Raw genomic sequence first — 111749 nt, 5'->3', positions numbered from 1 at the left:
TGGTAGAGGGTGACGTCATCACCGATCTCCGCCGTTTCCCCTACGACCGTGAAGCCATGGTCGATGAAGAAGCGCTTGCCGATGCGGGCGCCGGGATGAATGTCGTTGCCGGTCAGGAAGCGCGAGAAATGATTCACCGCCCGGGCGAGAAAATAGAGTCGTGCGCGATAGAGGCGATGCGCCACCCGATGGAAGGCCAACGACCAGACGCCCGGATAGAGCAGGATTTCGGCGCGCGAGCGCGGAGCAGGGTCGCGGGATTTGACCGAGTCCAGATAAGCAATAAGATTGCGCAGCATGCAGCGCCCCTGATGAAACCGACCAGATGGTACATAAGCGCAAAAGGATGAATTTTCCAGATGGCAGGCTATTTCGGCTTCGCCCGATAAAACAGAAAGTTTCTTGGCGGCCCGTGATATACCAATCAAGGCGGTAGACAATCATAACAGGGACCATTGAATGATCGACACCTTTATCGCCCATTTCGGCGAAATTCTGCCTTTCATTCTTATCGGTTTCGGCGCCCAGATGATCGACGGCGCCCTAGGCATGGCCTATGGCGTCATTTCCAGCACGCTGCTGCTGGCGCTCGGCGTGCCGCCCAGCAGGGCGTCGGCCAGCGTGCATGCGGCGGAAACCTTTACCACAGGCGTATCCGCGATCAGCCATATCGCGCATCGCAACGTCGACTGGCGCCTGTTTGCGCGGCTCATCATTCCAGGCGTGATCGGCGGCGTCACGGGCGCCTATCTGCTGTCCCATGTCGACGGCGCCGTCATCAAGCCGTTCGTGCAATTCTACCTGACGGCGATCGGTGTCTATCTGGTCTGGCGCGGTTTCCATTACCCGCCCCAGGCGCGTGATCCCAAATGGGTGGGGCCGCTGGGCCTTGTCGGCGGCTTCATGGATGCGACCGGCGGTGGCGGCTGGGGGCCGGTGGTGACGTCAAACCTGCTGATCCAGGGGTCGAGCCCGCGGCACACCATCGGCACGGTCAACAGCGTCGAATTCATCCTGACCCTGTCGATCAGCATCACCTTCCTGCTGCATCTGGGATGGGAAACCTTCACCACCTACACGATCGGCCTGCTGATCGGCGGCGTGATCGCGGCGCCCTTCGGCGCGAAGTTGGCCCGGCACGTCTCGCCACGAACGCTGTTCATCGCCGTGGGATCGATCCTCACGCTGACATCGCTGTTCGGCGTGGCCAAATGGCTTGGATATATCGGCTAAATCACTTATATTGCGCTTTCCAATCGAGGAAGGCGATCAATGTCGAGCTACATGCCCACGCTCAAGCAGCTACAATATCTTGTGGCGCTGAAGGAGCATGGCCATTTCGGCAAGGCGGCGGACAGTTGCTTCGTGACCCAGTCGACGCTTTCGGCGGGCATTCGCGAGCTGGAATCGCTGGTCGGCATTACGCTGGTCGAGCGGACCCGCCGGGTGGTGCGCTTCACCGCGCTGGGCGACCGCATCGTCGAAAAGGCGCATCGCGTGCTGCGCGAGGCGGAGGAACTGGCCGCCATTGCGGAAGCTTCGGGCAAGCCGCTGACCGGCGAATTGCGCATGAGCGTCATTCCCACTATCGCGCCCTTTCTGCTGCCCCGCCTGCTGCCCAAGCTGCGCAACGAGCGGCCGGAACTGAAGCTTTACCTGCGCGAGGAAACGACGCAGGCGGCGATCGAATCCCTGCGGCATGGCAATGTGGATTGCGTGCTGCTGGCCCTGCCCTTTCCGACCGGGGAACTGGACAGCGAAATATTGTTCCAGGACCGGCTCTATGTCGCCTTCCCGCGCGATGATCCGCGCGATCCGCCCGAATGGATCACGCCCGAGATGATCGACGAGACCAAGCTGCTGCTGCTGGAGGACGGGCATTGCCTGAAGGACCATGCGCTGGCTGCGTGCAACCGGCCGGAGATCCGGGCGAGCGCGATGATGATGGGCACATCCCTGCATACGCTGGTGCAGATGGTGGATAACGGCCTTGGCATGACGATCATGCCGGAAATGGCGATCGCCAGCGGACTGCTGGACCATACGCAGATCACCGCCCGGCCGCTAAGGTCGGAACGGGCGCATCGCGACATCGCATTGGTGTGGCGCAAGAACAGCCCGCGGGACAAGGAATTCCGGTTGTTGGCGGAGCTGCTGCGCGATGCGGCGGATTTGCCGGAGGTCAGCCGGGCGGCTTAGGCCGTAAACTCATGAATGTCGCGTTCGAGGCGCCAAAATGGCGAACATATCGGGCCGAAATGCGCGCGGCGAAGGTTGGACACCTTGGCAAGCGCATTTTGGTTCGAGATGGAAGCCATTTTGGCGTCCTGCGGATTTGACCAAAAAGGCCCATCCCGGCGTCGAGAGGGCTTGAAATATCGACATATTCCTGCGCCCTCTCTCCTTGTGCTGGGCCTTTTTGCCTCAAACCTCGAACGCGACATTTATGAGTTTACGGCCTAGACAACGAGCGTTGCCTTGGACGAAGAATCACCGTGCTCCTGCGCAGGCAGGAGTCCAGTTCAGACGGCGGGACTGGGCTCCTGCCTGCGCAGGAGCACGGAGCTTTGGCAGCGTAAGTCAGAGCGCATTACCGCTTCCAACTATCAGCCTTCACATCATCCTCAACGCGAGCTTCGACCCAGGCGGTGCGGTCATCGAAATGCTCCTTCTTCCAGAAGGGCGCCTGCGATTTCAGCCAGTCGATGAGGAACGCGCAGGCCTCCAGCGCGGCCGTGCGGTGGCGCGAGGCGGTGCCGACGAAGACGATCCGCTCGCCCGGCTCAAGCCGCCCGAAGCGATGGATCACCCGCACCCCGAGCAAGGGCCAGCGTTCGCTTGCCTCCGCAACGATGCGTTCGACCTGCGCCGTCGTCATCGCCGGATAATGTTCGAGTTCGAGCGCGATCAGCCCGCCATCCCCCCGCACGATGCCGGTGAAGCTGGCGACGCCGCCACCGCCGCTCGCCTCCAGCGCGGCGAGTTCGACCGCCGGGTCGAAATCCTCGGTCTGGATGGAAACGCTGCTCATCCGCCTGTGACCGGCGGAAAGATCGCCAGTTCCTTAGCTTCCCCGATCGGGCTGTCGAGTGGCACGAAGCGCTGGTCGAGCGCCGCGCGCAGCTTGTCCGGACGCGCAAAGGCCTCGGCATAGCCGCCGCCCCGCGCCGCCAGCGTGGCGATAAGCGCGCCGATGGTGACATCGGCGGCGGGCCGTTCGATCTGCTCCTCATCCCGGCCGATGGCTTCGCGGACCCAGGCGAAATAGACGAGGTTAAGCCCTGCCATCACTCAATCCATATGCTTGATGCCGACGCGCAGATAATCCCAGCCCGTGACCAGGGTCAGGATCGCCGCCGCCCAGAGCGTGGCGATGCCGACCAGTTGCACGAAGGGGAATTGCGGGACGGCACCTGCGAGAATCAGCGCACCCAGGGCAATGAGCTGAAAAGTGGTCTTCCATTTGGCAAGGCGGGACACCGGCACGGACACCTGGAGTCCGGCAAGAAATTCGCGCAGGCCCGACACGGCGATCTCCCGCAGAAGGATGATCATCGCGGCGGCGATATGGATGCCGGAAATGTCGCGGGTGGCCGATAGCATCAGGATCACCGCGCCGACCATGATCTTGTCGGCAATGGGATCGAGGAAAATACCCAGTCTCGACACCGCGCCCTGCGCCCGGGCGAGATAGCCGTCGAAATAATCGGTGATCCCCATCAGGCAATAGAGCGCGAAGGCCAGCATATAGCCTGTGGTCCAGCGCGCACCGATTTCGGCGGGCCAGAGCAGGGCGACCAGCAGGGGTACGGTCAATATACGCGAAAGCGTCAGCAAATTGGGCAGCGTCAGCATGGCGGCGGACTGCCACAGTCAGCGCCCGCGCACAAGCGGGCGCACGAGCAAGGCGACACGCCTTCGCGCACGGGAGGATTGGACAGACCAGTCATCTATGGCTAGACCCCGCCACGCTCATCCACAGCGAAGAAGACCCCCTCGCCCATGCAAGCCTCTCTCAGGCTCCTCAACAAGCGACGTTTTCTGCCGCTTTTCATCACCCAGCTCCTCGGCGCCTTCAACGACAATCTGTTCAAGAATGCGATGGTGCTGTTCGTCGTCTACACCGTCTACAACGACGAAAAATCCGAAACCTGGTTCAGCGCGCTGGCCACCGGCGTGTTCATCCTGCCCTTTTTCCTGCTGTCCGCCCTCTCCGGGCAATTGGCGGATCAGCGGGACAAGGCGACCATCATCCGCATCGTCAAGGCCGCCGAAATCGTCATCATGACCGTGGGCGCAGCCGGGCTGGCGCTGATCTGGAGCGGGATCGCGGTCCATACGCTCGCCATTCCGCTGCTGCTGGTCGCGCTGTTCGCCATGGGGGTGCATTCGACCTTCTTCGGGCCGATCAAATATGCGATTCTGCCGCAGCATCTGCATGATGAGGAAGTGCTGGGCGGAACCGGACTGGTCGAGGCGGGGACCTATATCGCGATTCTGGCCGGGACCATATTGGCCGGGGTCATCCCGGTACAGGCGGCGGCGGTCGGCATCATCCTGACCGCCGTGATCGGCTGGCTCGCCGGCCGCAAGGTGCCGCCCGCCCCATCGCTGCTGGAGCGGCAGCCGATCGATTTTCATATCATCCGATCCTCGATCACGCTGGTGCGGGGAACGATGCATATCAGGCGGCTTTACCTTGCCATCATGGCGATCAGCTTCTTCTGGGCCGTGGGCACCGTGCTGTTCATCCAGTTCCCGCCGCTGGTCAAGAATGTGCTGAGCGCCGACAAGTCGGTCGCCAGCCTGTTCCTGGGCATTTTTTCGATCGGCATCGCCATCGGTTCGGTCGCGATCAACCGGCTGCTGGGGGGGCATGTGTCGGCCAAATATGCCCCGGCTTCCGTGATCGGCATGGGAATCAGCATCATCGCCTTCCATATCGTGTGCGATCTCTGGATGGCGGGGTCCGACGGGCGGATGCTCTCGCTGGCGGGATTTCTGTCCCATCCACTGGCGATTCCGCTGTCGATCTGCCTGCTATGCGTGGCAACCTTCGGCGGCATGTTCGTGGTGCCGCTCTATGCCTTCCTCACCACCACGGTCGAGAAATGCGAGGCGGCGCGGACGGTCGCGGCGAACAATATCGTCAATTCGGGCGCGATGGTGATCGGTTCGCTGATCACCATCAGCCTCAGCATCGCCGGGCTGTCGGTGGTGAACCAGTTGCTGCTGGTGGCGGCGCTGTGCCTGCCCTGCGCGTGGATCGCGTGGACGCTGCACAAGGCCTGCGATTGAGGCAGCGGCGGCTCTTAAAAGATGAAGCTGTAGAAAGCCGTGAAGAAGGCGCCGAAGCTTAGCATGAACAGCTTCCAGTCATTGTCGTCGGACGGCTGCACGCGGGGACGGCTGGCCGCTTCATCGGCCAGGCGCAGCACGTGGCGAGGCAGCCGCTGGCGGAACGGATGGCGGGCCGACTCGCTCGTCAGGACTAGAGGTCTCGTTCTCATGGGCGACAGGTTAAGAGATTCTTTACCATTTGTAACATCGCGATTCAAAGTTAACCCGGGACTGTCCCGCGACGGGACATGCTTGACTGTATCAGGCAAATAACACAGTATGACCGAAGCGATGAAAGACCCCCTGCCGACTCCGGAGCCCGAAACCCTGCCGCCCCGCGCCTTCGGCGCCGGCCCGCCAAGCGCTTTTGCGCCGCCAAGACCCTGGAAGCGCCGGGTGCAGATCGGCGGATGGGTAGTCGCGGCCCTGCTGGCGCTGCTGATGATCGTCATCGCCTGGCTTGCGGTGACGGCGCCGATGTCCCGTTCCCTGAAGCCCATCGCGCCGCCCAGCATCAGCCTGATGTCGGCGGACAGCCATCTGATCGCCCGGCGCGGCGCGATCATCGACAGGCCGGTGACGGTAGCGGCGCTGCCCAAACATGTGCCGCAGGCCTTCATGGCGATCGAGGACCGGCGATTCTACGATCATTGGGGCGTCGACCCTCGCGGCGTGGCGCGGGCGGCATGGCATAATCTCTGGTCCAGCGGATCGTCGCAGGGCGGCAGCACGATCACGCAGCAGCTCGCCAAGGGCGTGTTCCTCTCCAGCGACCGGACTTTCGGGCGCAAGGCGCGGGAGGCGCTGATCGCTTTCTGGCTGGAAGCGTGGTTGACCAAGGACCAGATCATGGAGCGCTACCTCTCCAACGTCTATTTCGGGGACAATGTCTATGGGTTGCGAGCGGCGTCGCTCCACTATTTCAACCGCCAGCCGGAGCGGCTGACCATATCGCAGGCGGCGATGCTGGCGGGGCTGCTGAAAGCACCCTCGCGCCTCGCGCCGACGACCAATTTGAAAGGCGCGCGGGACCGGGCGGCGCTGGTGACGCAGGCGATGGTCGAAGCGGGCTATATCAGCAAGGCGCAGCGCGATGCCCTGCCCCCGGCGCGGCTCAATGTGCATGAGGCGCCCGATCCGACCAGCGGCACTTATTTCGCGGATTGGGTGCTGCCCCAGGCGCGGGATCGGGCGGGCGCGGTCTATGGCGCGCAAAATGTGACGACCACGCTCGACTGGCGTATTCAAAGGCTGGCGGAAGCCGCGATCCGCCGTGCCCCGCTAGGCAAGGCGGAAGCGGCGCTGGTGGCTATGAAGCCCGATGGCAGCGTCGTCGCCATGGTGGGCGGCAAGGATTATGGCAAAAGCGCCTTCAATCGCGCTGTGCAGGCGAAGCGCCAGCCGGGTTCGACCTTCAAGCTGTTCGTCTATCTCGCGGCATTCCGCGCAGGCATGACGCCCGACGATTTTATCGAGGACACGCCGATCACCACGGGCACCTATCGCCCGGCCAATCATGGCGGCAAATATCGCGGGCGCATCACGCTGCGGCAGGCCTTTGCCGCGTCGAGCAACGTCGCGGCGGTGCGGCTGACGCAGAAGATCGGCGTCGACAATGTCATCAAGGTGGCGCGCGATCTGGGCGTCACCGCGCCGCTGACCGAGGACTTAAGCCTGGCGCTCGGCACCTCGGAAATCCCGCTGGTGGAGCTGACCGAGGCCTATGCGGCGGTGGCGGCGGGCGCCTATCCGGTGCTGGCCCATGGCCTGCCGCCCGAGGAACAGGGCTGGTTCGACCGGCTGCTGAGCCGCCGAAAAGCTTTCAGCGACGACCAGTTGGAGATGATCCGCGACCTGCTGTCCTCCGCCGCCAATCGCGGCACGGGAAGCGCGGCGGCATTGCGGACCAGCACCTTCGGCAAGACCGGCACGACGCAGGACAGCCGGGATGCGATCTTTGTCGGCTATGCGGGCGGGCTGGTGACGGCGGTATGGATCGGCAATGACGACAACACCCCCCTGCCCGGCGGCGCGGCGGGTGGCGGCGTGCCTGCGCGGATCTGGCGCAATTTCATGGCGGGCGCGATCAACGAACCGGTCGAGGATGCGCCGGAGGAGACGAAGGACAGCGACCTCGTCAACGCCATCGCCAATGTCGCGACGGAGGCGGGCCTGGGCAATATGAGCGTCGGCCTGGATACGCAGGGCGTGACGGTGAATATCGGCAACGGACAGCTTCGTTTGCCGATCGACCAGCCGCCCGAACCTCCGCCGGGCGCGCCCGGACCGCAGCCCGGCACGCCGCCGCCACGAATCGTCGTCCCGACCGATCCGGCCGCGAGCGATCAAAGACCCTGAGATGAGAGCGGCGCGGCTGCAACAAAACATGGGGTTGCGCCCTTTCTCCCCGGCGCGTCCTGCCCTACATGGGTGGGGATGAGTGCCCCCCTCTACAATAAGGACATTTTGCGGCTGGCCGCGAACATTCCCCATCACAAGCGGCTGCCCGATCCGCAGGCGAGCGTGGAGAAACGCTCGCCCACCTGCGGGTCGCGGGTGACGGCGGATGTCAGGATGGAAGCGGGACGGCTTGCCGATTTGGGACTGGATGTGAAGGCCTGCGCCTTAGGGCAAGCTTCGGCGGCGCTGATGGCGGCGCAGGCGATCGGCCTCACCGCCGATGAGCTGGCCGATGCGCGGGACCGGCTGACCACCTATCTGGCCGGGGAAAGCGACGATCTGGATTTCTGGCCGGGGCTGACGGTGCTGGCGCCTGCCCGGGGCTATCCGGCGCGCCATGCCTCCATCCGGCTGGGCTTCGAAGCCATTGCCGAAGCCGCGCGCATGGCCGACGCCTGATGCAGGGACAGGTTGCGCAGGTCGCCGCTTCGCCGGTTTCCGCCACTGACATATTGCTCTCCGAAGGGGTGGTGCTGCTTGGCGCGGCGGTGCTGTTCGTCATGGTTTTCCGCCGTCTGGGGCTGGGCGCCGTGCTCGGCTATCTGGTTGCCGGCGCACTGGTCGGGCCGCAGGGGCTGAGGCTGGTCGGCGGGGCGGAATCGAAGCTTGCCATTGCAGAGATCGGCATCGTTCTGCTGCTCTTCCTGGTCGGGCTGGAACTGCATCCGGCGCGCTTGTGGCGGCTGAAACGGGATATTTTCGCTCTGGGCACGGCGCAGGTGGTGCTGTGCGGATGCGCGCTGACGGCGATCATTTTCTACACCACCGGCTTCACCTGGGGGGCAGCGATCGCGCTGGGGTTGCCGCTCGCTCTTTCCTCCACGGCGCAGGTTCTTCCCGGCCTCAAGAGCAGCGGCCGCATCAATTCGCCCTTTGGCGAGAAGGTGTTTTCGATCCTGCTGTTCCAGGATCTGTCGATCGTTCCGCTGATCACCATCGTCGCGGCCCTGTCGCGCAATCCTGAAGATGTCGGCGGGCCGCCGGGATGGATGATGGCGGGCTATACGGTCGCGGCGATTGCCGGACTGGTGCTGGCGGGGCGCTTCATCCTGCGCCCGCTGCTGCAACTGGTCGGGCGGCTGGGCGAGCGGGAGCTGTTCGTCACGGTCGGGCTGTTCACGGTGCTGGCGGCGGCGGCGTTGATGCATAGCCTGCACCTCTCGACCGCGCTGGGCGCCTTTATCGCAGGCGTGATGCTGGCCGATTCGCCCTATCGGCACGAGATAGAGGCGGATGTCGAACCCTTCCGCTCGATCCTGCTCGGCCTGTTCTTCCTGGCGGTCGGCATGGTGCTGGATCTGCATGTGGTGGCGGCCAATCCCTTCTTCGTCATCGGCATGGCTGCGATATTGGTGCTGACCAAGGCAGGGCTGATCACCGGCCTTGCCCGGCTGTTCGGCATGGAGTGGAATCAGGCGATCGGCGCGGGGCTGTTGCTGAGCCAGGGTGGCGAGTTCGGCTTCGTGCTGTTCGCGCAAGCGCAGAACGCCCTGCTGATCGCGCCCCAGGCGGCCAGCCTGTTCAGCGCCATCGTCACCTTCTCCATGGCGACGACGCCGTTCCTGATGCTGTTCGCCCGCAGGCTGGAATTCGCCAAGCCCAAGGCTAGGCCGGATCTGCCCAGGCCCGAGGACGCGCCCCGCGGCACCGCGATCATCGTCGGCTATGGCCGTTTCGGGCAAACCGTCGCGCAGATGTTGATGGGCCATGGCTTCGGCGTCGTGCTGATCGACAAGAAGCCCTCCCAGATCGAAGTGTCCAGCCGCTTCGACATGAAGGTCTCTTATGGCGACGGCACGCGGATCGACCTGCTGCGCCGGTCGGGCGCGGAGGAGGCGCGGCTGATCGCCTTCTGCATTGACGATCCCTCGCTCGACGCGCGGGTGCTGGAGCCGATTGCGGAGGCTTTCCCGCAGGCGGCGCTGGTGGTGCGCGCCTTCGACCGGCGGCAGTTGCTGGCCCTCAAGGACATGGATCTGGCAGGCATCGTGCGCGAAGTGTTCGAATCCGCGATTCTCATGGGCGTGCAGGCGATGCAGGCGCTGGGCGTGCCATCCGAAGAGGTCGAGGAGGTCGAGCGCCAATATCGCCGGAATGACGAGCAGCGCATGGCGCTCCAGATCGAGCATGGCAATTTGCTGGCGGCCAAGGATTTGATGTACCGGCCCGGCAGGCGGATGCGTCTGCTGGCGCGCGGCGAAGGGGAGGAAGAGGCATGATTGCGGTTCTGGCGGCGCTATCGGCGGCTTTGGCGATTGCGGCGGGAGCCTTTGGCGCGCATGGCGCGGCCAGCCCGCAGGCCGCGGAATGGCTGCGCACTGGCGGCCTCTATCAGCTCATCCATGCCGTGGCCGCACTCGCCATCATGGGGGTGGCGCGGGGTCCGGCGGCGCTGCAATTGGGCGGAGCTGCGATTTTCGCCTTCACCCTCTATGCCATGGCGCTCGGAGCGCCCAAATGGCTGGGCGCGGTGACGCCGATCGGCGGAACCCTGATGATCGCCGGGTGGATATGGGCGGCCTGGATATATTGGCGCGGATGATGGCGCGCCTCCAACGCCCACCACTTGCCCTCATCCCCGCCCACGCTTAGATTGAACTTATGGCCGATCACCACCAACACGACCATCATGAACCGGCAGGCGCCAGTCTGGCCGATGCCGCACGCGCCACGCTGGAGGCGAGCCAGGAACAATGGACGCCGATGCGCGCGGCCATTTTCGACGCTCTGGCGGCGGAGGAGACCCCGGCCTCAGCCTATGACATAGCCGATACCGTGTCCAAGGTGCGCGGAAAGCGCGTGGCGCCCAACAGCGTTTACCGCATCCTCGACCTGTTCGTGAGCAACAATATCGCGATGCGGGTGGAAAGCGCCAATGCCTATATCGCCAATGTGCATCCGGGCTGCCACCATGATTGCATCTTCCTGGTATGCAAAAGCTGCAAACAAGCCACCCATGTCGACGACGACAAGGTGACGGACAAGGTCCGCGCCGTCGCCAGGGCGGAGGGGTTTCAGCCGGAACGCCCGGTCATCGAGATATTGGGCACCTGCGCCAAGTGCGTGGCGTGATGGAGACGTTGCGCTTCGGCCCGGAACGGCCTAGCGCGGTCAGGAGTCTATGTCTTTCATGAACGATCGCCCCTCCACCCCGCTGCTCGACCAGGTCGTCTGGCCTGCGGAGCTGCGTAAGCTGCAACCCGATCAGCTTCGGCAACTGGCCGATGAGCTGCGGCAGGAAGTGATTTCCGCCGTGGGCGTGACGGGCGGCCATCTGGGGTCCGGGCTGGGCGTGGTGGAGCTGACCGCCGCCATTCATTATGTGTTCGACACGCCGAACGACAAGCTGGTGTGGGACGTGGGGCATCAATGCTATCCGCACAAGATCCTGACCGGGCGGCGCGACCGTATCCGCACCTTGCGTCAGGGCGGCGGGCTCAGCGGTTTCACCAAGCGGGCCGAGAGCGACTATGATCCCTTCGGCGCGGCGCATAGCTCGACATCGATCAGCGCGGCCCTGGGCTTCGCCGTGGCGAACAAGATGCAGGGCAAGGCCGGCAAGGCGATCGCGGTCATCGGTGACGGTTCCATGTCGGCCGGCATGGCCTATGAGGCGATGAACAATGCGCGGGAAGCGGGCAACCGGCTGATCGTCATATTGAACGACAATGACATGTCGATCGCCCCTCCTGTGGGCGGGCTGTCGGCCTATCTGGCGCGTCTGGTGTCGAGCCGGGAGTTCCTTGGCCTGCGCGACCTTGCCAAGCGGCTGGCGCGGCGGCTGCCCCGTCCGCTCCACAATGCGGCGCGCAAGACTGACGAATTCGCGCGCGGCATGGCGATGGGTGGGACATTATTCGAAGAACTGGGCTTCTATTATGTCGGCCCGATCGACGGGCATAATCTGGACCAGTTGATCCCGGTGCTGGAAAATGTGCGCGATGCGGCGGAAGGGCCATGCCTTGTCCATGTCGTGACGCAGAAGGGCAAGGGCTATGCCCCGGCCGAGGCGGCGGCGGACAAATATCATGGCGTGCAAAAGTTCGACATCATCACCGGCGCGCAGGCCAAGGCGCCTCCGGGACCGCCCAGCTATACCGGCGTCTTCGCCAAGGCGCTGATCGCGGAGGCGGAGCGCGATCCCGCCGTGTGCGCGATCACCGCCGCCATGCCTTCGGGCACGGGACTGGACAAATTCGCCGCCGCCTTTCCCGACCGGACTTTCGACGTCGGCATTGCGGAGCAACATGCCGTGACATTCGCGGCGGGCCTCGCCGCGCAGGGAATGCGGCCCTTCTGCGCGATCTATTCGACCTTCCTGCAGCGGGCCTATGATCAGGTCGTGCATGACGTGGCGATCCAAAATCTGCCGGTGCGCTTCGCCATCGACCGGGCGGGTCTGGTGGGCGCGGACGGTTCGACCCATGCGGGCAGCTTTGACGTCACCTACCTCGCCAGCCTGCCCAATTTCGTTGTCATGGCAGCCGCCGACGAAGCGGAACTGGTCCATATGGTTCATACCTGCGCGATGCATGACGACGGACCGATCGCGGTGCGCTATCCACGCGGCAATGGCACGGGGATCGCCCTGCCCGAAACACCGGAAAGGCTGGAGATCGGCAAGGGCCGGATCGTGCGCGAGGGGCGCCAGGTTGCGATCCTGTCGCTTGGCACCCGGCTGGAGGAAGCGATGAAAGCCGCCGAAGCGCTGGAAGCCAGGGGTCTGTCCACCACCGTGGCCGATCTTCGCTTTGCCAAGCCGTTGGATGAAGCCCTGATTCGCAAGCTGCTGACGACCCATGAAGTCGCGGTCACGATCGAGGAAGGCTCGATCGGCGGCCTTGGCGCGCATGTGCTGACCTTGGCGAGCGACCAGGGACTGATCGACAATGGCCTGAAGCTGCGGACCATGCGCCTGCCCGACATCTTCCAGGATCAGGACAAGCCCGAAAAGCAATATGCCGATGCGCGGCTGGATGCGGAAGCGATCGTCGACACGGTGCTGACGGCGCTGCGTCATAACAGCGCGGGCATCGGGACAGAGGTGCGGGCCTGATTAGCAACCAAAAGGTTGCATGAATTCCAGACGCGTGCATATTGGCAACCAGGAGGTTGCCGATATGACCGATTCCATCATCAAGACCATCGAGATTGCCGCGCCCGTCGCGAAGGTTTGGAACGCGCTGATCGATCATGAAAAATTCGGGGCATGGTTCCGCGTCGCGCTGGATCAGCCTTTTGCCGTGGGTCAGGCTTCGACCGGGCATATGACCTATCCCGGCTATGAGGATTATCGCTGGGAAGCACGGGTTTTGGCGATCGAGCCGATGACGCGCTTTGCCTATGAGTGGCCGGCGACCGGAGGCGACAAGGCGCTGATGGAGAGCGGCGTGGCCGTCTCGGAATGGACGCTGGTGGAGTTCGTGCTGGAGCCGTTAGGGAATGGCACGCGGCTGACTGTGACCGAGAGCGGATTCGACAAGGTGCCGGAGCCTCGGCGGAGCAATGTCATGCGGTCCAATGACGGCGGTTGGGCAGAGCAGGTGAAGAATATCCGCGACTATGTTGAGGGCTGAGAAGACCCCTGCCTCCGATCCGGCCCGGCTGTTTGCGGCCTTGGGGGACGCGACGCGGCTGGGGCTGATCGGGCGGCTTTCCGATGGTGGAGAGCGGTCCATCGTTCAACTGGGCGATGGATTGCCGATCAGCCGTCAGGCGGTGTCAAAGCATCTGGATGTGCTGCTGGGCGCAGGGCTGGTGCGGCGGACCAGGAGCGGGCGGGAGGTGCTGTTCACCTTGCAGCCGGAGGTCTTCGCGGAGGCCCGGAACTGGCTCGACCAGGTGGGGAGCCAGTGGGACGGGACTTTGGGCCGGTTCAAGGACTTTATCGAGAACCAGCCCTAAGTTTCTGCTTTTACTGCTGCGGGGTGGAAGCGCGAGCGTCCTGGCCATCACCTTCCGGGGCAGCGATGATGTCGCGGGTGGTGGCGCCCTTGTCCACGACTTCGGTCGCCGGATCGCCAGCCGAGGAGCGGATGCCAGCGGCGGCATTGGCACGGCCGGCGGCGTTCAGCGTGGCGCTTTCGCCGGGGCTGCGGGCGGCGGGGCCGCCGAACATGGCTTCCATGGCGGCCTTGCTCGAATCGATGGACGCAGCCGCCGGGGTGCCCGGTGCGGGCGGGACCAGCGCGAAGTCGGGCGGGATCACCAGCGGAGCCTGACGCGCCACGGCGAACTCGTCGGGGCGGGCACGGCCGAAGAGGCCGCCGCCGCCGCCGCAAGCGGACAGCATCGAAATCAGGCCAGCGGCGAGGATCAGTTTACGCATTAGTTCAATGACTCCGTCTTTGCGCCCTTCTCGCGCAGCAGAAGCGCCCGCGCAAGCAGGATCAGCACGCCGAAAGTGATAGCCGCATCCGCTAGGTTGAAAATCAGGAAAGGCCGCCATTCGCCAAAGTGCAGGTCGGCATAATCGACGACATAGCCAAGGCGTACGCGGTCGACGATATTGCCAATCGCGCCACCGAGGACGAGGCCGAGCGCCCCGACATCCTGCCGCGCCTTTTCGCGCCACATCCACACGCCGACGAACCCCGCGATCAGCATGGTCATGCCGACGAGTATCCAGCGCATCATGTCGCTGTCGGCGTGGAAGAAGCCCATGGAAACGCCGCGATTTTCCAGCCAGCGCAGGCGGAAGATGGGCAGGATTTCAATGCCGTCGTCCATCCGGCTTTTCAGCGCCAGCGGATAGGTGACGGTATATTTGACGAGTTGGTCGAGCGCGAGCGTGACGATCGCGACGATCAAGCCAAGCGGGCGGTGGTTGACGGGATTTGGCATCAATAAGTGCTCAACCTGAAATTCGAGCGCCCCGTGCTCCTGCGAAGGCACTCGAGTGAGACGAGTGGTTCGCGAGAGCCCAGTTCGGACCTCTAGACTGGGCTCCTGCCTTCGCAGGAGCACGAAGCACTGGCAAGCGCTTCATATCAAACCGACAGCACTTCGTCGCAGCGGTTGCAGAGTGCGCCGTCTTCCTTCACCTCCGGCAGCAGGCGCCAGCAGCGGCCGCATTTGTGCCATTCGCTGGGCTTGACGACGATGCCATCGCCCTTGCCCATTTCGACGCGGGCGACGATGGCGATTTCTGCGAAGTTCACACCGTCACTGGGGACCAGCTGACCCATGGTGACGTCGGCCTCCAGGCTGGAGCGGACGATCTTTTCGCGGCGGAGCGGTTCGATGGCTTCGTTGACCTGATCGCGCTGGTTGCGCAGCTCGGTCCACTTGGCGTCGAGCGCTTCATTCGCCCAAGCCGCGTCGACTTCCGGCCATTCGAGAAAATGCACGCTGTCTTCATGGCTTGGATAGCGGCTTTGCCACACTTCCTCAGCCGTGAAGGGGATGATCGGCGCGGCGTAGCGGACCAGCGCGTGGAACAGCGTGTCCAGCACGGTGCGATAGGCGCGGCGCTTGGGATCGCTCTTCGCGTCGCAATAGAGGCAGTCCTTGCGAATGTCGAAGAAGAAAGCCGAGAGGTCGCTGTTGGCGAAGTCGAACAGGGCGCGGGTGTAGCGGCTGAACTCGAGCCAATTTTCGCTGCCGGCCGCCTTGTCCACCACCGCCTTGAGGTCCGCGTCGAGACTGGCAAGCCGGTGGAGCATGTAGCGCTCCAGTTCCGGCATTTCCGAAACGGGCAGCTTTTCCTCTTCCGAAAAATCGGAAAGAGCGCCCAGCAAGTAACGGAAAGTGTTGCGAAGTTTGCGATAGGCGTCCGACGAACCGGCCAGCACTTCCTTGCCGATGCGGACATCGTCGAAATAGTCGGTGCTGGCGACCCAGACGCGCAATATGTCGGAACCGCTTTCCGCAATGACCTTCAGCGGATCGACCACATTGCCGAGGCTCTTCGACATTTTGCGGCCCTGCCCGTCCAGCGCGAAGCCGTGGGTGAGAACAGCGCCATAGGGCGCGCGGCCGCGGGTGCCGCTGCTTTCGAGCAGCGAAGACTGGAACCAGCCGCGATGCTGGTCGGAGCCTTCCAGATAAAGGTCGGCGCGGGCATCGGGGCCGTAGCGGCCCTCGACCACGAAGCTGTGGGTCGAGCCGCTGTCGAACCAGACGTCGAGAATGTCGTTCACCACCTCATAATCGTCGAGGTCGTAATCCGGGCCGAGCAGCGCCTGATGGTCGGCACCGAACCAAGCGTCGGCGCCCGCGCCCTTGAACGCCTCGATGATGCGGGCATTGACTGCTTTATCAACCAGATATTCGCCAGTCTTGCGATGAACATAGAGGGCGATGGGCACGCCCCAGGCGCGCTGGCGGCTGATCACCCAGTCGGGGCGGCCCTCCACCATCGAGCGGATGCGGTTGATCGAGCGTTCCGGCACCCAGCGGGTGTTTTCGATCGAGTTGAGGGCGAGGTCGCGCAGGGTGGCGCCATTGCCCTTAAGCCCCTCCCCTTCATGGGAGGGGTTGGGGTGGGAGATCAATCCAAGCCCCGAACTATCTGGAGAGCCCCCACCCCCGGCTCCTCCCCTGAAGGGGAGGGGTGAAGTCTGGTCCATCGGGATGAACCATTGGGGGGTGCAGCGGAAGATGATCTTCGCCTTGGAGCGCCAGCTATGGGGATAGCTGTGCTTGAAGTCGTCGGAGGCAGCCAGAAGCCCGCCTGCTTCGCGCAGGTCGGTGCAGATCGGGCCGTCCTTGCTGACGAATTTCGGGTTGATGACCGATCCTTGGCCGCCGAGCCAGAGCCAGTCTTCGCGATATTTGCCGTCATTTTCGACGGCGAAGACCGGGTTGATGCCGTTCGCCTTGCAGAGCGCGAAGTCGTCCTCGCCATGGTCGGGCGCCATGTGGACGAGGCCGGTGCCCGCGTCGGTGGTGACGAAATCACCCGCGAGGAACGGGCGGGGCTTGGCGAAGAAGCCGCCGAGGGCGTGCATCGGGTGGCGGGCGACGGCACCCTCAAGACTGCCCTTCAATAACCCTTTGCAATTTTCGGTCTCACCCATGCGAGCCAAGGCGGCCGCTGTAATCGTCGGCGCCATCGCCATGATGACCCGCCGACCGTCAGCCAACTCATAAATGGCGTAATCAACGTTGGGTCCGAACGCGAGTGCTTGATTAACAGGAATCGTCCAAGGCGTCGTTGTCCAAATAGCCGCATAGTGTTTAACGCCAGCGTCGATCGCCTGCTGCAATTCCGGTGCATTCGGCGCTTCGACAATCTCGAACGCCACGTCGATCTGGGTCGAGACGATGTCCTCATATTCGACCTCCGCCTCGGCCAGCGCGGTCTTTTCGACAGGCGACCACATAACGGGCTTGGCGCCGCGATAGAGCTGGCCGCTTTCCGCGAATTTCAGCAGTTCGCCAACGATGGTGGCTTCGGCGTCGAACTTCATGGTGAGATAGGGATCGTCCCAGTCGCCCATTACGCCAAGGCGCTTGAACTGCTCCTTCTGCACGCCGACCCATTTGTCCGCATAGGCGCGGCATTCGGCGCGGAACTCCTGGGGCGGAACCTCGTCCTTATTCTGCTTCTTCTTGCGATATTCCTCCTCGATCTTCCATTCGATGGGCAAGCCGTGGCAATCCCAGCCGGGGACATAGGGCGCGTCCTTGCCGAGCAGGGACTGGCTGCGGACGATAATGTCCTTGAGCACCTTGTTCATCGCATGGCCCATATGGATGTCGCCATTGGCATAGGGCGGGCCGTCGTGGAGGATGAAGCGTTCGCGGCCCTTCCGCCGCTCGCGCAGCTTGCCATAGAGGTCCATTTCCTCCCAGCGCGCGAGGATCGCCGGTTCCTTCTGCGCGAGGCCCGCCTTCATCGGGAAGTCGGTGACGGGCAGGAATACGGTGCTCTTATAATCTTTGGTTTCTTGGCTGGGCTGGTCGGTCATGAAGGTCCGCGCGTTTTGATCTGATCGCGCGGCATTAGGCGAGGTACGGCGTTCCCGCAAGGATTTGCCGCGCATCGTCGCAGTCCTTCGCGATCGCCGCCATTAGCGGGTCGAGACCGTCATATTTCGCTTCCGGGCGGAGGAAGTGGATGAGTTGGACCTCTATCACCTGATCGTAGAGGCTTTCGGCGAAATCGAAGAAATGCGGCTCCAGCAATTCCTTGGGCGGATCGAAGCTGGGGCGGATGCCGAGATTGGCGGCGCCGTCCAGTACGCGTCCGTCGGCAAGCAGGCCGCGCACGGCGTAAATGCCATAGGCCGGGCGCAGATAATGGCCCAGGTCGACATTGGCGGTCGGGAAACCGATGGTGCGGCCAAGCTTGTCGCCATGCTGGACCATGCCCTCGATCGTGAAGGGGCGGGTCAGCAGGCGGGTGGCAGTGGCGCAATCGCCGGATTTGAGCGCCTGACGGATGCGGGTGGAGGAGATGATTTCTCCGCCTGCTCCGCTGACCGGCGCGACGGCTTGCGCGCTAAGGCCCATGGCGCCGCCCAATTGCGCGAGGGTTTCGGTGGTGCCTGCGCGGTCCTTGCCGAAGGTGAAATCCTCGCCAGTGACGACTCCCGCGACGCCCCAGCCGGTCAGCAGGCGGACGAAGGCTTGCGGGTCGAGGGCCGCGAGTTCGCGGGTGAAGTCGAACACCAACATGGCATCGGCCCCGGCTTTGGCGAACAGGCGTTCGCGCTGGTCGAGCGTGGTCAGGCGGAACCAGGGCGTTTCGGGTCGAAAGAGCCGCATGGGATGCGGGTCGAATGTGGCGATGATCGCGGGGCGGCCTTCGGCGCGGGCAAGCTCTATGGCGCGGCGGGCGACAGCCTGATGCCCGGCATGAAATCCGTCGAAATTTCCCAGCGCCATGATGCTGCCGCGCAGATGGGCAGGCATCGGGTCGCTGCTGTGCAGCCGCTCCATGAGGGGCGCTATAGGGATGCGTCCGGCCGCTGGCAATGCGCGGCGGTGCGGCGGAAGGTGACGAAGCTGTAGGCGGGGCGGCCATCCTGTGCGGGATGGTCTGCGCGGGCGGTTTCTTCCCAGTTCGCGGGGTCGGGATAGGCGATGCGGGTGTCGCCTTCCGCATCGATGTGGACTTCGGTGAGTTCGATCCGGTGCGCGAGGGGCAGGAAGAATTGGTAGATTTCGGCTCCGCCTATGATGGCGATCAGGGGGGCGTCGGCCTTGGCGATGGCGTCCTGGGGGCTGTGGGCGGTTTCGGCGCCCTCCCCTGCCCATGTCGGATCGCGGGTCAGGACGATGTGGCGGCGGCCCGGAAGCAGGCCCGGCAGGCTGTCGAAGGTCTTTCGGCCCATGACCATCGGGTGGCCGAGGGTGAGCGCCTTGAAATGCCTGAGGTCGGCAGGCAGGCGCCAGGGCAGATCGCCGTCCTTGCCAATCACGCCATTGTCGGCGCGGGCGAGGATGAGGACGATTTCCGGGGTTTCGATCATAGAGTCAGGCGGGTGACATGACCCATTTTGCGGCCAGGGCGGGCTTCGTGCTTGCCGTAAAGGTGCAGATGGTTGGCCGGGTCGGACAGGATTTTCTGCCAGTCATTGGCTTGCTCACCGATGAGGTTGCGCATCTCGACCTGCACGGCGGCAAGGCCGGTGTCGCCCAGCGGCAGGCCGCAGATCGCCCGCACATGGTTTTCGAACTGGCTGGTAAGAGCGCCTTCGATGGTCCAGTGGCCGCTATTGTGGACGCGTGGGGCCATTTCATTGAAGACCGGCCCGTCGGCGCTGGCGAAGAATTCCAACGTGAGGACGCCGATATAATCCAGAGCGTTGGCGACTTTCGTTGCCAGCGCGCGGGCTTCGGGGAGTTGGCCTTCGATGAGCGCGCCAGCCGGGACCGTCGACGTGTCGAGGATGCCGTCCTTATGGACATTGGCCGCGCTGTCCCAGAAGCGGATGTCGCCATTGGCGCCGCGCACGAGGATGACGGAATATTCTTGGCGGAAGGTCACGAAGCCTTCGACTATGGCGCTCTGGCGGCCAATGGCATTCCAAGCGCCGACCGCGTCGCCGGGGTCGGAGAGGCGCGCCTGTCCCTTGCCGTCATAGCCCATGCGGTTGGTCTTGAGGATCGCCTTGCTGCCGATCTGGTCGAGCGCTTCTTCGAGATCGTCGAGGCTTTCGACCTGCGCGAAGGGGGCCGTGAGGCCGCCCAGATCGCAGACGAAACGCTTTTCGGCAAGGCGGTCCTGCGCGACACGCAAGGCCTGCGCGCCGGGGCGGACGAGGCCGTGGGTGGCGAGGACTTCGACGGCGGCAGGATCGATATTCTCGAACTCGTAGGTGACGACGTCCACGCCGTCCGCGAAAGCCGCGAGGGCTTCGGCGTCTTCATAGGCGCCCTGCGTCCAGCGCGGGGAGACGTCGGCGGCGGGGCCGCTGCTTTCCGGGGCGTAGATATGGGTGCGATAGCCAAGCTGCGCGGCGGCGATGGCGGTCATCCGGCCAAGTTGGCCGCCGCCTAATATGCCGATGGTCGAGCCGGGCGGGATGATGGTCATCTTATTCGGGCGTGTCCGCTACGTCGTTGGTCTGCTTGGCGCGCCAGGCGTCGAGACGCTCGGCAAGCGCGGCATCGGTGGTGGCGAGGATGGAGGCGGCGAAAAGCGCGGCGTTGATCGCGCCGGGCTTGCCGATGGCCAGCGTGCCGACGGGGATGCCGCCGGGCATCTGGACGATGGAGAGCAGGCTATCCATGCCCTTGAGCGCCTTGGATTCAACCGGAACGCCAAGGACCGGCAGGCGGGTCATGGAGGCGGTCATGCCGGGAAGATGCGCAGCGCCCCCAGCTCCGGCGATGATGACTTTGAGGCCGCGGCCGACCGCGCCGGTGGCGTAGTCGTAGAGGCGTTGGGGGGTGCGGTGGGCGGAGACGACCTTGCACTCATGGGCGACGCCGAGCGCTTCGAGAGTCTCGGAGGCGTGGCGCATCGTTTCCCAATCGGAACGGCTGCCCATGATGATGCCGACTTCCACGGCTTCGACTGCCCCGGTCATTTCGCTTGGCACTTTCCCTGATAGTGCGGAAAGCAAAGCCCCTTAGCGGGAGGTTGGCGGAGGGGCAATGCGGGAATTGCTGCTTTCCGTTCCTATTTCGTGCTCCTGCGAAGGCAGGAGCCCAGCTCAGACGGCGGGACTGGGCTCCTGCCTTCGCAGGAGCACATCGGATTTTAACGTTCTGAAAGGTAATAGCGGTCCTTCGCCGTGAGGTCATCATTCAACTCATAGACGATCGGCTGGCCGGTCGGGATTTCCAGTTCGGTGATCTCGTCGTCGGGGATGTTGGACAGGTGCTTCACCAGCGCCCGGAGCGAGTTGCCGTGGGCGGAAATGACGACGCGCTTGCCCGCCTTCAGATCGGGAGCGATGCGTTCTTCCCAATAGGGCAATACGCGGGCGATGGTGTCTTTCAGCGATTCCGTCGACGGGATCGGGATGCCGGCATAACGGCGGTCCTTCGACAGGTCGAACTCGCTGCCTGCTTCCAGCGGCGGCGGGGGCGTGTCGAAGCTGCGGCGCCAGATCTTCACCTGATCGTCGCCATGCTTGGCCGCCGTCTCCGCCTTGTTGAGGCCGGTGAGGCCGCCATAATGACGCTCATTGAGGCGCCAGTCCTTCTCCACCGGGAGCCAGAGGCGGCCCATTTCCTCCAGCGCGAGGTTCAGCGTCTTGATCGCGCGGGTCTGGACCGAGGTGTAGCACTGGTCGAAATCCAGCCCCTTTTGCGCCATCAGGCGACCGGCGGCGCGGGCTTCCTCGGCGCCCTTTTCGGTCACGTCCACATCCCACCAGCCGGTGAAGCGGTTTTCGAGATTCCAGGCCGACTGGCCGTGACGGATGAGGACGAGCGTGGGCATGAAGCGTGTCTCCTGCAAGAGAAACCATGAGTTGCGGCCTCCCATAACGCCGGAATCATCCGACGCAAGCTTGCGCAAGCCCCGCCTGCCCCCACATTGCAGTCGGTCCGTCGATCGGTTAGCCCACTCAAGAGCTTAAGGAAGGAACCGGCATCTTGGCATTTGTGAAGGGCATGTGGCGCATATTGGTCGCCATCAAGGACGGGCTGGTGCTGCTGTTCCTGCTGATGTTCTTCGGGCTGCTCTATGCCGCCCTGTCCTGGTCGCCCAAGCCTTCCCAAAGCGTGAGCAGCGGCGCGCTGTTGCTGAAGCTGGACGGGAGCATCGTCGAGCAGCCTTCCGAGGTCGATCCGATGGCGCTGCTCACCGGCTCCCGCGACAAGAGCAAGGAATATGGGCTGGCCGATATCGTCGCCGCGCTCGACGCCGCGAGGGACGACAGGCATGTCAAAGCCGTGGTGCTGAACCTGGACGGGTTCGCGGGCGGCGGTCAGGTCGCGCTGGCGCGGGTCGGCAAGGCGCTGGACGCGGTGCGGGCCGCGAAGAAGCCGGTCTTCGCCTATGCCACCATCTATAGCGACGACAGTTATCAACTTGCCGCGCATGCGACCGAAAGCTGGGTCGATCCGCTGGGCGGCGTGGCGATCGTCGGACGCGGCGGATCGGGGCTTTATTATAAGGGGCTGATCGACAAGCTGGGGGTCAATACCCATGTCTATCGCGTCGGCACCTATAAGAGCTTTGTCGAACCCTTCACCCGCACCGACCAGTCGCCAGAGGCCAAGCAGGCCAATCAGGCGCTTGCCAACGCGCTGTGGGAGGATTGGCAGCAGGAAGTCGCCAAGGCGCGGCCCAAGGCAAGGCTGGCGGCCTATGTGCGCGATCCGGCCGCCTTGGCGGAGGCTGCGGGCGGCAATCTGGCGAAGGCGGCCCTGGGCGCGGGGCTGGTCGACAGGCTGGGCGATGAAGCCGCCTTTGGCGCGCGCGTGGCGGAAGTGGCCGGCGATGCGCCGGACGACAAGGCCGGGAACTTTGCGGCCATCGATCTGAAAAACTACATGAAGGCGCATAAGCCCGCCAATGGCGGCGAGATCGGCGTGCTGACCATTGCCGGGGATATTGTCGATGGCGAGGCCGGTCCGGGCACTGCTGCGGGCGACACGATTTCGGCGCTGCTGCGCAAGGCACTGGCGGAGAAGGACTTGAAGGCTCTGGTGGTGCGAGTGGATTCGCCGGGCGGGTCGGTGATGGCGTCGGAGAAGATTCGCGGCGCCATCATGGAGGCCAGATCGGAAGGCCTGCCGGTGGTGGTCTCCATGGGCAATGTGGCGGCGAGCGGCGGCTATTGGGTGTCTACGCCCGCCAATGTGATCTTTGCCGAGCCGGACACGATCACCGGCTCGATCGGCGTGTTCGGCATCATTCCGAGCTTCGAGGGCACGCTGGCGAAGATGGGCGTGACCACCGACGGCGTGAAGACGACGCCATTGTCGGGGCAGCCGGATATTGCCGGGGGCACGACGCCCGAGTTCGACCGGATCATGCAGATGGGGGTCGAGGATATTTACGGCCGCTTCGTCGGGCTGGTGGCGCAATCCCGGCGCAAGACGCCGCAGCAGATCGATGCGATCGCGCAGGGACGCGTCTGGGATGGCGGCACGGCGCGGCAGATCGGGCTGGTGGATCGCTTCGGCGGGCTGGAGGATGCCATTGCCGAGGCGGCGAAGCTGGCGAAGATCGATCCGGCCAAGGCCAAGCCCTACCGCATCGCAAAGGAACCGGACAAGTTCGCGGAGTTCGCCCAGTCGATCGTGGACCGCGAGGATGAGGATGATGCGGGAGCTCCGGATGGGGCGATGGGGCGCGATCTGCTAGGACGGCAGGCGATGGTGCAGAGGAACTGGGCCTTGCAGGCCGTTGCCGACGTGCGGGCGCTGGTGAGCGGCGCGGGTGTGCGGGCGGATTGTCTGGAGTGCCGGGGCTATGGCGCGCCACGGGTGGCTAAGGCGGCGGATGAGCGGGGGTTGATGGCGGTTTTGCTGGGGCTTTGGCGGTGATGTAAGGGTGGCCGGCGAAACGGGGATGACGGCCGGCAGCAAGACCCTTCGACAAGCTCAGGGCGAACGGGAACTGAAGGTCCGCCTTCCACCCATCCTGTTCACTCCACTCAAAGGCCGCTCCACACGGTCGCCACGATGTCGGGCAGACCCTCCGCCATGGAGTACTGGCGTGACGGGGCGGCTCTCCCTATAGCTGGTCCATGGCATCGACCGAAAAGCAGAAGAAATCCGTTCCCTCCCACAGCAAGGTGCGGCCCGCAGGCTTCCCGACACGCGAACAGGTGATGGATTTCATCACCTCCGCCGACCAACCGGCGGGAAAGCGGGAGATCGCGAAGGCGTTCGGCCTCAAGGGGCAGGAGAAGATCGCGCTCAAAGCCCTGCTCAAGGATATGGCGGATGAGGGACTGATCGACATCGGTCCGGCGCGCGCCTTTCACAAGATGGGCGGCGTGCCGAAGGTCACGGTGCTGCGGATCGTCGATGTCGACGACACGACCCTGATCGCCACGCCCGAACGCTGGGAGGCGGAGGGCCAGCCTGCGCCCCGACTGCGCATCGTGGAACGGGGCAAGAGAGGCGCCCTGACCATTGGCGACCGGATATTGGCGCGGACGGAGGAGGCCGGGCGCGGCTGGGTCGCGCATCCGATGAAGAAGCTCGCCAAGGCCAGCGAGGAATTGCTGGGCGTGGTCGAGGAAGGAGATGGCGGCAAGCTGTGGCTGCGTCCCGTCGACAAGCGCATTCGCCGGGACACGCCGATTTCGGATGTGGGGACCGCGAAGAAGGGCGATCTGGTGCTGGCCGAGCCGGTGGGACGGCCGCCACGCATCACGGCGCGGGTGACGGATATATTGGGCGATCCTTTCGCGCCGCGCAGCTTCAGCCTGATCGCCATCCACAAACATGGCATTCCGCACGTCTTTTCGGAGCGGGTGGAGGAGGAAGCGGTCACGGCTTCCGACCTGGCTCTGCATGAGGAAAAGCGGGAGGATCTGCGGCATCTGCCCATCGTCGCCATCGATCCGGTCGATGCGCGGGATCATGACGATGCGGTCTGGGCTGCGCCGGATGAAGACCCGGACAATGCCGGCGGCTACAAGGCGATCGTCGCGATCGCGGACGTCAGCTATTATGTGCGGCCGGGAAGCGCGCTGGACCGGGAAGCGCGCAAACGCGGGAACAGCGTCTATTTCCCCGACCTCGTCGTGCCGATGCTGCCGCATCAGCTTTCTTCGGACATGTGTTCGCTGCGGGCGGACGAGGATCGGGCGGCGATGGCCTGTCACCTCGTCCTCGACGCTTCGGGCAGGGTGAAGAGCTGGCGTTTCTCCCGCGCGATTATCCGGGTGGCGGCGGTGCTGGCCTATGAGGATGCGCAGGCGGCCATCGACGGGACGCGGGAGGAGCCGCTGCTGGAGACGGCATTGAAGCCGCTCTGGGCCTGCTGGACGCTGCTGCGCAAGGCGCGGGACAAGCGGGAGCCGCTGGCGCTGGACCTGCCGGAGCGGCGGGTGGTGCTGGACGAATATGGCAAGATCGTCAGCGTGGCGGTGCGCGAGCGGCTCGATGCGCATATGGTGATCGAGGATTATATGATCGCCGCCAATGTCGCGGCGGCCAAGGCGCTTGAAGCAAAGAAGGCGCCGGTCATGTATCGTGTCCATGAGCCGCCGAGCCGGGACAAGCTGGTGGCGCTGAAGGACTATCTGGCGACCTTCGACATCGAATTCGCGCTGGGACAGGTGGTGAAGCCCGCGACCTTCAACCGCTTGATCGAGCGCGTCGGGGAGGCCGAGGAAAAGCCGCAGATCATGGAGCAGATATTACGCAGCCAGACCCAAGCCTATTATGCGCCGTCCAATCTGGGTCATTTCGGGCTGGCTTTGGGTTCCTATGCCCATTTCACCTCACCGATCCGACGCTATGCGGACCTGCTGGTCCATCGGGCGCTGGTAGGAGCCTATGGGCTGGAACTGCCCGCGCCCAAGGGCGGCGTCATCCCGGACAGGTCATCGCTGAGCGGCGAAGATATGGAGAATATGGGCCGCGTGGGCGAGATGATCAGCCAGCATGAGCGCCGCGCCATGGAGGCGGAGCGCGAGACGATCGACCGCTATGTCGCGGCCTTCCTGGCGGCGCATGTGGGCGATCTGATCGAGGCGCGGATCACCGGGGTGCAGAGCTTCGGCTTCTTCGCCACGGTCGAGGGGCTGGGCGGCGATGGGCTGGTGCCGGTCTCGACCCTGGGCGACGAGCGTTTCTTCTATGACGAGGCCGGGCGAGCGCTGGAGGGGGTTGAGAGCGGGGATCGCTATACGGTCGGGCAACGCCTGCAATTGCGGCTGGCGGAGGCGGACCCGATCAACGGCGCGCTGCGCTTCGAACTGCCAGATGCCCTGCCCCAACGGCCGAGTTTCCGGAAGGATCGCGCACGTCCGGGCAGCGCCCGGCGCGGACGGCCCACCAATATCCGCCATATCGGGGCGAAGCGGGGCAAGCATCGGCGGTGATGGCCGAACGAAAAAGGGCGGCCCGCAGAACCGCCCTTTTCCGTTCTCAACCCGGCGGCGAAACGTCAGGCCGCCGCGCTCTCCGGCTCGACGGCGAACAGGGTCACGCCCTTATATTTGCTGTCGCCCTGATCATACAGGCCGTGCATCGCCTCGAACTTTTCATCGATCAGGCAGACGTCGTTTAATCCCGCCAGCTTGAAGGTGCCCAGTTTCAATTCCCGCGGCGGGCGCCCATCCCGTTCGATCGTCACGGCGTCGATGAACATTTCGTCATGGCGCGTGTAGAGAATGTGCGGGGCCAGCTTCACGACCATCTTGTTATAGGTCGCCGTCAGACATTTCTGGAGCGCGATGGCTTCGAAGAACATGGTAGGAGCGTTCATAGTGCGCTTTTCATGACAAATTTGGCGCCCCGGTTCAATTGCTTTGTGCGTCGCACCATCATCTGATGACGCAACCTGGCGCATTTGCGGGACGAATAACCATCAGATGCTTCGCGCCTGCGGCAACAGGTGTAGCCGCTCGCGCAGCGCCCAGCGCGCCACGAGCGAGATCGCCACGACTCCAAGGCCGCTCGCCAACCCCAGCCAGATGCCCAGCCCCTTGAGGCCCAGCGGAAAGGCAAGGATGACGCCGATGCCGATGCCGATCACCCAATAGCCGATCAGCGCGACGATCATCGGCACCCTGGTATCCTGTATGCCCCGCAGCACGCCCGCGCCGACCGCCTGCGCGGCGTCCACCAACTGGAATAGCGCGGCCACGCCGAGAAAGCTGATCGCCAGCGCGGCCGTTCGCTGATTGACCGGGTCGCGCAGATCCAGAAAGGCCGAGATCAGCGTCCGGGGAAAGACGATCAGCATCGCCGCCGCCATCAGCGCGAATCCGGTTCCGATCGCCAGCGCCAGCCAACCCGCCCGGCCGACGCCTGCCCGGTCCCGCTTCCCATAGGCCAGCCCCACGCGCACCGTCGCGGCCTGGCCAATGCCCATCGGCACCATGAAGACCAGCGCCGCGATCTGGATCGCCACCGCATGCGCCGCCAGCGAGTCGCGGTCGATCAGCCCCATCAGAAAGGCGGAGGCGTTGAACACGGTCGTTTCCAGCCCCAAGGTGATCGCGATCGGCAGGCCCAGCGCCCAGACCGTCCGGTGGCGTTCCCGGTCCCGCGTCCAGAAACGCCCGAGCAGCCGATAGCGACGGAACCGCCGGTCGATCAGGATGACGGAGAGCAGCCCGAAGAACAGGAAGGAGGAGGACAGGCTGCTGGCGATCCCCGCGCCGAACATCCCCAGCGCGGGAAAGCCCAGATGCCCGAAGATCAGCGCCCACCCCGCCAGCACGTTGATCGGGATGGCGCAGACCATGATGACCAGACCCCAGACAGGACGTTCGAGCGCGGAAATGAAATTGCGCAGGGTGGTAAAGCCCAGAAAAGGCAGCAGCGCCCATTGCAGCCCGCGCATCAATTCGCCTGCTTGGGCCGCAAGGTCGGCTTCCTGCCCCATCAGCAGCAGGATCGCCTCGCTTTCCCATAGCAAGGCCCAGGCGGGCAGCACGAACAGCGCCGCCGCGCGCAGCGTCTGGTGCACCGTCCGCCGGACATCGCGCACCGAATGCCGCCGCCGCCCGCGCTCCGTGGCGATCAGCGGCGCGGCCGCGGTGACCAGCCCCATGCCGAAGATCAGCAGCGCGTTGAACAGGTTAATCGCCAGCGCCCCCGAAGCCACCGCGCTCGCCCCCAACCGGCCGAGCAGCAGCAGATCGGTCGCGGCGATCCCCGCCCAGGCGATATTGCCGGCGATCATCGGCAGCGCGAGCGCCGTCAGCGCCCCGGCCTCCAGGCGCCAGGGTGAAGGCATCAATGCTTCTTGAAGAGGTGCAGCGCCGCCACGACGATGCCGCCGATGACCAGTCCAACGATGCCCGCGCCGACGGCGTTCACGACCCAGTCAACCACCGGCGCGACGGCAGGCAAGCCATGGGCGGCGCCTTCCGCGACATGATGGATCGCGCCGGGTATCAGATCCCAGTGAAATTCATGCAGCCCGTGGACGATCAGCCCGCCGCCGACCCAGAGCATCGCCGCCGTGCCCACCACGCTCAATATCCGCATCAGTAGCGGCATGGCCTTCACCATCGCCCGGCCCAATGCTCGCGCGCCCACCGAGCGCCGCTCGGCCAGATGCAGGCCGATATCGTCCATCTTCACGATGAAGCCGACGACGCCATAGACGCCCGCCGTGATCAGGAAGGCGACGACCACCAGGATGATCGCCTGTTCCCAGATCGGTTCCGCCGCCACCGTGCCGAGCGCGATCGCCATGATCTCGCCCGACAGGATGAAATCGGTGCGAATCGCGCCGGCCACCTTCTCATCCTCCAGATCCTTCGAACTGTGGGTCTCCAGCGCTTCTTCCGCCAGATCATGGCCGCCCTGAAGCGCTTCGAGCAGCTTTTCGGCCGCTTCGAAACAGAGAAAAGCGCCGCCCAGCATCAGCAAGGGCGGCAGCAGCCAGGGCGCGAAGGCGCTCAGCACCAGCGCCGCAGGGAGCAGGAACAGCAGCTTGTTGCGCAGCGATCCCTTGGCAATCTTCCAGATGATGGGCAGTTCGCGGTCGGGCGTCAGGCCCATGACATAACGCGGCGTGACGGCGGTGTCGTCGATCACGACTCCCGCCGCCTTCGACCCCGCCTTGCCTGCTGCGGCGGCGACATCGTCCAGCGAACTGGCGGTAAGCTTGGCAATCCCCGCTACGTCATCGAGCAGCGCGATCAGACCCGAAGGCATTGATAAAATTCCCCTGTTGGTTCCGGCACGAGGCTGGAAGCCGTCTCCATAGAGGCGGGGCCGGGGTGGGGCAATGGATTGGAAGAGCCAATTGAACAGACGAACAAAGGCCGCTCATGAAAATATCGTCATGCTGAAACCAGTCCGGCATGACGATGAAGGGCGCAGCTTCGCGCAGGCTCTCAATGCAGCCCGCGATAATTGCCGGGCGGGTCGCTGGCGGGGAAGCTCTCATCATTCTGCTCGTCGACCAGATCCCAGTCGCGCGCATCGATATGCTGCTCGTCCGGCCCGGCATCGCGCACCCGGCCCGAAGTCATGGGGGGCGTCCAATGCTCCTCCGCCTCGCGCTTCGCCTGCCATTCTTTCCACCCCTTCCACGCAGCGGCGCCCAGTCCGGTGAGGAATGCCAGCTTTAAAAAACCCTTCATCTCGGCTTCTCCTGTGCTTCGTGCAAATGGACCCATTCGGCGCGATTGCCGCCGATGCTGTCGGGCGGCAGCGGGATTTCGCCTTCCTCATCGGTGCCGCCGGGCGGCTCGACCGAAGGAGCGGCGGGCGCGATCACCCATCGCTCACGCAGCGCCGCGTCGATCATCGCCTGCCAGACGCGCTCGTCGCCAGCCTTCCGCATGACGTCATCGGGACTTTTGATGATGGCGAGCAAGCTGGCCGCATCCTCCACCTGATCCTGCCAGCGGTCCGGCCCAAGGTCGGGATTGCCGGCCGCCAGATGGCGCGCCAGCCGTTCGAGAAGAGAGCGCTGCTCCATGCACCTTTGAACGCGGTTCCGGCTGGTCTGTTCCGCAGATCGTAACGCTTGTGCAGCGGTGTGAACGGCCGCGCGCGTCAGTCGTTACATCGGGCAGGAAAGCGGAAGGAGAAGATCATGCCCCAAGGCGACAAAAGCAGCTACACCGACAAGCAGAAGCGCAAGGCCGAGCATATCGAGCAGGGCTATGAGGATCGCGGCGTTTCCCATCAGGAGGCGGAACGGCGGGCCTGGGCAACGGTGAACAAGGAATCTGGAGGCGGCAACAAATCCGGTTCTGGCCGGGGCAAGCCGGACAGCCATGCCTCGTCGCGCAAGGGCGGCAGGAAGGGCGGCGCCGCATCGGCCCGGCGCCCGGCGGCGGATCGCTCCGCCGCCGCGAAGAAGGGCTGGGAAACCCGCCGAAAAAGGACACATGCCAAAAGCGGTTAGGCGCGGCTATTTCGATCTTCCGGCTGGTAATGGGGCAGACCCAGACCCTTCCATATGGCGATGGCGCGCAGCAGGAAGCCGATCAGGGCGGCGATCAGCCCCGCAACGGGAACATCCAGCCCCATCCAGCGCAGGAACACGAACAGTCCCGCCGCCAGCGCCGCCGCCGTCACATAGAGTTCGGGCCGCAGCAGGATGGAAGGCTCCCCCGCCAGCAGATCGCGCATGATGCCGCCGACGCAGCCGGTGACGACACCCATCATCGCCGCCACCAGGGGCGGGACGCCATAGCTCATCGCCTTGGCCGCGCCATAGACGGCAAAGGCGGCAAGGCCCACCGCATCGAGCCAGTCGAGGGCGTGATCGCTCCACCAGCGGCGCGGGGTGAACCAGACGAGCAGCGCCGCGATCATGCAGGCGATGGCGGGCACGGCGTCACGGACCCAGAAGACCGGCGCGCCGATCAGCAGGTCGCGCACCGTGCCGCCCCCTACCCCCGTCACCAACGCGAAGAAGGCGAAGGTGACGAGCGTCTGGCGCAAGCGCGCGGCCGCCAGCGCGCCGGACGCCGCGAAGACGAAGGTGCCGACGATGCTCAGCGTTTCGAGGACCGGGCCGATCTGCGGCAACAGCGTCTGGTTCACGGACGGCGCAGCGCTCTATTTCGCCAGTTCAGCCTCTATGGCCGCGATCAGGCCAGCGTCATCGGGCGCGGTCGTGGGCGCGAAGCGGGCAGCGACCGTGCCGTCCTTGGCGATCACGAACTTCTCGAAATTCCAGAGCAGTTCGGGTTCGGGATTGGGCGTGATGCCATAACCGGCCAGCTTTTCGCGGAAAGCGGCGCCTTCGCCCAGGGCCGTCGGCTGGGCGCTGGTGAGCGCGGCATAGAGCGGATGCTTTTCCGGGCCAGTGACGACGATCTTCTCGAACATCGGGAAATCGACGCCGAAATTGGTGGTGCAGAAGGTCGCGATCTCGTCATTGCTGCCCGGCTCCTGCGCGCCGAAATCATTGGCGGGGAAGCCGGCGACGACCAGACCCTTCTCCTTATATTCGGCGTAAAGCTTCTCAAGACCCTCATATTGCGGGGTCAGGCCGCATTTGGAGGCGACATTGACCGCCAGCACCACCTTGCCCGCATAGTCGGCCAGGCTGGCGTCGGCGCCCTTGATGGTCTTGAGCGGGATTTGCTGAATATCGGTCATTTTTTCGTCTCCTTGGAAATGGGGATGAACCGGGCCGTCATATGGCCGCGCCGAAAAGCTTGCCGACGCCGGAGGTCGCGAGCATCGCGAACACCCCCCAGAAGACCACGCGGGCGACGGCGCGCACAATCCCGCCGCCGCCGAGCCGCGCCCCGATATAGCCCAGCACGGCCAGGCAAATCAGGGACGTGACGGCAACGGCGACGATGGCATGGGAAGGGCTGGCGACGGCGGCCAATACGGGCGCGACGGCTCCGACGGAAAAGGTCGCGGCGGATGTCAGAGCGGCCTGAATCGGCCGCGCGGTGCTGATTTCGGAAATGCCCAGTTCGTCGCGCGCATGGGCGGCAAGGGCGTCGACATTCATCAACTGCGTCGCCACCTGACCGGCGAGATCGGACGTCAGGCCGCGTTCGACATAGATGTCGCGCAATTCCTCCCATTCCGTATGCGGTTGCTGGGCCAGCGCCTTCTTTTCCTTGGCCAGATCGGCGCGCTCGGTATCGGATTGGGCGCTGACGGAAACATATTCGCCCGCCGCCATAGACATGGCGCCAGCGACCAGCGCGGCGATGCCGGAAAGAAGGATGGTATCCCGCGCCGCGCCGGAAGCCGCGATGCCGGTCAGCAGGCTGGCGGTCGAGACGATGCCGTCATTGGCGCCCAGCACGGCGGCGCGGAGCCAGCCGACCCGGTTGACATAATGGACCGCGTGATGGCCGTCGATCACGTCCATGTCCTGTATGGTTGTGGACTGTTCCATGCGCCCTGTCCCTTGACTGCGTCCCCTGAATGCCCGGCATTGGCTAACAGATGAGAGGATCGGCGCAAGGCCTTCTATCCACTCAGCCCCTCGGCCTTTTCCGCCAGTTCCAGCCAGCGCTCCTCCGCCGCGTCCTTTTCGGCGCGGGCCTTTTCGATCGCCTTGGTGAGCGTGTCGAATTTTTTCGGATCGCGGCTGTAGAGACTGGGGTCGGCCAGCGCTTCCTCGTCGCGGGCGATGGCGGCCTCGATCTCCTCGATGCGCCTGGGGATCAGGTCGAAATCGCGCTGGTCCTTGTAACTGAGCTTGGTCGAGGCGCTTTTCTGCGGCGAGGGCGCGGCGGCCTTCTTCTCGGCCTTGGGCGCATTTTTCGGCTGGCGCTTGGCGACCCAGTCGGCATAGCCGCCGACGATCACGTCGATCGTGCCGGAGCCATCCAGCCCCAGCGTCACGGTGACGGTACGATCGAGAAAGTCGCGGTCGTGGCTGACGATCAGGACCGTGCCCTCATAATCGACAATCACTTCCTGGAGCAGATCGAGCGTTTCGAGGTCGAGATCGTTGGTCGGCTCGTCGAGGATCAGCAGGTTCGATTCGCGGGCGAATTCGCGCGCGAACAAGAGCCGCGAACGTTCGCCGCCCGAGAGCGTCCCCACCTTCGCTTCAGCCAGCGAGGGGTCGAAGAGGAATTCCTTGAGATAGCCGTGGACATGTTTCCGCACGCCGCGCACGTCGATCCAGTCGCCGCCTTCGGCCAGCACATCCCGGACGCGCTTGTCGGACTGCATCAGGCTGCGCTGCTGGTCGATGAAGATCATGTCGAGCGACTTGGCCTGTTTGACCTGGCCCGAGTCGGGCGCGAGTTCGCCGGTCAGCAGCTTCAGGAGCGTGGTCTTGCCGGCGCCATTGCCGCCGACGATGCCGATGCGGTCGCCGCGCTGGATGCGCAAGGAGAAGTCCTTGATGACCGTGCGATCACCGAAATTTTTCGTGACATGCTCGGCGGTGATGACGCTTTTCGTCTTGTTGTCGTCGCTGGCGACGGCGATCTTCGCGACGCCCTGCGGCCCCACCATGGCGGCGCGTTGGGCGCGCATTTCCCAGAGTTTTGCGAGGCGGCCCTGGTTGCGCTTGCGCCGCGCGGTGACGCCGCGTTCCAGCCAGTGCGCTTCGATCTTGAGCTTCGCGTCCAGCTTTTCGGCGGCGCGGGCTTCCTCGGCATAGACCGCTTCCATCCATTCCTCGAAACCGCCGAAGCCGATTTCATTGCGGCGGATGCCTCCGCGATCCAGCCAAAGGGTCTGGCGCGTCAGCCGGGTCAGGAAAGCACGGTCGTGGCTGATGACGATGAAGGCGCCGTTATAGCGGCTGAGCCAGCCCTCCAGCCAGTCGATCGCGTCGATGTCGAGATGGTTGGTCGGCTCGTCCAGCAGCAGCAGGTCGGGTTTGCTCGCCAGTGCGCGGGCGATCGCGGCGCGGCGGCGCTCGCCGCCCGACGCGGTCGCGGCTTCGCGGTCGAGGTCGGTGCCAAGCTGGCTGGCGATGGCGTCGACTTCATGGGCGGGCGGCGCGAACTGGCCCGCCAGCGCGAAATCGCGCAGCGTGGCGAAGCCGGCGACATCAGGATCCTGCTCCAGCATGATGACGCGTGCGCCGGGGCGGACGGAACGGTTGCCCTCATCCGGTTCGATCTGGCCGGCGATGAGTTTCAGCAGCGTGGTCTTGCCCGCGCCGTTGCGGCCGATCAGCGCCAGCCTGTCCTTCTCTCCGACGAAAATGTCGAGATTGCGGAAAAGCCAATGGGTGCCTTGCGAGAGGCCGAGATTTTCGAAGGAAAGGATAGGAGCCGCCATGGGCGTGCAGCTAGGCGTTCGGGCGTCCCAGAGCAAGAGGCGTCCCAAAAGGGGGAACCGGAAGCTGTCTGACGGCTTTCAACGCATGTCAGCGTCCGTTCATCGCAACCGTCACAATAGACATGCATCGCTTTTTGAGGAGAAAGCCCCGTGAAATCAAAGGCTATGAAATCAATGTTCGCCCTGATGGCCCTTGGCGCTGCCCTGCCGGTTTCGGCCATGGCGCAGACCAGTGTCACCATCGCTGAAACCGCGCCGATCGTGACGCTGAACGTGACGGAAACCGTCGAAGCCGCGCCCGACATGGCGACAGTGGGCACCGGCGTCCAGACCCGCGCCCAGACCGCCGCCCAGGCGATGCGCGACAATGCGGCGCAGATGGACAAGCTGATCGCCGCGCTGGTGAAGGCGGGAATCCCTAAGAAGGATATTCAGACCAGCGGTATCAACCTTTCCGCGCAATATGATTACAGCAATCGCGACGGGCAGCCGTCGGGGCCGCGCTTCATCGGTTATGAAGCATCGAATCAGCTTTCGGTGAAGCTGCGCGACATCAAGAAGGTCGGGACATTGCTCGACACCATGGTGGAGGCCGGGGCGACCAATGTGAACGGGCCGAGCTTCTCAATCAGCGATCCCACGCCGATGCTGGCGCAGGCGCGGGCGGCGGCGCTCAAGACCGCCAGGGCGCAGGCCGATTTCTACGCGCAGGCGGCAGGCTATCGGTCGGCGCGGCTGGTTTCGCTGGCGGAGAGCAATAGCGGTGGCCAGCCGCCCATGCCGATGATGGTGACGGCGCGGTTCAAGGCGGATTCGGCGCCCGCCACGCCGGTCGAGCCGGGGCAGGTCGGGTCTTCGGTGACGCTGACGGTGCAGTACGCGCTGGAGAAATAGGCGGCGGAGCTGCGGTTTTTGGTTATCGGGTGCCGTCAAAGCCGCCGTGCTCCTGCGCAGGCAGGAGCCCAGTCCTGCCCTCAGTGGATCATCGCATCGTCCGAACTGGGCTCCTGCCTTCGCAGGAGCACGGTTCACCTGAAGGCGAACATCGATGTCTGCCATCCCCCTACCCCCATTCACCACCTGTTCAATGGTTCCCGGCTATGCCAAGGTCATGCGAATGATGCGGTTCAGACTGATAGCAGGGCTGGGAGCCATGGCGGCACTTTTCGTCACGAATCCCGCCGCTTATGCCAGCAGCCAGCGCGACGAGCAGGATGCCGCGCGGCGGGCCATGCTGGACGGACAGGTCATGCCCTTTTCCGTCATCAAGCGCCGGGTCGACGCCGCCATGGGCGGCGCCACCTATCTGGGCAGTGAGTTCAACCCCTCCACCAACCGATATCGCCTGAAATATGTGAAGGACGGCAAGGTGCTATGGGTTGATGCGGACGGTCGCACGGGCGATATAATCGGCTGGGCGCGTTAAGTGCGCGCCGCCTGACCTTTGGGCACAACAACAGAAACGGGGCCATATGCGTCTGCTGATCGTCGAAGATGAACCTAGCCTCGGGCAACAGCTCCGCAATACGCTGGAGGGCGCGGGTTACGCCGTGGATCTGGCCGATGATGGCGAGGACGGGCATTTTCTGGGCGCGACCGAAAGCTATGACGCGGTGGTGCTGGACCTGGGCCTGCCGACCATCGATGGCCTGACGGTGCTGGACCGCTGGCGCAAGGAAGGCCGCAGCTTTCCGGTGCTGGTGCTGACCGCGCGCGATAGCTGGTCGGACAAGGTGGCGGGCCTGGACGCTGGCGCGGACGACTATCTCGCCAAGCCCTTTCAGAGCGAGGAACTGATCGCCCGCCTGCGCGCGCTCATTCGCCGTGCTTCGGGCAATGCGTCGAGCGAGCTGACCGCCGGTGACGTGCGGCTGGACACGCGATCGGGCAAGGTGACGCTGAAGGGCGAGCCGGTGAAGCTCACCGCGCAGGAATATAAGCTGCTTTCCTACCTGCTCCACCACAAGGGCAAGGTGGTGAGCCGCACCGAGTTGATCGAACATATTTACGACCAGGATTTCGACCGCGATTCCAACACGATCGAAGTGTTCGTCACGCGCATCCGCAAGAAGCTGGGCGCCGACGTCATCACGACGATCCGTGGCCTGGGCTACAGCCTCGACGAACCGGGACGGTAATCGGGGCCGAGGTTCCGGCGCCCGCGATGACCGATCCCCACGCTCCTTCCCAGGTTCTCTCCACCGGCTCGCTGAGTCGCCGGATGATCGGCATTGCCGCGCTGTGGATCAGCCTGCTGCTGCTGGGCGGCGGGCTGGCGCTGGACCGCGTGTTGTCCGACGCGATCACGCGCAATTTCGACGACGGGATGAACTATGTCCTGACCGCCATGATCGCGTCGGCGGAAATCGGCCCGGATGGCGAAGTATTGTTCAACCGCGAACCCGCCGACCAGCGTTTCCTGGAGCCCAATAGCGGCATTTACTACCAGATCAGCGGCAAGGGGCATGAGGATTGGCGGTCGCGGTCGCTGTGGGACCGGGCGCTCAAGGTCAATCCCGAGCATCATGACGACGCCCCGCACATTTATGACAGCAACCAGTTTCCCGGCGAAGACCTGCGCGTCATGGAGCGCAGCATCATCCTGCCGGGGTCGGACACGCGCTGGATGTTCATGGTGGCGCAGGCGCGCGAAGGGCTGGACGCGCAGATCAAGACATTGCGGTCGACCCTGTTCGAAAGCTTCGCGCTGCTGGCTCTGGGGCTGATCGTGCTGGCGACGTTGCAGACGCTTTACGGGCTGCGGCCGCTGCGCAAGGTGCGGCATGAGATCGTGCGGATGCGGGCGGGCGAGAAGAATCGCGTGACCGAGCCGATGCCCGCCGAAGTCCTGCCCATGGTCGAGGAACTGAACGCCCTGCTCGCCCATAATGAGCGGCAGGCGGAGGAAGCGCGGACCCATGCGGGCAATCTCGCCCATGCGCTCAAGACACCACTGACCGTGATCATGAACGCCGCCACCGCGCAATCGCCCGATCTGGGCGACACGGTGATCCGCGAAGCGACGACGATGCGGCGGCAGGTCGACCACCACCTCGCCCGCGCCCGGGCCGTGGGGCGGCGCGGCGCGGCGCACAGCCGGGCGGAGGTCTGGGCCAGCCTGGATGCGGTCGAGCGCGCGGTGCAGCGGCTCTATCCGGACGTGCGGATCGACATGGATGGCGACAAGGAGGCCGCCGTTCGGGTCGAGCGGCAGGACCTGGACGAGATGTTGGGCAATCTGGTCGAGAATGCCGCCAAATATGGCGGCGGCAGCGTGTTCGCGACCGTCGGGCGCCGGGGATCGATGATTGAAATCCTGGTCGAGGATGACGGGACGGGCATTGCCAAGGCGGACCGCACGCGCATTTTCGACCGGGGCGTCCGGCTCGATTCGGGAAAGCCGGGCACCGGCCTTGGCCTGGCCATCGTGCGCGATGTCGCGGAAATCTATGGCGGGTCGGTCGCGCTGGAAGAAAGCGAGGATCTGGGCGGCGCGATGGTCCGGCTGCGGCTGCCTGCGGCCTGATGCGGCGGCCCTTCTATCTGGTTGGCGGGTTCCTGTCGCTCGGACTGGGGACGATCGGAGCCTTTCTGCCGCTCCTGCCGACCGTGCCTTTCATGATTTTGGCGGCCTTTTGCTTTGCGCGGTCGAGCCCGGCGCTGGAGGCTCAACTGCTTGAGCATCGCCATTTCGGATCGCATATCCGCCGCTGGCGGGAGAAGGGCGCGATCAGTCGGCGGGGGAAGAAGGCCGCATTGGCGGCCTTTGCGTTCAGCGTGGTGCTCGCGTTGGTATTTTCACCTTTTCCATGGTTCCTGCTACCGATCGCAGCGGCACTGATCGGCGGAACCTGGATATGGACCCGGCCGGAATAATAAGCCCGCAAACTCGCGTAACGCCGTGCCGATCAGTTCATCGCCAGGATCATGTTCCGCACTTGCGGATAGACCTGCTTTTCCCATTTGCTGCCGGAAAACACGCCATAATGGCCGACGCCAGGCTGGAGATGATGGCGCTTCAGATGCGGGCGCAGGCCCGTGCAGAGCGCATGGGCGGCCGCCGTCTGGCCCACGGCGCAGACATCGTCCTTTTCGCCCTCGACGGTCAGCAGGGCGGTGTTGCGGATCGCGCCCGGATTGACCTTCCGCCCGCGATAGGTGAGTTCGCCCTTGGCCAGTAAGGTCCGCTGGAACACCTTGTCCACGGTTTCGAGGTAGAATTCCGCCGTCATGTCGAGCACGGCGAAATATTCCTGGTAGAAGGTCTTGATCTTGTCGGCCTCCACCTGCTTGCCGTCGGCCAGCAATTGGTAAAGTTCGCGATGCGCCGCGCCGTGGCGATCCATGTTCATCGACATGAAGGCGGAAAGCTGGAGAAAACCGGGATAGACCCGCCGGCCACGCCCCGGATAGCGCATCGGCACCATGCTGATCAGATTTTCCTCGAACCATTCGATCGACTGATCATTGGCGAGTTCGTTGACCACCGTGGGCGCGGCGCGCGTGTCGATCGGCCCGCCCATCAGCGTCATGGAACGCGGGGTCGCGGGATCCTTGTCCTCCGCCATGATCGACACCGCCGCCATCGCCGGAACGCAGGGCTGGCACACCGACACCAGATGCGACCCCGGCCCCAGTTCCTGCATGAAGGTCATGATATAATCGACATAATCGTCGAAACCGAAGCGCCCGGCACTCAGCGGCACGTCGCGGGCGTTCTTCCAGTCGGTGATGTAGACGTCATGGTCGCGCAGCAGGGTCTGGCAGGTGTTGCGCAGCAAGGTCGCGAAATGGCCGGACATGGGCGCTACCACCAGCACCTTGGGCTGGGCGGTCTCCACATCGTCCTTCGCGAAGTGCAGCAGGTTGCCAAAGGGCAGGTCCAGCGCCACTTCTTCCCGAACGGAGACGACCGCATTGCCGCTGTGCACCTCCGTTATTCCATAGGCCGGGCGGCGATGCGTCAATTTCGCGCCCTGGAAAACGTCCATCAGGGCAAACATGCGGCGCGGCACGGGCCAATCCCCGGCGGGACCCATCCTGTCCTTGAACGAAAGAGCGATCTGAGCACCGAATCGCGCGGGGGCCATCATGTCGTTCCAGGCCTGATAACCACTATATAGCATCATCATTTTGCTCAAAATGCGTCCTAAGCTCTTCCGGCACCGATTCGGCCTTCTGTACAATCGTTATACAGCTTTTCGATATTGCACCGCATCATGATTGATGGAAACATAGAGCCGAAGCGGGAGGATTGCCATGGCCGACGCCGAATTAACCATTTCCAGCAAGACTTATTCATCCTGGTCCCTGCGCGGATGGCTGTTGTGCCGTCTGGCTGGCCTGAAGGTCGTGGAAAAGACGATCGCGCTCGATGATCCTGAAAACAGGGCGGAATTGCTGCTCCTGTCGCCTTCCGTTCTGGTGCCGCGGCTTACCCATGAAGGGGCGAGCGTATGGGATACGCTCGCAATCGCGGAATATCTGCATGAGCTTTATCCGCATGCCGGGCTTTATCCGGCGGATCGGATCGCCCGCGCGCATTGCCGGTCGGTTTCGGGCGAGATTCATTCCGGTTTCATCAACCTGCGGTCCGCCCTGCCCATGAACCTGAAGGTCAGGCATGAGAAATTTCCTGTCTTTTCAGGCGCCAAGCAAGACATTGAGCGGATCGAGGAGATCTGGACCGAATGCCTGAACGCCTATGGCGGTCCCTGGCTGTTCGGGGAACGGCCGACCGTGGCCGATGCGATGTTCGCGCCCGTGGCGCAGCGTTTCCTGACCTATGCCGTGGCGCTGTCGTCCAAATCCGCCGCCTATTGCAACTGGAGCAACGACTGGGACCTGATGCGCGAGTGGATCGACGCGGCGCGCAAGGAGAAGGACGAGGTCGAGGAACTGGAAGTCGAGTTTTAGGGCCAATCGACATTCAGCCCTGACGGCCTACAAAGGCCTAGCTCTCGATCCCGCTCAACCATTCGGCAATCATCGCGCGACCGGCGGCGACGGCGCCTGGGCCATGATCGGCATGGTCCTGCCGCAGGGCGATGCCGCATTGCTTCGCTATGTCGAGATCGGCCCAGAAATGCGTGAGCCAGTCCTCAAAGCGTGGGTCTTCGCCCATTTCCGCGTGGAATTGCAGCGCAAGCAGGTTGCGTCCCCGGCGGAACGCCTGATGCGCGTAATTTTCGGTCGAGGCGAGCAGGTCGACACCGGCGGGCAGGTCGAATGTGTCGCTGTGCCAGTGCAGCACCGGCACATCCTCCAGATGACGAAGCGGGGAATCGGCCCCCGCCCCATTCAACCTGACCGGCGCGAAGCCCAGTTCCATATGACCGCCGGGATAGACGGGAGCGCCCAGAGCCGCGGCGATCATCTGGCTGCCGAGGCAAACGCCGAGCGTCGGCAGATCCTGCTCCAGCCGGGCCGCGAGCTTTTCGATCTGGTGGGGTATCCAGGGGTGAATATCATGCTCATAGACGCCCATCGGGCCGCCCATCATGATCAGCAGGTCGGGCGTGCAGAGGTCCGCCTCGAAAAAATCGGGACTGGCGACGTCAATCCGCTCGATCTCAAAGCCTGCGGCCTCGATCGGCTGGAGATACCCCGCCGCTCCTTCGCGCGGCACATGACGGACGATCAGCGCTTTCTTCATCTCTACCGCGTTGGTAGCCAAATGAATCGCCGGCCGCCACCCCAGCCTTTCTTGGCTTTGCGAAATAACTGCTATGGGCGCGCGACCCGACGGATGCGCCAGAGCGCGGCAAAGCCGATGCCGCTCCAGATGATATTGAGCACCATCGAGGGGATGGCGCCATGCCACCAGGTGTTGAGGACGAAGAAGGCCGCGCCGAGCGCGTTCATCCATTGGAAGGCCGGTGATGCGCCGGAAAGGCGGCCCATCGAGACGAGGATATAAGCGCCCAGGACGAGGATCGCGCCGAGCCAGCCGACGGCTTCCACAAGGATGGTCAAGATCGTACCCCCAAAAAAGAAAGGGGCCGCCTCCTTTGCGGGAGGCGGCCCTTCTTTCCTTATCTCAGCGCCTCAGCCGATCAAGCGGCGAGCTTGCGCAGCACATATTGGAGGATGCCGCCGTTCAGGAAGTAATCCAGTTCGTTGACGGTATCGATGCGGCAGAGCGCGGTGAAGGTGAAGGTCGAACCATCGGCGCGCTTCACGATCACGTCCACATCCTGGCGGGGCTTGAGGCCCGCGACATTCTGGATCGTGAAGGTCTCGTCGCCCGTCAGGCCCAGCGTGTCCTTGTTCTGCCCGTCCTTGAACTGGAGCGGCAGCACGCCCATGCCGACCAGGTTCGAGCGGTGGATACGCTCGAAGCTCTCGACGATGACCGAGCGGACGCCCAGCAGGTTGGTGCCCTTCGCCGCCCAGTCGCGCGACGATCCGGTGCCATATTCCTTGCCGCCGATGACGACCAGCGGCGTGCCGTCGGCCTTGTGCTTCATCGCCGCGTCGTAGATCGGCAGCACTTCGCCGTCATATTTCGTCATGCCGCCTTCGACGCCGTCCAGCATCAGGTTCTTGATGCGGATATTGGCGAAGGTGCCGCGCATCATGACTTCGTGATGGCCACGGCGCGCGCCGTAGCTGTTGAAGTCGGCCTGCGCGACCTGACGCTCCTGCAACCACTTGCCGGCCGGCGAAGTCGCCTTGATCGAGCCTGCGGGCGAGATGTGGTCGGTGGTGATCGAGTCACCGAAGATCGCCAGCGGCTTGGCTTCGATGATGTCGGTGACCGGCGCCGGGGTCATGCTGAGACCCTCGAAATAAGGCGGGTTGGCGACATAGGTCGAACCGGCGCGCCAGCTATAGGTGTCCGAACCCGTGACGTCGATCGCCTGCCAGTGCGCGTCGCCCTTGTAGACGTTGGCGTAGCGTGCCTGGAACATCGCACGGTCCATGCAGCCCGCCATGGTCGTGGCGACCTCGTCATTGGTCGGCCAGATGTCCTTCAGGTAAACGTCATTACCCGCCGTGCTGACGCCGATCGGGGTGGTGATGAAGTCCTCGATCACCGTGCCCTTAAGCGCATAGGCGACGACCAGCGGCGGGCTGGCAAGGAAGTTGGCGCGCACGTCAGGCGACACGCGGCCTTCGAAGTTGCGGTTGCCGGAGATCACGGCAGCGGCGACGAGGCCGTTTTCGTTGATCGCCTTGCTGATCGGCTCGGCCAGCGGGCCGGAGTTGCCGATGCAGGTGGTGCAGCCATAGCCGACCAGGTTGAAGCCGACCGCGTCCAGATGCTCCTGGAGGCCAGCCTTGTTCAAATAGTCGGTGACGACCTGCGAACCGGGGGCAAGCGAGGTCTTGACCCAAGGCTTGGGCTTCAGGCCCAGTTCGTTCGCCTTCTTGGCGACGAGGCCGGCGGCGACCAGAACGCCGGGGTTCGACGTGTTGGTGCAGCTGGTGATCGCGGCGATGGTGACGTCGCCGTCGCCAATGTCGAAATCCTTGCCCTCGACCGGAACGCGCTGCTGCGCCTTCTTGTAGACGTTCGCCAGGTCGGCGTTGAACACGTCATCGACTTGCGGCAGCGACACGCGGTCCTGCGGACGCTTGGGACCGGCAAGGCTGGGGACGACAGTGGCGAGGTCCAGCTCCAGCGTATCGGTGAAGACCGGCTCGACGGCGGGGTCGATCCAGAAGCCCTGCTCCTTGGCATAGGCTTCCACCAGCGCGATATTCTCTTCGGTGCGGCCGGTCAGGCGCATATAGTCCAGCGTCTTGTCGTCGATGCCGAAGAAGCCGCAGGTCGCGCCATATTCCGGCGCCATGTTGGCGAGCGTCGCGCGGTCGGCCAGCGACAGCGAGGCGAGGCCGGGGCCGAAATATTCGACGAAGCGGCCGACTACGCCCTTGGCGCGCAGCATCTGCGTAGCGGTCAGCACCAGATCGGTGGCGGTCACGCCTTCCTTCAGTTCGCCGGTCAGCTTGAAGCCGACGACTTCGGGGATGAGCATGGAGACGGGCTGGCCCAGCATCGCCGCTTCAGCCTCGATGCCGCCCACGCCCCAGCCCAGAACGCCCAGGCCGTTGATCATCGTGGTGTGGCTGTCGGTGCCGACGCAGGTGTCGGGATAGGCGACGGTGACGCCGTCCGGGCCTTCGCTCGACCATACCGCCTGCGCGATATTTTCCAGGTTCACCTGATGGCAGATGCCGGTGCCCGGCGGCACGGCGTAGAAATTGGCGAGGCTCTTGCTGCCCCATTTCAGGAAGTCGTAGCGCTCCATATTGCGCTGATATTCGATTTCCACATTCTGCTCGAACGCCTTGGGCGTGCCGAATTCGTCGACCATGACCGAGTGGTCGATGACGAGGTGGACGGGCACCTGCGGGTTGATCTTGCTGGCGTCGGCGCCCAACGCGGTCATCGCGTCGCGCATGGCGGCCAGGTCGACCACGCAGGGAACGCCGGTGAAGTCCTGCATCAGCACGCGGGCGGGGCGATACTGGATCTCACGCTCCGCCTTGCCCTTGTCATTCTGCCAGGCGACGATCGCCTTGATGTCGTCGGTGGTGACGGTGACGCCATCCTCGAAACGGAGCAGGTTTTCCAGCAGCACCTTCATCGAGAAAGGCAGGCGCGAAACGTCTCCAAGCTTCGCAGCGGCCTTTTTCAGCGAATAATAGGCAATGTCCTTGCCGCCGACCTTCAAAATGTCGCGCGTGCCGAGTGTGTCCTGTCCGATGGCGGTCATGAGTCGTGCGTCTCCTCGCAGTGCCCCGACCATGCGAAGGCAGGATGACGCAGTTCCACCAGAGGCTCGCCGGACGGCGGAAAACTACCGAACGGAAAGGTGGCGGGATGCGCCCCAACTCACGGCCGAAGCGGGTATGTCCCGATGCGCGCCGCCATAGCGCCTGCGCGCCTCAAGTCAAATGCGAAGGCGCGAAAATGGGACAGTGGCCGGAATCTTTCTTGTAGACGCGATCATCCGGCGCGGGATACATTGAGTTGCAGCCGCGTTCTGATGCAAGGAGCGGGCTCTGCAGAGATGATAAGGGTCGCTCGCTCTGACGTTCGTCGTTGCATCCAAGCTGATGTAAAGCTCGGGGGTATTTCCGATTTTTGCGTCGATGCCGTGATATGTGTCTGAGGAGGAAGAGACGATGCGCCCAGTGTCCAACCTCGCGACCGGCAAGTCATTTGACCCGGCCTTAAGGGGTTACATCATTCATTATCATCCGGGGCAAGCCAATCATTGCCCCAGTTGCGGCCGCAGCCAGTGGATGGTCGGCCGGCTGATGGCGGAATGCGCCTATTGCGAAACAGCGCTTCCGCTGGAGAATAATCGGGGGTTCGGAGCCTGTGCGCGCTTTGTCAGCACGCATGACGTCATGACGTCCTACGACCCTCGCGACTCGATCAATCCCTGACGGGAAGAAGGCCGCTGGCCGTCAGGCCGCGGCCACCCCTTCCACCTCCACTATGCCATTCCCGGCATAATAGCCCTGCACCCGCACCCGTTTTTCGACATGATCGACGGGCACGCGCAGCAACACCAACCGGAAACTGCCACCCAGATCGCGCTGGAGCAGGAATCCGGCCTCATCGCGTATCAACCGGCCGGTTTCGTCCACTCCAGCGCCAATATCAGTCATAACGCGTCAATCTATCGCGTTCTTGATGCCCTTGCCAGCCAATAGGCCAAGGACGAGGAAGATCGCGAACAGCGCGATCGCCAGCACGAACAGAAACTTGGCGATGCCGACAAATGTGCCCGCCGCGCCGCCAAAGCCCAATATGGCCAGTAGGGCGGCGATCACGAGCGAAATGATGGCCAGACGGATCATGCGACACTCCTTTCGTTGAAAGACCTCGCTTTTCCAACGGATGGTGAGGCGGCGGGTTCCGGCGGGCGGCGCTTTTGCGAAGTTGCGACATTCCAATCCTCCCCACGCTTCGCGCAGGGAGGAATTTGGGCCGATGCGCGCTATCATCTATTTGCGTCGCTCATTTGAAATATTCTGCTTCCTCATAACGGCAATTCGGCATCAAACGGCTGGCCGCTGCCATAGCCTGCATCTTCAAGAGGACATTTTGACCTATTGGAGGCCTGCCCGATGAAATTCACCCGTTTGATGAGCGCGACCCTGATCGCGGGCGTCGCCGTTGCCGCCGCCGCGCCGCTGAGCGCGCACGGCATCTGGTTCGCGCAGCGCGCCAAGCAGTTGGCGCTGATCTATGGCGTGGGCGCGGACGATCTGGACGCGGTCAAGCGCCTGCCGCTGGTCAAGACGGTGACCGGCTATGACAGCGACTGGGCGCCGGTGAACACCTCGCTTCGGGCGGCGGGCGCGATCCCGGTGGTGGACAGCGACGAACCGATCGCCGCTGTCGCCGCGATCATGGACTATGGCTATTGGAGCAAGACGCCCGACGGCGAATGGCACAATAAGGGCCGCGACGAAGTGCCCAACGCCACGCTGGCCGAACATAATTTCAAATATGCCGTGCATCTGACCCAGGTGCCGACCAAGCCGGTTCCGCTGCTGGAGGGCCACACGCTCCAACTGGTGCCCGCCGACCTCGCCATCCCGCAGAAGATGGGCGAGCCGATGAAGGTGCGCGTCTATTACAAGGGCAAGCCGATCGCCGGCGCGACCGTCATGCAGGATTATGTGAACGATCCCGACGAAGCCGCGCCCGCCAAGACCGGCCCGGACGGCACCGCGACGATCAAGCTGCGCAATCAGGGCATCAACGTGCTGATGGCGATCTATGTCGGCCAGACCACCGACAAGAAGGTCGATCATGAGGAATATCGCGCCTCGCTGTCCTTCGTCCTGCCGCATCTGCCGGAATAAGCCCCCTTCCCTTTCACGGAGACTTCCCATGAAGACCGATCTTTTCCGCAGCGCTATCGCCGCCCTCGCCCTGATCGCCGCTCCGGCGGTCGTCCACGCCCATGGCAGCATGAAGCCGCAGCATGGCGGGATGGTCCAGATGACGGGCGAAACCATGTTCGAGCTGGTCACCGGCCCCAAGGGCGTCGACGTGTATCTCAGCGAAGAGGATGAGCCGATCCCGGCCGCCAGCTACACCGCCAAGCTGACCCAGACCGCCGCGGGCAAGAAGACCGAAGCGGCGCTGAAGGCCGCGGGCGGCAACAAGCTCAGCGCGCCGGGCTTCAAGGCCGCCAAGGGCGCGAAGATCGTCGTCGCGCTGATCGACAAGAACGGCGCCAAGACCTTCGCCACCTTCCAGACGAAGTAAGAGCGGCCATGCACAGCGCGACCCTTAACCCGCTTGTCAGTCCCACGATGCGGCGGGTCGCGCTGCTGGCTCTGGGGCTGGTGTTGGCATTCCTGAGTTCGACGCTCTGGGCGCATGGCGTCAATGAGAATGACAAGGCCTTCATCGAAGGCGCCTCGGGCGTCAACATCATCCCCTACATGTATCTGGGGGCCAAGCATATGGTCACGGGATATGACCATCTGCTGTTCCTCGCCGGGGTCATCTTCTTCCTTTACCGGCTGAAGGATGTCGGCGCCTATGTGACGCTGTTCGCCATCGGGCACAGCACGACGCTGCTGCTCGGCGTGATCTTCGACATTCGCGCCAATCCCTTCATCATCGACGCCATCATCGGCCTGTCGGTGGTCTATAAGGCGATCGACAATCTCGACGGGTTCCGCACCTGTCTGGGTTTCTCACCCAATCCCAAGGCGGCGGTGCTGATCTTCGGCTTCTTCCACGGCTTTGGCCTGGCCACCAAGTTGCAGGAACTGACGCTGGCGAAGGACGGGATGATCCCCAACCTCATCAGCTTCAATATCGGCGTCGAAATGGGCCAGTTCATGGCGCTGACCATCATCCTGCTGCTGATGAACCTCTGGCGCATGAGCGACAGTTTCCGCCGCAGCGCCATCCTCGCCAACGCCGCGCTGATGACCGCCGGTTTCGTTCTGATCGGCTATCAGTTGGCCGGCTATTTTACTCAGGGTGCCTGACATGAACACGCAGAGTATTTCCGCGCTTCCTGCCCAAATTTCGCCCTCTCCCTCCACGCTGGCCAAGGCGACCGGCGGCGCGGCGCTCGCCGCCGCCGCGATCCTGACGCTGTTCGTGCTGCCCGCCGAATATGGCGTCGACCCGACCGGCGTCGGCACGGCGCTGGGCCTCACCGGCATGGTCGCGGGCAAGGCGGAAGCGGCACCTGCCGCCCCCGCCCCCGCCACGGCGAGCGACATTGCCACGCCCAGCAAGGCCAGCATCTCCAAGTCCACGCCCTGGCGTCAGGATGAAATGACCATCACCCTGCCCCCGCACAGCGGCCAGGAGGTGAAGGCGCATATGGAAAAGGGCGACAGCTTCATCTTCACATGGAAGTCGAGCGGCCCGATCAAGGCGGAGATGCATGGCGAGGAGCTGAACGCCGCCAACGATGCCTTCACCGATTATTGGAAGGAGCTGGAGATCGACGGCGGTCAGGGCGACTTCACCGCGCCCTTTGGCGGCATCCATGGCTGGTATTTCCGCAACAAGGGCGAAACGCCTGTGACGGTTACGGTGAAGACGGTCGGTTTTTACAAGGATCTCTATCAGCCCAAGGCTGAGTGAAGAGCGTAGACAATATTTTGAGCATGGCCTGTCCACCAAACGCTCCGTGTTCCTGCGAAGGCAGGAACCCAGATCAGACGGCGGAACTGGGCTCCTGCCTTCGCAGGAGCACGCTGCAAATCAAACAGGCCATGCTATAAAATCACCTCACAAGGACAGGTGCCATGAGCAGTATCGCGGGCCAAGCGCCCCCCATCGGCCTAAGGGCCACAGCAACCCCCATGGACGCTGCCAAGGCGCGCACGCGGCTGATCGCCATCGATGCGCTGCGTGGGCTCGTCATGCTGTTCATGCTGGTCGACCATGTGCGCGAGACATGGTTCCTGCATTTGCAGGTGACCGATCCCGTCAACGCCAACACGACCGATCCGGGGCTGTTCTTCACCCGCCTGCTCTCGACCTTCTGCGCGCCGACCTTCGTGGCGCTGACCGGGCTTTCCGCCTGGCTCTACGGCCAGTCGCACAGCAAGGGGCAGGTGTCGGAATTTCTGTTCAAGCGCGGCCTCTTCCTGATTTTCCTGGAGTTCACGGTCGTCGGCTATGCCTGGCCGACGCAGGCGCCCGCCTTCCCGCCGACGGCGATCTGGTTGCAGGTGATCTGGGCGATCGGCCTCAGCATGATCGCGCTGGCCGCGCTGCTCCATCTGCCGCGCCCGGCACAATTTGCCGTGGGCCTTGCCATCGTCTGCCTGCACAATCTGCTCGACCCCATCAGGCTGACGGCGGACTCTCCCTATTTCATTCCCTGGGCGCTGCTGCACCAGCGCGACAAGTTCGAAATCGCCGGCACCCTGTTCAAGACGACTTATCCGGTGCTGCCGTGGATCGGCGTCATCCTGCTCGGCTATGCCTGCGGGCCGTGGTTCGCCAAGGGCAGCGATCCGGAAAAGCGCATCAAACGGCTCGTGATGCTGGGCCTCGGCCTCATCATCGGCTTCATCGTCATCCGCACCCTGAACGTCTATGGCGACAAGCCCTGGTTCATTGCGGAAACGCCGCTGCGCACGGTGATGAGCTTCCTGGCGCTCACCAAATATCCGCCCTCGCTGCTGTTCCTGATGCCGACCGTCGGCACCGGCTGCCTGCTGCTCGCGCTGTTCGAGACATATCAGGACAGCAAGGCGATGCCGCACCTCGCTCTGCTGGGCGGCGCGCCGATGTTCTATTACGTCCTGCACCTCTATACGCTGAAGCTCATCTACAATGTCGCGCTGGTTCTTTACGGCCCGACCAAGGGCACGGTGTTCGGCGTCGATCATCTGCGCTGGGTGTGGATCTGGGTCTTCATCCTGATCCCGGTGCTTTACTTCCCCACCCGCTGGTTCGCGCAGCTCAAGCAGCGGCGCAAGGACATCTGGTGGCTCAAATATCTCTGATCCCGAGTGCCTGCGGGTTCCCTGGCCGCCTTCCCCACGGAAGGCGGCCTTTTTCTTGGGATTTCAGGGCGCGAAGACGCCGGAAAACGGCCCGGTGAATCCTGCCGTGCAGAACCCCTTTTCACAATTATGCGCCGTGGGAGCCATCAAGTTTGACGTAATATTTCTGCAATGCAGACATAGCCTGATCTCAACAAGAGGCGACAAAACGCCCCGTGGACCGGCCCCGGAGAAAAGGACCTGGAAGATGTCCGACTGGAGAGAAGATAATGATAGGCCGGCTCACCCCGTTCGCAGGACAAATGGGAACAGCGATTTCATAAGGGGTAAGAATATGCGCAATTTTTCGGCTTTTCGTCTGGCCTTGACTGCCAGTGCCGCCGCCGTTGCACTGACGCCGGGCGCGCACGCGCAGACGGCAGGAGATGCCGCCGGCGAGACGATCGTCGTCACGGCCATGAAGCGCCAATATTTTGGCGACACGCCGGTCAAGGAAATCCCGCAGGCGGTGCAGTTCCTGGAAGGCAAGCTGCTCGACGATCTCAACATCACCCGCCTCGACACCGCGCTGGAACTGGCGAGCGGCGTTTCGAAGCAGAATAATTTCGGCGGCCTGTGGGACAGCTTCGCCATTCGCGGCTTTGCCGGGGATGAGAATTTCCCGAGCGGCTTCCTGGTGAACGGCTTCAACGGCGGCCGCGGCTATGGCGGCCCGCGCGATGCCTCCAACGTCGAGCGGATCGAAGTGCTGAAGGGTCCGAACTCGGCGCTCTTCGGACGCGGCGAGCCGGGCGGCACGATCAACATCGTCACGAAGAAGCCGGTGTTGGAAAAGACCTTCGGCAGCTTCGGCATCGCCGGCGGGAGCTGGAACACTTATCGGGTCGAGGGCGACTTCAACCTGCCTTTGAATGACATGTTCGCGGTGCGCCTGAATGGCGCGGTGGAAGATGCCAACAGCTTCCGCGACACGGTTCACACCCGCAAATATGTGCTGACGCCGTCCTTCATCGCGAAATTCTCCGACACGGACATCTTCACCTACGAACTGGAATATGTGAACCAGGAAGTGCCGTTCGAGCGCGGCGTTGTGGCGATCCCGACCATCAACGCCAACGGAACGATCAGCTATAATCTGGGCGCCATTCCCAATTCGCGCTTTCTGGGCAATCCCAATGACGGCCAGACCAAGGTCGAGGTGCTTGGCCATCAGGCGCAATATCAGCATGACTTCAGCGACGATTGGACGCTGATGCTGGGCGCCGGTTACAAGGACACGACGTTCGTCGGCTATTCCAGCGATCCGGAATTGGCGTTCAACAAGGCCAATCCTCTAGCCGGACGGCAAAGGATTTACGCCGACGGCCAGACCTTGTCCCGCCAGCGCCGCTTCCGCGACTACAGCACCAATCATATGGTGGTACGCGGCGAAATCAGCGGCAAGCTCGAGACTGGATCGATCGTGCACAATATCCGCATCGGCGCGGATTGGGATCGCTTCAAGATCGATACCTTCCAGACCCGCGTTCGCCCGAGCGCTACGGATCAGTCCTACTCGATCAACATTTTCAATCCGAACTACAACATCCCCGCGCCAATTCCGACGCAGCAGATCCAGAATTCGATCGAGATTCAGAAGGCCTGGGGCATCTACGCCCAGGATCAGATCGAGATCACCGAGCAGTTCAAGGTCCGCTTCGGCGGGCGCTACGATGATTTCAGCCAGAATATCCATATCCGGCTGCCGGGCGCGACCAATCCCAACCCGCGCAAAGCCTATACCAAGTTCAGCCCCATGGCCGGACTGGTGTTCGAGCCGACCCGCAGCATTTCGCTCTATGCCAGCTACGGCAAGGGCTTCCGTCCCAACAGCGGCATCGGCGCCGATCAACAGCCCTTCGCTCCGGAACTCAGCAAATCCTATGAAGTCGGCGCCAAGTTCGTGACGCCGGATGGCCGCATCACCAGCACTTTGTCGCTGTACACGATGAAGAAGACCAACGTGCTGAGCACCGATCCGGGCAACGCGAATTTCTCCAAGCCTGTGGGTTCCGCCAAGAGCAAGGGCATTGAGTTCGACCTGAACGCCAAGCTGCCCGCGGGGTTCGAAGCGTTCCTGACCTATGCCTATACCGATGCGGGCTGGGACAGCGCCGTTGGCGATCCCAATTTCAACCAGCAGATCCTTCCCGGCGATCCGCTGATCAACATTCCCAAGCATCAGGCCAATGCCCTGTTGTTCAAGAATTTCTCGATCGGCAATCATGAAGCGATGCTGGGCGCGGGCGTGAATTATGTCGGGCGGCGGCTGGGCGAGACGGCGACGACCTTCTTCCTGCCCAGCTATACGCTGGTAAAGGTCATAGGTTCGTTCAACATCACCGACCAGATCAAGCTGTCAGCCGACGTCAACAACCTGTTCGACAAGAAATATTACGCCAGCTCCTATGCGGCGCTGTGGGTCCAGCCGGGTGCGCCGCGCTCCTTCACGGTCCGCGCGACGTTCGATTTCTGATCTGCTGACATTCGGGCCTTTGAGGCTCGACCGGCCGCCGGCGACCACCCCTCCAAGCCTGATGGGTCGCCGGCGGTCTTTCCATGTTAGGAAAAGACCATGAACCGGGCGCGATGGCTTCGCCTTCACAAATATATCGGCCTTGCCATGGCGGCGTTCCTGCTGGTGCAGGCGACGACCGGAATGCTGCTGCTCTATCGCGGGCCGGTGGCGCGCTGGATCGATCCGGCGGGGCTGGTCAGCCATGGCACGGCGCCCGATATTTCGGCCGGGACAGCGGTGGCCAGGGCGGAGCGGGCATTGCCCGGCTTTGCCGTCGCACGCCTCTTCGCGCCCGATGTGGAGGGGGCGACTTACCTTGCGGAACTGACCGGGGCGCAGGGCACGCGCTATGCGTCGGTCGATCCGGCGGGCGGCGGCGTGCCGCGCAAGGGGTCGGTCTGGGCCTTTCCGGTGGAAGCCGCGCTTCAACTCCATTACCGGCTGATGGCGGGCAAGGCCGGAATGGCGGTCGTGCTGCTCAATGCGCTGGCCCTGTTGGCGATAGCGGGGACGGGCCTGGCCTATTGGTGGCCCAAAAAGGGGCCTATCTCGAAGCAACTCTCGATCCGCTGGAATCTCGCCTTTCGGCTAGTGCTGCGGCAGTTGCATCGGACGGTGGGCGTGCTGATGTCGGTCCTGCTGGGTTTCATGGCGGTGACGGGCTCGTTGCTGGTGGTGCCGGAACTGATCGGCGCGGACGCCCCCGCCCTTCAGCGGCCCGCTGCGAGCGCCCCCGCGATCGACCGGGCGTTGGCGCTGGCGCAGAGTGCTTTTCCCGACAGCGGCTTGCGAGATTTCCGCCTGACCGACGAGCGGCTGGTCGCCAATTTCCACGCGCCCGAGCGCAACCCCCGCGCCGTGCATCGCGCCATCGTGACGCTGACCGATCCGCATATCGTCAGCGCGACGCGGGCGGAGAAAAATGGCGCGCTCTGGATGACGGTGCTGCCGCTGCACACGGGCAACAGTTTCGGCATGATCGGCCCGATGGTGTTGATGCTGGTCGCGCTGGCGCTGCTCACCCTTACCCTTTCCGGACCGCTGATGTGGTGGCAGGCTCAGGCCATGCGCCGCCGGTCCGCCGCAAGAAAGCAGATGGCATGACCTTGCTCTATACATCCGATCCCGAACGCGGGCGCATCTGGCGGGAGATCTTCGCCGCCGAAGCGCCGGACATCGCCTTCGTGACGCCGGACGAAATGAACGATCCGGCAGCGATCCGCTATCTTGCGGCCTGGGATCCGTCGCGTGAGTTGCTGGAGCGGCTGACGGGCCTGCAAGCGCTGTTCTCGGTAGGCGCCGGAATCGACCAGTTCGACATGAGCAAGCTGCCGCCCCATGTCCGGCTGGTGCGGATGATCGAGCCGGGCATTGTCGAGGGCATGGTCGAATATGCTTGCGGGGCGGTGCTGACATTGCATCGGGGCTTCATCGACTATGGCCTGGCGCAAAGGGAGCATCGCTGGGCGCCGGTCAAGCTGGTGGCCGCCGCCGAGCGGCGGGTGGGCGTGATGGGACTGGGGCAATTGGGCCAGGCGGTGTTGAAGGCGCTGCGCCCCTTCGGCTTCGCGCTTTCGGGCTGGAGCCGGTCGCGGCATGCGATGGAAGGCGTCACCTGTCATGCGGGCGAGGCGGAGTTGGACACGTTTCTCGGCAGTTGCGACATTCTCATTTGCCTAGTGCCGCTGACCGTCGAAACCCGCGGTATTTTGTGCCGGGGGACTCTTTCGAAACTGCCGCACGGTGCCGCGCTGATCAATGTGGGAAGAGGCGGACATCTGGTGGAGCATGATCTGCTGTCGTTGCTCGATGAAAAGCACCTTTCCGCCGCAATTCTGGACGTGACCGAGCCGGAGCCGCTGCCTGAGGACCATCCCTTCTGGGATCATCCTCGTATCATGCTCACCCCGCATATCGCCAGCATGACTCGGGCCGACAGCGCGGCGCGTGCGCTCATCGCCAATGTCCGCAGGCTCGAAGCGGGCCAGCCCATGGACGGCGAAGTCAGCAAGGATCGGGGCTACTAGCCGCCCCTTCCGTCGTTCCCGCGCAGGCGGGAACCCATCTCCCGACCGTTCCGTCTAGTACTTCTTATGGGAGATGGATTCCCGCCTGCGCGGGAATGACGAAGAAGGAAGCTGAACCGCAATATTATCTGCCGCCCCCTCACCTTCCATGCTGCTAAATCCACCCCTCCACTCCCCCGATTGCCCTCCATCACCACCCACGGCAAACTATGCCGAAAGCATGGTATAAAAGGTCCAAATCTGCCCCTCGCCCCGAACCAATCGGAGACATGTTCCGGACAGCCCATGCCGTAATGGCCTCATCGAAACGGCCCACCGGCCATGCTCAACCAAGGGGAGTTCCACCCATGCCCAACTTCCGGCCCAAATATATCAGCTTCGACTGCTACGGCACACTGACCCGCTTCCGCATGACCGAGATGGCGACCGCCTTCATGGCCGATCGCGTCGCGGCCGAAGACCTGCCCGCCTTCTGCAAGGATTGGGGCGCCTATCGGCTGGATGAAGTGCTGGGCGCATGGAAGCCCTATCAGGAGGTCATCCGCAACTCCGTTCGCCGCACCTGCAAGAAATGGGGCGTGGAATATCGGGAAGCCGACGCCGACGCAGTCTATAACGCCGTGCCGACATGGGGTCCGCATGAGGATGTGCCGGGCGGTCTTTCCAAGATCGGGGACAAGATTCCGCTCGTCATCCTGTCCAACGCGATGAACGACCAGATCCATCACAATGTCGCCATGCTGGGCGCGCCCTTCCACGCCGTCTACACCGCGCAGATGGCGCAGGCTTACAAGCCGCGCATGCAGGCGTTCGAATATATGTTCGACCAGCTCGGCGCGAAGCCCGAAGAGATGATGCACGTCTCCTCCAGCTTCCGTTACGACCAGAACACCGCGACCGACCTGCATTTCGGCTGCCGCGTGTTCGTGGGCCGTGGACATGAGCCGTCCAACGCCTTCTATCGCGACGTCGAAATCCCGCATATCGGTGCGTTGCCGGCGGTCGTGGGTCTCTGATCCCAGCGATGCGCGCCTCCCCCCTCTCCTACTGGCTCGCAAGTGCCCCCGCCTTCACCGGCGGGGCGCAAGGCGCGATCGAAGGCAAGACTGACGTCGCCATTATCGGCGGCGGCTTTACCGGGCTTTCGGCGGCGCTGGCGCTGGCCAAGCGCGGCGCGAGCGTCGTGCTATTGGAGGCGGGGCATGTTGTCGGAGAGGCTTCGGGTCGCAATGGCGGCCAGTGCAATAACGGCACGGCCCATGACTATGGCGCCCTCTCCGCCCGCTTCGGCAAGGACATCGCCAAGGCCTATTATCGCGCCCATTGCGACGCGGTGGATATGGTCGAGCGGATCGTGGCGGAGGAAGGCATTGATTGCGCCTTCAACCGCTGCGGCCGGGTGAAGCTCGCCGCCAAGCCGAAACATTATGAAAAGCTGGTCCGCGCCCATGACCTGCTTGTCCGCGAGGTGGATAAGAATGTCCGCCTCGTGCCGCCGGAGCGCATCCGCGACGAAGTGGGATCGGACGCCTTTCACGGCGCGCTGATCCAGACGACCAGCGCGCAACTGCATCCGGGGCGCTTCGGCGTGGGTCTCGCGGAAGCGGCGGCGCGGGCGGGCGCGAAAATCTATGAAAATGCCGAAGTCACCGGACTGGATCGGCTGGGCAGCAACGGGGTTGGGGGCTGGCGGGTGACGACGCCCAAGGGACAGGTCGTGGCCGATCAGGTGCTGGTCGCGACCGGCGGAGCGCCTGCCGCCGCGCCCTTCGGCTTCTTCCGGCGGCGGATCGTGTCGGTGGGCAGCTTCATCATCGCGACCGAACCGCTCGACAATGGGCTGATCGACAGGCTGCTGCCCGGACGGCGCAACTATGTGACCAGCAAGAATATCGGCAATTATTTCCGCCTGACTGCCGACGACCGGCTGATCTTCGGCGGGCGGGCGCGCTTTGCGATCAGCGATCCGCGCTCCGACCTGAAAAGCGGGCACATCCTCGAACAGACGATGGCTGAAATCTTCCCGGCGCTGAAGGGCGTGGGCGTCGATCATGTCTGGGGCGGGATGGTGGACCTGACCGCCGACCGCCTGCCGCGCGCGGGCGAGCAGGACGGGCTTTTCTATTCCATGGGCTATAGCGGCCATGGCGTGCAGATGGCGACCTATATGGGCCAGATGATGGCGCGGGTAATGGGTGGAGAGAAATCCGCCAATCCGTGGGACGGCCTCGCCTGGCCGAGCGTGCCCGGCCATTTCGGCAAGCCCTGGTTCCTGCCGATCGTCGGCCTGTGGTATAAATGGCAGGACGTGATCCATTGATGGACGATTTCTCCTTTTCCCGGCGGAACATGCTGGGCGCGCTGGGGGCAGGATTGCTGCTGCCCGAAACCGCGCTCGCGGCGCCCCGGCCACGCATCGGCGGGCGCATCCGCGTGGCGAGCCTTTCCAGCTCCACCGCCGACACGCTCGATCCGGCCAAGGGCGCGCTGTCGACCGACTATGTGCGGCACTATATGTTCTATAACGGGCTGACCCAGCTCGACCGCAACCTGATCCCCCGCCCCGCTTTGGCCGAGCGGATCGAGAGCAAGGACCAGCAAAACTGGCATGTCCGCCTGCGCCGGGGCGTGACCTTTCATGATGGCGCGACGCTGAACGCGAAGGATGTGGCCTGGTCGCTCCAGCGGCACAAGGATCCTGCGACCGGCTCCAAAATGGCGACCATTGCCGAACAGTTCGCGGAAGTGAAAGCAACCGGCCCGCTGGACCTGACGATCCGCCTGACCGGCCCCAATGCCGACTTGCCGACCATCCTCGCCCAGTCGCATTTCCTGATCCTGCGCGCAGGGACGAAGGATTTCCACAGCGCCAACGGCACCGGCCCCTATCGCTGCGCCCAGTTCCGCCCCGGCGTGCGCACGCTCGCCCGGCGCAACCCAAATTACTGGCGCAACGGCAAGCCCTATCTGGAAGAGATCGAACTGATCGGCATCCCCGACGAGGTCAGCCGGGTCAATGCGCTGCTGTCGGGCGACGTGCACCTCATCATCGCGGTCAATCCACGATCGACCAAGCGTGTCCGCGCCTCCAGCCGCCATGCGCTGCTGGAAAGCAAGTCCGGTCTCTACACCAACCTCATCATGCGGCAGGACAGCGCGCCGACGAACAATCCCCATTTCGTCGCGGCGATGAAATATCTGGTCGACCGGCCGCTGATCAAGCGGGCGCTTTATCGCGACTATGCGACCATCGCCAACGACCATCCAATCCCGCCCTTCCATCCCTATTATCGCGCCGACCTGCCGCAGACATCGCTCGATCTCGACAAGGCGAAATGGCACCTTCAGCGCGCCGGGCTCAGCGGCGTGCGACTGCCCGTCTATGCCTCCCCGGCGGCGGATGGCTCCGTCGACATGGCGTCGATCATGCAGGAATATGGCTCGCGCGTCGGGCTTAACCTGGCGGTGAACCGGGTGCCGGGCGACGGATATTGGTCGACCCACTGGATGAAGCACCCGCTGACCTTCGGCAACACCAACCCGCGCCCGACCGCCGACCTCGTCTTCAGCCTCTTCTACAAGTCCGACGCGGACTGGAACGAGTCCGGCTGGAAGAACCCGCATTTCGACAGGCTGCTCATCGAAGCGCGGGGCGAAGCGGATCAGGCCCGCCGCAAGCAGCTTTACGGCGAAATGCAGGGGCTGGTGCATGATCGCTGCGGCGTCGCCATCCCGGTCTTCATCAGTCTGATCGACGGTTACGACCGGCGTTTGAAGGGACTGCAATCCATGTCGACAGGCGGCCTCATGGGCTATCAATTTGCCGAACATGTGTGGTGGGAAGGCTGATGGCGCCCAATTCTTCATCTCCATCCTCCTCTTCCGGCGCGAAGGCGGCGCTTGCGCTGATTGGCAAGCGCTTTGCCTCGTCGCTCCTGACATTGCTCCTGGTGTCGCTGGTGGTCTTCACCATCGCGCAACTCCTCCCCGGCGACGCCGCGCAGGAGGCGCTGGGCCAAAGCGCCACCGCTGAGCAGGTCGCCGCGCTGCGCCATGACATGGGCCTCGATCGGCCCGCGCATGAACGCTATGTAAGCTGGCTAAGCGGCATGGTGAGCGGCGATCCCGGCCAGTCGCTGGTCGCCAATCTGCCCGTATCCGAAGTCATCTCCAGCCGCCTGCCTAACAGCCTGCTGCTGGCGGCGCTCAGCGCCTTGGTCGCGGTGCCGGTGGCGCTTTCCATCGGCATCGGTTCCGCGATGAACCGGGGCGGCAAGCTCGACAGGGCGCTCAATATCTCGACCCTCTCCATGGTCGCGGTGCCGGAATTTCTGGTGGCGACGCTGGCGGTTCTGATCTTCTCGGTGAAGCTGCGCTGGCTGCCCTCCATTGCGCTGGTCGCGGACGATATGAGCTGGGGCGATTATCTGCGCGGCGCGGCCATGCCGATCCTTGCCTTAAGCATCGTCGTCATCGCCCAGATGGCCCGCATGACCCGCGCCGCCGTGATCGACCAGATGGACCGCCCCTATGTCGAAATGGCGGTGTTGAAGGGCGTGGCTCCGGTGCGGGTGGTGCTCAGGCACATCATGCCCAACGCGGTCGCGCCGATCGTCAATGCGATGGCGCTCAGCCTTTCCTACCTGTTGGGCGGCGCGATCATCGTCGAGACCATCTTCAACTATCCCGGTCTCGCAAGCCTGATGGTGAACGCCGTCACCAGCCGCGACATGCCGCTTTTGCAAGCCTGCGCCATGATCTTCTGCGCCGCCTATCTCATCCTCATGCTGATCGCGGACGTCACCGCCATCCTCGCCAACCCCAGGCTGCGAGCCCAATGACCGCTTCCTCCCTCCGCTGGGCCAAAGCCCTTCCGCTGTCCGCCAAGATCGGGCTGATCTTCGTCCTCTTCTGGCTGGCCGTCGCGGTCTTCGGGCCGATGCTGGCGCCCTATCCGGTCGGCGCTTTCGTCGCCTATGACGTGTTCGACGGCATGTCGCCGCAGCATTGGCTGGGCAGCGACTATCTCGGCCGCGATGTGCTGAGCCGCCTGCTGTCGGGAGCGCGCTATACGGTGGGCCTTGCCGCCGCCGCCGCGATGCTGGCGAGCGCTACTGGAACCGCCCTTGCGCTGACCGCAGCCGTGGGCGGGCCGAAGGTGGACGAGCCGCTGTCGCGCTTCATGGACACGCTGATCTCGATCCCGTCCAAGATCTTCTCGCTGGTTCTGGTGGCGGCGTTCGGCTCCTCGCTGGGGCTGCTGCTGCTGATCGCCGCTGTAACCTATGTGCCGGGCAATTACCGCATCGCCAGAGCGCTGGCGGTGAACCTCGTGCAGATGGACTATGTGCAGGTCGCCCGCGCCCGAGGCGAAGGGCGCTTTCACCTCGCGTGGAAGGAAATATTGCCGAACATGATCCACCCGCTGCTCGCGGATTTCGGGCTGCGCTTCGTGTTCATCGTGCTGCTGCTGTCGGGCCTGTCGTTCCTGGGCCTTGGCGTGCAGCCGCCGGATGCGGACCTGGGCTCGCTGGTGCGTGAGAATATCTCGGGCCTTGGCGAAGGCGCCCCCGCCATATTGGTGCCCGCCATTGCGATCGCGACGCTGACCGTCAGCGTCAACCTGCTGATCGACGGGCTGAAGGGGAAGCGCGCATGACCGATCATGTCGAAGAAGCCCATGTCGAGGTCAGGGGTCTGCGCGTCACCGCCCGCAATGCGGCGGGCGAGGTCTTCCCCATCGTCAGCGAGATCGACTTTGCCCTGAAGCGGGGTGAAGTGCTGGCGCTGATCGGGGAATCCGGTTCGGGCAAGACGACCATAGCGCTCACCCTGCTCGGCCATGCCCGGCCCGGTGCGAAGATCGCTGGCGGCACCATCCGCGTGGGCGAGTCCGAAATCCTCTCGCTCGACGCCAGAGGCCTCGCCGCCCTGCGCGGTAACCGCATCGCCTATATCGCGCAGTCGGCCGCCTCCGCCTTCAACCCTTCCCGCACGATCATGGATCAGGTGATCGAACCGGCGCTGATCCACAATCTCATGTCGCGCGCGGAGGCTCAGAAGAAGGCGATCGAGCTGTTTCGTGCGTTGGCTTTGCCCTTCCCCGACACCATCGGCTCGCGCTATCCGCACCAGCTTTCGGGCGGGCAATTGCAGCGGCTGATGGCGGCGATGGCGCTCGTCACCGATCCTGAGCTGGTAATCCTGGACGAGCCGACTACCGCGCTCGACGTCACCACCCAGATCGAGGTGCTGCGCGCCTTCAAGGCGGTGGTGCTGGAGCGCGGCGCGACGGCCATCTATGTGTCGCACGATCTGGCCGTGGTCGCGCAGATGGCGGATCAGATCGTGGTGCTGAACCAGGGCCGTATCCGGGAAAAAGGCGCGGCGGATCAGATACTGCATCGTCCCGCCGACGACTATACCAAGACGCTGATGGCCGCCGCCCGGCCCGCCGTGCGCCCGGCGCCCAGCCAAGCCGACCTACCCGCCGCGCCCTTGCTCGAAATCCGTGGGTTGACGGCGGGCTATGGCAAGATCGGCAAGGATGGCCGCCCGCGCATTCCGGTATTGCGCGACATCGACTTGCGCATGGAGCGCGGCGCCACTCTGGGCGTGATCGGAGAATCCGGATCGGGCAAGTCCACCATGGCACGCGTCATTGCGGGCCTGCTGCCCCCCGCGCAGGGCGAGGTTCTGCTGAACGGCGAGCCTTTGCCGCCGGGCCTCAAAGGCCGCAGCCGCGACCAGTTCCGGCGCATCCAGTTGGTGTTCCAGAATGCCGACACCGCGCTCAACCCGGCCCATTCGGTGGGCAATATCCTGTCCCGCCCGCTGACCTTCTATCATGGCCTGAAAGGGAATGCGGCGCGCCTTCGGGTGCTGGAACTGCTCGACCTGATCCGCCTGCCCGCCTCGGTGATCGACCGCCGCTGCGGCGAACTGTCGGGCGGGCAGAAGCAGCGCATCAACCTCGCCCGCGCCTTGGCAGCCGACCCCGAACTGATCCTTTGCGACGAGGTGACGTCGGCGCTCGATACGGTTGTGGGCGCGGCGATCCTCGACCTGATGGCGGAGCTGCGCAAGGAACTGGGCGTCGCCTATATGTTCATCAGCCACGACATCTCGACCGTGCGCGCCATCTGCGACGACATACTCGTCCTCTATTCGGGCACGATGGTGGACATGGGCAAGCGGGAGGCGTTCCGTGCCGCACCCTTCCACCCCTATACCGACCTGCTGATCGGCTCCGTCCCGGAAATGCGCGCCGGTTGGCTGGAGGAAAGCGGCGCAGGCCGTTCGCTTCCCCCGATCGGCGCATCAGCCGATGAACCTAACCTCTGCCGTTTCCTGCCCCGCTGCCCGGCGCGGATCGACGGGCTGTGCAACGTCACGCCACCGCCGCGCCACAAGCTGTCCAAGGGCAACGGCATCCTATGCCACCATGGAGAAGAAACTTTGACGCAAGTCCAGGGCGTCGCCGCATGAGCGGGCGCTTCGTTCGTCTGGGGGAAACCGATCGTCCTCCGGTCACGCTGCATGTCGACGGCCAGCCGGTGACGGCGCTGGAAGGCGACACGCTGATGGTCGCGCTGCTCAGCTGCGGCGGCACGCTGCGCCAGTCGGAGTTCGGAGATGGCCGCCGCGCAGGCTTCTGCCTGATGGGCGCCTGTCAGGATTGCTGGGTGTGGACGGAGGGCGGCGACCGCCTGCGCGCCTGCTCCACGCTCGCGGCTGCGGGCCAGCGCATCCTCACCAGCCAGCCGGAGGCGACATGGCCGAACCACGCATAATCATCGTCGGCGCAGGGCCATCCGGCGTGCGGGCGGCGGAAGCGGTGGTGAAGGCAGGCCTTCGCCCCATCGTCATCGACGAGGCGCGGCGCGCTGGCGGGCAGATCTACCGCCGTCAGCCGGATAATTTCACGCGGCCCTATGAGAAGCTCTACGGCACCGAGGCCGGGCGGGCGAAGGCGTTGCACGACAGTTTCGATGCGCTGAAGGGGCAGATCGACTATCGGCCGGAAACATTGGTGTGGAACATTGCCGACCGCCAGGTCTGGACGGCTTGCGGCCATGTTCAGGACACGCTGCCCTATGATGCGCTGATCCTTTGCACCGGCGCGACGGATCGGCTGATGCCGGTCAAGGGCTGGAATCTTGCGGGCACTTACAGCCTTGGCGGATCGCAGGTGGCGCTCAAGTCGCAGGCCGTGTCGATCGGGCATGAAGTGGTGTTCATGGGGTCCGGGCCGCTGCTTTATCTCGTCGCCTCGCAATATGTCGAGGCCGGGGCAAAGGTCGCCGCCGTCCTCGACACCTCCCCGGCGGGCGCCCGGATCAAGGCGCTGCCCAACCTTCTCGCCATGCCTTCGGTGCTGTGGAACGGCATCCAGCTCACGCGCAAGATCGGCAAAGCGGGCGTTCCCGTGCTCCACCAGATCACCCCCGTAGAGATCATGGGCGACGCGAACAACGGCGTGAACGGCGTCCGCTTCCGCACCGCTTCGGGTGAGGAGAGGAGGATTGCCTGCGATGCGGTGGCGGTCGGCTACCACCTCCGTCCCGAAACCCAACTGGCCGATCTGGCGCGCTGCGAATTCGCCTTCGACGCGGGGACGCATCAGTGGCTTCCCAAGCGCGACCAGGATGGGCGAGCCAGCACGGCGGGCGTCTATCTGGCGGGCGACGGCGCGAAAATCCTCGGCGCGCGTTCGGCGGAGGCGAGCGGGAAGCTGGCCGCCCTGGCCGCGCTCTCCGATCTCGGCTTGGCGGTGGACCGCGGCGAGATGACGGCGCTGCGGCGCGACGTGGCGAACTATGCGAAGTTTGCGCGTGGCCTGGCCAAGGCTTTTCCCTGGCCCGCCAACCAAGCCGCCGCCCTGCCCGACGAGGCGATCGTCTGCCGCTGCGAAGCTGTCAGCGCGGGCGATTTGCGCGCGGTGATGCGCGAAACTGGTGCGATCGAAGCCAATCGCGCCAAAGCCTTCAGCCGCGTGGGCATGGGGCGTTGTCAGGGGCGCTATTGTGGTCTGGCCGCAGCCGAACTCATCGCCGCCGAAGCCAATATCCCGGTCCAGCAGGTCGGCCGTCTGCGCGGGCAAGCGCCGGTCAAACCCCTGCCCATCGCCATCGGAGAAGAATAATGAGCGGGGCAAGCGACGTCATCATCGTGGGCGGCGGCCTGATGGGCAGCTCCGCCGCCCTGTTCCTGCGCGGCCATGGGCTGTCGGTCACGCTGCTGGAAACCGACCTGATCGGGCGGCAGGCGAGCGGCACCAATTTCGGCAATGTGCGGCGGCAGGGGCGTGCGCTGCACCAACTTCCGCTCGCCAATCGCGCCATCGCCATCTGGCGCAAGTCGCGGGAATTGCTGGGCGCGGATGTGGAATATCTCCAGTCGGGGCATATCCGCGTCTGCTATCGCGACCGGCCCGAGCTGGTCGGCGCGATGGAGGATTATGCCGACAAGGCGCGGCTTGAGGGGCTGGACCTCGAACTGCTGACAGGCAACGCGCTGCGGGCGAAATTTCCCTTTTTCGGGGCCGATGTGCTGGCGGGGTCGTATTCCGCGATGGACGGCCATGCCAATCCGCGCCTCGCCGCGCCAGCCTTTGCGCGGGCGGCGCAGCGCATGGGCGCGACCATTCACGAAAACACCAAGATCGTGGATGCGCAGAAGATGGGCGAGGATTTCCTTGTCACCGCCGAGGATGGTCGCAAATTCCGCGCACCGATATTGCTGATCACGGCAGGCGCCTGGGGCAATGCGCTGTCCTCGCAATTTGGCGAGCCGGTGCCCATCGTCCCCAAAGGGCCGAATATGAGCGTCACCGAGCCGGTGCCCTATGCGATCCACCCCGCTGTCGGCGTCATGACGCCACTGGAGGAGGAAACCGTCTATTTCCGGCAGGTCGCGCGCGGCAATATCGTGCTGGGCGGCAGCACGCGTGGGCCTTCCTATCCGGATGCGTATCGCGCCTATGTGCTGCCGCAGAATACGCTGAGTCAGCTCAAGCAAATCCGCCGCCTGGCGCCTGCGCTCGGCAAGCTCAACATCATCCGCGTCTGGTCGGGGATCGAGGGTTATATGCCCGACAGCCAACCCGTCATGGGACCGAGCGCGACGACCAGCGGGCTCTATTATGCCTTCGGTTTTTCCGGCGCTGGCTTTCAGATCGGCCCCGGCGTGGGCGAGACGATGGCGGAAATCATCGCCAAAGGCGCGACGGATATTCCGATGGAGCCTTACCAGATTGGGCGTTTCGCGGAATAAGCCTCTCTAATATTTACTCCGTCATCCCCGCGAAGGCGGGGATCCATCTCCTGACCTCACGTCCAAAGGATAGGCTGGGAGATGGATTCCCGCCTTCGCGGGAATGACGAGGAAAATCAGAACTCGATCAAGGCCGTCTTGGTCTTGAGGTTCGCCATATAGGCCTCACGCCCCAAATCCTTCCCGATCCCCGACTGCTTATACCCACCCGTCGGCAGGATGAAGTCATTGCTCCGCCCATAGCGGTTAACCCACACCGTCCCGGCCTCCAGCGACCGCGTAGCCCTCAGCGCCCGCGCCACATCGCCGGTATGCACGCCCGCCGCCAGCCCATAATCGCTGTCATTGGCGAGGGCATAGGCCTCTTCCTCATCGGCAAAGGTCTGCACCGTCAGCACCGGCCCGAAAATCTCGCCCTGCACGGCTTCGCTCTTCTGATCGACACGCCCAAGCAGCGTCGGCGCGAAATAGCTGCCCTCCTGCGGCGCAGTCGCCCGTCCACCACCGGCCAGGACTTCGGCGCCTTCGGATATGGCCCGCTTCACGATGCCGTCCATCCGGTCGAGCTGCCCTTCGGAAATGATCGGCCCCAAAGTCGTATCCGTGCGCCAGGTCGGCCCCGCCTTATGCGCGTTGAAGGCAGCGACCACCCGGTCGATCACCTGATCCGCCACCTTTTCCTGCACCAGCAGCCGCGAACCAGCCACGCAGACTTGCCCGGCATTGAGCGTGATCGCCCGCGCCACAATAGCCGCAGCCTTATCCAGCCCGGCATCGGCAAAGACGATCTGCGGACTCTTGCCCCCCAGTTCCAGCGTCACCGGCTTGGGTCCGGTTTCCGCGCAGGCCGCCATGATGGCAGCCCCCGTCAGGGTGGACCCGGTAAAAGTCACCTTCGCGACTTCCGGCCGCCGCACCAGCGGATCGCCCACCGAGCGCCCATCGCCCTGCACGACATTGAACACGCCTGCGGGCAGACCAGCCTCGATCGCCAGTTCCGCCAGGCGCACGATGCTGAAAGGCGTCATCTCCGAAGGCTTCAGGACGACGCTGTTCCCCGCCGCAATGGCCGGCGCGATCTTCCAGCCCGCCATCACCAGCGGCAGGTTCCATGGGCTTATCGCCGCCACCACGCCATAGGGTTCCGTGATGGTCAGCCCCAGCTTGTCCGGTGTCGTAGCCGCCACTTCGCCGCCAACCTTGTCCGTCCATTCCGCGAAGAAACGGATCGTTTCGGCGGTGTAGCTCAAGTCCCAGGCGTTGATCTCGTTGATCGTACGGGTCGAACCCAGCGCTTCCAGCGGCGCCAGATTGGCCGCATCCGCCTCGATCAGATCGGCCCAGCGCCGCAGCACTTTCATCCGTCCGCGCGGGTCGGTCTGCGCCCAGCCGCTTTTCTTGTAAGCGGCCTGCGCATTTTCCACTGCCTCGGCCAACTGCCCTGCGTCCACGCTATCCAGTTCCGCCTGAACCCGCCCATCCGAAGGCCGCCGTACCGTGATCGCCTGGCCCCGCCCTTCGACCCGGCGGCCGCCGATGAAGTTGTTGGCCTTGGCCAGACTGATGAGATCGGGGTTGAAACCGTCCACGGCATAATCTCCTGCTACGCGCCTGCGCAGTAAAATAGGGTAGCGCGGCGGCATTTGTTGCAGTTGCGCCGGAAAGACTGCGCGATATTCTTCCAAAAAAAACGCGAAGGCGGCAGCCAATGCTTGGCAGCGTCCCCTAATGTCCGGATCACTGATTCATGACCAAAGGCGGTTTCCCTTCCCGCCAAGGAGCAAGACGCATGGCGACAGGCATAGAGGCGATGGTGGACCTGCGGCGCATGACCGCAGAGGATCTGGCCGCCGCCCACGACCTTTCCCACGAACAGAAATGGCCGCACCGGATCGAGGATTGGGAGATGCTGTTCCAGCTCGGCTTCGGCTATGTGGCGGAGCGGGACGGCCCGAACCATCAACGGGAAGTGGTCGGCACCGCCATGGCCTGGCTCTATGGCGACGACGCCGCGACTCTGGGCATGGTGATCGTCTCGCCCAAGGCGCAAGGCCTGGGGATCGGCCGTCGTCTGATGGATGCGGTGCTGCACGATCTGGGCGATCGCACGGTGATGCTGAACGCCACCGAAGAAGGCGCGCCGCTCTACCGCAAGCTGGGTTTCGAGCCGGTCGGGCCCGTGTTCCAGCATCAGGGCGCGGCCTTCGCGGTCCCGATGGCCGAACTCATCCCCGACGAGCGCGTCCGTCCGCTCGGAAGCAAGGACATGGATGTGCTGCGCGATCTCGCCCGGCAGGCGACCGGCATGAACCGCGACGCGCTGTTGGACGCGCTGGTCCCCGGTGCGCAGGGGGTGGTGCTGACGCGCAGCAATGAGCCGGTCGGTTTCGCCCTCTTCCGCCGCTTCGGGCGGGGCTATGTGGTCGGGCCGACCATCGCGCCCGACACGGGCGGGGCAAAAGCGCTGATCTCGCATTGGCTCGGATCGAACAGCGGCATGTTCTGCCGGCTCGACGTGCCGGAGGAAAGCGGATTGGGCGGCTGGCTTGATGAGTTGGGCCTGCCCTGCGTCGGCCGCGTCATGCGGATGGTGCGCGGCAAGCCCATCGATGCTAACGCTCCGGTCAAGACCTTCTCCCTCACCACACAGGCTCTCGGATGACACTCTCGCTCAACAACCCCTCGCTGCTGATCGAACGCGCCTTTATCGGGGGCGAATGGGTCGGCGCTCAGGCCGGCGGAACCCTGCCGGTCGACAATCCCGCCACCGGCGCGATCATCGGCACCGTACCCGACTGCCGGGAGGCCGACACGCAGGCCGCCATCGCCGCGGCGGAAGCCGCCTATCCCGCCTGGCGCGCGAAAACCGCCGCGGAACGCGCCGCCTTGCTCGAACGCTGGCACGCGCTGGTCCTGGACAATATCACCGACCTCGCCCGGATCATGACCGCCGAGCAGGGCAAGCCGATCGCGGAATCCGAAGGCGAAATCCGCTACGCCGCCAGCTTCATCAAATGGTTCGCTGAGGAAGCACGCCGCGTCGAGGGCGGCATCGTCCCCGCGCCCGAAGCCAATCGCCGCATCCTGGTGATGAAGGAGCCGGTCGGCGTCTCCGCCGCGATCACGCCCTGGAACTTCCCGGCGGCGATGATCACCCGCAAATGCGCGCCCGCTTTGGCGGCAGGCTGCCCCGTGGTCATCAAGCCGTCGGAACTGACCCCCTATACCGCGCTGGCGCTGATGAAACTCGCGCAGGAAGCAGGCTTCCCGGCGGGCGTCATCAACATGCTGACCGGCGATGCCGCCGCCATCGGCGGCGTGATGACGGGCAGCCCCGTCGTGCGCAAACTCTCCTTCACCGGCTCAACCCGCGTCGGCGCGCTACTGATGCGCCAGTCCGCCGACACCATCAAGCGGCTCAGCCTGGAGCTGGGCGGCAATGCGCCGCTGGTCGTGTTCGACGATGCCGATCTCGACCTCGCCGTCGCCAGCACCATGGCCAGCAAATTCCGCAACGCGGGCCAAACCTGCGTCTGCGCGAACCGCATCCTGGTGCAGGGCGGCGTGTACGAAGCCTTTGCCGAAAAGCTCGCCAAGGCCGTCTCCGCGCTCAGGGTCGCGCCGGGCGACCAGCCGGGCAGCACCATCGGCCCGCTGATCAACGCCGCCGCCGTCGACAAGGTCAACGCCCATGTCGAGGACGCCCTGTCTCATGGCGCCAAAATCTTCGCAAAGGCGCCCGATGGCGCGACCGGCGAACGCTTCGCCACGCCTGTCGTGCTGACCGGCGCGACCCGCGACATGCGGCTGGCCGAAGAGGAAACCTTCGGCCCCGTCGCGCCGCTGTTCCGCTTCACCCATGAGGAGGAAGGGATCGAACTCGCCAACGCCACCAGCTATGGCCTCGCCGCCTATTTCTACACCGAAAATCTCCACCGCGCCTTCCGCGTGGCGGAACGGCTGGAAGCGGGCATGGTGGCGCTCAACACCGGCGGCATCTCGATGGAAATGGCGCCCTTCGGCGGCGTCAAGATGTCCGGCCTCGGCCGGGAAGGCGCGCATCTGGGGATCGAGGAATATCTGGAGACGAAGGCTTTCCATGTCGGTGGGCTGAAGCTTTAGCTCTCCCCCTCCTCCGTTCGGGCTGAGTCTGTCGAAGCCCTGCACTTTACTTCAAGAAGAACAGCCCTTCGACAGACAGGCTCAGGGCGAACGGGAGCAGGCTATGTCCGCCAACCGCAACTATTCCATCTCCGTCATCCCCGGCGACGGCATCGGCAAGGAAGTCATGCCGGAGGGCATCCGCGTCCTTGAACGCGCAGCCAGCCTCTATGGCTTCACCATCGAGCAGAAATGGCACGATTTCGCCTGCTGCGACTATTATGCCAGGCATGGCCAGATGATGCCGGACGACTGGAAGGTGCAGATCGGCAATCCCGACGCGATCTTCTTCGGCGCGGTCGGCTGGCCCGATACCGTGCCGGATCATGTCTCGCTCTGGGGATCGCTGCTCCAGTTCCGGCGGGAATATGATCAATATGTGAACCTGCGCCCGGTGCGGCTGATGCCCGGCGTCCCCTGCCCGCTCGTGGGCCGTGAGCCGGGCGACATCGACTTCTGGGTCGTGCGCGAGAATACGGAAGGCGAATATAGCTCGGTCGGCGGCAAGATGTTCCCCGGCACGCCCCGCGAAGTCGTGATCCAAGAAACGGTGATGACCCGCCACGGCACCGACCGCGTGCTGCGCTATGCCTTCGAGCTGGCGGCAACGCGGGATCGCAAGCATGTCACCTCCGCCACCAAGTCCAACGGCATCGCCATCACCATGCCCTGGTGGGACGAACGGGTGGAGGAGATGGCGAAAAATTATCCGACCGTCACCCATGACAAATATCATATCGACATATTGACCGCGCAGTTCGTGCTGAACCCGGATCGGTTCGATGTGGTGGTGGCTTCCAACCTGTTCGGGGATATTTTGTCGGACCTTGGTCCGGCCTGCACCGGCACCATCGGGGTTGCGCCTTCGGGCAATATCAACCCGGATCGGACCGCGCCCTCGCTGTTCGAGCCGGTGCACGGTTCCGCGCCCGATATTGCGGGCTTGGGGTTAGCCAATCCGGTCGGCCAGATCTGGTCGGCGGCGATGATGCTGGAGCATCTGGGCGAAACGGAAGCTGCCGCCGGGATCATGCGCGCGGTGGAGACTGTGCTGGCGGAACCGGCGCTGCGCACCGGCGACCTCAAGGGCAAGGCCAACACCGTCGAGTGCGGCAAGGCGATTGCTGACGTCCTTTCCTGAAGCCTTAAAGCGGCGCAGCAGAAAATGCTGCGCCGCTTCCTCAAAAAACCGCGTCCCTCCCATCCACCTCTTCAAATTGGCGCATCCGACCGCGGGCGCGGGATAGTCTGATCCCATAACCAACACCGCGAGTTTCCTGATGACGCTGACTCCCAACCGGTCCCTGATCGACATCGACCGCGATCACCTGATCCACCCCGTCACTTCCTTCCGCGGCCATGAAGCGCGCGGCGCGACCCTGTTGCAAAGCGGCAAGGGCATGTGGCTGACGGACATGGACGGCAACGAGCTGCTCGATGCCTTTGCCGGCCTGTGGTGCGTCAATGTCGGCTATGGGCAGGAAAGCATTGTCGAGGCCGCGGCGGAGCAGATGCGCCGCCTGCCCTATGCCACCGGCTATTTCCACTTCGGGTCGGAACCGGCGGTGCGGCTGGCGGAAAAGCTGGTCGACCTCAGCCCGGAGGGGCTTGAGCATGTCTATTTCACCCTGGGCGGGTCCGATGCGGTGGACTCGGCCATCCGCTATATCGTGCATTATTACAACGCGACCGGCCGTCCGGACAAAAAGCAGTTCATCGCACTGGAACGCGGCTATCACGGTTCCAGCACAACGGGTTCCGGCCTGACGGCGCTCGCGAATTTCCACCGCAATTTCGACCTGCCGCGCCCCTGGCAGCATCATATCCCTTCGCCCTATCCCTATCGCAGCGACCTGACCGACGATGCCGCGATCATCGCCCGCTCCGTCCAGCAACTGAAGGACAAGGTGACGGAACTTGGGCCCGACAATGTCGCCGCCTTCTTCTGCGAACCGATCCAGGGGTCCGGCGGCGTCATCGTGCCGCCCAAGGGCTGGCTCAAGGCGATGCGCGACACCTGCACCGAACTGGACATATTGTTCGTCGTCGATGAAGTCATCACCGGCTTCGGCCGTACCGGGCCGCTGTTCGCCTGCGAGACGGAAGATGTGTCGCCCGATCTCATGACGCTCGCCAAGGGGCTGACCTCCGGTTATGTGCCGATGGGCGCGCTTCTGATGTCGGATAAAATCTATCAGGGCATTGCGGACGGCGCGGCGCCCGAACTCGCCATCGGCCATGGCTTCACCTATTCGGGCCATCCGGTGAGCGCGGCCGTGGGTCTGGAAGTGCTGCGCCTCTATATCGACGGCGGCATCCTTGCCAACGGCCAGAATGTGGGCAAACGCTTCGACGCGGGTCTGGCGGGCCTTGCCGACCATCCGATGGTGGGAGACACGCGCGGTCGCGGCCTGCTCGGCGCGATCGAACTGGTGGCGGACAAGGCGACCAAGGAACGCCTTGACCCGGCGCTCAGGATTCCCGACCGGCTGTTCGCGCAAGGCTATAGGAACGGCGTCATTTTCAGGTCTTTCCCCGACAATATCATCGGCCTTGCCCCGGCGCTCTGCGCGTCCGACGCGGAAATGGATGAGATTTTCGCACGCATTCGCAGGACACTGGACGATCTGCTTGAAGAAGCGGATATTCGTGCGGCGGTGGGATAAGAAAACGGGGGAGCAAGGCATATGTTGGGTGGGCCAAGACTGGACCGGATCGACCTCAAGATCCTGACGCAGCTTCAGCAATCCGGCCGCATCACCAATGTCGAGCTGGCCGATGCGGTGGGCCTGTCGCCCAGCCCCTGCCTGACGCGTGTGAAACGGCTGGAGAAGGCGGGCTACATCACCGGCTATGGCGCGCATATCAACCTGCACAAGCTGGGCGAGTTTCTGACCGTCTTCACCGAAGTCACCCTGACCGAGCATCGGGCGGGGGACTTTTCCCGTTTCGAAACCCGCATCCGCAAGCTGGACGAGATCGTCGAATGCCATCTGGTCAGCGGCGGATATGATTATCTGCTGAAATTCGTGACGCGCGGCGTGGCGCATTATCAGTCGATCATCGAAGGGATGCTGGAAAGCGACTATGGGATCGAAAAATATTTCAGCTATGTCGTGATCAAATCGCCCTTTATTAAACATCATTATCCGATCCAGCATCTGTTCGGTGAGCAAAAATGATCGACGACCTGCTCGAACCCCTGATTGCCTTTCGCCGCGATATCCACGCGCATCCCGAACTGGGTTTCTGCGAACACCGCACCGCCGGGCGGATCGCGGAGCAGCTTCGGGCGCTGGGGCTGGAGGTGCATGAGGGGATCGGCGGCACCGGCGTCGTCGCGGTGCTGAAAAACGGTTCGTCCGGGCGCAGCATCGGCCTGCGCGCCGACATGGACGCGCTGCCGATCCATGAGCAGACCAACCTGCCCTATGCCAGCAAGACCGAGGGCAGCTTCCATGGCTGCGGCCATGATGGCCATGTCGCGATGCTGCTCGGCGCGGCGCAGCATCTGACGCGCAGCCGCCATTTCGACGGCACGGTGAATTTCTTCTTCCAGCCCGCCGAAGAGGGTCTGGGCGGTGCGCGGGAGATGGTGAAGGAGGGATTGTTCGACCGTTTTCCCTGCGATCGGGTTTTCGGGCTGCACAATTGGCCGGACCTGCCCGCCGGGACCATCGCCACCCGCCCCGGCCCGATCATGGGCGCGGCGGACAAGTTCGAGATCACGCTGGAAGGACGTGGCGGCCATGCCGCGATCCCGCAGGATACGCCGGATGCGATCCTTGCGTCGGCTGCCCTTGTGTCGCAGCTCAATACGATCGTGGCGCGGCGGATTCCGGCGACCTCCTCGGCGGTTCTGTCGATCACGCAGATTCATGGCGGGCATACGCATAATGTGATCCCGGCGGTGGTGAAGGTCGTCGGCACGGTGCGGACTTTCGATCCGGTGGTGCAGGACGTGATCGAGGATGCGATCCGCAAGATCACGGCAGGCGTGGCGATGGCCAATGATGTGACGGCGACGGTGGATTATGACCGCTATTATCCGGCGACCATCAACGATGCGGACGCGGCGCAGGAAGCGCTGGCGGCGGCTGCGACCGTAGGGAACGCGCAACTGGCGCCGGAACCCGCCTTCACATCGGAGGATTTCGCCTTCATGCTTCAGGCCTGCAAGGGCGCCTATATCTGGCTCGGCCAGGCAAGGCGCGAAGGATCAGTGCCGCTGCACAACCCGCATTACGACTTCAACGACGATGTGCTGGGCCTTGGTATCCGCCTGCATGTCGCACTGGTCGAGCAGCATCTCTCCAAGGCTTGAATCGTCATTCCAGCGGAGATGGTTTAAAGACTGAAACCGAAGCCCACCACCGCCACCGTCGACTTCACCGCCTCCCCCTGCGACCGCGCCAGCGCCCGCGTCTCGCCCAGCAGACTCTCATGCACCACGCCGGCATAGGCGTTGATCTTGTCCGTCAGGCGATAGCGCAGGCGTACCGTCGCCTCCCCTTCGGTGAAGCCCGGCCGCAACGCTTCCGCATCGATGCTCTGCGCCGACCAGCCTGCGGCGATGCGCGGTTCCAGATAAAGCCGCTCCGTGATCGGCAGGGCATAAATGACCTGCGCTTCCCCCGTCAGCCGCCCTTTATCGGACAGGAAGGCATAGCTTTCCCAGCTAAGCCGCGATCCGATCTGCCCCTGGATGCCGATGACGGCGTGGATATCGCGGGGATGGGGTTTGAAATCCTTGCGCGCGCCCACCAGCAGCACGATATTTTCTCCGATGGTGCGGCCATAGAAGAGCCGCGCCTGCACCTCATCGATCTGCCCGCCCAGCGCGCCGCCGCCCTGGACCACCAGCATCGCCTGATCGATGGAATCGCCATAGGAGAAGCTGCCGTCCCAGAGGAAGGCGTCGCCCTGATCTCCCGTCCTCATCTCAATGAGGTCGAAGCCGCCGCTGAGGGACGCCGCATCGTCCTGCGCCATCGCAGGTTTGCCCGCCAACAAGGCGCAGGCACAAAAAAGGAAGCCTGATAAGGCGAAGCGCACGTATCTACCCTGAATATTGTGTCATTGTGGGGGGAGATTATGGGACGCCGGACGGCGCATGCGCACGAAGGAGCCTCATCACGCCGTCGATCATGACAAGTTGCTAGCGGGTGGCAGCAGATCGTGCCGCAACCACCGGTGAGCTGCCCCGTTAGAGCTTTTTGCTAAGCAAATGCGTTACATCAAGAAGCTAGGTTGTAGTGACGATTTAATCATTTGAGCCATAGCATGATGCTGGCGAGTTTGACGAAGCCGAGAAAGTTTGCGGCGAGCTTGTCATAGCGGGTGGCGATGCGTCGCCATTGTTTGAGCTTGGCGAAGAAGCCCTCAATGCCCCAGCGGTGTTTGTAGGCGATGCGGTCGTAGGGATGCTGATATTTGCGATGGCGGCGAGGCGGGATGACCGGTTCGCCGCCTTGCTCGTAGATGAGGTCGTGCAGGCTGTCGGCATCGTAGGCGCGGTCAGCCAGAACCTTGCCGGCCGGGATGCCGCGGATCAGATCATGGGCGGGTGCCATGTCGTTCTGCTGACCGGGGCCGAGGATGAAGCGGATCGGCAAGCCAAGTGCATCGACTACGGCGTGTACTTTGGTGCCGAACCCTCCTCGCGAGCGGCCGAGAGCCTGGGCTTGAGCGCCCCCCTTTTAACCCGTGCCCCAGCCGCCTGGGCCTGAGCGCGGATCACAGTCGCATCGATCGCCAGCCACTCAATGTCGGGATCATCCGACACGGCCTCGAAGATCCGGTCGATCACGCCCTGCTGGACCCAGCGATAATAACGCCGCTTGGCCGTCTGATAGGGGCCGAACTTCTCCGGCAGATCACGCCAGCGTCCGCCTGACCGGGCCAGCCAAAGCAACGCATCGAGAAACAAACGCCCGTTACTGCGCGGGCCGCGCTTGCCCTTGCGTCCCCCCGGAACGAACTCACGCAGCCGCTCCCATTGATCGTCCCGAAGCACTTCGCCTTCCACACCAGCCTCCAAAAGCCAGTGGTGAATCACAAATCGGCGACGACGTGAATCCCTAAAATGTCACTACGCCCTAGAGCAGCCCAGCCGATGCAATCGGATCGGAATCTGCTTTAGAACCAGAAGCGCACGCCCATGACGAAGCTGGTGGCCTCTGTCCGCTCTCCCTCGGCACGGGCGAAGCGCGCCGTATCACCCAGCTTGCGTTCCCAATTGACGCCGACATAGGGCGCGAACTCGCGCGCGAATTCGTAGCGCAGCCGCAGCCCCAGCTCGACATCCGAAAGGCCCGAGCCGATGCCCAGTTCCGGCACATCCTGCGCCGCGATGTTCACCTCCGCCGCCGGTTGCAGGATCAGGCGCTGGGTGATGCGCTGGTCATAGCTGCCCTCCAGTCGCAGATGCGCATCGCCCTTGTTCGAGAGGAAAGCCTGCGCGCCCAGTTCGAACCAATAGGGTGCGAGTCCCTCGATCCCCACCACCGCATAGGTCCGCTGCGGATCGGGGCGAATGTCGTGGCGCACGCCAGCTTCGAGGTTGAACCAGGGATCGATCGCCCGGCTGTAGAGCGCCTGCACCTCCGCGCGTTCCAGCGCGCCGCCGACTTCGCCTTCCCCCTCCGTCTTGAAGGCAAGGCGGTTGATGTCGCCGCCGATCCAGCCCTCGCCTTCCCAATGATAGCCGTCCGCGCCCTTGCCCATGCGATATTCCAGCCGGTCGAGCATAAGCTGAGAGAAGGTCATGCCGCCGCTTTCCTTGAGCATGGCGGCGCGGGCGCGGTCCATTTCGGCGGGGCTGTAAAAGGCTTCGGCAGCGTGATCGGCAGGAACCGGGGGGGCTGTGCCCTTGGGGATGTCATCATCGGCGGCAGGCTGGCCATGACCGGCATGGGGATCTGCGGCGACCTCCCCGGCGGGCGGCTGATGGGTGGAGTGATCCATGCCCTCCATGGCGCCATGATCCATCTGGCTGTGGTCCATCTGTTCCTGCGCCAAAGCAGGGAAAGCAGCAGAGGCCAGCAACAGCGCGGCGGCGGAAACGAGGGTCTTCATGCCGCATCTCCCCCATGCCGCACGGTTACGACGCGCATCATCCCGGTGTGCATGTGCATCAGCATGTGGCAGTGGAATGCCCAATCCCCCAGCGCATCGGCGGTGAGATCAAAGCTGACCTTACCCCCCGGCAGTACATTCACCGTATGCTTGCGCGGATTATGCTCGCCAGCGCCCATCACCAGCTCGAAGAAATGGCCGTGCAGATGGATCGGATGCGGCATCATCGTGTCGTTGATCAGGTTCACCCGCACCCGCTCCATATGGCGGAAGGGGATGGGCTCGGCTCCGTCGGACAGCTTCACCCCGTCGAAGGACCACATATAGCGTTCCATATTCGCGGTCAGGTGGATGTCCAGCGTCCGCGTCGGCGTGCGCGTGTCGCTGTTGGGAGTCAGCGACTTGAGGTCCGCATAGGTCAGCACCCGATGCTCGACATTCTCCAGCCCCGTCGGCCGGTCGGCGGTCCGGTCGGCGGGCATGGGCGAGAGGGTGGCGACGCCCGGCCCCATCTTCACCTGCGGCGCGACCGACTTGTCGCGCATCTTCATCTGATGGCCGGACATGCTTTCATTGGCCGGTTGGCTGAGGTCGATAACGCCGCCCTGCCCCATGTCCATGCCGGACATGTCCATGCCCATGTCCTTCATGCCCAACAGCGGCCGCTCGCGCACGGCAGGCACCTCCGCCGTCATCCCGACACGCGGCGCCAGCGTAGCCCGCACCAGCCCGGATCGGTCGATCGCCTCCGCGATCAGACCATAGGGTTTCGCCTCGGTCGGCTGGACGACGATGTCGTAGGTTTCCGCTATGCCGATCTGGAATTCGTCCGTCTCGACCGGCTGCACATGCTGGCCGTCGCACTGGACCACCGTCATCGGCAGTCCCGGCAGGCGCACGTTGAAATTGGTCATGGCCGACGCATTGATGATCCGCAGCCGCACTCGCTCGCCCGGCGTGAAGAGGCCGGTCCAGTTCTCCGCCGTGCCATGGCCGTTCACCAGGAAGCTGTAGGTCGACCCGGTGACGTCGGAAATATCCGTCGGGTCCATCCGCATCGCGCCCCATTCCAGGCGATCTTTCGCGCTCTGATCCTTCCCCGCCAGCAACCCGCTCAGTGTCTGCTTGCGCATGTTGAAATAGCCTCCCATCTGCTTGAGGCGCTTCAGCAGCACATGCGGATGAACCGGGCTCCAGTCAGACAATATGATCACATGCTCGCGCGTGGCTTCCACCGGATCGACTCCGGCGGGATCGATCACGATCGGTCCATAATGGCCGACCGCCTCCTGCATGCCCGAATGGCTGTGATACCAGTAAGTCCCCGACTGGCGGATCGGGAATTCATAGGTGAAAGTCTCGCCCGGCCTGATGCCCGGAAAACTGACGCCCGGCACCCCGTCCATCTGGAAAGGCACGATCAGCCCATGCCAGTGGATCGACGTATCTTCCTTGAGCCGGTTGGTGACGGACAGGCGAACATTCTGCCCTTCCTTCAGGCGAATGAGCGGCGCGGGCAGCGTGCCGTTGATCATCACCGCATGGGCCGAGCGCCCTCCGGTGGAGAAATGACTCTCCCCCACGGTCAGCGCGATCGTCTCGCCGCTCAGCACGCCGGGCGCCGGGGAAAGACCCGCCGTCCCGCTCTGCGCCCAGGAAGGAAAAACCCGGCTCAGGGCCAGCGCGCCACCAAAGCCGCCCAGCCCCCGAATGAGGCTACGGCGATCGACGTCAGGAAGGGAAAGGGGCATGGATGGCTCTGTAATAAGGACTGTTTCCCTCTATACGCGCCCCGCCGCGCCATCCCTCAACTGTTCGGCCAATTTGTTGCGCGCGCGATAGAGCCGGGTTTCCACGGCCTTCTCGCTGACCCCCAAAATCTGCGCCGCCTCCGCCTGACTTATGCCTTCGATCCCCCGCAATACCAGCACATCCTTGAGATTGCCCGGCAAAGCCGCAATCGCCGCATGGATCCGGGCCAGTTCCGCCTGAGACTGAACCGCCTCCTCCGGCGTCGGCGCAGCATCCGCCACGACTCCCGCTTCCTCGATCGGCCGGGCAAAGGTGAAGAAACGCCGCACCGCCCGCCGCCGCGCCCAGTCATGGCATTTGTTGATCGCGATCCGCGCTATCCACAGCCGGAAAGGCCGCGCCCCATCATAACGGGCCAGCGCGGCGAAGGCGGAAATGAATGTCTCCTGCGTGATGTCCAGCGCCTCGGTCGCATCCCCCGCATGGCCCCGCGCCAGCCGGAAAACGCCATCGCGATGCCGCCGCATCAGCTCGCCATAGGCGCTCTGCTGCCCGGCGAGCGCCAGCGCAGCCAGTTCGGCGTCGCCGCGTTCGGTGAGCGAATGGCTCACCGCGCGGGCTGGGTCAGAGCCTTGACGATGGCGGCGTCGAACTGCGCCGCCTGATCCGGCCGCAACACGGCGCGCATCGCGAAGATATGCTTCAGCGTCTCCTTTTGCAGCATCCCCATGACATGATGCGAACGGTCGACAGCCTCGCCCACCTTCGGCCCATAGCCATGCTCCGCCGCGATCGCCTGCGCCAACCGGGCGTTGTCGGCACGCATTTCCGCCTCCATCGCCTCCCGCCGCTTGGCAAAATTGGTCTCCAAAGCATGGATGCGGGCTTCCTGCGCGGCGTCGAGCTTCAGTTTCTGGTGGATAAGGGCGTGAACCTCGCTCTCTACCCGCGGTTCGGGCGCGATCCACACCCGCGCCACCAGCACCGCGGCCAGCGCCGCCGCAAAAGCGACCAGCGCGACCAGCCCATATCGCGCTGCTCCCTTCATGGCTTACTGCCCCAGCAAGCGCGAAGGCGCGTAATCGGACATGCCGATGATCACCGGCCGCGATGCCGCCTGCGCCGGACTGCCGGACACCACGCTGCCGACCCAGCCGATGCCGATCGCCACGATTCCCGCCAGCGCCAGGCTGCGCCGGGCCACGGCCCGTTCACGGCGAGAGGCGAGGCCCGCCATCACCGCCGCTTCCATCGTCTCCAGGCGCGGATCGGCCGGTAGGGCGCGAACATGGCCCAATAGCTGATCGAGGTCGCTCATCACTCACACTCCCATTGCTCACCCGGAGATACGCGCCGTATCGTCCAACCCCTCATGCAAAAATTTATGCACGCTAGTCGAGGGATCGGAAAGTTCGATGCGTAATATCCCTTAACCGCAACCCGTTTCGGAGATTAATTCCATGCGTCGCATCCTCTTCACCCGCCTCCTCTTCACCGGCGCCATCGCGCTTGCCGCCCTGCCTTCCGTGGCGATGGCGCATCCCAAGCTGCTTTCCTCCACCCCGGCGGCGGGCGCGACGGTCGCCAAGCCGACCAAGCTCACCCTCACCTTCTCCGAAAAGATGCTGGCTCCGCTGAGTGGCGTCGACCTCACCATGACCGGCATGCCGGGCATGGCCAACCACGCGCCGATGCCGATCAAGGGCTTCAAGACCGCGGTCGAGGGCGACGGCAAGACCATGACCGTCACCCTGCCCCGCGCCCTTCCGGCGGGCCATTATGACCTCGACTGGCACCTTGTCGGCGCAGACCAGCACAAGATCGCGGGCAAGGTCAGCTTCTCGGTCAAATAAGGACGATGGACGGGGTTCTCATCGCCGCCCGCTTCGCGCTCTACGCGGATCTCGCCGCGCTCGCCGGCCTGCCGCTCTTTTGGTGGAGCATGGGCGGAAGCGCACGGCGCGGGGTGATCGGCGCGCTGGCGTTGGGAGGGTTTGCGCTCTCCGCCCTGTGGCTGCTCGCCAGCGCGGCAGGCATGGCGGGAACCCCGCTCCTATCCCCCGACTGGAGCGTCGTGGAGATATTGCTCAAGGAAACGCCTGTCGGAACGGTTCTGGTGGTGCGGGCGGTGGCGCTGCTGTCGATCCTGCCGCTGCTGTTCCGGCGTGGCGGAGGATGGAACGCCGCCATCGCCCTGCCCGCCGCGATCGCCGCCGCGACGCTCGCCTGGTCGGGTCATGCCGCGGCCAGCGAAGGCCTCGCCGGAAGCGCCCATCGCGTCGCGGACGCGCTGCATGTGCTGGCCGCCGCCGGATGGTTCGGCGCCTTGCTGGCCTTGCTGGGCGGGGTTCTGGCCGGGCGGGAGATCGGGCAAACCGCCGCCATGCTGGAACGTTTCTCGCTGTTCGGCACGCTGTTCGTCGCCACGTTGATCGTGACTGGCGGGTTCAACGCCGTGATGATCGTGGGCCTCCCCAACCTGCCTGTCCTGCTGCACAGCCTCTACGGCTGGCTGCTACTCGCCAAGCTGGCGCTGTTCGGTGCCATGCTGCTGCTCGCCGCCGCCAATCGCTGGCGATTGACGCCCAAGCTGGAAGCGGCGCTTGAGGGCGGAAACACTGGCGCGGCGCTTAGCCATTTGCTGCTGTCGCTGCTGATGGAAACCAGCCTCGCCATCATCATCCTGGGACTGGTCGCGGCGCTCGGAACGCTCGATCCGCTGGCCTGAAATGCGCCTGGCTGGTTGAACGGCTGCAATCGGCCAAGTCGGCCATCCCATCCACCACAAACAAAAAAAGGGCGCCCCGAGAGGCGCCCTTTTGCTATCGTGCCCTTGAAGGCGCCGATTACTTCTTCAGCGTCAAACCGCCGAAACGCTTGTTGAAGCGCGCCACCTGGCCGCCCTGCTCAAGCTGGCGGGTACCGCCGGTCCAGGCCGGATGCGACTTGGGATCGATGTCGAGCGCCAGCGTGTCGCCTTCCTTGCCCCAGGTCGAGCGGGTGCGGAAGGTGGTGCCGTCGGTCATCTGGACGGTGATGAAGTGGTAATCGGGATGCGTATCGGCCTTCATGGGTCTGCTCCGTCTATGGGCCGGTTTCCGACCGGCCATGGATGCGAAAAATTGCGAAGGCGCGCGGTTACATGGCTTTCGCCGCGAAAGCAAGGGGGAGAAGCCTTCCGCCCCCTTCGCCGTCAATCCTTGGGCGGATCGGCGATCATCGCGACGAAATTGGCTTCGGCATGCAGCTTGCCGTCGATCATCGCCTTGCCGCTGAACTTGCAGACGGCGCCGCGCATCTGCACCACTTCGACATGCAGGTCGAGCAGGCAGCCCGGCTCCACCGGATTGCGGAACTTTACGCCGTCTATGCTCATGAAATAGACGAGCTTGCCCGAACCGGCGAGATTGAGCGACTGTACCGTCAGCACCCCCGCCGCCTGCGCCATCGCTTCCACGATCAACACGCCCGGCATGATGGGGCGGCCCGGGAAGTGCCCCTGGAAGAAGGGTTCGTTGATCGACACGGCCTTGATCGCGTGGATCGACCTGTTGGGCAGGATCGAAACCACGCGGTCGACCAGCAGCATCGGGTAACGGTGCGGCAGCGACGCCATGACCCCACGAATGTCGAGGGGACCGATGGCGTCGGAAACCGTATCAACCTGATCCGTCATCGAGCGATCAGCGCGACGTCGGCTGCTGCGACGGGTTGGCGGGCGCGGCGGCCGGGGCAGCGCCCTGGCCCTGACGGCCCGGCTGCCAGCCGGCCGGCGGGGTGATGCCGACGCTGGGCACCAGCGCGTTGAGCTGGGTCACGACCGACTGGGTGATGTCGACGGTCGGCTGATAGGACACGGTCGCGTCGGGCGACAGGATCAGGTCGACCTTCGCCTGGGTCATGGCAGCCTTGAGCGCGTCCGACAGCTTGGCCGAAATCTGTTCTTCGACATAGGCGTTGGCGAGCGCGATCGGCTGGCCCAAGCGCTGCAGTTCGGCCTGACCGTCCTGACCGGCCTTCTGATAGGCCTCATACTGGGTCTGGATCGCCGGGGTCGGCTTGTTGCCGGCCGCCTTCATCGCGGCTTCCAAGGCGGTGCCCTTGGCCTTCAGGTCCGCGTCGATGGCGTTCTTGCGCGCGGTGAAGCTGTCGATCTGCGCCTTGTAGGTGGTCTGGATCTGGGTGCGCGCGGTCGAATAGGCAGCGCTGGTGGCGACGGCGCGCTGCAGGTCGACGACGGCGATGCCGGTCTTCGACTGGGCAGCGGCCGGAACACTGGTCAGCGCCATGGCGGTCATAGGCGCCAGAACCAGCGCGGCAGCCTTGAAAATCGTCTTCATCAGAATTGAGTCCCTACGTTGAAGGTGATGAGTTTGGTGTCGTCCCCTGGTTCCTTGAGCAGAGCCTTGGCGATGTCGATGCGGAACGGGCCGAAGGGCGAGTTCCAGTTGACGCCAAAGCCGACGGACACGCGCGGTTTCAGCGTGTCGCCCAGATATTCTTCCTTAAAGCCGCTGCTAACGGTGTCATAGTTTGCGGGGCACAGGGGCGCCGCCACTGTTCCCGTTGCCTTGACCGTGGTCAGCGAAGAGTTCGTGCTCGATGAGCAATAGCCTGGGAAGCCGTTGTTGACGCCACCAGCCTCGCCAATCAATGCGGGATTTTTCAGGCCGCCAACGGCACCTGCATCAACGAACACAGACGGGCGCAGACCCATTTCACGGGCACCCGAGCCAAGTGGAATTTCGACCTCCGCACGCGCCATGTAATAGATGCGACCGCCGAGCGCGTCATCCGTCCGGTTGTTGGTGCCAGTCGTCTCCGTGCCGGTAAACGTGCCGTCGCTATTCGTCGTCGTGGTATAATAACGGCGTACCACACGCGGGCCGATGCCGCGGATGTCGAAGCCGCGAATCTGCGGTTCGCCCAGGAAGAAGCGATCAGTCAAACGAACCGGATCGACCAGCGCGCCCGTGGAATCCCGGCGATCGCCTTCAAGGCTGTGGATATAGCCGCCCTCTGCTGAGAGCGAGAAGATGAAGCCCTTGCCCAGCGGCCAATATTTCGAACCGTTAAGCCGCGTACGCGCATATTTGACGCTACCCCCAAGACCCGCAAAATCCTGGCTGAGTACGACGTTGTTGCCACGCGTAGGACGAATACGATTGTCCCGGGTATCGTAGATCAGGGAATAGCCGATGGAAGAGGTCGTCCGTTTACCGATGGCATCGCAAAGATAACGACCTGCCAGAATCGGGTCGCACTGCAACACGCCATTCGCATCGGCGGAATAATAAGTATCCTTGTCGAGCGTCACATCATCCAGATTGAGCGTGTAACGCAGCGCCAACGACATATATTCGGTGATCGGCACGCCCGCCCGCAACTGGAAGCCGGTGGTGGTCTGCTGATAGGTCGTGTCGCGGTCGTTATTGTTCAGATAGCGGAAGCTGTTGAGGTCGCGGCGATAGATGTCGCCGCCCAGCGCGATATTCTTGTCCATGAAATAGGGCTCGGTGAAGCCCACTTCCACCGACTTGCTGTATGCCGAATAATTGACGCTGGTGCGCAGTTCCTGACCCTTGCCGCGGAAGTTGCGCTGGGTGATCGAGGCCGAAACGATGAACCGCTCCAGCGAGGAGAAACCGGCCGACAGCGACAATTCGCCGGTCGATTTTTCCTGCACATTGGTTTCCAGCACGATGCGGTCGGGCGCGGAGCCGGGCTTTTGTTCGATATCCAGCTTTTCCTGGAAGAAGCCGAGCGAATTGATGCGGTCCTTGGACCGCTTGACGAGGAAGCTGTTGAACGCATCGCCCTCCGCCAGACGGAATTCGCGGCGCACCACCTTGTCCTGCGTCAGCGTATTGCCGTTGATGTCCACCCGCTCGACATAGACGCGCGGCGCATTGGCGATGCGGAAGTCGATCCCCATCGTCAGCGTGTCCTTGTCGCGGTTGAAGTCCGGCGACACATCGGCAAAGGCATAGCCGAACAGGCCTGCCGTCTCGCTCAGCGTGTCGACCGTGTCCTCGACCTGCTTGGCGTTGTACCAGTCGCCCTTCTTCATCGGCAGCATCTTGGTCAGCGAATCGCCCGACAGGTCGCGAATGTCGCTGTTCACCTTGACGGCACCGAATTTGTAGCGTTGCCCTTCCTCGACCACATAGGTGATGATGAAGTCCTGCTTGTCCGGGGTCAGTTCCGCCACCGCCGAGATCACGCGGAAGTCCGCATAGCCTTCGGTCAGGTAGAATTGGCGCAGCTTCTGCTGATCATAGGCCAGCCGATCCGGATCATAGCTGGTGCCCGAGGAGAAGATGCGGAACCAGCGCGACTGTTTCGTCACCATCTGGCTGCGCAGTTCGCCGTCCTTGAACTTCTCGTTGCCGATGATGTTGATCTGGCGGACCTTCGACTTGGGCCCTTCGGAGATTTCGAACACGATGTCGACGCGGTTCTGGTCGAGCTGCACCATCTTCGGTTCGACCGTGGCGGCGAAGCGGCCCTGGCGGCGGTACAGTTCGATGATGCGGGCAACGTCGGCGCGCACTTTGGAGCGCGTATAGATCTGGCGGGGAGCCAGTTTTATTTCAGGACGTATCTTGTCTTCCTTGAGGCGCTTATTACCTTCAAGGACGATGCGGTTGATGACCGGGTTTTCCTTCACCTCGACGGTCAAGGCGCCATTGTCGTTGCGGATCTGGACGTCGGCGAACAGCTCCGTCTCGTAAAGGTCGCGCAGCGCCTGGTCGAGCGATTCCTGGGTGAAGGTCTGACCGATGCGCAGCTTGGTGTAGGACAGCACCGTATCCGGCTCCAGGCGCTGCTGCCCGGTGACGGAAATGCTGCGGATCGTTCCGGCCGCAGGTGTTGCCGCCGGGACGGGCGCTGGGGCAGCCGACGGGGCGTTCTGGGCCGTCGCCGGAACCGCAGACATGCCCGCGATCATCGTCGTCGCCAACAGGGCCACGACGACCGGGCGCTGCCTGTTGCTGCTCATCATCGCTGTCACCCGCTCCACCTTCTACAAAAAAGCAACATGTCGTTTACGCCGGGCCATTTCCGTTCACATCCGGAAAAGACGGCGCCAAATCGCGTCCTCCTGCCCGATACGGCTCAGCCGATCAAGCCGGACAGACGATCCCAGAGACCGAAAGAGGATAAATCGTTGAATGTTACCAGCACCATCATCGCCAGCAGAACGGCAAGACCCGAGCGATAGGCCCATTCCTGCACCTGTGGGCTGACGGGCCGCCGCTGTATCGCCTCCACCCCGTAGAACAGCAGATGACCGCCATCCAGCATGGGGATTGGCAAGAGGTTGATGAACCCCAAATTAATCGAGATGAGGGCCATGAAGAAGACGAAGCTCTCAATTCCCAGCGTCGCCGCCTGCCCCGAAACCTCCGCGATCTTGAGCGGGCCGCCCAGTTCCTTGACCGACCGGCCGCCGCCGACGATCTGCCCCAATGTCTCGACCATGGTGCGGATGATCTGACCCGTCCGCTCGATCGCGACGACAGGCGCGCGGGCGAGACTGACCGGCTCGATCACAGGTTCGCCGGGCGCCAGCCCCAAGCGGCCGATGCGGAATTTATTGCCGAAACCGTCATCTTCCTGAACCGCGCCGACCTTGCCCTGCTTTTCGAACAGCTTGCCCTTGCGGTCGATCACGATGGTTACGGGTTCGCCCGGACGGATCTGCGCGAACAGGCGGATGTCGTCGAAGGTCGCCATTTCCCGCCCGTTGAGCGAGACGATGCGATCCCCCGCGAGGATGCCCGCCGCAGCGGCCGCGCTGCCCGGCTGCACCTGTCCGGCGACGGCGGGCGTACGGCTTTCGCCATGGACGAAGGCGAAGGTGGCGAGGATCAGGATGGCGAAGAGGAAATTGATCGCCGGTCCCGCCGCGACGATGGCCGCCCGCTGCCACAGCGGCTTGGCGGGAAAGCTCTGCGCCCGCTCAGCAGCGGGCATTTCCAGCCAGCGCGGATCGGTCTGGCTGGCGGCGTTCATGTCGCCCTTGAAGCGCACATAGCCGCCCAGGGGCAGCGCGCCGATACGCCAGCGGGTGCCGCGCTTGTCGACCCATGCCGCGATTTCCGGACCGAAGCCGATGGAAAACGCCTCCGCCTTCACCCCGCACCAGCGGCCCACCAGATAGTGGCCCAGCTCATGCACGAAGACGAGCGGTCCGATGACTGCGACAAAAGCGAATATGGTCAGCAGGAAACCGGGATTCTGGATCAAGCGGTCAATCTTTCCATCACTAGGCCCGCCATATTACGCGCCTGCGCATCCGCCGCCAGCACATCGTCGATCTGGCGGGGCACAGGCGCGCTATAGCGGTTCAGGACATCCTCTACAATCATGGCGATATCAAGGAAGCCGATGGCGCCTTTAAGGAAGGCCGCCACCGCGACCTCATTGGCCGCGTTCAATATGGCGGGGGCCGCGCCGCCCGCCTGCGCCGCCTGCCGCGTCAGGCGCAGCGCGGGGAAGCGCAGCTCATCGGGCGCCTCGAAATCCAGCCGCCCGATCCGCGTCAGGTCCAGCGGCTGGCAGGGCGTGGCGATCCGCTCCGGCCAGGCGAGCGCATGGGCGATCGGAATGCGCATGTCGGGCGACCCGAGTTGCGCCAGGGTGGAACGGTCGCGAAATTCGACCAGGGAGTGAATGACCGACTGCGGATGGACGAGTATCTCGATCCGGTCGAGCCCGACAGGAAAGAGATGCGCCGCCTCGATCAGTTCCAGCCCCTTGTTCATCATCGTGGCGCTGTCGACGCTGATCTTCGCGCCCATCGACCAATTGGGATGGGCGACCGCCTGCGCCGGGGTGATGCCGCGCATCTCATCCCGGCTGCGGGTGCGGAAGGGGCCGCCGCTGGCCGTCAGCGTGATTTTTGACACATCTTCCCAACGGCTTCCGGCAAGACATTGGAATATCGCATTATGTTCGCTGTCGACCGGGAGCAGCGTCGCGCCCGACGCCGCGACCGCGTCCATCATCAGCGCGCCCGCCGACACCAGCGATTCCTTGTTCGCCAGCGCCACCGTGCCGCCCGCCTTCAGCGCCGCCATGGTCGGGCGCAGGCCCGCGCAGCCGACGATCGCGGCCATGCTCCAGTCCGCGCCCGCTTGCGCGGCATCGACCAGCGCGCCCTCTCCCGCCGCCGCTTCCACACCGGAACCGCGCAGCGCATCCTTCAACGCCTCATAATGGGCGTCATGGCCGATGACGGCGAGTTTGGCATTGCTCTCCCGCGCAGCCGCGGCCAAGCCCGCGACGTCGCTATGCGCGGTCAGCGCGACGACCTGATAGGCGTCGGGGTCGCGCTGGACCAGATCCAGCGTCGACATGCCGACCGATCCGGTCGCGCCAAAGATCGAAATCGTCTTCATCGGGGCAGCACCAGCATCATATAGCAGATCGCCGCCAAAGGCGCCGCCGCGACCACGCCGTCCAGCCGGTCCATCACCCCGCCATGGCCGGGGAGCAGCGTGCCGCTATCCTTCACCCCTGCGCGGCGCTTCATCCAGCTTTCCAGCAGGTCGCCCAACTGTGCCGCCACCGCCAGCAGGCCGCTGGCCGCCGCAAGCTGCACCGGCAACCCGGCAAAACGATAGAGCAGGAACCCGACGAGCAGCGCCGCCAGCACGCCGCCGCCCAGGCCCGACCATGTCTTGGACGGGCTGATGCGCGGAGCCAGCTTTGGCCCGCCAATGGACCGGCCCGCGAAATAGGCGCCGATGTCGGTCGCCCAGACCAACGCCAGCGCCCAGAGGGTCAGCAGCAGGCCCGAAGGATTTGGCGGCATCTGAGCGCGGAGATACAGCAAGGCCATCACCGGCACGACGATATAGGGTACGCCCAGCGCCAGCTTCACCGACCGGCCGACCAGCGCGACGAAAAAAAAGGCCGCCGCCGTCAGCCCGAAGGCCAGCCAGGACACCCCTGCGGCGAGCGGACAGAGAATCGCCAGCGGCACCGATATGGCGAACATGGCGAGCTTGCGGTTTTCCGGCGTGGCGCCCGTCAGATCGCCCCACTCCCCCTGCATCAGCACGCCCGCCACGACCAGCAACAGCCAGAAGAGAAAACCGCCCGAAAACAGCGCGCCCAGCGCCACGAAGATGAGGATGGCGCCGACGATCGCGCGGGTCCGAAGCTCGCTCGACATGCGTGTCACAGCCCGCCGAAACGGCGGTCCCTCAAGCGGAAGGCATCCAGCGCGGCGGCCAAGGCCCGCCCGTCGAAATCCGGCCACAGCGTGTCGGTGAAATAAAGCTCCGCATAGGCGGCCTGCCACAGCATGAAATTGCTGAGCCGCTGCTCGCCCGAGGTGCGGATCATGAGGTCGAGCGGCGGCAGATCGGCGGTGTAGAGCGCGGCATCGACATCACCGATGCCGATCTCCTCCGCCGCGATCTCGCCAGCGGCCACGCGGCGCGCCAGGCTCTGCGCCATCCGCACCAGTTCGTCCTGCGCTCCATAATTGAGCGCAATGGCAATAATCGGGCCACAGTTCCCGGCTGTGCGCGCCACCGCGCTTTCGATCAGGTCGACCAGCGATGGATCGAGCGCCTGATAATTGCCGATGATCCGCAGCCGCACGCCATTGGCGTGGAATTCGTCCAGATCGGCCTGGATGAAATGCCGCAGCAGCCCCATCAGGTCCGCTACTTCACTCGCCGGGCGTTTCCAGTTTTCGGAGGAAAAGGCGTAGAGCGTCAGGCATTCCAGCCCCAGTTCCTGTGCCGCGCGGGCGACCCGGCGCACCGCCTCCACCCCGGCGCGATGGCCGGCGATGCGGGGCAGGAAGCGCTTCTTCGCCCAGCGGCCATTGCCGTCCATGATGATGGCGACGTGGCGAGGTCCGGGAGAGCCCGCGCGCATGCCATCGACGTGGCGCGCGCCATGGGCTGGCGCGCCGCTGGTCAGATCGGGTTTGGCTTGGCTGGCCATCAGATGGTCGATCGCGCCATGAGGAAGGGCGGAAGATCCCGGCTCACTGACCGAGAATTTCCTTCTCCTTGGCCGCCGTCACCGCATCGATGTCCGCGATCGTGCTATCGGTCAGCTTCTGGACCTCGGTTTCCAGGCGTTTGCGCTCGTCTTCGCTGATTTCGCCCTTCTTCTCGTCAGCCTTGAGGCTGTCCATGCCGTCGCGGCGGACATTGCGGACGGCGATGCGGGCGCCTTCGGCATATTTGCTGGCGAGCTTGGCCAGTTCCTTGCGGCGCTCCTCGGTCAGGTCCGGGATCGGCAGGCGCAGCGTCTGACCATCGACGATCGGGTTGAGGCCAAGACCCGCCGAGCGGATCGCCTTGTCGCAGGGGCCGACATTGGTCTTGTCCCACACCTGCACCGACAGCATGCGCGGTTCGGGCGCGGAAACGGTCGCCACCTGGTTGAGCGGCATATGCGCGCCATAAACTTCGACCGTCACGGGATCGAGCAACTGGATATTGGCGCGACCGGTGCGCAGACCGGCAAGATCGCCCTTCAGCGATTCGACGGCGCCGTGCATGCGGCGTTCAAGGTCGGCCTTGTCATATTGAGCCATATTATTTCAGCGCTCCTGATTTTGCACGATCGTCGCCACACCGTCACCGGCCAGCACCTTGGCCAGATTGCCGGTTTCGCGGATGTTGAACACGACGATGGGAATATTGTTTTCGCGGCAGAGCGCAATGGCGCTCGCATCCATGACCTTGAGATTATCGTTCAGCACGCGATCGAAGCTGATCTCTTCATAGCGCGCGGCGTCCGGTACATTTTTCGGATCGGCATTATAAATGCCATCGACGCTGGTGCCCTTGAACAGCGCGTCGCAATTCATTTCCGCCGCACGCAGCGCCGCGGTGGTGTCGGTGGTGAAATAGGGACTGCCGGTGCCCGCCGCGAAGATGACGATCCGGCCCTTCTCCATATGCCGCACCGCCTTGCGCCGGATATAGGGTTCGCAGACCGAGGCCATCGGAATGGCGGACTGGACGCGGGTGTCGTAGCCGATCTTTTCCAGCGCATTCTGCACCGCCAGCGCGTTCATGACGGTTGCAAGCATGCCCATATAGTCGGCGCTCGCCCGGTCGAAGCCCTTGGCCGCCCCGGCAAGACCCCGGAAGATATTGCCGCCGCCGACGACCACGCACAGTTCGAAACCGGCATCCTTGGCCGCCGCGATCTCCCGCGCGACGCGGTCGACGGTCTCCGGCTCGATGCCGAACTGCCCCTGCCCCATCAGCACTTCGCCCGAGAGTTTCAACAAGATGCGCTTGAAGGCGGGTCGGGTCATGCCGGGCAATATTCCATTCATAGTCAGGCCCATTTTACCGGGCAAGGAAATGGCGCGCACCTTAGGCAGTGCGCGCCATGATGTGAAGCAGGCTTTTGGATCGCCTCTCGCTTCCTTAGCGTCCCCTCCAGACTTGTCGAGCAGCCTCAGCTCTCAACGTCGCCCGGAGTGAACGGCCTGTCAGATCAGGCCCAGAAAATCAGGCCCAGAAAATCAAGCAACGCCAGCGGCAGCAGCCACTTCAGCGGCAAAGTCGCTCGTTTCCTTCTCAATGCCTTCACCAAGCTGGAAGCGGACATAGTTTTTCAGCGTGATCGACGCGCCGGCTTCCTTCGCCGCCTTGGCGACGACATCAGCGACCGGGGTCTTGTTGTCCATCACGAAAAGCTGACTGAGCAGCGCGTTTTCCTTGGCATATTTGGCGACCGCGCCGTCGACCATCTTGGCGACGATCTCAGCGGGCTTGCCCGATTCGGCAGCTTTTTCAGCGGCGATGGCGCGCTCACGCTCCAGCAGGGCCGGATCGATGTCGGCGGCCGACAGCGCCAGCGGGAAGGCCGCGGCGATGTGCATCGCGATCTGCTTGCCCAGCGGTTCCAGAACGTCAGCCGACGCATCGCCTTCCAGCGCGACCAGAACGCCGATCTTGCCCAGGCCCGGAGCAGCCGCATTGTGGACATAGGGCACGACCACGCCCTGGCTCACTTCGACCTGGCCGATCCGGCGCAGGGTCTGGTTTTCACCGATGGTGGCGATGTTCGCGACCAGCTTTTCCGAGATGGTGCCGCCAGCCGGGTGTGCCTGCGCGCCCAGCGCGTCGGCATCGGCCACGCCGCTGCTGAGCGCGACCTGCGCGGTGGTGCGGACGAAATCCTGGAACTGGTCGTTCTTGGCGACGAAGTCGGTTTCGCTGTTCACTTCGACGGCGACGCCCTTGGTCCCGGCGACGGCAACGCCGACCAGACCTTCAGCGGCGGTGCGGCTCGACTTCTTCTGCGCGGCGGCCAGACCCTTGGCGCGCAGCCAGTCGGTTGCGGCCTCGATGTCGCCATTGGCTTCGGTGAGCGCCTTCTTGCAATCCATCATGCCCGCGCCCGAACGGTCGCGCAGTTCCTTGACGGCGGCAGCGGTAATCTCGGCCATGTTTCGGCTCCTAAATGTTTCGGGTGGTTCAAATAAGCGCTAGGGCGCGATCCATCGGAGCGCGCCCTAGCCTGTCAATCTTGCAGTTCGAAGACCGCTATCAGGCCTGAGCGACGACCTCTTCGGCCTCGGGCTCATCCAGAGCGCCCAGATCGACGCCCGAAGCCTGCTGCGCACCACGGTTGCCCTTGGTGGCGGCGGCAGCGATGGCGTCGCAATAGAGGCGGATGGCGCGGCTGGCGTCGTCATTCGCCGGAACCGGGAAAGCGATGCCGTCGGGCGAGACGTTCGAATCGAGGATCGCAACGACCGGGATACCCAGCGTGTTGGCTTCCTTGATCGCCAGTTCTTCCTTGTTGGCGTCGATCACGAACATGACATCGGGGATGCCGTTCATGTCGCGAATGCCGCCCAGCGACAGTTCGAGCTTCTCGCGCTCGCGGGTCATCTGAAGGACTTCCTTCTTGGTGAAGCCGTGGGTGTCGCCCGACAGCTTCTCTTCCAGGGTCTTCAGACGCTTGATCGAACCGGAGATCGTCTTCCAGTTGGTGAGCATGCCGCCCAGCCAGCGATGGTTGACGAAATGCTGGCCCGACTTGCGCGCGGCTTCAGCGATCGGATCCTGCGCCTGGCGCTTGGTGCCGACGAACAGCACCTTGCCACCAGCGGCGACGGTCGCGGACACGAAGTCCAGCGCGCGGCCGAACAGCGGCACGGTCTGCGACAGGTCGAGAATGTGGATGCCGTTGCGCTCGCCGAAGATGTACGGCTTCATGCGCGGGTTCCAGCGGTGGGTCTGGTGGCCGAAATGGGCGCCAGCCTCGATCAATTGGTGCATGGTGACGACAGGGGCCGCCATAATAGTTCTCCTTCCGGTTACACCTCTGGGAATCAGGAACTGAGCGTCACGCCGCAGCACCGGATATGTCGATTCCCATGTGGAATGGGCGCGCCTTTAGCCCCGCAAGAAAGCCAATGCAAGGGGTTGACTCTCCATTCCGGATAGAACATAAAGAGAACATAGGGAACAAAAGGCGGATTTTCGCCGTTTGCTGGCCTATAGTGAACCAAGCCGTGCAAATGGCAAGACAGAAAAGTGAGCTGCTTATGTTCGCACTGATCGCAGCACTTGTTTTCATCGGATCGTTCCTGCTGGCGGCAGGCACCATCATCGGCATGTTCGCGCTTTATCATGACAAGATCGTCGCGGCGCTGACGTTCGAGCCGATCCCGCAGGAAGTGCCGGTCTATCGCTTGCGGATCAGCCGCCGCCGCGCCGCTCCTTCGATACGGCCGACAGCCCCCGCCTTCACGGCAGCCGCCTTGGCTGCCTGAGGATTACTGCGCCTCGCTCATCCGTTGGCGGCGCACCTTGGCATAGGACATCATGCCGAAGGGGATGAGCGCGAGGTAAAGGGCGCACAGGGCCAGCAGCGTCAGCCAGGGATCGGTGATCAGCAACGCAGCCAGCAGACCGGCAAGAGCAATCGCCTCCAGCCTGATCCGCTTGCGCAGGCGAAGCGCAGACCAGCTATAGGTCGCGATGTTGGAGATCATCAGGAAGGCTGTGAATGCCGCCCACGGCGCCACCACATACCATTCACGAAAGAGCGCCTCGCCCGTCACCAGCCAGAGATAGAGCGGCACGAAGGCCAGCCCTGCCCCAGCCGGGGCGGGAACGCCGGTGAGGAAGCCGGCCGATTTATGCGGCTGGACATCGGCATCGATATTGGCGTTGAAGCGCGCCAGCCGCAGCGCGCAGGACAGCGCATGGGCCAGCGCGAAGATCCAGCCGAATTTCGGCATGGCATGGAGAGACCAGAGATAAAGGACCAGCGCAGGCGCCACGCCGAAAGCGATGGAATCGGACAGCGAATCCAGTTCCGCGCCGAAACGGCTTTCGCCCCGCAACAGCCGGGCGATGCGGCCATCCAGTCCGTCCAGCACCCCGGCGATGAGGATGGAAAGCACCGCCCTCTCCCACTCGCCCGAAATGCCGTATCGCACGCCGGTCAGGCCGAAGCACAGCGCCATCGCCGTCACGGCATTGGGCGCCACCATCCGCAGGGTGATCCCCCGGCGCAGACCGCGCGGGATGGTTCGGCGCTGTCGCATTATTGTTGAATCCCGGAAATCACGCGCATGTCGCCCATCTGGCCAAGGATCGTCTCGCCCGCCACGGTGCGCTGCCCCAGCACCACGCGCGGCGCGGTTCCGGCGGGCAGATAGACGTCGACCCGGCTACCGAAGCGGATCAGGCCGATGCGCTGTCCGGCGGCGACCATGTCGCCAGGCTTCACGAACGGCACGATCCGCCGCGCCACAAGGCCCGCAATCTGCGTGAAACCGATGCGCACGCCGTCATGCCGCTCGACCAATATATGCTGACGCTCATTATCCTCGCTCGCCTTGTCAAGATCGGCGTTCAGGAACTTGCCCGAAATATAGACCACGGACTTCACCGTGCCGCCGATCGGCGTGCGGTTGATGTGCACGTCGAACACGCTCATGAAGATCGACACGCGGATCATCGGCTGATCGCCCAGCCCGTCCGGCCCCGCCATCTCGCGCGGAGGCGGCACGCGCTGGATCAGCGTCACCAGCCCATCGGCCGGGGCGACGATGGCGCGCTCGTCCTGCGGCACGGCGCGGACCGGATCGCGAAAGAAGGCCAGCACCCAGATCGTCACCATCACCATCAGCCAGCCGGGAATCTCCCAGCCGACCAGGAACAGCAGCGCCGTGATAGCCGCCGCGATCAGGCCGAATTTGACGCCTTCGGGATGCACCGAGGGAAATCGCCATTTCACATTGCCGCCCAGCGCGACGGTCAGTTCGTCATTTTCCATGGGCACCGTCTTTAGGCACAGTCACTTGCAGTGACAACGTCCGATACCGTCCCAGGACAATGAAATGATCCTGCCTCGCAAACGCCATTGCCCAATGCACTGGACAGTTGAACATTGCCGCCGCTTTCCCTAGGGCGTTTCGCAAATTCCACCCGAACGAAGAAGGCGAACAGGCGCTATGGCAAAGATCAAGGTGAAAAACCCCGTCGTGGAAATCGACGGCGACGAAATGACCCGGATCATCTGGGAATGGATCCGTGAGCGCCTGATCCTCCCCTATCTCGACATCGACCTGAAATATTACGATCTGGGCGTCGAGAAGCGCGACGAAACCAACGACCAGATCACCATCGATTCCGCCAACGCGATCAAGGAACATGGCGTCGGCGTGAAGTGCGCCACCATCACCCCCGACGAAGCCCGTGTCGAAGAGTTCGGCCTGAAGGAAATGTGGAAGTCGCCCAACGGCACCATCCGCAACATCCTGGGCGGCGTCGTGTTCCGCGAACCGATCGTCATCCGTAACGTCCCCCGCCTCGTGCCCGGCTGGACCGACCCGATCGTCATCGGCCGCCACGCCTTTGGCGACCAGTATCGCGCCACCGATTTCCTCGTCCCCGGCCCCGGCAAGCTGCGCATGGTGTGGGACGGCGAAAATGGCGAGAAGATCGAGAAGGACGTCTTCAACTTCCCGAGCTCCGGCGTCGCCATGGGCATGTACAATCTGGACGATTCGATCCGCGATTTCGCCCGCGCCAGCATGAACTATGCGCTCGGCCGCGGCTGGCCGCTCTATCTGTCGACCAAGAACACCATCCTCAAGGCCTATGACGGCCGCTTCAAGGATCTGTTCCAGGAAGTGTTCGACAAGGAATTCGCCGACCAGTTCAAGGCAGTGGGCGCCGTCTACGAACACCGCCTGATCGACGACATGGTCGCCTCCGCGCTCAAGTGGAGCGGCAAGTTCGTCTGGGCGTGCAAGAATTATGACGGCGACGTCCAGTCGGACACCGTCGCGCAGGGCTTCGGTTCGCTCGGCCTCATGACCTCCGTGCTGCTCTCGCCCGACGGCAAGACCGTCGAGGCCGAAGCCGCGCACGGCACCGTCACCCGCCACTATCGCCAGCATCAGCAGGGCAAGGCGACCTCGACCAACCCGATCGCGTCGATTTTCGCCTGGACCCAGGGCTTGGCCTATCGCGGCAAGTTCGACGAGACGCCGGAAGTCACCAAATTTGCCGAAACGCTGGAAAAGGTCTGCATCGAAACCGTCGAAAACGGCGCGATGACCAAGGATCTGGCCCTGCTGATCGGTCCGGAGCAGGCATGGATGACCACCGAGCAGTTCTTCGAGGCGATCCGCGTGAACCTCGAAACCGCCATGGGCCAGTGGAAATAATCTGGCGGAACTGATCCGCCTTTCCGCGGTTCAATACGGTAACGGAACGAGGCGGCGCCGCAGCACGGCGTCGCCTTTTCCATGAGGCCGGGAGATGCTTGATGACGACGACAGCCAAGAAACGACTGGAAGTTCGGGCTGCGGTTCCGGCGGACGTGCGCGGCATCCACCGGCTGATCGCCCGCGTCTATCCGGGCCTCCCCAATTATTCGCTGGCCACCCTGCGCGGCCAGATCAACAATTTCCCGACCGGCTGCTTCGTCGCGCTCTACGACAATAAGGTCGTGGGCTATTGCGCGACCATGCGCGTCAGCAAGGCGATGGCCTTTTCCCCGCATGATTGGGAGGAGATCACCGCCAACGGCTTCGGCACGCGGCACAGCGCGGCGGGCGAGTGGCTCTACGGCTATGAAATGGCCGTCGACCCCAAGCTGCGTGGCCTGCGCATCGGCCAGCGCCTCTATGACGAGCGCAAGGAACTGGCAGAGGAACTGGACCTGCACGGCATCGTCATCGCCGGCCGGATGCCCGGCTATGCCCGCGCGAAACGGCGCGTCCAAGGTCCGGCCGACTATTTCGACAAGGTCGTGCACGGCAAGATCCGCGATCAGGTGATCAGCTTCCAGCTCAAGAACCAGTTCGAACCGCTGGGCGTGCTGGAAAATTATCTGCCGGAGGACAAGCCGTCGGACGGCCATGCCGCCCATCTGGTCTGGCGCAATCCCTATGTCGACCCTGACGAAGCGCCCGAAATGCGGGTGCCGCGCGGCGTCGAAAGCGTCCGCCTCGCCACCTGCCAGTTGCAGGCCCGCGCCGTGAAGGATTTTGACGAGTTCATCCGCAACATCGAATATTTCGTCGACGTCGCGGCAGACTACCGCTCCGACTTCATCGTCTTCCCAGAACTGTTCACCCTGCCGCTGCTCTCCTACGAAACGAAGAAGCTCTCCCCTATCGAGGCGATCGACAAGCTGACCGGATACACCCCGCGCCTGACCAAAGAACTGGAGCGGATGGCGCTGGAATATAATATCAACATCATCGGCGGCTCCCATCCGACGCGCGCCGACGATGGCGACATTCAGAACATCGCCTATGTCGCCCTGCGCGACGGGTCGCTGCACACGCAGGAGAAGATCCACCCGACACCCAACGAAGCCTTTTGGTGGAACATCAAGGGTGGGGATTCGCTGGACGTGATCCAGACGGACTGCGGGCCGATCGGCGTGCTCATCTGCTATGACAGCGAATTTCCGGAACTGGCGCGGCGGCTGGTGGACCAGGGCGCGCGGATCATTTTCGTGCCCTTCTGCACCGACTCGCGCCTGGGCTATATGCGCGTGCGCTATTGCGCGCAGGCCCGGGCGATCGAGAACCAGTGCTATGTCGTCATGTCGGGCAATGTCGGCAATCTGCCCAATGTCGACAATATGGACATCCAATATGCCCAAAGCGCGATCCTGACGCCTTGCGACCTGCCCTTTGCGCGGGACGGGATAGCCGCGGAATCGACCGAGAATGTCGAGACGCTGACCATGGCGGACGTGAATCTGGCCGACCTGAGCTGGGCGCGGGCGGAAGGCACGGTGCGCAACCTGCGCGACCGGCGGTTCGACCTCTATCATATCGACTGGGACAGCAATCCCGACCACGCCCATGCGCCGAGCGGCGGGCCGGTGCCGGCAGGCGGGCATAATGCGCCGGGCGGCGGGTGATTATGGGTCGGACTTGGCTGGTTTGCGGACTGGCAGGTTTGGACGTACATTTTTAGGAATGCGGACATTCACCACGGCGAGGGAAGGTCTGGTCTCTGGCGCGTTCGAGTTTTCCAAACATTGATTGTTTCAACAGCAGCCGCCAACATGCCGTCAAGGTCTGCGATCGATCCCTTCCAACTTTGTTCTAGCTCGCGCTCGACATCATAGTTGGTATCGACGGCTCGCGCATGCACCTTTACGCGGCCCCATTTTGGCGGCGTGACACTAATCTGGAAACATTCAAATGGGGGATCGCCCGGAGTATAAAAGAACCTCGCCGGTCGATCCGCCCACTCGGTGAATAATTTCGTGCCGAGGATAGCGGCCCATTTGTCGATTACGGGATCGAGTTTCTCATAGTTTTGCATCGGCCTAATATACTCGCGCTCAACATGGTCCGCTATCAGGAACGACCGGAAACCCTTGGATGGCAATCTCTGGTCGTTTTCAGACCCTCCTTCCCATCATCCGGCCCTGAACCTGGAGGACTGGCTGAGGATCATGCGTGACCCAATGGCTACAGGATCCTCAAATAACATCCTATTTCTCCTACAGGCGCGATTGTGCCTGTCCTATTCCGCGCCAACGGGTCTATCCCGCATCCCTCTTTGAAACGTCCGAAAAATAGTCATCCCGCATACGCGCGCGCAGGCACGCGCGCGCATACACTGTGAACTTCGGCGTGAAATGGTCGAACGCGGCAGGCGCTAAAGCTATTTCCACCGCCTGATCCGCGACTCCCATCCTTCACTCGACGGTGACGCTCTTGGCGAGGTTGCGTGGCTGATCGACGTCCGTGCCCTTCGCCACCGCCACATGATAGGCGAGCAACTGCACCGGCACCGCATAAACCATCGGCGCGATCAGCGGATGGACCTTGGGCATGGTGATGGTCGCGATGCAGCCCTCGCCCGCAGCCTGCACCCCGTCATAGTCGGAGATCAGCACCACCTTGCCGCCGCGCGCCTGCACTTCCTGCATGTTGCTGACGGTCTTTTCGAACAGCGGTCCGCTGGGCGCCAGCACGATCACCGGAACCTTGTCGTCGATGAGCGCGATCGGGCCATGCTTCATCTCGCCCGCGGCATAGCCTTCGGCATGGATATAGCTGATTTCCTTGAGCTTGAGCGCGCCCTCCAGCGCCAGCGGATAGTCCGGCCCGCGCCCCAGATAGAGCACGTCGCGCGCGCCAGCGATCAGATGGGCCATCGCTTCGATCGACTCATCATAAGCCAGCGCCCCGTTGAGCGCGGCGGGCGCTTCGGCAAGGTGGCGGACCAATTCCTTCTCGGCCTTCGCGTCCAGCCGCCCCTTGGCGCGGGCGAGATTGGCGGCGAAGGCGGCCAGCACCGCCAGTTGGCAGGTAAAGGCCTTGGTCGACGCCACGCCGATTTCCGGCCCCGCATGGGTCGGCAGCAGCAGGTCGGCCTCCCGCGCCATGGTGCTGGTCGGCACATTGACGACGGCGGCGATCTTCTGCCCCTCGGCCCGGGCATGGCGCAGCGCCGCCAGCGTATCGGCGGTTTCGCCCGACTGGCTGATGACGATCATCAGCCCGCCATCCTCCATCACCGGCGAGCGGTAACGGAACTCGCTTGCCACATCGATGTCGACGGGCACGCGGGCAAATTGTTCGATCCAATATTTGGCGACCATGCCTGCGTAGAAGCTGGTTCCGCAGGCGACGATGGTGACGCGGCGGATCGACCCCAGGTCGAAATCCGGGATCGGCAACGACACCCGGTCCTCCATCCGCTGCAAATAGGATCGCAGCGTCTGCGCGACGACCACCGGCTGCTCATAGATCTCCTTGAGCATATAGTGGCGGTGATTGCCCTTGGAGATCAGCTCGCCGGTCACGCCGGAAATGGTGATGGGGCGTTCGACGGGATTGTTGTCCTTGTCGAAAATCTCCGCCCCGTCCCTGGTGATGACGACCCAGTCGCCCTCCTCCAGATAGGCGATGCGCTGGGTCAGCGGCGCCAGCGCCAGCGCGTCGGAGCCGAGATAGGTCTCCCCCTCGCCAAAGCCCACCACCAGCGGCGATCCCAGGCGCGCGCCGATCAGCATGTCAGGATGGCTGCGGAACAGGATCGCCAGCGCGAAGGCGCCATGCAGGCGCGGCAATATCTGCGCCACCGCGTCCTTGGGTGAAGCGCCCTGCTCGACCAACTCGCTCACCAGATGGGCGACGACCTCCGTATCGGTCTGGCTGTGGAAGGTCCGGCCACGCGCCATCAGCTCCTCGCGCAGCGGCTTGAAATTCTCGATGATGCCATTGTGCACCAGCGCCACTTCCTTCGTGGCGTGGGGATGGGCATTGCTGGTCGTCGGCGCGCCATGGGTCGCCCAGCGGGTATGGGCGATGCCGGTCGTGCCGGGCAGCGGCGCCTTTTCCAGTTCCTTCACCAGATTGGCGAGCTTGCCCTCGGCGCGGCGGCGGTCGATCATCTCGTCATGAACGGTCGCGACGCCTGCACTGTCATAGCCGCGATATTCGAGGCGCTTCAGTCCTTCGACCAGCCGCTCCGCCACGTCGTCCTTGCCGATGATTCCGATGATACCGCACATGGATAGTCAGTCCCAAAGCCGTGAAAACTATATGCTTGCGCCGCCTATGCCACGTTCGCGCCGCCGGTGACAGGGGCCAGCGTCATCGTGGATGAATTGTAATCAGCCAGACATCCGGGGCGGCAAGCATCCGGATCGGCAGCCCGCTGGTGCCAAGGCCCGCCGAAACGACCATGGTCCGCATACCCTCCCGATAGACGCCGCAGGCATAGCGCAAACCATAGCGCGAGGGCACATAGACGATCCCCGCAAAGGGCAGCGCGACTTGTCCGCAATGGGTATGCCCCACCAGCGTCAGCATCGGCTGGTCGGGCAGCAGCGGAAAGGCATCCGGCCCATGGGACAGCATAACGGGCGCGCCACCCACTGCCTGCATCGCGTCCAGCGTCTTCGGGATATCGGGCCGCCCGGTATAGATGTCGCGCAATCCGCCAATCGCCAGCGCGCCCCGGCGCACGGCCTGATTGTCGAGCAGCCGAATGCCGATCCGGGCGAACAGGGCGCCCCACTGGCGGCGGCTGATCAACGCATGTTTGCGGGCATCGTGATTGCCCAGCACCGCGACCACCCCCAACGGCGCGCGCAAGGCAGCGAAAGGCGCGATGCTTTGCACGGGACCATAGGTCGCCCCACCCTTGGCATCCCCGATATAATCGCCGCCCAGCACGATCAGGTCGGGCCTGAGGCCATTCACCTGCGCGACGATCCGCGCCATGCGTTCCGGGCTGTTGTCCGGTCCCGACAAATGGCTGTCGGTCATCAGCGCCACCGTCACCGGGCGCCGCGACGCATCCGCCGGAAAGGGCAGCGTGACATCCAGCCGCCGCACGACCGGCATGGCCCGCGCATTGGCGACGAGCCAGAACAGCGTTCCGACCGGCAGCAGCAGCAGGAACAGCAGCGCCATAAGCCAGCGCCGCTTTCGAAAAAGCGCCGTCACTTGGAGGCTTTGCGCGCCTGCATCTTCGCCCGGAAGCGCGCCGCCCAGCCCGGCTTCGCTTCCTGCTTGGGCCGGACGAGACAGAGCGCATCGGCATCCACCGCCTGCGTCACGACGCTGCCCGCAGCAACGATCGCGCCGGCCCCGATCTTCACCGGCGCCACCAGCGCGCTGTTGGAACCGATGAAGGCGCCCGCCCCGATCTCCGTCTTATATTTGAAGAAGCCGTCATAATTGCAGGTGATGGTACCCGCGCCGATATTGGCGCCCGCCCCCACGCTGGCGTCACCGATATAGGACAGGTGGTTGACCTTCGCGCCCTCGCCCAGTTCGGCCTTCTTCACCTCGACGAAATTGCCGACTTTGGCCTTTATGCCGATCTTCGCGCCCGGACGCAGGCGGGCATAGGGGCCGATTTCCGCACCCTTCCCGATGGCCGCGCCTTCCAGATGGGAAAAGGCGTGGATGGTCACATCATCCGCCACGCTGACGCCGGGGCCGAAGACGACATTGGGCTCGATCACCACATCGCGGCCCAAAACCGTGTCATGGGCGAAGAACACGGTTTCCGGCGCGATCAGCGTTGCGCCCTCGCGCATCGCCTCGGCACGGCGGCGGTCCTGCCAGACAGCTTCCACCCCCGCCAGTTCGGCGCGGCTGTTGACGCCCGCCACTTCCCAGGCCTCCGCCTCGATCACCGCACTTTGAGCGCCGGGCAACATGACGATGTCGGGCAGATAATATTCGCCCGCCGCATTGTCATTGCCGATCTGGTCGAGCAGCACGAACAGATCGGTCGAGCGCACCGCCATCAGTCCCGAATTGCACAGCGTCACCGCCCGCTCCTCAGCATCAGCGTCTTTAAATTCGACCATCTTCTCGATCACGCCCTGCCCTTGCGCGATGATCCGGCCATAAGCGGCAGCATCCTCCGGGCGGAAACCCAGCACCACGGCACGCGGCTCGTCGCCCCAGTTGAGGCGCTCCAGCATGCCGCGCATGGTTTCGGTCCGCACCAGCGGCACATCGCCATAGAGGATCAATATGTCGCCCGCGAACCCGGCCAGCGCGTCATGCGCCTGCGCCACGGCATGGCCGGTGCCATGCTGTTGTTCCTGCACGGCAATGACGGCGCCGCTGCCTTCGACCGCCTTTTCCACCTGCTCGCGGCCAGCGCCGACCACCACGACCTGCCGTTCGGGCTGCAATTCGGCTATGCTGGCGAGCAGATGCAGCAGCATCGGCCGCCCCGCTATGGGATGCAGCACCTTGTGCTTGGCGGACTTCATGCGTGTGCCCTGCCCGGCGGCAAGGATGATCACGGCGAGGGGGCGGCTGGCAGTCACGGGGGGCATCCTTCACAAAAAGAGGCCAAGAATCTGAGCGCTCTCTGCCACGTTTGACTTGCCTTTGCCACCGCTGAGGCGGCATGAGCCGGGCATGGCATCTATCCCCTTCGACATTGTCGGCTTCGACCTTGACGGCACTCTGCTCGATACCAGCGGCGACCTGGCCGCCGCCGTCAACTACGCCATCGCCACCGACGGCCGCCCGCCCTTCCCGGTCGAGGCGATCCACCCCTTCGTCGGCAAAGGCGCGAAGGCGATGCTCCAGCGGGCGCTCGACGCATCGGGCGGCTATGACGAGGCAATCCTGGCGAAGATGCTGCCGATCCTGCTCGATTATTATGAGCAGAATCTGGCGATTCATTCCCTTCCCTATCCCGGCCTGATCGCGGCGATGGACGCGCTGGAGGTGGCAGGCGTAAAGCTTGCCATCTGCACCAACAAGGCGGAGCGCTTCACCATTCCCCTGCTGCACCAGATCGGCCTGTCGGAGCGCTTCGCCAGCGTCGTCGGCGGCGACACCGTGGGCATCGCGAAACCCGATCCGGCGCCGATCCACGCCATGATCGAGCGCGCGGGCGGCGGGCGGGCGATCTTCCTGGGCGACACGATCAACGACATTGCCGGCGCGCGCAATGCGGGCGTCCCCAGCATCGCCGTCAGCTTCGGCTTCCTGGACGGCCCGGTGGAGGATCTGGAGGCGGACGCCGTCATCCACCATTATGACGAGTTGCTGCCGCTGCTGGGACGCTGGCCGGCATGACGCGCCCGGGGGGATTGAGGCTGGAGCGCGTCGGCGCGGTCGCCACGCTGCTGATCGACCGGCCCCGGCAGCATAATGCGATGAACCAGGCGATGTGGGAGCGATTTCCGCAACTGGTGCAGCAGGCGATGGCCGACGACGCGGTCCGCGTGCTGATTCTGACGTCCGCTGCTCCCGGCCTGTTCTGCGCGGGGGCGGACATTCACGAATTCGCGCTCCATTCAGGCGAGGAAAGCTGGCGCATCGCCAATCAGGCCGCGATCCGGGTCACCCAATATGCCCTGGCCCATGCTGAAAAGCCGGTCATCGCGGCCATAGACGGCGATGCGATCGGCGGCGGGTGCGGGCTTGCCATCGCCTGCGACCTGCGGATCGCCAGCCCTGCCGCGCGTCTGGGCATCACCCCGGCCAAGCTTGGCATCGTCTATTCGCTGTTCGACACGAAACTGCTGGTCGATCTGGTCGGACCGGCGCGGGCCAAGCGCATCCTGTTCACCGCCGCGCTGCACGATGCGCAGGAAGCGCTCGCCATCGGCCTCATTGACCAGATCGCGCCTGCCCCGCTGGAGACGGCGACAGAACTGGCCCGTGTGATGGCGGGCAACGCCCAGCATTCGATCCGCTCGTCCAAGGCGATCATCCGCCGCATCCTGGATGGGCAGGCCGATGACGATGCCGTCACATTGGCCATGTTCCGCGACGCCTTCACCCTCCCCGATTTCAGCGAAGGGGTAACGGCCTTCCGCGAAAAGCGGCGTCCTGATTTCTGACCTAACTACCGCAAATTTCATCCAAATCGGACTAACATCTCATCCGATCCGGAAATATTTGTTAAGGATCAGCTTATACCGCTTGCCCGGCGTGTAAGTCAGGCTGACGCGCGCACGACCTTCGACGATAAAAGGAACAGGCCCAACAGAGTGGGAGAGAATTTCGCCTTCTTCCTGCCCGTCATGATGGCAAGCTTCGGCGTGGTTTTCGGCTTTGTCTGGAGCCTGCGCGTGCGCGCCGCCGGATATTGGAGCGGCGCCTATATCTGCGTGGCGGGCGGTTTTGCGGTGCCGGCGGGATTCGCGCTGGTTCCCACGCCCGTCTGGGGTTTCGTGGCGGACCTGCTGTTCGCCAGCGGCTTCCTGCTGTTCAGCCAGGCTCTGCTGGAGCGATGGCGACCGAACTGGCTGCTGCGGGCGCGGATCGCGATCTGGGCTTTGTCGTTGCTGCTCTGTGCGGTCGCTCTTGCGCTGGGCAATCTGCCCCTCGAACTGGTTGCGTCCGATTTTGGCTGTTTCCTGCTGATCGGCCTGCCGCTGGTCGCGGGCAAGGATCATCTCGGCAACTGGTCCGACCGCATCCTGTTCAGCGCGACGGCGCTGGTTGCGCTGGATAATCTGGCGCGCGGCAGCACTGTGCCGCTCACCTTGTCGGGCGGCAGCTTCCAGAGCAGCGACTATGCCTTTCTGATGCAGGCGCTGGCCTGCATTTTCGGCCTTTTCCTCGCTCTGGCCGCGCTCGCGGCGAACATGCTCGATCTGCTCACCCGTTATCAGCGCGACGCACTGCACGATCCGCTTTCCGGCCTGCTCAACCGGCGGGGTTTTGACGATGCCATCAACCAACGTATACGCAGGCTGCCGATGCAGGGCAGCCTCATCGTCTGCGACATCGATCATTTCAAGATGATCAACGATGTCTATGGCCACGCCCTGGGCGATCGCGTGATCGTCTCGCTGGCCCGAATATTGGCCCGGTTTGCCCCCGCCAGCGCCGTAACGGCCCGCTTCGGTGGCGAGGAATTCGTGCTGTTCCTGCCCGATACCCATGCAGCCCGGGCGGCGGGGATCGCCAATGAAATTCGCGAGAGCATCGCGCAAGAAGTCGCTGACCAATTCGGCCTGTCGCGTCCTCTCACCGCCAGCTTCGGCCTGTCGACCGCCCAGAGCGGGGATGCCTCGATTCATGACGCCATCGCGCGGGCCGACGCGGCGCTCTATGAGGCCAAGACGCGCGGCCGCAACCGGGTTTGCGTACGGCGGGCGCTGTCGGCACCGGACACAGCCACCGTCGATCCGCAATCCCGGGCTTGCAACGCTTAAAGCGCCGGCCTCACCTGGCTCCAAAATGAAAAAGGCCGCCCCAAAAGGGCAGCCTCCTCATTCCCCCGCGAAGCAGGCGCCGATCAAATATGGATCGGCTTGCCGGTCACGGCCATGGCCGCTTCCTTGATCGCCTCGCTGTGCGTCGGATGCGCATGGCAGGTATAGGCAATGTCTTCGCTCGACGCGCCGAATTCCATCGCCTGCGCCGCCTGCGCGATCATCGTGCCCGCAACCGAAGCGATGATCCAAACGCCCAACACCTTGTCGGTCTCGGCATCGGCAATCACCTTCACGAAGCCATCCGGCTCATGATTGGTCTTGGCGCGGCTGTTCGCCAGCATCGGGAACTTGCCGACCTTGACCGCGCCCTTTTCCTTGGCGGCTTCTTCGGTGAGACCCACGCCAGCGATTTCCGGCTTGGTGTAAACCACCGACGGGATCACGTCATGGTTCACGATGCCGGTCAGGCCAGCGATATTCTCCGCGACGGCAATGCCTTCATCCTCGGCCTTGTGCGCGAGCATCGGCCCCGGAATGACGTCACCGATCGCCCAGACGCCGGGAACCTTGGTCGCGAACTCATGATCGGTTTCGATCTGACCACGCGCATTGAGTTCCAGACCGATCTTGTCGAGGCCCAGGCCTTCCGTATTCGGACGGCGACCGATCGACACCAGCACGACATCGGCCTCGATCTTCTCGGCCGCACCCCCGGCAGCAGGTTCGACGGTCAGCGTCACGCCCTTCTTGCCGACCTCAGCGCCCGTGACCTTGGTGCCGAGCTTATACTCGAAGCCCTGCTTCTTGAAGATCTTGTTCGCTTCCTTGCGGACTTCGCCGTCCATGCCGGGCAGGATCTGGTCGAGATATTCGACAACGGTCACCTTCGCGCCGACGCGACGCCACACCGAACCCAGTTCCAGCCCGATGACGCCGCCGCCGACGACGACCAGATGGCCCGGAACCTTGTCCAGTTCCAGCGCGCCGGTCGAATCGACGATCTTGCCGCCCTTGTTGTCGACCGCGACTCCGGCAAGCGGCGTGACCGACGAGCCGGTGGCGATGACGATGTTCTTCGCCGTCACCTTCTTGCCCGCGACTTCCACAGTGTTGGCGCCGGTGAAGGTCGCCAGACCCTTCAGCCAATCGACCTTGTTCTTCTTGAACAGATATTCGATGCCGCCGGTCAGACCCTTCACCGCTTCCTTGCGCTGGCCCTGCATGGTGTCGAGGTCCAGGCTCATCTTGTCGATCTTCACGCCCAGCTTGGCGAGCGCGCCGTTCGCGGCTTCCTCATACAGTTCCGAAGCGTGCAGCAGCGCCTTGGACGGAATGCAGCCGACATTGAGGCATGTGCCGCCCAGCGTCTCGCGGCTTTCGGCGCAGGCGGTCTTGAGGCCAAGCTGCGCGGCGCGGATCGCGGCAACATAGCCGCCCGGACCCGCGCCGATTATAAGGACGTCATAGTCGAAGTCAGCCATAACAATCTCCGTTCGCCCTTGGACCGAGTCATCTGCCTCGGTCCAACCTGTCAAAGGGCATTACTTCTTTCGTCCCATAAAAAGGACGGGGCTTCGACAGGCGCAGCCCGAACGGGATGAATGGACGAACCTTACAGGTCGATCAACAGGCGGGTCGGATCTTCGATCGCATTCTTCACCGCGACGAGGAAGGTCACCGCTTCGCGACCGTCGATCAGACGATGATCATAGCTGAGCGCCAGATACATCATCGGGCGGATGACGATCTGGCCATCGCGGACGACCGGACGGTCCTCGATGCGGTGGAGGCCCAGCACCGCCGACTGCGGCGGGTTGATGATCGGGCTCGACAGCAGCGAACCGAAGACCCCGCCATTGGAGATGGTGAAGGTGCCGCCCTTCATGTCTTCCATGGTGAGCGTGCCATCCTTGGCCTTCTTGCCGAAGCCGCCGATGGTCTTCTCGATCTCGGCAACGCTCAGGCTCTCCGCATTGCGGATCACGGGCACGACCAGACCGTTCGGCGCCGACACCGCCACCGAGATATCGGCAAAGTCGTTATAGACGATCTCGTCGCCCTCGATCTGCGCATTGACGCCAGGGATGTCCCGCAGCGCCATGCAGACCGCCTTGGTGAAGAAGCCCATGAAGCCCAGACGGACGCCGTGCTTCTTCTCGAACAGATCCTTATACTTTGCGCGCGCCTCGATGACGTTGGTCATGTCGACGTCGTTGTAGGTGGTGAGCAACGCGGCGTTGTTCTGCGCTTCCTTCAGCCGCTTGGCGACGGTCTGGCGCAGGCGGGTCATCTTGACGCGTTCCTGCGCACGGCTCGGACCGGCGGCGGGAGCGGCGGCGGCAGGCGCTGCGGCAGGGGCCGAAGCGGCAGCCCTGGCGGTGCCCGCAGCGGCAGCGGCGACGACATCGTCCTTGGTCAGGCGGCCATCCTTGCCGGTGCCCTTGATCTTGCTCGGGTCAAGGCCATGTTCCAGCACCAGACGGCGAACCGCCGGCGACAGGGTCAGATTGCCGCCTTCGTCCTCATCGGAAGCGACAGGCGCCGCAACCGAAGCCGCTGGCGCCGTTGCAGCAGCCTCCGCCTTGGCGGCGGGCGCTGCGGCAGGAGCAGCCGCAGCGCCCGCGCCCGCGCCCGCATTCACATAGGCCAGCAGCGCGCCGACCTGAACCGTGTCGCCTTCCTTGGCAACGATGTCGCCCAGCACGCCCGCAACCGGCGCGGGCACGTCGACCGCGACCTTGTCGGTTTCCAGGGACACGATGGGCTCGTCGGCCTTCACGGCCTCACCGGGCTTCTTGAGCCACTGACCAACGGTTGCTTCGGTAACGGATTCGCCCAGCGTGGGGACTTTGACTTCGGTGGCCATGAGCTTGTTCAGCCTTTCTTCTGGCGACGGATTTCTTCACGGACGCTGTGACCCAGCGCATCGGCAACAAGGGCGCCCTGTTCGGCCACATGGCGCTTGGCGAGGCCCGTTGCGGGCGACGCCGAGGCCTTGCGACCGGCATAGCGGGCGCGCATCGGCGCCTTGCCGGCCTGGGCCAGCGCTTCCTCGATATAAGGCTCCACGAAGAACCAGGCGCCGTTGTTGCGCGGTTCCTCCTGACACCAGACGACATGCTCCAGCTTCGTCATGCGCTCGATGCGCTTGGCAAGAGCCTCGGTCGCGAACGGGTAGATCTGTTCGATGCGAACGATCTGCACGTCCGTGTCGCCAGCAGCGTCACGGGCTTCCATCAGGTCGTAGAAGACCTTGCCGGAACACAGAACCAGCCGCCTGGTATCCTGGTCGGGCGCCGCATTGGGGTCCGACAGGATGCGCTTGAAGTGCGTTTCGCCCAGGAAGTCCTCAGCCTTGCTGACCGCCGACTTGTGACGCAGCAGCGACTTGGGCGCCATGATGATGAGCGGCTTGCGGAAGGGCCGCAGCATCTGACGGCGCAGGACGTGGAAATAATTGGCCGGCGTCGTGATGTTCGCGACCTGGATATTTCCTTCCGCGCAAAGCTGGAGATAACGCTCCAGACGGGCCGAGCTATGTTCCGGACCCTGCCCTTCATAGCCATGCGGCAGCAAGCAGACGAGGCCGTTGGACCGCAGCCACTTGGTCTCCGACGAAGCGATATACTGGTCGAAGATGATCTGCGCGCCGTTGGCGAAATCACCGAACTGCGCTTCCCAAAGCACCAGGCTCTTCGGGTCCGCCAGCGCGAAGCCATATTCGAAGCCGAGCACGCCATATTCGGAGAGCGGCGAGTCCAGCACCTCGAAACGGCCATGCGGCACGGTCGAGAGCGGGATGTACTTGTTCTCCGTATCCTGATCGGTCCAGACGGCGTGACGCTGGCTGAAAGTGCCGCGGCCGGAGTCCTGACCCGACAGGCGGACGCCATAGCCTTCCGACAGCAGCGAACCGAAAGCCAAGGCCTCGCCGGTCGCCCAGTCGAAATTCTCGCCGGTCTTGAACATCTCCGCCTTGGCGTCGATCACGCGCTTCAACGTCTTGTGGACGTTATGGCCTTCCGGGATCGTCGTCAGCGTCTTGCCCAGGCTGTCGAACAGCTTCTGGCTGATCGCGGACTCGACGCTCTGGCGGGTGGTTTCGGCGTCGGCGGGCTTGTGCAGGCCCGACCAGCGACCGGCGAACCAGTCCGCCTTGTTGGGCTTGTAGCTCTTCGCCGCCTCGAACTCTTCCTCCAGATGGTTGACGAAATCGCCCGTCACCTGGTTGACGAAATCGTCGTCGACCACGCCTTCAGCCTTCAGCCGCGCCGAATAGACGTCGCTGACGGGCGGATGCTGGCGGATCTTCGCGTACATTTGCGGCTGGGTGAAGGAAGGCTCGTCGCCCTCATTGTGACCGAAGCGGCGATAGCACCACATGTCGATCACGATGTCGCGGTGGAAGGTCTGGCGATATTCCATCGCCAGCTTGCACGCGAAGGTGACGGCTTCAGGATCGTCGCCATTGATGTGCAGGATCGGCGCCTGAACGCCCTTCGCGACGTCACTGGGATAGGGCGACCCGCGCGAGAATTGCGGCGAGGTCGTGAAACCGATCTGGTTGTTGACGATGAAGTGGATGCAACCGCCGGTATTGTAACCGGAAACGCCCGAGAAGCCGAGGCATTCCCAAACGATGCCCTGGCCGGCAAATGCCGCGTCGCCATGGATCAGCACGGGCAGAACCTGCTCATGCTTGGTCAGGTCGTCGCGGAAAGTCTGCTGCGCGCGGACCTTGCCCAGCACCACCGGATCGACGGTTTCCAGGTGCGAGGGGTTGGGAACCAGCGACATGTGAACCTTGACGCCGTCAAATTCCCGGTCGGTCGAAGTGCCGAGGTGATATTTCACGTCGCCCGAACCGCCGACATCTTCGGGATTGGCGGTGCCGCCCGAAAATTCGTGGAAGATGACTCGAAAGCCCTTGGCCATCACATTGGCGAGCACGTTCAGGCGGCCGCGATGGGCCATGCCGTAAACGATCTCCCGCACGCCCTGCGCGCCGCCATATTTGATGATGGCTTCCAGCGCCGGGATCATCGATTCGCCGCCGTCCAGGCCGAAGCGCTTGGTGCCGACATATTTGCGGCCCAGGAACTTCTCATATTGTTCGGCGTGGATCACCTTGGACAGGATTGCCTTCTTGCCTTCCGGCGTGAAGTGGATTTCCTTATCCTTGCCCTCCAGGCGATCCTGCAGGAAGCGGCGCTCCTCCACATCAGCGATGTGCATATATTCCAGGCCGACATTGCCGCAATAATTGGTGCGCAGGATCGCCACGATCTCGCGAACGGTCGCATATTGCACGCCCAGCGTGCCGCCCAGATAGACCTTCTTATCCAGATCGGTCAGGCCGTGATATTCCGGCGTCAGGTCCGCCGGCAGGTCACGTTGGGTCAGGCCCAGCGGATCGAGATTGGCGGCCAGATGTCCGCGGACGCGATAGGTGCGGATCAGCATCTGCGCGCGGATCGCATCGTCGGCCGCACTGACGGCATCCGTATCCGAAACCGCCTTGCCCGCAGCCTTGGCGGCGGCCTTCACGGCCACCTGCATCTGCGTGGGGTCAAGCGCCCCGGTCAGGTCGTCCGTATCAATCGGCGGCCAGTTGGTGCGCGCCCAGCTTGGCCCGCGCTCAATCTCGAAATCCTGGTTCTCGTAGCCCATTTTTCACGTCCCATGCCGACCGCGTGCAGTCGCGGAGCGGGGTAACAGATGGCCGGGGTGCAGCCCGGCCATCTCACATGGCTTGATCAGCCCTTCAGCACTTCCAGCAGGGTCGTGCCGAGTTCCGACGGGCTGGCGGCAACCTTGATGCCGGCCGCTTCCATCGCCGCGATCTTGCTCTCGGCATCGCCCTTGCCGCCCGACACGATCGCGCCGGCATGGCCCATGCGGCGGCCCGGAGGCGCCGTGCGGCCCGCGATGAAACCGGCCATCGGCTTCTTGCGGCCCTTTTTGGCCTCATCGATGAGGAACTGGGCAGCCTGTTCTTCCGCGTCGCCGCCGATTTCACCGATCATGATGATCGATTCGGTGGCGTCGTCAGCCAGGAACAGTTCCAGCACGTCGATGAAGTTGGTGCCGTTGACCGGATCGCCGCCGATGCCGACTGCGGTGGTCTGGCCCAGACCCGCATTGGTGGTCTGGAACACGGCTTCATAGGTCAGCGTGCCCGAACGCGACACGACGCCCACCGAACCCTTGGAGAAGATGTTGCCGGGCATGATGCCGATCTTGCATTCGCCGGGCGTCAGCAGGCCGGGGCAGTTCGGGCCGATCAGGCGCGACTTGCTGCCCGACAGGGAGCGCTTCACCTTCACCATGTCCAGCACCGGAATGCCCTCGGTGATGCAGACGATCAGCGGAATTTCCGCGTCGATCGCTTCCAGGATCGAGTCCGCGGCGAACGGTGGCGGAACATAGATGACCGAAGCGTCGGCGCCGGTCTTCGACTTGGCTTCGGCTACGGTGTCGAACATGGGCAGACCGATATGGGTCGTGCCGCCCTTGCCCGGCGTGACGCCGCCGACCATCTGCGTGCCATAGGCAAGCGCGGTTTCAGTGTGGAAGGTACCGGTGGCACCGGTCATACCCTGGGTGATGACCTTGGTGTTCTTGTTCACCAGAATGGACATGTTAGTCCCTTTATCTTCTGTGGACGTGGCACTTTGGGTCTAAAGGCAGGCCGCCCCAGGGTGCGCACTCACCTGGGACGGACTGGTGCAGCTCTTGAAAAAGGATCAGGCCAGCGAAGGATCGATGCCCTTGCAGGCTTCCAGCAGTTCCTTGACGGCGTCGACCGACAGCTGAAGGTTCGCCTTGGCCTCGTCGTCCAGCGCGATCTCGATGACCTGCTCGACGCCGTCCTTGCCGATGATCACGGGCACACCGACATAGAGGTCGTTGACGCCATACTGGCCGGTCAGGTTCGCGGCGCAGGGAAGCAGGCGCTTCTTGTCGCCCAGATAGGCTTCAGCCATGGCGATCGCGCTGGTGGCGGGCGCATAGAAGGCCGAGCCGGTCTTGAGCAGCGCAACGATCTCACCGCCGCCCGAACGGGTGCGCTGGACGATGGCGTCGATGCGCTCCTTGGTGGAACGGCCCTGCTTGATGAGGTCGGGAACGGGGATGCCCGCGACGGTCGAATATTCGATCACCGGGACCATGGTGTCGCCGTGGCCGCCCAGCACGAAGCTGGTGACGTCCTTGGCCGACACGTTGAACTCTTCCGCCAGGAAATGATTGAAGCGCGACGAGTCGAGAACGCCCGCCATGCCGACGACCTTGTTGTGCGGCAGGCCGGAAAATTCGCGCAGCGCCCACACCATCGCGTCCAGCGGATTGGTGATGCAGATGACGAAGGCGTCGGGGGCGTTGGCGGCGATGCCCTCGCCCACGGCCTTCATGACTTTGAGGTTGATGCCGAGCAGATCGTCGCGGCTCATGCCCGGCTTGCGGGCGACGCCGGCGGTGACGATGATGACATCGGCGTCCTTGATGTCGGCATAGTCGTTCGATCCGGTGATCTTGGCGTCGAAGCCTTCGACCGAAGCGCATTGCGACAGATCGAGCGCCTTGCCCTGCGGCACGCCTTCAACGACGTCGAAGAGGACGATGTCACCAAGCCCCTTGAGAGCCGCGAGATGCGCGAGGGTACCACCGATATTACCAGCGCCGATAAGCGCGATCTTCTTACGGGCCATATGTAATCATCCTCCAAGCCA

111 protein-coding genes (1 of these 111 running past the window's edge) are annotated in these 111749 nt (G+C 63.9%); 52 read left to right on the top strand and 59 right to left on the bottom strand.

The window, feature by feature from the left end:
* Positions 1-299 carry the beginning of a serine O-acetyltransferase EpsC gene (epsC, locus tag VVT58_RS03245; protein ID WP_087573977.1) on the bottom strand. 424 nt of this gene lie to the left of the window's left edge, so the window shows 299 of its 723 coding nt (coding positions 1-299); it begins with the start codon at positions 297-299; the stop codon falls past the left edge of the window.
* Positions 300-459: 160 nt separating this feature from the next.
* Between epsC and VVT58_RS03240 the strand changes: the two genes are divergently transcribed.
* Both VVT58_RS03240 and VVT58_RS03235 read left to right on the top strand, forming a co-directional pair.
* On the top strand, positions 460-1233 hold the full coding sequence (locus VVT58_RS03240) for a sulfite exporter TauE/SafE family protein (RefSeq protein ID WP_066558326.1): 774 nt from the start codon (positions 460-462) through the stop codon (positions 1231-1233).
* A 39-nt stretch (positions 1234-1272) separates the two neighbouring features.
* Positions 1273-2199: a hydrogen peroxide-inducible genes activator gene (locus tag VVT58_RS03235; protein ID WP_066558331.1), complete on the top strand. Its 927-nt coding sequence runs from the start codon at positions 1273-1275 to the stop codon at positions 2197-2199.
* 391 nt (positions 2200-2590) lie between these two features.
* Here the strand turns inward: VVT58_RS03235 and VVT58_RS03230 are convergent, their stop codons facing one another.
* The 3 genes from VVT58_RS03230 to pgsA are packed head-to-tail and all read right to left on the bottom strand — an operon-like array spanning position 2591 to position 3855.
* Positions 2591-3031 carry a molybdenum cofactor biosynthesis protein MoaE gene (locus tag VVT58_RS03230; RefSeq protein WP_327754212.1) on the bottom strand — a complete coding sequence of 147 codons (441 nt, stop codon included), beginning with the start codon at positions 3029-3031 and terminating at the stop codon, positions 2591-2593.
* The gene (gene moaD, locus VVT58_RS03225) at positions 3028-3288 is read right to left on the bottom strand and encodes a molybdopterin converting factor subunit 1 (RefSeq protein ID WP_327754213.1); all 261 of its coding nucleotides are present in this window, start codon (positions 3286-3288) and stop codon (positions 3028-3030) included. The genes VVT58_RS03230 and moaD overlap by 4 nt, the downstream gene beginning before the upstream one ends.
* Positions 3289-3291: 3 nt before the next feature.
* On the bottom strand, positions 3292-3855 hold the full coding sequence (gene pgsA / locus VVT58_RS03220) for a CDP-diacylglycerol--glycerol-3-phosphate 3-phosphatidyltransferase (protein ID WP_066558340.1): 564 nt from the start codon (positions 3853-3855) through the stop codon (positions 3292-3294).
* Positions 3856-4002: 147 nt separating this feature from the next.
* Between pgsA and VVT58_RS03215 the strand changes: the two genes are divergently transcribed.
* Complete coding sequence (locus tag VVT58_RS03215) at positions 4003-5298, top strand: MFS transporter (RefSeq protein ID WP_327754214.1); 1296 nt, start codon at positions 4003-4005, stop codon at positions 5296-5298.
* 14 nt (positions 5299-5312) lie between these two features.
* Here VVT58_RS03215 and VVT58_RS03210 read toward each other — a convergent pair whose 3' ends face one another.
* Entirely contained in the window at positions 5313-5510 is a 198-nt protein-coding gene (locus VVT58_RS03210) for a hypothetical protein (protein WP_327754215.1), read from the bottom strand.
* 109 nt (positions 5511-5619) lie between these two features.
* Here VVT58_RS03210 and VVT58_RS03205 point away from each other — a divergent pair, with 109 nt between their 5' ends.
* The 8 genes from VVT58_RS03205 to VVT58_RS03170 all read left to right on the top strand — a co-directional run bounded on the left by VVT58_RS03205 (position 5620) and on the right by VVT58_RS03170 (position 13704).
* Positions 5620-7698: a PBP1A family penicillin-binding protein gene (locus VVT58_RS03205; RefSeq protein ID WP_327754217.1), complete on the top strand. Its 2079-nt coding sequence runs from the start codon at positions 5620-5622 to the stop codon at positions 7696-7698.
* Positions 7699-7776: 78 nt separating this feature from the next.
* On the top strand, positions 7777-8199 hold the full coding sequence (locus tag VVT58_RS03200) for an iron-sulfur cluster assembly scaffold protein (RefSeq protein ID WP_327754218.1): 423 nt from the start codon (positions 7777-7779) through the stop codon (positions 8197-8199).
* Positions 8199-10019: a monovalent cation:proton antiporter-2 (CPA2) family protein gene (locus VVT58_RS03195; protein ID WP_327754219.1), complete on the top strand. Its 1821-nt coding sequence runs from the start codon at positions 8199-8201 to the stop codon at positions 10017-10019. The genes VVT58_RS03200 and VVT58_RS03195 overlap by 1 nt, the downstream gene beginning before the upstream one ends.
* Positions 10016-10342, top strand: a complete 327-nt coding sequence (locus tag VVT58_RS03190) for a DUF423 domain-containing protein (RefSeq protein WP_327754220.1) — start codon at positions 10016-10018, stop codon at positions 10340-10342. The genes VVT58_RS03195 and VVT58_RS03190 overlap by 4 nt, the downstream gene beginning before the upstream one ends.
* A 59-nt stretch (positions 10343-10401) precedes the next feature.
* Positions 10402-10872 (top strand): transcriptional repressor, encoded by a 471-nt coding sequence (locus tag VVT58_RS03185; protein WP_327754221.1) that lies wholly within the window; start codon positions 10402-10404, stop codon positions 10870-10872.
* A gap of 49 nt (positions 10873-10921) precedes the next feature.
* Positions 10922-12856, top strand: coding sequence for a 1-deoxy-D-xylulose-5-phosphate synthase (gene dxs, locus VVT58_RS03180; RefSeq protein WP_327754222.1), 1935 nt, complete (start codon positions 10922-10924; stop codon positions 12854-12856).
* A 64-nt stretch (positions 12857-12920) separates the two neighbouring features.
* Positions 12921-13376: an SRPBCC family protein gene (locus tag VVT58_RS03175; protein ID WP_327754223.1), complete on the top strand. Its 456-nt coding sequence runs from the start codon at positions 12921-12923 to the stop codon at positions 13374-13376.
* Entirely contained in the window at positions 13363-13704 is a 342-nt protein-coding gene (locus tag VVT58_RS03170; RefSeq protein WP_327754224.1) for a metalloregulator ArsR/SmtB family transcription factor, read from the top strand. Before VVT58_RS03175 ends, VVT58_RS03170 begins: the two co-directional genes overlap by 14 nt.
* 10 nt (positions 13705-13714) lie before the next feature.
* Here the strand turns inward: VVT58_RS03170 and VVT58_RS03165 are convergent, their stop codons facing one another.
* The 8 genes from VVT58_RS03165 to gpmA all read right to left on the bottom strand — a co-directional run bounded on the left by VVT58_RS03165 (position 13715) and on the right by gpmA (position 21643).
* Positions 13715-14128 (bottom strand): DUF3035 domain-containing protein, encoded by a 414-nt coding sequence (locus VVT58_RS03165; protein WP_066558360.1) that lies wholly within the window; start codon positions 14126-14128, stop codon positions 13715-13717.
* Positions 14128-14643, bottom strand: a complete 516-nt coding sequence (lspA, locus tag VVT58_RS03160) for a signal peptidase II (RefSeq protein ID WP_087573984.1) — start codon at positions 14641-14643, stop codon at positions 14128-14130. Before lspA ends, VVT58_RS03165 begins: the two co-directional genes overlap by 1 nt.
* 146 nt (positions 14644-14789) lie before the next feature.
* Positions 14790-17714: an isoleucine--tRNA ligase gene (ileS, locus tag VVT58_RS03155; protein WP_327754225.1), complete on the bottom strand. Its 2925-nt coding sequence runs from the start codon at positions 17712-17714 to the stop codon at positions 14790-14792.
* A gap of 34 nt (positions 17715-17748) precedes the next feature.
* Positions 17749-18687, bottom strand: a complete 939-nt coding sequence (locus tag VVT58_RS03150) for a bifunctional riboflavin kinase/FAD synthetase (protein WP_327754226.1) — start codon at positions 18685-18687, stop codon at positions 17749-17751.
* Positions 18688-18695: 8 nt separating this feature from the next.
* Positions 18696-19220: a dihydrofolate reductase gene (locus VVT58_RS03145; RefSeq protein ID WP_087573987.1), complete on the bottom strand. Its 525-nt coding sequence runs from the start codon at positions 19218-19220 to the stop codon at positions 18696-18698.
* Positions 19217-20287: a 5-(carboxyamino)imidazole ribonucleotide synthase gene (locus VVT58_RS03140; RefSeq protein WP_066558372.1), complete on the bottom strand. Its 1071-nt coding sequence runs from the start codon at positions 20285-20287 to the stop codon at positions 19217-19219. Before VVT58_RS03140 ends, VVT58_RS03145 begins: the two co-directional genes overlap by 4 nt.
* A gap of 1 nt (position 20288) precedes the next feature.
* Positions 20289-20783: a 5-(carboxyamino)imidazole ribonucleotide mutase gene (gene purE / locus VVT58_RS03135; protein ID WP_327754227.1), complete on the bottom strand. Its 495-nt coding sequence runs from the start codon at positions 20781-20783 to the stop codon at positions 20289-20291.
* Between the two features lie 173 nt (positions 20784-20956).
* On the bottom strand, positions 20957-21643 hold the full coding sequence (gene gpmA, locus VVT58_RS03130) for a 2,3-diphosphoglycerate-dependent phosphoglycerate mutase (protein ID WP_066561825.1): 687 nt from the start codon (positions 21641-21643) through the stop codon (positions 20957-20959).
* A gap of 155 nt (positions 21644-21798) precedes the next feature.
* Here gpmA and sppA point away from each other — a divergent pair, with 155 nt between their 5' ends.
* Both sppA and rnr read left to right on the top strand, forming a co-directional pair.
* The gene (gene sppA, locus VVT58_RS03125; RefSeq protein ID WP_327754229.1) at positions 21799-23700 is read left to right on the top strand and encodes a signal peptide peptidase SppA; all 1902 of its coding nucleotides are present in this window, start codon (positions 21799-21801) and stop codon (positions 23698-23700) included.
* A 203-nt stretch (positions 23701-23903) separates the two neighbouring features.
* Positions 23904-26216, top strand: coding sequence for a ribonuclease R (rnr, locus tag VVT58_RS03120; protein ID WP_327754230.1), 2313 nt, complete (start codon positions 23904-23906; stop codon positions 26214-26216).
* Between the two features lie 65 nt (positions 26217-26281).
* Here rnr and VVT58_RS03115 read toward each other — a convergent pair whose 3' ends face one another.
* The 5 genes from VVT58_RS03115 to VVT58_RS03095 form a co-directional block, all read right to left on the bottom strand.
* A complete protein-coding gene (locus tag VVT58_RS03115; RefSeq protein ID WP_066558384.1) occupies positions 26282-26602 on the bottom strand; it encodes a hypothetical protein in 321 nt (106 codons plus the stop codon).
* Between the two features lie 102 nt (positions 26603-26704).
* Entirely contained in the window at positions 26705-28081 is a 1377-nt protein-coding gene (locus tag VVT58_RS03110) for an MATE family efflux transporter (protein ID WP_327754231.1), read from the bottom strand.
* Positions 28081-29010 (bottom strand): DUF808 domain-containing protein, encoded by a 930-nt coding sequence (locus VVT58_RS03105; RefSeq protein WP_327754232.1) that lies wholly within the window; start codon positions 29008-29010, stop codon positions 28081-28083. Before VVT58_RS03105 ends, VVT58_RS03110 begins: the two co-directional genes overlap by 1 nt.
* Before the next feature lie 182 nt (positions 29011-29192).
* Positions 29193-29441 carry a hypothetical protein gene (locus VVT58_RS03100; protein WP_066558391.1) on the bottom strand — a complete coding sequence of 83 codons (249 nt, stop codon included), beginning with the start codon at positions 29439-29441 and terminating at the stop codon, positions 29193-29195.
* A complete protein-coding gene (locus VVT58_RS03095; protein WP_327754233.1) occupies positions 29438-29782 on the bottom strand; it encodes a hypothetical protein in 345 nt (114 codons plus the stop codon). The genes VVT58_RS03100 and VVT58_RS03095 overlap by 4 nt, the downstream gene beginning before the upstream one ends.
* A gap of 117 nt (positions 29783-29899) precedes the next feature.
* On the opposite strand from VVT58_RS03095, the gene VVT58_RS03090 reads away from it, so the two are divergent.
* Positions 29900-30214 (top strand): plasmid stabilization protein, encoded by a 315-nt coding sequence (locus tag VVT58_RS03090; protein WP_327754234.1) that lies wholly within the window; start codon positions 29900-29902, stop codon positions 30212-30214.
* Here VVT58_RS03090 and VVT58_RS03085 read toward each other — a convergent pair.
* From VVT58_RS03085 to VVT58_RS03070, 4 genes are all read right to left on the bottom strand, one after another.
* Entirely contained in the window at positions 30211-30858 is a 648-nt protein-coding gene (locus tag VVT58_RS03085) for a trimeric intracellular cation channel family protein (RefSeq protein ID WP_327754235.1), read from the bottom strand. The two genes, VVT58_RS03090 and VVT58_RS03085, sit on opposite strands and share 4 nt — an antisense overlap.
* Before the next feature lie 15 nt (positions 30859-30873).
* Positions 30874-31419: a glutathione peroxidase gene (locus VVT58_RS03080; protein WP_327754236.1), complete on the bottom strand. Its 546-nt coding sequence runs from the start codon at positions 31417-31419 to the stop codon at positions 30874-30876.
* A gap of 37 nt (positions 31420-31456) precedes the next feature.
* Positions 31457-32182 (bottom strand): VIT family protein, encoded by a 726-nt coding sequence (locus VVT58_RS03075; RefSeq protein WP_327754238.1) that lies wholly within the window; start codon positions 32180-32182, stop codon positions 31457-31459.
* 74 nt (positions 32183-32256) lie between these two features.
* Complete coding sequence (locus VVT58_RS03070) at positions 32257-34035, bottom strand: ATP-binding cassette domain-containing protein (protein WP_327754239.1); 1779 nt, start codon at positions 34033-34035, stop codon at positions 32257-32259.
* 165 nt (positions 34036-34200) lie between these two features.
* On the opposite strand from VVT58_RS03070, the gene VVT58_RS03065 reads away from it, so the two are divergent.
* The 5 genes from VVT58_RS03065 (at position 34201) to VVT58_RS03045 (ending at position 37911) form a co-directional block, all read left to right on the top strand.
* Positions 34201-34929 carry an SIMPL domain-containing protein gene (locus VVT58_RS03065; RefSeq protein WP_066558413.1) on the top strand — a complete coding sequence of 243 codons (729 nt, stop codon included), beginning with the start codon at positions 34201-34203 and terminating at the stop codon, positions 34927-34929.
* A 193-nt stretch (positions 34930-35122) separates the two neighbouring features.
* A complete protein-coding gene (locus VVT58_RS03060) occupies positions 35123-35461 on the top strand; it encodes a hypothetical protein (RefSeq protein WP_327754281.1) in 339 nt (112 codons plus the stop codon).
* Between the two features lie 46 nt (positions 35462-35507).
* Positions 35508-36173 (top strand): response regulator transcription factor, encoded by a 666-nt coding sequence (locus VVT58_RS03055; RefSeq protein ID WP_044662519.1) that lies wholly within the window; start codon positions 35508-35510, stop codon positions 36171-36173.
* An 83-nt stretch (positions 36174-36256) separates the two neighbouring features.
* Positions 36257-37561, top strand: coding sequence for a HAMP domain-containing sensor histidine kinase (locus VVT58_RS03050; protein WP_082748908.1), 1305 nt, complete (start codon positions 36257-36259; stop codon positions 37559-37561).
* Complete coding sequence (locus VVT58_RS03045; protein WP_066558424.1) at positions 37561-37911, top strand: YbaN family protein; 351 nt, start codon at positions 37561-37563, stop codon at positions 37909-37911. Before VVT58_RS03050 ends, VVT58_RS03045 begins: the two co-directional genes overlap by 1 nt.
* Before the next feature lie 32 nt (positions 37912-37943).
* Here the strand turns inward: VVT58_RS03045 and VVT58_RS03040 are convergent, their stop codons facing one another.
* Complete coding sequence (locus tag VVT58_RS03040; protein ID WP_066558426.1) at positions 37944-39167, bottom strand: polyhydroxyalkanoate depolymerase; 1224 nt, start codon at positions 39165-39167, stop codon at positions 37944-37946.
* 127 nt (positions 39168-39294) lie between these two features.
* On the opposite strand from VVT58_RS03040, the gene VVT58_RS03035 reads away from it, so the two are divergent.
* Positions 39295-39951: a glutathione S-transferase gene (locus VVT58_RS03035; RefSeq protein ID WP_066558429.1), complete on the top strand. Its 657-nt coding sequence runs from the start codon at positions 39295-39297 to the stop codon at positions 39949-39951.
* Positions 39952-39988: 37 nt separating this feature from the next.
* On the opposite strand, the gene VVT58_RS03030 is transcribed toward VVT58_RS03035, so the two are convergent.
* The 3 genes from VVT58_RS03030 to acnA form a co-directional block, all read right to left on the bottom strand.
* Positions 39989-40690, bottom strand: coding sequence for a glutamine amidotransferase (locus VVT58_RS03030; RefSeq protein WP_327754282.1), 702 nt, complete (start codon positions 40688-40690; stop codon positions 39989-39991).
* A gap of 71 nt (positions 40691-40761) precedes the next feature.
* Positions 40762-41010, bottom strand: coding sequence for a hypothetical protein (locus tag VVT58_RS03025; RefSeq protein WP_327754240.1), 249 nt, complete (start codon positions 41008-41010; stop codon positions 40762-40764).
* Positions 41011-41090: 80 nt separating this feature from the next.
* The gene (gene acnA / locus VVT58_RS03020; RefSeq protein WP_327754241.1) at positions 41091-43760 is read right to left on the bottom strand and encodes an aconitate hydratase AcnA; all 2670 of its coding nucleotides are present in this window, start codon (positions 43758-43760) and stop codon (positions 41091-41093) included.
* Between the two features lie 412 nt (positions 43761-44172).
* Between acnA and VVT58_RS03015 the strand changes: the two genes are divergently transcribed.
* Positions 44173-44439: a hypothetical protein gene (locus tag VVT58_RS03015; protein ID WP_327754242.1), complete on the top strand. Its 267-nt coding sequence runs from the start codon at positions 44173-44175 to the stop codon at positions 44437-44439.
* 21 nt (positions 44440-44460) lie between these two features.
* Here VVT58_RS03015 and VVT58_RS03010 read toward each other — a convergent pair whose 3' ends face one another.
* Both VVT58_RS03010 and VVT58_RS03005 read right to left on the bottom strand, forming a co-directional pair.
* Positions 44461-44664 (bottom strand): DUF5818 domain-containing protein, encoded by a 204-nt coding sequence (locus VVT58_RS03010; RefSeq protein WP_327754243.1) that lies wholly within the window; start codon positions 44662-44664, stop codon positions 44461-44463.
* Between the two features lie 6 nt (positions 44665-44670).
* A complete protein-coding gene (locus VVT58_RS03005) occupies positions 44671-44856 on the bottom strand; it encodes a DUF1328 domain-containing protein (protein ID WP_327754244.1) in 186 nt (61 codons plus the stop codon).
* A gap of 270 nt (positions 44857-45126) precedes the next feature.
* Here VVT58_RS03005 and VVT58_RS03000 point away from each other — a divergent pair, with 270 nt between their 5' ends.
* From VVT58_RS03000 to VVT58_RS02920, 17 genes are all read left to right on the top strand, one after another.
* Positions 45127-45870 carry a DUF4198 domain-containing protein gene (locus VVT58_RS03000; RefSeq protein WP_327754245.1) on the top strand — a complete coding sequence of 248 codons (744 nt, stop codon included), beginning with the start codon at positions 45127-45129 and terminating at the stop codon, positions 45868-45870.
* Positions 45871-45898: 28 nt separating this feature from the next.
* Positions 45899-46279 (top strand): hypothetical protein, encoded by a 381-nt coding sequence (locus tag VVT58_RS02995; protein WP_327754247.1) that lies wholly within the window; start codon positions 45899-45901, stop codon positions 46277-46279.
* Between the two features lie 47 nt (positions 46280-46326).
* The gene (locus tag VVT58_RS02990) at positions 46327-47016 is read left to right on the top strand and encodes a HupE/UreJ family protein (RefSeq protein WP_350339863.1); all 690 of its coding nucleotides are present in this window, start codon (positions 46327-46329) and stop codon (positions 47014-47016) included.
* Position 47017: 1 nt separating this feature from the next.
* On the top strand, positions 47018-47626 hold the full coding sequence (locus VVT58_RS02985) for a hypothetical protein (protein ID WP_327754249.1): 609 nt from the start codon (positions 47018-47020) through the stop codon (positions 47624-47626).
* 164 nt (positions 47627-47790) lie between these two features.
* Positions 47791-49002, top strand: coding sequence for a heparan-alpha-glucosaminide N-acetyltransferase domain-containing protein (locus VVT58_RS02980; protein WP_327754250.1), 1212 nt, complete (start codon positions 47791-47793; stop codon positions 49000-49002).
* A gap of 334 nt (positions 49003-49336) precedes the next feature.
* Positions 49337-51517, top strand: a complete 2181-nt coding sequence (locus VVT58_RS02975; protein WP_327754251.1) for a TonB-dependent siderophore receptor — start codon at positions 49337-49339, stop codon at positions 51515-51517.
* Between the two features lie 99 nt (positions 51518-51616).
* Positions 51617-52663, top strand: a complete 1047-nt coding sequence (locus VVT58_RS02970) for a PepSY-associated TM helix domain-containing protein (RefSeq protein WP_327754252.1) — start codon at positions 51617-51619, stop codon at positions 52661-52663.
* On the top strand, positions 52660-53586 hold the full coding sequence (locus tag VVT58_RS02965; RefSeq protein WP_327754253.1) for a glyoxylate/hydroxypyruvate reductase A: 927 nt from the start codon (positions 52660-52662) through the stop codon (positions 53584-53586). The genes VVT58_RS02970 and VVT58_RS02965 overlap by 4 nt, the downstream gene beginning before the upstream one ends.
* 347 nt (positions 53587-53933) lie before the next feature.
* Entirely contained in the window at positions 53934-54602 is a 669-nt protein-coding gene (locus tag VVT58_RS02960; RefSeq protein WP_327754254.1) for a haloacid dehalogenase type II, read from the top strand.
* Between the two features lie 8 nt (positions 54603-54610).
* The gene (locus tag VVT58_RS02955) at positions 54611-55906 is read left to right on the top strand and encodes an FAD-binding oxidoreductase (RefSeq protein ID WP_327754255.1); all 1296 of its coding nucleotides are present in this window, start codon (positions 54611-54613) and stop codon (positions 55904-55906) included.
* Positions 55906-57435: an ABC transporter substrate-binding protein gene (locus VVT58_RS02950; protein WP_327754256.1), complete on the top strand. Its 1530-nt coding sequence runs from the start codon at positions 55906-55908 to the stop codon at positions 57433-57435. Before VVT58_RS02955 ends, VVT58_RS02950 begins: the two co-directional genes overlap by 1 nt.
* On the top strand, positions 57435-58427 hold the full coding sequence (locus VVT58_RS02945) for an ABC transporter permease (RefSeq protein ID WP_066558488.1): 993 nt from the start codon (positions 57435-57437) through the stop codon (positions 58425-58427). Before VVT58_RS02950 ends, VVT58_RS02945 begins: the two co-directional genes overlap by 1 nt.
* Positions 58424-59245 carry an ABC transporter permease gene (locus tag VVT58_RS02940; RefSeq protein WP_327754257.1) on the top strand — a complete coding sequence of 274 codons (822 nt, stop codon included), beginning with the start codon at positions 58424-58426 and terminating at the stop codon, positions 59243-59245. The genes VVT58_RS02945 and VVT58_RS02940 overlap by 4 nt, the downstream gene beginning before the upstream one ends.
* The gene (locus VVT58_RS02935) at positions 59242-61074 is read left to right on the top strand and encodes an ABC transporter ATP-binding protein (protein ID WP_327754258.1); all 1833 of its coding nucleotides are present in this window, start codon (positions 59242-59244) and stop codon (positions 61072-61074) included. The genes VVT58_RS02940 and VVT58_RS02935 overlap by 4 nt, the downstream gene beginning before the upstream one ends.
* Positions 61071-61379: a (2Fe-2S)-binding protein gene (locus VVT58_RS02930; RefSeq protein ID WP_327754259.1), complete on the top strand. Its 309-nt coding sequence runs from the start codon at positions 61071-61073 to the stop codon at positions 61377-61379. Before VVT58_RS02935 ends, VVT58_RS02930 begins: the two co-directional genes overlap by 4 nt.
* Positions 61361-62731, top strand: coding sequence for an FAD/NAD(P)-binding oxidoreductase (locus tag VVT58_RS02925; protein ID WP_327754260.1), 1371 nt, complete (start codon positions 61361-61363; stop codon positions 62729-62731). The genes VVT58_RS02930 and VVT58_RS02925 overlap by 19 nt, the downstream gene beginning before the upstream one ends.
* Entirely contained in the window at positions 62731-63861 is a 1131-nt protein-coding gene (locus VVT58_RS02920) for an FAD-binding oxidoreductase (protein WP_327754261.1), read from the top strand. The genes VVT58_RS02925 and VVT58_RS02920 overlap by 1 nt, the downstream gene beginning before the upstream one ends.
* Before the next feature lie 116 nt (positions 63862-63977).
* Here VVT58_RS02920 and VVT58_RS02915 read toward each other — a convergent pair whose 3' ends face one another.
* Positions 63978-65450: an aldehyde dehydrogenase family protein gene (locus VVT58_RS02915; RefSeq protein ID WP_327754263.1), complete on the bottom strand. Its 1473-nt coding sequence runs from the start codon at positions 65448-65450 to the stop codon at positions 63978-63980.
* 200 nt (positions 65451-65650) lie between these two features.
* Here VVT58_RS02915 and VVT58_RS02910 point away from each other — a divergent pair, with 200 nt between their 5' ends.
* The 6 genes from VVT58_RS02910 (at position 65651) to VVT58_RS02885 (ending at position 72346) form a co-directional block, all read left to right on the top strand.
* Entirely contained in the window at positions 65651-66523 is an 873-nt protein-coding gene (locus tag VVT58_RS02910; protein ID WP_327754265.1) for a GNAT family N-acetyltransferase, read from the top strand.
* Positions 66520-67983, top strand: a complete 1464-nt coding sequence (locus VVT58_RS02905; RefSeq protein ID WP_327754267.1) for an NAD-dependent succinate-semialdehyde dehydrogenase — start codon at positions 66520-66522, stop codon at positions 67981-67983. Before VVT58_RS02910 ends, VVT58_RS02905 begins: the two co-directional genes overlap by 4 nt.
* A gap of 103 nt (positions 67984-68086) precedes the next feature.
* Positions 68087-69163 (top strand): tartrate dehydrogenase, encoded by a 1077-nt coding sequence (locus VVT58_RS02900; RefSeq protein WP_327754268.1) that lies wholly within the window; start codon positions 68087-68089, stop codon positions 69161-69163.
* A gap of 139 nt (positions 69164-69302) precedes the next feature.
* Entirely contained in the window at positions 69303-70688 is a 1386-nt protein-coding gene (locus tag VVT58_RS02895) for an aspartate aminotransferase family protein (protein ID WP_327754269.1), read from the top strand.
* 21 nt (positions 70689-70709) lie between these two features.
* The gene (locus VVT58_RS02890; protein ID WP_066524286.1) at positions 70710-71204 is read left to right on the top strand and encodes an Lrp/AsnC family transcriptional regulator; all 495 of its coding nucleotides are present in this window, start codon (positions 70710-70712) and stop codon (positions 71202-71204) included.
* Positions 71201-72346, top strand: a complete 1146-nt coding sequence (locus VVT58_RS02885; protein ID WP_327754270.1) for a M20 aminoacylase family protein — start codon at positions 71201-71203, stop codon at positions 72344-72346. The genes VVT58_RS02890 and VVT58_RS02885 overlap by 4 nt, the downstream gene beginning before the upstream one ends.
* A gap of 23 nt (positions 72347-72369) precedes the next feature.
* Here the strand turns inward: VVT58_RS02885 and VVT58_RS02880 are convergent, their stop codons facing one another.
* The 7 genes from VVT58_RS02880 to VVT58_RS02850 form a co-directional block, all read right to left on the bottom strand.
* Complete coding sequence (locus VVT58_RS02880; protein WP_327754271.1) at positions 72370-73014, bottom strand: copper resistance protein B; 645 nt, start codon at positions 73012-73014, stop codon at positions 72370-72372.
* Between the two features lie 275 nt (positions 73015-73289).
* Positions 73290-74050, bottom strand: a protein-coding gene (locus VVT58_RS02875; protein WP_351999964.1) for an IS5 family transposase whose coding sequence is annotated in 2 segments (ribosomal slippage) — positions 73290-73723 and positions 73723-74050 — 762 coding nt in all. Because the reading frame shifts where the segments join, the coding sequence is not laid out codon by codon here.
* Between the two features lie 110 nt (positions 74051-74160).
* Positions 74161-75099, bottom strand: coding sequence for a copper resistance protein B (locus tag VVT58_RS02870; RefSeq protein WP_327751833.1), 939 nt, complete (start codon positions 75097-75099; stop codon positions 74161-74163).
* A complete protein-coding gene (locus VVT58_RS02865; protein ID WP_327751832.1) occupies positions 75096-76850 on the bottom strand; it encodes a copper resistance system multicopper oxidase in 1755 nt (584 codons plus the stop codon). The genes VVT58_RS02870 and VVT58_RS02865 overlap by 4 nt, the downstream gene beginning before the upstream one ends.
* A gap of 30 nt (positions 76851-76880) precedes the next feature.
* Positions 76881-77462: a sigma-70 family RNA polymerase sigma factor gene (locus VVT58_RS02860; RefSeq protein WP_327751831.1), complete on the bottom strand. Its 582-nt coding sequence runs from the start codon at positions 77460-77462 to the stop codon at positions 76881-76883.
* On the bottom strand, positions 77459-77899 hold the full coding sequence (locus tag VVT58_RS02855) for a periplasmic heavy metal sensor (RefSeq protein ID WP_066558527.1): 441 nt from the start codon (positions 77897-77899) through the stop codon (positions 77459-77461). Before VVT58_RS02855 ends, VVT58_RS02860 begins: the two co-directional genes overlap by 4 nt.
* A gap of 3 nt (positions 77900-77902) precedes the next feature.
* Entirely contained in the window at positions 77903-78169 is a 267-nt protein-coding gene (locus VVT58_RS02850; protein ID WP_327751829.1) for a hypothetical protein, read from the bottom strand.
* 142 nt (positions 78170-78311) lie between these two features.
* Between VVT58_RS02850 and copC the strand changes: the two genes are divergently transcribed.
* Both copC and copD read left to right on the top strand, forming a co-directional pair.
* Positions 78312-78704, top strand: a complete 393-nt coding sequence (gene copC / locus VVT58_RS02845; RefSeq protein ID WP_327751828.1) for a copper homeostasis periplasmic binding protein CopC — start codon at positions 78312-78314, stop codon at positions 78702-78704.
* Positions 78705-78709: 5 nt separating this feature from the next.
* Positions 78710-79579, top strand: a complete 870-nt coding sequence (gene copD, locus VVT58_RS02840) for a copper homeostasis membrane protein CopD (RefSeq protein WP_327751827.1) — start codon at positions 78710-78712, stop codon at positions 79577-79579.
* A 118-nt stretch (positions 79580-79697) separates the two neighbouring features.
* Here the strand turns inward: copD and rpmE are convergent, their stop codons facing one another.
* The 12 genes from rpmE to rpsB all read right to left on the bottom strand — a co-directional run bounded on the left by rpmE (position 79698) and on the right by rpsB (position 91157).
* Positions 79698-79922, bottom strand: coding sequence for a 50S ribosomal protein L31 (gene rpmE, locus VVT58_RS02835; RefSeq protein WP_007687040.1), 225 nt, complete (start codon positions 79920-79922; stop codon positions 79698-79700).
* Positions 79923-80044: 122 nt separating this feature from the next.
* A complete protein-coding gene (gene fabZ / locus VVT58_RS02830) occupies positions 80045-80527 on the bottom strand; it encodes a 3-hydroxyacyl-ACP dehydratase FabZ (protein WP_327751826.1) in 483 nt (160 codons plus the stop codon).
* Between the two features lie 7 nt (positions 80528-80534).
* Positions 80535-81191, bottom strand: a complete 657-nt coding sequence (locus tag VVT58_RS02825) for an OmpH family outer membrane protein (protein ID WP_087573347.1) — start codon at positions 81189-81191, stop codon at positions 80535-80537.
* Positions 81191-83857 (bottom strand): outer membrane protein assembly factor BamA, encoded by a 2667-nt coding sequence (gene bamA, locus VVT58_RS02820; protein WP_327751825.1) that lies wholly within the window; start codon positions 83855-83857, stop codon positions 81191-81193. The genes VVT58_RS02825 and bamA overlap by 1 nt, the downstream gene beginning before the upstream one ends.
* A gap of 113 nt (positions 83858-83970) precedes the next feature.
* Entirely contained in the window at positions 83971-85104 is a 1134-nt protein-coding gene (gene rseP, locus VVT58_RS02815; protein WP_327751824.1) for an RIP metalloprotease RseP, read from the bottom strand.
* The gene (locus VVT58_RS02810) at positions 85101-86258 is read right to left on the bottom strand and encodes a 1-deoxy-D-xylulose-5-phosphate reductoisomerase (protein ID WP_327751823.1); all 1158 of its coding nucleotides are present in this window, start codon (positions 86256-86258) and stop codon (positions 85101-85103) included. Before VVT58_RS02810 ends, rseP begins: the two co-directional genes overlap by 4 nt.
* Positions 86255-87037, bottom strand: coding sequence for a phosphatidate cytidylyltransferase (locus VVT58_RS02805; RefSeq protein WP_327751822.1), 783 nt, complete (start codon positions 87035-87037; stop codon positions 86255-86257). Before VVT58_RS02805 ends, VVT58_RS02810 begins: the two co-directional genes overlap by 4 nt.
* A gap of 5 nt (positions 87038-87042) precedes the next feature.
* Positions 87043-87822 carry an isoprenyl transferase gene (locus VVT58_RS02800; protein WP_327751821.1) on the bottom strand — a complete coding sequence of 260 codons (780 nt, stop codon included), beginning with the start codon at positions 87820-87822 and terminating at the stop codon, positions 87043-87045.
* 43 nt (positions 87823-87865) lie between these two features.
* Positions 87866-88423: a ribosome recycling factor gene (gene frr / locus VVT58_RS02795; protein ID WP_066558549.1), complete on the bottom strand. Its 558-nt coding sequence runs from the start codon at positions 88421-88423 to the stop codon at positions 87866-87868.
* A 6-nt stretch (positions 88424-88429) separates the two neighbouring features.
* Positions 88430-89155, bottom strand: coding sequence for a UMP kinase (gene pyrH, locus VVT58_RS02790; RefSeq protein WP_066561828.1), 726 nt, complete (start codon positions 89153-89155; stop codon positions 88430-88432).
* 213 nt (positions 89156-89368) lie between these two features.
* Positions 89369-90298 (bottom strand): translation elongation factor Ts, encoded by a 930-nt coding sequence (gene tsf / locus VVT58_RS02785; protein WP_327751820.1) that lies wholly within the window; start codon positions 90296-90298, stop codon positions 89369-89371.
* 100 nt (positions 90299-90398) lie between these two features.
* Entirely contained in the window at positions 90399-91157 is a 759-nt protein-coding gene (gene rpsB, locus VVT58_RS02780; protein ID WP_046764859.1) for a 30S ribosomal protein S2, read from the bottom strand.
* Positions 91158-91405: 248 nt separating this feature from the next.
* On the opposite strand from rpsB, the gene VVT58_RS02775 reads away from it, so the two are divergent.
* A complete protein-coding gene (locus VVT58_RS02775) occupies positions 91406-91633 on the top strand; it encodes a hypothetical protein (protein WP_327751818.1) in 228 nt (75 codons plus the stop codon).
* A 3-nt stretch (positions 91634-91636) separates the two neighbouring features.
* Here the strand turns inward: VVT58_RS02775 and VVT58_RS02770 are convergent, their stop codons facing one another.
* Positions 91637-92413 (bottom strand): phosphatidylcholine/phosphatidylserine synthase, encoded by a 777-nt coding sequence (locus VVT58_RS02770; RefSeq protein WP_327751817.1) that lies wholly within the window; start codon positions 92411-92413, stop codon positions 91637-91639.
* Entirely contained in the window at positions 92413-93147 is a 735-nt protein-coding gene (locus tag VVT58_RS02765) for a phosphatidylserine decarboxylase (RefSeq protein WP_327751816.1), read from the bottom strand. Before VVT58_RS02765 ends, VVT58_RS02770 begins: the two co-directional genes overlap by 1 nt.
* Before the next feature lie 178 nt (positions 93148-93325).
* Between VVT58_RS02765 and VVT58_RS02760 the strand changes: the two genes are divergently transcribed.
* Both VVT58_RS02760 and VVT58_RS02755 read left to right on the top strand, forming a co-directional pair.
* Positions 93326-94546 (top strand): NADP-dependent isocitrate dehydrogenase, encoded by a 1221-nt coding sequence (locus tag VVT58_RS02760; protein WP_066558559.1) that lies wholly within the window; start codon positions 93326-93328, stop codon positions 94544-94546.
* A 101-nt stretch (positions 94547-94647) separates the two neighbouring features.
* Complete coding sequence (locus tag VVT58_RS02755; RefSeq protein ID WP_327751814.1) at positions 94648-96261, top strand: GNAT family N-acetyltransferase; 1614 nt, start codon at positions 94648-94650, stop codon at positions 96259-96261.
* A 68-nt stretch (positions 96262-96329) separates the two neighbouring features.
* Here the strand turns inward: VVT58_RS02755 and VVT58_RS02750 are convergent, their stop codons facing one another.
* The 4 genes from VVT58_RS02750 to glmU form a co-directional block, all read right to left on the bottom strand.
* The gene (locus VVT58_RS02750) at positions 96330-96671 is read right to left on the bottom strand and encodes a hypothetical protein (RefSeq protein WP_327751812.1); all 342 of its coding nucleotides are present in this window, start codon (positions 96669-96671) and stop codon (positions 96330-96332) included.
* A 379-nt stretch (positions 96672-97050) separates the two neighbouring features.
* On the bottom strand, positions 97051-98874 hold the full coding sequence (glmS, locus tag VVT58_RS02745; RefSeq protein WP_327751810.1) for a glutamine--fructose-6-phosphate transaminase (isomerizing): 1824 nt from the start codon (positions 98872-98874) through the stop codon (positions 97051-97053).
* An 82-nt stretch (positions 98875-98956) separates the two neighbouring features.
* Positions 98957-99781 (bottom strand): metallophosphoesterase, encoded by an 825-nt coding sequence (locus VVT58_RS02740; protein ID WP_327751809.1) that lies wholly within the window; start codon positions 99779-99781, stop codon positions 98957-98959.
* Between the two features lie 29 nt (positions 99782-99810).
* Positions 99811-101103 carry a bifunctional UDP-N-acetylglucosamine diphosphorylase/glucosamine-1-phosphate N-acetyltransferase GlmU gene (gene glmU, locus VVT58_RS02735; protein WP_327751845.1) on the bottom strand — a complete coding sequence of 431 codons (1293 nt, stop codon included), beginning with the start codon at positions 101101-101103 and terminating at the stop codon, positions 99811-99813.
* Between the two features lie 151 nt (positions 101104-101254).
* On the opposite strand from glmU, the gene VVT58_RS02730 reads away from it, so the two are divergent.
* The 3 genes from VVT58_RS02730 to VVT58_RS02720 all read left to right on the top strand — a co-directional run bounded on the left by VVT58_RS02730 (position 101255) and on the right by VVT58_RS02720 (position 104016).
* Positions 101255-101923, top strand: coding sequence for an HAD family hydrolase (locus tag VVT58_RS02730; RefSeq protein ID WP_327751808.1), 669 nt, complete (start codon positions 101255-101257; stop codon positions 101921-101923).
* Entirely contained in the window at positions 101920-102693 is a 774-nt protein-coding gene (locus VVT58_RS02725; RefSeq protein WP_327751806.1) for an enoyl-CoA hydratase-related protein, read from the top strand. The genes VVT58_RS02730 and VVT58_RS02725 overlap by 4 nt, the downstream gene beginning before the upstream one ends.
* A gap of 150 nt (positions 102694-102843) precedes the next feature.
* Positions 102844-104016, top strand: a complete 1173-nt coding sequence (locus VVT58_RS02720; protein WP_327751805.1) for a GGDEF domain-containing protein — start codon at positions 102844-102846, stop codon at positions 104014-104016.
* Between the two features lie 83 nt (positions 104017-104099).
* On the opposite strand, the gene lpdA is transcribed toward VVT58_RS02720, so the two are convergent.
* The 5 genes from lpdA to mdh form a co-directional block, all read right to left on the bottom strand.
* Entirely contained in the window at positions 104100-105500 is a 1401-nt protein-coding gene (gene lpdA, locus VVT58_RS02715) for a dihydrolipoyl dehydrogenase (RefSeq protein ID WP_327751804.1), read from the bottom strand.
* 131 nt (positions 105501-105631) lie between these two features.
* On the bottom strand, positions 105632-106885 hold the full coding sequence (odhB, locus tag VVT58_RS02710) for a 2-oxoglutarate dehydrogenase complex dihydrolipoyllysine-residue succinyltransferase (protein WP_327751803.1): 1254 nt from the start codon (positions 106883-106885) through the stop codon (positions 105632-105634).
* A gap of 8 nt (positions 106886-106893) precedes the next feature.
* Entirely contained in the window at positions 106894-109689 is a 2796-nt protein-coding gene (locus tag VVT58_RS02705; protein WP_327751801.1) for a 2-oxoglutarate dehydrogenase E1 component, read from the bottom strand.
* A gap of 86 nt (positions 109690-109775) precedes the next feature.
* Positions 109776-110660 carry a succinate--CoA ligase subunit alpha gene (sucD, locus tag VVT58_RS02700; protein ID WP_046764645.1) on the bottom strand — a complete coding sequence of 295 codons (885 nt, stop codon included), beginning with the start codon at positions 110658-110660 and terminating at the stop codon, positions 109776-109778.
* Positions 110661-110765: 105 nt separating this feature from the next.
* On the bottom strand, positions 110766-111728 hold the full coding sequence (mdh, locus tag VVT58_RS02695) for a malate dehydrogenase (RefSeq protein WP_327751800.1): 963 nt from the start codon (positions 111726-111728) through the stop codon (positions 110766-110768).
* Positions 111729-111749 lie beyond the last annotated feature (21 nt).

The sequence above is a fragment of the Sphingobium sp. SJ10-10 genome, from assembly GCF_036038995.2.
Taxonomy (GTDB): Bacteria; Pseudomonadota; Alphaproteobacteria; order Sphingomonadales; family Sphingomonadaceae; genus Sphingobium.
The sequence above is the reverse complement of the archived record's forward strand: the minus strand, read 5'-3'. Positions and strand labels throughout refer to the sequence as shown.

What these genes read in the sequence shown, in the direction of transcription:
- VVT58_RS03240 (WP_066558326.1), top strand. Translation starts at nt 460, where the DNA reads ATGATCGACACCTTTATCGCCCATTTCGGCGAAATTCTGCCTTTCATT.
- VVT58_RS03235 (WP_066558331.1), top strand. Translation starts at nt 1,273, where the DNA reads ATGTCGAGCTACATGCCCACGCTCAAGCAGCTACAATATCTTGTGGCG.
- VVT58_RS03230 (WP_327754212.1), bottom strand. Translation starts at nt 3,031, where the DNA reads ATGAGCAGCGTTTCCATCCAGACCGAGGATTTCGACCCGGCGGTCGAA.
- moaD (WP_327754213.1), bottom strand. Translation starts at nt 3,288, where the DNA reads ATGGCAGGGCTTAACCTCGTCTATTTCGCCTGGGTCCGCGAAGCCATC.
- pgsA (WP_066558340.1), bottom strand. Translation starts at nt 3,855, where the DNA reads ATGCTGACGCTGCCCAATTTGCTGACGCTTTCGCGTATATTGACCGTA.
- VVT58_RS03215 (WP_327754214.1), top strand. Translation starts at nt 4,003, where the DNA reads ATGCAAGCCTCTCTCAGGCTCCTCAACAAGCGACGTTTTCTGCCGCTT.
- VVT58_RS03210 (WP_327754215.1), bottom strand. Translation starts at nt 5,510, where the DNA reads ATGAGAACGAGACCTCTAGTCCTGACGAGCGAGTCGGCCCGCCATCCG.
- VVT58_RS03205 (WP_327754217.1), top strand. Translation starts at nt 5,620, where the DNA reads ATGACCGAAGCGATGAAAGACCCCCTGCCGACTCCGGAGCCCGAAACC.
- VVT58_RS03200 (WP_327754218.1), top strand. Translation starts at nt 7,777, where the DNA reads ATGAGTGCCCCCCTCTACAATAAGGACATTTTGCGGCTGGCCGCGAAC.
- VVT58_RS03195 (WP_327754219.1), top strand. Translation starts at nt 8,199, where the DNA reads ATGCAGGGACAGGTTGCGCAGGTCGCCGCTTCGCCGGTTTCCGCCACT.
- VVT58_RS03190 (WP_327754220.1), top strand. Translation starts at nt 10,016, where the DNA reads ATGATTGCGGTTCTGGCGGCGCTATCGGCGGCTTTGGCGATTGCGGCG.
- VVT58_RS03185 (WP_327754221.1), top strand. Translation starts at nt 10,402, where the DNA reads ATGGCCGATCACCACCAACACGACCATCATGAACCGGCAGGCGCCAGT.
- dxs (WP_327754222.1), top strand. Translation starts at nt 10,922, where the DNA reads ATGTCTTTCATGAACGATCGCCCCTCCACCCCGCTGCTCGACCAGGTC.
- VVT58_RS03175 (WP_327754223.1), top strand. Translation starts at nt 12,921, where the DNA reads ATGACCGATTCCATCATCAAGACCATCGAGATTGCCGCGCCCGTCGCG.
- VVT58_RS03170 (WP_327754224.1), top strand. Translation starts at nt 13,363, where the DNA reads ATGTTGAGGGCTGAGAAGACCCCTGCCTCCGATCCGGCCCGGCTGTTT.
- VVT58_RS03165 (WP_066558360.1), bottom strand. Translation starts at nt 14,128, where the DNA reads ATGCGTAAACTGATCCTCGCCGCTGGCCTGATTTCGATGCTGTCCGCT.
- lspA (WP_087573984.1), bottom strand. Translation starts at nt 14,643, where the DNA reads ATGCCAAATCCCGTCAACCACCGCCCGCTTGGCTTGATCGTCGCGATC.
- ileS (WP_327754225.1), bottom strand. Translation starts at nt 17,714, where the DNA reads ATGACCGACCAGCCCAGCCAAGAAACCAAAGATTATAAGAGCACCGTA.
- VVT58_RS03150 (WP_327754226.1), bottom strand. Translation starts at nt 18,687, where the DNA reads ATGGAGCGGCTGCACAGCAGCGACCCGATGCCTGCCCATCTGCGCGGC.
- VVT58_RS03145 (WP_087573987.1), bottom strand. Translation starts at nt 19,220, where the DNA reads ATGATCGAAACCCCGGAAATCGTCCTCATCCTCGCCCGCGCCGACAAT.
- VVT58_RS03140 (WP_066558372.1), bottom strand. Translation starts at nt 20,287, where the DNA reads ATGACCATCATCCCGCCCGGCTCGACCATCGGCATATTAGGCGGCGGC.
- purE (WP_327754227.1), bottom strand. Translation starts at nt 20,783, where the DNA reads ATGACCGGGGCAGTCGAAGCCGTGGAAGTCGGCATCATCATGGGCAGC.
- gpmA (WP_066561825.1), bottom strand. Translation starts at nt 21,643, where the DNA reads ATGCCCACGCTCGTCCTCATCCGTCACGGCCAGTCGGCCTGGAATCTC.
- rnr (WP_327754230.1), top strand. Translation starts at nt 23,904, where the DNA reads ATGGCATCGACCGAAAAGCAGAAGAAATCCGTTCCCTCCCACAGCAAG.
- VVT58_RS03115 (WP_066558384.1), bottom strand. Translation starts at nt 26,602, where the DNA reads ATGAACGCTCCTACCATGTTCTTCGAAGCCATCGCGCTCCAGAAATGT.
- VVT58_RS03110 (WP_327754231.1), bottom strand. Translation starts at nt 28,081, where the DNA reads ATGCCTTCACCCTGGCGCCTGGAGGCCGGGGCGCTGACGGCGCTCGCG.
- VVT58_RS03105 (WP_327754232.1), bottom strand. Translation starts at nt 29,010, where the DNA reads ATGCCTTCGGGTCTGATCGCGCTGCTCGATGACGTAGCGGGGATTGCC.
- VVT58_RS03100 (WP_066558391.1), bottom strand. Translation starts at nt 29,441, where the DNA reads ATGAAGGGTTTTTTAAAGCTGGCATTCCTCACCGGACTGGGCGCCGCT.
- VVT58_RS03095 (WP_327754233.1), bottom strand. Translation starts at nt 29,782, where the DNA reads ATGGAGCAGCGCTCTCTTCTCGAACGGCTGGCGCGCCATCTGGCGGCC.
- VVT58_RS03090 (WP_327754234.1), top strand. Translation starts at nt 29,900, where the DNA reads ATGCCCCAAGGCGACAAAAGCAGCTACACCGACAAGCAGAAGCGCAAG.
- VVT58_RS03080 (WP_327754236.1), bottom strand. Translation starts at nt 31,419, where the DNA reads ATGACCGATATTCAGCAAATCCCGCTCAAGACCATCAAGGGCGCCGAC.
- VVT58_RS03075 (WP_327754238.1), bottom strand. Translation starts at nt 32,182, where the DNA reads ATGGAACAGTCCACAACCATACAGGACATGGACGTGATCGACGGCCAT.
- VVT58_RS03070 (WP_327754239.1), bottom strand. Translation starts at nt 34,035, where the DNA reads ATGGCGGCTCCTATCCTTTCCTTCGAAAATCTCGGCCTCTCGCAAGGC.
- VVT58_RS03065 (WP_066558413.1), top strand. Translation starts at nt 34,201, where the DNA reads ATGAAATCAATGTTCGCCCTGATGGCCCTTGGCGCTGCCCTGCCGGTT.
- VVT58_RS03060 (WP_327754281.1), top strand. Translation starts at nt 35,123, where the DNA reads ATGGTTCCCGGCTATGCCAAGGTCATGCGAATGATGCGGTTCAGACTG.
- VVT58_RS03055 (WP_044662519.1), top strand. Translation starts at nt 35,508, where the DNA reads ATGCGTCTGCTGATCGTCGAAGATGAACCTAGCCTCGGGCAACAGCTC.
- VVT58_RS03050 (WP_082748908.1), top strand. Translation starts at nt 36,257, where the DNA reads ATGATCGGCATTGCCGCGCTGTGGATCAGCCTGCTGCTGCTGGGCGGC.
- VVT58_RS03045 (WP_066558424.1), top strand. Translation starts at nt 37,561, where the DNA reads ATGCGGCGGCCCTTCTATCTGGTTGGCGGGTTCCTGTCGCTCGGACTG.
- VVT58_RS03040 (WP_066558426.1), bottom strand. Translation starts at nt 39,167, where the DNA reads ATGATGATGCTATATAGTGGTTATCAGGCCTGGAACGACATGATGGCC.
- VVT58_RS03035 (WP_066558429.1), top strand. Translation starts at nt 39,295, where the DNA reads ATGGCCGACGCCGAATTAACCATTTCCAGCAAGACTTATTCATCCTGG.
- VVT58_RS03030 (WP_327754282.1), bottom strand. Translation starts at nt 40,690, where the DNA reads ATGAAGAAAGCGCTGATCGTCCGTCATGTGCCGCGCGAAGGAGCGGCG.
- acnA (WP_327754241.1), bottom strand. Translation starts at nt 43,760, where the DNA reads ATGACCGCCATCGGACAGGACACACTCGGCACGCGCGACATTTTGAAG.
- VVT58_RS03015 (WP_327754242.1), top strand. Translation starts at nt 44,173, where the DNA reads ATGCGCCCAGTGTCCAACCTCGCGACCGGCAAGTCATTTGACCCGGCC.
- VVT58_RS03010 (WP_327754243.1), bottom strand. Translation starts at nt 44,664, where the DNA reads ATGACTGATATTGGCGCTGGAGTGGACGAAACCGGCCGGTTGATACGC.
- VVT58_RS03005 (WP_327754244.1), bottom strand. Translation starts at nt 44,856, where the DNA reads ATGATCCGTCTGGCCATCATTTCGCTCGTGATCGCCGCCCTACTGGCC.
- VVT58_RS03000 (WP_327754245.1), top strand. Translation starts at nt 45,127, where the DNA reads ATGAAATTCACCCGTTTGATGAGCGCGACCCTGATCGCGGGCGTCGCC.
- VVT58_RS02995 (WP_327754247.1), top strand. Translation starts at nt 45,899, where the DNA reads ATGAAGACCGATCTTTTCCGCAGCGCTATCGCCGCCCTCGCCCTGATC.
- VVT58_RS02990 (WP_350339863.1), top strand. Translation starts at nt 46,327, where the DNA reads ATGCGGCGGGTCGCGCTGCTGGCTCTGGGGCTGGTGTTGGCATTCCTG.
- VVT58_RS02985 (WP_327754249.1), top strand. Translation starts at nt 47,018, where the DNA reads ATGAACACGCAGAGTATTTCCGCGCTTCCTGCCCAAATTTCGCCCTCT.
- VVT58_RS02980 (WP_327754250.1), top strand. Translation starts at nt 47,791, where the DNA reads ATGAGCAGTATCGCGGGCCAAGCGCCCCCCATCGGCCTAAGGGCCACA.
- VVT58_RS02975 (WP_327754251.1), top strand. Translation starts at nt 49,337, where the DNA reads ATGCGCAATTTTTCGGCTTTTCGTCTGGCCTTGACTGCCAGTGCCGCC.
- VVT58_RS02970 (WP_327754252.1), top strand. Translation starts at nt 51,617, where the DNA reads ATGAACCGGGCGCGATGGCTTCGCCTTCACAAATATATCGGCCTTGCC.
- VVT58_RS02965 (WP_327754253.1), top strand. Translation starts at nt 52,660, where the DNA reads ATGACCTTGCTCTATACATCCGATCCCGAACGCGGGCGCATCTGGCGG.
- VVT58_RS02960 (WP_327754254.1), top strand. Translation starts at nt 53,934, where the DNA reads ATGCCCAACTTCCGGCCCAAATATATCAGCTTCGACTGCTACGGCACA.
- VVT58_RS02955 (WP_327754255.1), top strand. Translation starts at nt 54,611, where the DNA reads ATGCGCGCCTCCCCCCTCTCCTACTGGCTCGCAAGTGCCCCCGCCTTC.
- VVT58_RS02950 (WP_327754256.1), top strand. Translation starts at nt 55,906, where the DNA reads ATGGACGATTTCTCCTTTTCCCGGCGGAACATGCTGGGCGCGCTGGGG.
- VVT58_RS02945 (WP_066558488.1), top strand. Translation starts at nt 57,435, where the DNA reads ATGGCGCCCAATTCTTCATCTCCATCCTCCTCTTCCGGCGCGAAGGCG.
- VVT58_RS02940 (WP_327754257.1), top strand. Translation starts at nt 58,424, where the DNA reads ATGACCGCTTCCTCCCTCCGCTGGGCCAAAGCCCTTCCGCTGTCCGCC.
- VVT58_RS02935 (WP_327754258.1), top strand. Translation starts at nt 59,242, where the DNA reads ATGACCGATCATGTCGAAGAAGCCCATGTCGAGGTCAGGGGTCTGCGC.
- VVT58_RS02930 (WP_327754259.1), top strand. Translation starts at nt 61,071, where the DNA reads ATGAGCGGGCGCTTCGTTCGTCTGGGGGAAACCGATCGTCCTCCGGTC.
- VVT58_RS02925 (WP_327754260.1), top strand. Translation starts at nt 61,361, where the DNA reads ATGGCCGAACCACGCATAATCATCGTCGGCGCAGGGCCATCCGGCGTG.
- VVT58_RS02920 (WP_327754261.1), top strand. Translation starts at nt 62,731, where the DNA reads ATGAGCGGGGCAAGCGACGTCATCATCGTGGGCGGCGGCCTGATGGGC.
- VVT58_RS02910 (WP_327754265.1), top strand. Translation starts at nt 65,651, where the DNA reads ATGGCGACAGGCATAGAGGCGATGGTGGACCTGCGGCGCATGACCGCA.
- VVT58_RS02905 (WP_327754267.1), top strand. Translation starts at nt 66,520, where the DNA reads ATGACACTCTCGCTCAACAACCCCTCGCTGCTGATCGAACGCGCCTTT.
- VVT58_RS02900 (WP_327754268.1), top strand. Translation starts at nt 68,087, where the DNA reads ATGTCCGCCAACCGCAACTATTCCATCTCCGTCATCCCCGGCGACGGC.
- VVT58_RS02895 (WP_327754269.1), top strand. Translation starts at nt 69,303, where the DNA reads ATGACGCTGACTCCCAACCGGTCCCTGATCGACATCGACCGCGATCAC.
- VVT58_RS02890 (WP_066524286.1), top strand. Translation starts at nt 70,710, where the DNA reads ATGTTGGGTGGGCCAAGACTGGACCGGATCGACCTCAAGATCCTGACG.
- VVT58_RS02885 (WP_327754270.1), top strand. Translation starts at nt 71,201, where the DNA reads ATGATCGACGACCTGCTCGAACCCCTGATTGCCTTTCGCCGCGATATC.
- VVT58_RS02880 (WP_327754271.1), bottom strand. Translation starts at nt 73,014, where the DNA reads ATGGCGCAGGACGATGCGGCGTCCCTCAGCGGCGGCTTCGACCTCATT.
- VVT58_RS02870 (WP_327751833.1), bottom strand. Translation starts at nt 75,099, where the DNA reads ATGAAGACCCTCGTTTCCGCCGCCGCGCTGTTGCTGGCCTCTGCTGCT.
- VVT58_RS02865 (WP_327751832.1), bottom strand. Translation starts at nt 76,850, where the DNA reads ATGCCCCTTTCCCTTCCTGACGTCGATCGCCGTAGCCTCATTCGGGGG.
- VVT58_RS02855 (WP_066558527.1), bottom strand. Translation starts at nt 77,899, where the DNA reads ATGAAGGGAGCAGCGCGATATGGGCTGGTCGCGCTGGTCGCTTTTGCG.
- VVT58_RS02850 (WP_327751829.1), bottom strand. Translation starts at nt 78,169, where the DNA reads ATGAGCGACCTCGATCAGCTATTGGGCCATGTTCGCGCCCTACCGGCC.
- copC (WP_327751828.1), top strand. Translation starts at nt 78,312, where the DNA reads ATGCGTCGCATCCTCTTCACCCGCCTCCTCTTCACCGGCGCCATCGCG.
- copD (WP_327751827.1), top strand. Translation starts at nt 78,710, where the DNA reads ATGGACGGGGTTCTCATCGCCGCCCGCTTCGCGCTCTACGCGGATCTC.
- rpmE (WP_007687040.1), bottom strand. Translation starts at nt 79,922, where the DNA reads ATGAAGGCCGATACGCATCCCGATTACCACTTCATCACCGTCCAGATG.
- fabZ (WP_327751826.1), bottom strand. Translation starts at nt 80,527, where the DNA reads ATGACGGATCAGGTTGATACGGTTTCCGACGCCATCGGTCCCCTCGAC.
- VVT58_RS02825 (WP_087573347.1), bottom strand. Translation starts at nt 81,191, where the DNA reads ATGAAGACGATTTTCAAGGCTGCCGCGCTGGTTCTGGCGCCTATGACC.
- bamA (WP_327751825.1), bottom strand. Translation starts at nt 83,857, where the DNA reads ATGATGAGCAGCAACAGGCAGCGCCCGGTCGTCGTGGCCCTGTTGGCG.
- VVT58_RS02810 (WP_327751823.1), bottom strand. Translation starts at nt 86,258, where the DNA reads ATGAAGACGATTTCGATCTTTGGCGCGACCGGATCGGTCGGCATGTCG.
- VVT58_RS02805 (WP_327751822.1), bottom strand. Translation starts at nt 87,037, where the DNA reads ATGTCGAGCGAGCTTCGGACCCGCGCGATCGTCGGCGCCATCCTCATC.
- VVT58_RS02800 (WP_327751821.1), bottom strand. Translation starts at nt 87,822, where the DNA reads ATGGCCAGCCAAGCCAAACCCGATCTGACCAGCGGCGCGCCAGCCCAT.
- frr (WP_066558549.1), bottom strand. Translation starts at nt 88,423, where the DNA reads ATGGCTCAATATGACAAGGCCGACCTTGAACGCCGCATGCACGGCGCC.
- pyrH (WP_066561828.1), bottom strand. Translation starts at nt 89,155, where the DNA reads ATGACCCGACCCGCCTTCAAGCGCATCTTGTTGAAACTCTCGGGCGAA.
- tsf (WP_327751820.1), bottom strand. Translation starts at nt 90,298, where the DNA reads ATGGCCGAGATTACCGCTGCCGCCGTCAAGGAACTGCGCGACCGTTCG.
- rpsB (WP_046764859.1), bottom strand. Translation starts at nt 91,157, where the DNA reads ATGGCGGCCCCTGTCGTCACCATGCACCAATTGATCGAGGCTGGCGCC.
- VVT58_RS02775 (WP_327751818.1), top strand. Translation starts at nt 91,406, where the DNA reads ATGTTCGCACTGATCGCAGCACTTGTTTTCATCGGATCGTTCCTGCTG.
- VVT58_RS02770 (WP_327751817.1), bottom strand. Translation starts at nt 92,413, where the DNA reads ATGCGACAGCGCCGAACCATCCCGCGCGGTCTGCGCCGGGGGATCACC.
- VVT58_RS02765 (WP_327751816.1), bottom strand. Translation starts at nt 93,147, where the DNA reads ATGGAAAATGACGAACTGACCGTCGCGCTGGGCGGCAATGTGAAATGG.
- VVT58_RS02760 (WP_066558559.1), top strand. Translation starts at nt 93,326, where the DNA reads ATGGCAAAGATCAAGGTGAAAAACCCCGTCGTGGAAATCGACGGCGAC.
- VVT58_RS02755 (WP_327751814.1), top strand. Translation starts at nt 94,648, where the DNA reads ATGACGACGACAGCCAAGAAACGACTGGAAGTTCGGGCTGCGGTTCCG.
- VVT58_RS02750 (WP_327751812.1), bottom strand. Translation starts at nt 96,671, where the DNA reads ATGCAAAACTATGAGAAACTCGATCCCGTAATCGACAAATGGGCCGCT.
- glmS (WP_327751810.1), bottom strand. Translation starts at nt 98,874, where the DNA reads ATGTGCGGTATCATCGGAATCATCGGCAAGGACGACGTGGCGGAGCGG.
- VVT58_RS02740 (WP_327751809.1), bottom strand. Translation starts at nt 99,781, where the DNA reads ATGGCGCTGCTGTTCCTGCTGCTGCTGCCGGTCGGAACGCTGTTCTGG.
- glmU (WP_327751845.1), bottom strand. Translation starts at nt 101,103, where the DNA reads ATGAAGTCCGCCAAGCACAAGGTGCTGCATCCCATAGCGGGGCGGCCG.
- VVT58_RS02730 (WP_327751808.1), top strand. Translation starts at nt 101,255, where the DNA reads ATGGCATCTATCCCCTTCGACATTGTCGGCTTCGACCTTGACGGCACT.
- VVT58_RS02725 (WP_327751806.1), top strand. Translation starts at nt 101,920, where the DNA reads ATGACGCGCCCGGGGGGATTGAGGCTGGAGCGCGTCGGCGCGGTCGCC.
- lpdA (WP_327751804.1), bottom strand. Translation starts at nt 105,500, where the DNA reads ATGGCTGACTTCGACTATGACGTCCTTATAATCGGCGCGGGTCCGGGC.
- odhB (WP_327751803.1), bottom strand. Translation starts at nt 106,885, where the DNA reads ATGGCCACCGAAGTCAAAGTCCCCACGCTGGGCGAATCCGTTACCGAA.
- VVT58_RS02705 (WP_327751801.1), bottom strand. Translation starts at nt 109,689, where the DNA reads ATGGGCTACGAGAACCAGGATTTCGAGATTGAGCGCGGGCCAAGCTGG.
- sucD (WP_046764645.1), bottom strand. Translation starts at nt 110,660, where the DNA reads ATGTCCATTCTGGTGAACAAGAACACCAAGGTCATCACCCAGGGTATG.
- mdh (WP_327751800.1), bottom strand. Translation starts at nt 111,728, where the DNA reads ATGGCCCGTAAGAAGATCGCGCTTATCGGCGCTGGTAATATCGGTGGT.